This is a genomic window from Clostridium sp. OM02-18AC, assembly GCF_003481825.1.
GTDB lineage: Bacteria > Bacillota > Clostridia > Lachnospirales > Lachnospiraceae > Brotaphodocola.
Genome location: NZ_QULW01000010.1, coordinates 32,610 through 138,672, shown reverse-complemented (window position 1 = coordinate 138,672; position 106,063 = coordinate 32,610). Strand labels below are relative to the sequence as shown.

85 protein-coding genes, 4 tRNA genes, 3 other RNA genes and 1 pseudogene are annotated in these 106,063 nt (G+C 47.3%); 75 read left to right on the top strand and 18 right to left on the bottom strand.

What is annotated here, in order from left to right:
- Positions 1-70: 70 nt before the first annotated feature.
- Positions 71-1,831 (bottom strand): diguanylate cyclase, encoded by a 1,761-nt coding sequence (locus tag DXB18_RS08925; protein WP_118707299.1) that lies wholly within the window; start codon positions 1,829-1,831, stop codon positions 71-73.
- A gap of 229 nt (positions 1,832-2,060) precedes the next feature.
- Between DXB18_RS08925 and DXB18_RS16720 the strand changes: the two genes are divergently transcribed.
- Positions 2,061-3,137, top strand: coding sequence for a response regulator (locus tag DXB18_RS16720; RefSeq protein ID WP_118707297.1), 1,077 nt, complete (start codon positions 2,061-2,063; stop codon positions 3,135-3,137).
- A 12-nt stretch (positions 3,138-3,149) separates the two neighbouring features.
- On the opposite strand, the gene DXB18_RS08915 is transcribed toward DXB18_RS16720, so the two are convergent.
- Together DXB18_RS08915 and DXB18_RS08910 are read right to left on the bottom strand one after the other, a co-directional pair.
- Positions 3,150-4,016 carry a YitT family protein gene (locus DXB18_RS08915; protein WP_118543357.1) on the bottom strand — a complete coding sequence of 289 codons (867 nt, stop codon included), beginning with the start codon at positions 4,014-4,016 and terminating at the stop codon, positions 3,150-3,152.
- 149 nt (positions 4,017-4,165) lie between these two features.
- Positions 4,166-4,606, bottom strand: coding sequence for a peptidylprolyl isomerase (locus DXB18_RS08910; RefSeq protein ID WP_118707295.1), 441 nt, complete (start codon positions 4,604-4,606; stop codon positions 4,166-4,168).
- Positions 4,607-4,735: 129 nt separating this feature from the next.
- Between DXB18_RS08910 and DXB18_RS08905 the strand changes: the two genes are divergently transcribed.
- Entirely contained in the window at positions 4,736-5,053 is a 318-nt protein-coding gene (locus DXB18_RS08905; protein WP_118543359.1) for a DUF3837 family protein, read from the top strand.
- 1 nt (position 5,054) lies between these two features.
- Here DXB18_RS08905 and DXB18_RS08900 read toward each other — a convergent pair whose 3' ends face one another.
- The gene (locus DXB18_RS08900; RefSeq protein ID WP_118707293.1) at positions 5,055-5,834 is read right to left on the bottom strand and encodes a hypothetical protein; all 780 of its coding nucleotides are present in this window, start codon (positions 5,832-5,834) and stop codon (positions 5,055-5,057) included.
- Positions 5,835-5,952: 118 nt separating this feature from the next.
- Between DXB18_RS08900 and DXB18_RS08895 the strand changes: the two genes are divergently transcribed.
- The 3 genes from DXB18_RS08895 (at position 5,953) to DXB18_RS08885 (ending at position 7,392) form a co-directional block, all read left to right on the top strand.
- Positions 5,953-6,279 (top strand): hypothetical protein, encoded by a 327-nt coding sequence (locus tag DXB18_RS08895; RefSeq protein WP_347560874.1) that lies wholly within the window; start codon positions 5,953-5,955, stop codon positions 6,277-6,279.
- Positions 6,280-6,372: 93 nt separating this feature from the next.
- Positions 6,373-6,819, top strand: a complete 447-nt coding sequence (locus DXB18_RS08890) for a M20/M25/M40 family metallo-hydrolase (protein ID WP_118707291.1) — start codon at positions 6,373-6,375, stop codon at positions 6,817-6,819.
- Between the two features lie 198 nt (positions 6,820-7,017).
- Positions 7,018-7,392: a hypothetical protein gene (locus DXB18_RS08885; protein WP_118707289.1), complete on the top strand. Its 375-nt coding sequence runs from the start codon at positions 7,018-7,020 to the stop codon at positions 7,390-7,392.
- Between the two features lie 53 nt (positions 7,393-7,445).
- On the opposite strand, the gene brnQ is transcribed toward DXB18_RS08885, so the two are convergent.
- Entirely contained in the window at positions 7,446-8,810 is a 1,365-nt protein-coding gene (gene brnQ / locus DXB18_RS08880; RefSeq protein ID WP_118707287.1) for a branched-chain amino acid transport system II carrier protein, read from the bottom strand.
- A 200-nt stretch (positions 8,811-9,010) separates the two neighbouring features.
- Between brnQ and DXB18_RS08875 the strand changes: the two genes are divergently transcribed.
- From DXB18_RS08875 to rplT, 16 genes and pseudogenes are all read left to right on the top strand, one after another.
- On the top strand, positions 9,011-9,907 hold the full coding sequence (locus DXB18_RS08875) for a LysR family transcriptional regulator (protein WP_118707285.1): 897 nt from the start codon (positions 9,011-9,013) through the stop codon (positions 9,905-9,907).
- Between the two features lie 616 nt (positions 9,908-10,523).
- Positions 10,524-11,567, top strand: a complete 1,044-nt coding sequence (gene pheS / locus DXB18_RS08865; RefSeq protein WP_118543363.1) for a phenylalanine--tRNA ligase subunit alpha — start codon at positions 10,524-10,526, stop codon at positions 11,565-11,567.
- A 20-nt stretch (positions 11,568-11,587) separates the two neighbouring features.
- Positions 11,588-14,008: a phenylalanine--tRNA ligase subunit beta gene (gene pheT, locus DXB18_RS08860; RefSeq protein WP_118707281.1), complete on the top strand. Its 2,421-nt coding sequence runs from the start codon at positions 11,588-11,590 to the stop codon at positions 14,006-14,008.
- A 153-nt stretch (positions 14,009-14,161) separates the two neighbouring features.
- On the top strand, positions 14,162-14,389 hold the full coding sequence (secG, locus tag DXB18_RS08855; RefSeq protein ID WP_118543365.1) for a preprotein translocase subunit SecG: 228 nt from the start codon (positions 14,162-14,164) through the stop codon (positions 14,387-14,389).
- 57 nt (positions 14,390-14,446) lie between these two features.
- Positions 14,447-16,594, top strand: coding sequence for a ribonuclease R (rnr, locus tag DXB18_RS08850; protein ID WP_118707279.1), 2,148 nt, complete (start codon positions 14,447-14,449; stop codon positions 16,592-16,594).
- A gap of 105 nt (positions 16,595-16,699) precedes the next feature.
- Entirely contained in the window at positions 16,700-17,161 is a 462-nt protein-coding gene (gene smpB / locus DXB18_RS08845; RefSeq protein WP_118543367.1) for an SsrA-binding protein SmpB, read from the top strand.
- Between the two features lie 239 nt (positions 17,162-17,400).
- Positions 17,401-18,441, top strand: a complete 1,041-nt coding sequence (locus tag DXB18_RS08840) for a branched-chain amino acid aminotransferase (RefSeq protein ID WP_118543368.1) — start codon at positions 17,401-17,403, stop codon at positions 18,439-18,441.
- 187 nt (positions 18,442-18,628) lie between these two features.
- Positions 18,629-18,968: a transfer-messenger RNA gene (ssrA, locus tag DXB18_RS08835) on the top strand.
- A gap of 347 nt (positions 18,969-19,315) precedes the next feature.
- Positions 19,316-20,068, top strand: a complete 753-nt coding sequence (locus tag DXB18_RS08830; RefSeq protein WP_118707277.1) for a DUF5688 family protein — start codon at positions 19,316-19,318, stop codon at positions 20,066-20,068.
- 318 nt (positions 20,069-20,386) lie between these two features.
- A pseudogene (locus DXB18_RS08825) lies at positions 20,387-20,956 on the top strand (DNA/RNA non-specific endonuclease); the annotation flags it as partial.
- 243 nt (positions 20,957-21,199) lie between these two features.
- On the top strand, positions 21,200-22,819 hold the full coding sequence (locus DXB18_RS08820) for a hypothetical protein (RefSeq protein WP_118707275.1): 1,620 nt from the start codon (positions 21,200-21,202) through the stop codon (positions 22,817-22,819).
- A gap of 491 nt (positions 22,820-23,310) precedes the next feature.
- On the top strand, positions 23,311-25,248 hold the full coding sequence (gene thrS, locus DXB18_RS08815) for a threonine--tRNA ligase (RefSeq protein ID WP_118707307.1): 1,938 nt from the start codon (positions 23,311-23,313) through the stop codon (positions 25,246-25,248).
- Between the two features lie 157 nt (positions 25,249-25,405).
- On the top strand, positions 25,406-25,720 hold the full coding sequence (locus DXB18_RS08810; protein ID WP_118543373.1) for a DUF1540 domain-containing protein: 315 nt from the start codon (positions 25,406-25,408) through the stop codon (positions 25,718-25,720).
- A gap of 386 nt (positions 25,721-26,106) precedes the next feature.
- Positions 26,107-26,601: a translation initiation factor IF-3 gene (infC, locus tag DXB18_RS08805; protein WP_118543374.1), complete on the top strand. Its 495-nt coding sequence runs from the start codon at positions 26,107-26,109 to the stop codon at positions 26,599-26,601.
- A gap of 33 nt (positions 26,602-26,634) precedes the next feature.
- Entirely contained in the window at positions 26,635-26,832 is a 198-nt protein-coding gene (gene rpmI, locus DXB18_RS08800) for a 50S ribosomal protein L35 (protein WP_118543375.1), read from the top strand.
- A gap of 33 nt (positions 26,833-26,865) precedes the next feature.
- Positions 26,866-27,222: a 50S ribosomal protein L20 gene (gene rplT / locus DXB18_RS08795; RefSeq protein ID WP_118529968.1), complete on the top strand. Its 357-nt coding sequence runs from the start codon at positions 26,866-26,868 to the stop codon at positions 27,220-27,222.
- A gap of 62 nt (positions 27,223-27,284) precedes the next feature.
- Here the strand turns inward: rplT and DXB18_RS08790 are convergent, their stop codons facing one another.
- Positions 27,285-28,757: a sensor domain-containing diguanylate cyclase gene (locus DXB18_RS08790; RefSeq protein WP_182430522.1), complete on the bottom strand. Its 1,473-nt coding sequence runs from the start codon at positions 28,755-28,757 to the stop codon at positions 27,285-27,287.
- Positions 28,758-28,977: 220 nt separating this feature from the next.
- Here DXB18_RS08790 and DXB18_RS08785 point away from each other — a divergent pair.
- The 12 genes from DXB18_RS08785 to DXB18_RS08730 all read left to right on the top strand — a co-directional run bounded on the left by DXB18_RS08785 (position 28,978) and on the right by DXB18_RS08730 (position 38,379).
- Positions 28,978-29,061: transfer RNA gene (locus DXB18_RS08785), tRNA-Leu, on the top strand.
- Between the two features lie 30 nt (positions 29,062-29,091).
- A tRNA-Asn gene (locus tag DXB18_RS08780) sits at positions 29,092-29,164 on the top strand.
- Positions 29,165-29,168: 4 nt separating this feature from the next.
- Positions 29,169-29,252 (top strand) — tRNA-Leu (locus DXB18_RS08775).
- Between the two features lie 238 nt (positions 29,253-29,490).
- Positions 29,491-29,574 (top strand) — tRNA-Leu (locus tag DXB18_RS08770).
- A gap of 127 nt (positions 29,575-29,701) precedes the next feature.
- Complete coding sequence (locus tag DXB18_RS08765; protein ID WP_118543377.1) at positions 29,702-30,712, top strand: deoxyguanosinetriphosphate triphosphohydrolase; 1,011 nt, start codon at positions 29,702-29,704, stop codon at positions 30,710-30,712.
- A gap of 15 nt (positions 30,713-30,727) precedes the next feature.
- Positions 30,728-32,503 (top strand): DNA primase, encoded by a 1,776-nt coding sequence (gene dnaG / locus DXB18_RS08760; protein WP_118707271.1) that lies wholly within the window; start codon positions 30,728-30,730, stop codon positions 32,501-32,503.
- A gap of 62 nt (positions 32,504-32,565) precedes the next feature.
- The gene (rpoD, locus tag DXB18_RS08755) at positions 32,566-33,684 is read left to right on the top strand and encodes an RNA polymerase sigma factor RpoD (protein WP_118543379.1); all 1,119 of its coding nucleotides are present in this window, start codon (positions 32,566-32,568) and stop codon (positions 33,682-33,684) included.
- 62 nt (positions 33,685-33,746) lie between these two features.
- Positions 33,747-34,454 (top strand): class I SAM-dependent methyltransferase, encoded by a 708-nt coding sequence (locus tag DXB18_RS08750; protein WP_118707269.1) that lies wholly within the window; start codon positions 33,747-33,749, stop codon positions 34,452-34,454.
- The gene (locus DXB18_RS08745) at positions 34,432-35,229 is read left to right on the top strand and encodes a Nif3-like dinuclear metal center hexameric protein (protein ID WP_118707267.1); all 798 of its coding nucleotides are present in this window, start codon (positions 34,432-34,434) and stop codon (positions 35,227-35,229) included. Before DXB18_RS08750 ends, DXB18_RS08745 begins: the two co-directional genes overlap by 23 nt.
- A 69-nt stretch (positions 35,230-35,298) precedes the next feature.
- The gene (locus DXB18_RS08740; RefSeq protein ID WP_118707265.1) at positions 35,299-36,954 is read left to right on the top strand and encodes a nucleoside kinase; all 1,656 of its coding nucleotides are present in this window, start codon (positions 35,299-35,301) and stop codon (positions 36,952-36,954) included.
- A 98-nt stretch (positions 36,955-37,052) separates the two neighbouring features.
- An RNA gene (rnpB, locus tag DXB18_RS08735) (RNase P RNA component class A) lies at positions 37,053-37,399 on the top strand.
- 86 nt (positions 37,400-37,485) lie between these two features.
- Complete coding sequence (locus tag DXB18_RS08730) at positions 37,486-38,379, top strand: hypothetical protein (RefSeq protein ID WP_118543383.1); 894 nt, start codon at positions 37,486-37,488, stop codon at positions 38,377-38,379.
- Here the strand turns inward: DXB18_RS08730 and DXB18_RS08725 are convergent.
- A complete protein-coding gene (locus DXB18_RS08725; RefSeq protein WP_118707263.1) occupies positions 38,349-40,325 on the bottom strand; it encodes an ABC-F family ATP-binding cassette domain-containing protein in 1,977 nt (658 codons plus the stop codon). The genes DXB18_RS08730 and DXB18_RS08725 overlap by 31 nt on opposite strands.
- Positions 40,326-40,501: 176 nt before the next feature.
- Here DXB18_RS08725 and DXB18_RS08720 point away from each other — a divergent pair, with 176 nt between their 5' ends.
- From DXB18_RS08720 to DXB18_RS08695, 6 genes are all read left to right on the top strand, one after another.
- Positions 40,502-41,176: a redox-sensing transcriptional repressor Rex gene (locus DXB18_RS08720; protein ID WP_118543385.1), complete on the top strand. Its 675-nt coding sequence runs from the start codon at positions 40,502-40,504 to the stop codon at positions 41,174-41,176.
- A gap of 186 nt (positions 41,177-41,362) precedes the next feature.
- Positions 41,363-42,877, top strand: a complete 1,515-nt coding sequence (locus DXB18_RS08715) for an NAD(P)H-hydrate dehydratase (protein WP_118707261.1) — start codon at positions 41,363-41,365, stop codon at positions 42,875-42,877.
- A gap of 26 nt (positions 42,878-42,903) precedes the next feature.
- Complete coding sequence (alr, locus tag DXB18_RS08710) at positions 42,904-44,073, top strand: alanine racemase (RefSeq protein WP_118543387.1); 1,170 nt, start codon at positions 42,904-42,906, stop codon at positions 44,071-44,073.
- 151 nt (positions 44,074-44,224) lie between these two features.
- The gene (locus tag DXB18_RS08705) at positions 44,225-44,572 is read left to right on the top strand and encodes a type II toxin-antitoxin system PemK/MazF family toxin (RefSeq protein ID WP_118543388.1); all 348 of its coding nucleotides are present in this window, start codon (positions 44,225-44,227) and stop codon (positions 44,570-44,572) included.
- Between the two features lie 90 nt (positions 44,573-44,662).
- Positions 44,663-45,577, top strand: a complete 915-nt coding sequence (locus tag DXB18_RS08700; protein WP_118707305.1) for a hemolysin family protein — start codon at positions 44,663-44,665, stop codon at positions 45,575-45,577.
- Positions 45,578-45,682: 105 nt separating this feature from the next.
- Positions 45,683-46,420, top strand: a complete 738-nt coding sequence (locus tag DXB18_RS08695) for a YebC/PmpR family DNA-binding transcriptional regulator (RefSeq protein ID WP_118707259.1) — start codon at positions 45,683-45,685, stop codon at positions 46,418-46,420.
- 117 nt (positions 46,421-46,537) lie between these two features.
- On the opposite strand, the gene DXB18_RS08690 is transcribed toward DXB18_RS08695, so the two are convergent.
- From DXB18_RS08690 to DXB18_RS08680, 3 genes are all read right to left on the bottom strand, one after another.
- The gene (locus DXB18_RS08690) at positions 46,538-48,196 is read right to left on the bottom strand and encodes a GDSL-type esterase/lipase family protein (protein WP_118543407.1); all 1,659 of its coding nucleotides are present in this window, start codon (positions 48,194-48,196) and stop codon (positions 46,538-46,540) included.
- Positions 48,197-48,446: 250 nt separating this feature from the next.
- Positions 48,447-49,721, bottom strand: a complete 1,275-nt coding sequence (gene aroA / locus DXB18_RS08685; RefSeq protein ID WP_118543408.1) for a 3-phosphoshikimate 1-carboxyvinyltransferase — start codon at positions 49,719-49,721, stop codon at positions 48,447-48,449.
- 29 nt (positions 49,722-49,750) lie between these two features.
- Positions 49,751-50,851 (bottom strand): prephenate dehydrogenase, encoded by a 1,101-nt coding sequence (locus tag DXB18_RS08680; protein WP_118543409.1) that lies wholly within the window; start codon positions 50,849-50,851, stop codon positions 49,751-49,753.
- A gap of 285 nt (positions 50,852-51,136) precedes the next feature.
- Between DXB18_RS08680 and DXB18_RS08675 the strand changes: the two genes are divergently transcribed.
- From DXB18_RS08675 to DXB18_RS08660, 4 genes are all read left to right on the top strand, one after another.
- Positions 51,137-53,239 carry an elongation factor G gene (locus DXB18_RS08675; RefSeq protein ID WP_118543410.1) on the top strand — a complete coding sequence of 701 codons (2,103 nt, stop codon included), beginning with the start codon at positions 51,137-51,139 and terminating at the stop codon, positions 53,237-53,239.
- Positions 53,240-53,243: 4 nt separating this feature from the next.
- Positions 53,244-54,161 (top strand): type II CAAX endopeptidase family protein, encoded by a 918-nt coding sequence (locus DXB18_RS08670; RefSeq protein ID WP_182430521.1) that lies wholly within the window; start codon positions 53,244-53,246, stop codon positions 54,159-54,161.
- A 224-nt stretch (positions 54,162-54,385) separates the two neighbouring features.
- Positions 54,386-54,823: an Lrp/AsnC family transcriptional regulator gene (locus DXB18_RS08665; RefSeq protein ID WP_118543412.1), complete on the top strand. Its 438-nt coding sequence runs from the start codon at positions 54,386-54,388 to the stop codon at positions 54,821-54,823.
- Between the two features lie 67 nt (positions 54,824-54,890).
- Positions 54,891-55,670: an N-acetylmuramoyl-L-alanine amidase gene (locus DXB18_RS08660; RefSeq protein ID WP_118543413.1), complete on the top strand. Its 780-nt coding sequence runs from the start codon at positions 54,891-54,893 to the stop codon at positions 55,668-55,670.
- An 83-nt stretch (positions 55,671-55,753) separates the two neighbouring features.
- Here the strand turns inward: DXB18_RS08660 and DXB18_RS08655 are convergent, their stop codons facing one another.
- Complete coding sequence (locus DXB18_RS08655) at positions 55,754-56,689, bottom strand: radical SAM protein (protein WP_118707257.1); 936 nt, start codon at positions 56,687-56,689, stop codon at positions 55,754-55,756.
- A gap of 237 nt (positions 56,690-56,926) precedes the next feature.
- Here DXB18_RS08655 and ssrS point away from each other — a divergent pair.
- The 8 genes from ssrS to DXB18_RS08615 all read left to right on the top strand — a co-directional run bounded on the left by ssrS (position 56,927) and on the right by DXB18_RS08615 (position 65,317).
- Positions 56,927-57,104: non-coding RNA, 6S RNA (ssrS, locus tag DXB18_RS08650), on the top strand.
- Between the two features lie 111 nt (positions 57,105-57,215).
- Positions 57,216-58,451 carry an AI-2E family transporter gene (locus DXB18_RS08645; RefSeq protein WP_118707255.1) on the top strand — a complete coding sequence of 412 codons (1,236 nt, stop codon included), beginning with the start codon at positions 57,216-57,218 and terminating at the stop codon, positions 58,449-58,451.
- Between the two features lie 9 nt (positions 58,452-58,460).
- Complete coding sequence (locus DXB18_RS08640; protein ID WP_118707253.1) at positions 58,461-60,737, top strand: SpoIID/LytB domain-containing protein; 2,277 nt, start codon at positions 58,461-58,463, stop codon at positions 60,735-60,737.
- Between the two features lie 286 nt (positions 60,738-61,023).
- Positions 61,024-62,241, top strand: coding sequence for a 6-phosphofructokinase (locus tag DXB18_RS08635; protein ID WP_118707251.1), 1,218 nt, complete (start codon positions 61,024-61,026; stop codon positions 62,239-62,241).
- 189 nt (positions 62,242-62,430) lie between these two features.
- The gene (locus DXB18_RS08630; RefSeq protein WP_118707249.1) at positions 62,431-62,943 is read left to right on the top strand and encodes an SEC-C metal-binding domain-containing protein; all 513 of its coding nucleotides are present in this window, start codon (positions 62,431-62,433) and stop codon (positions 62,941-62,943) included.
- A gap of 83 nt (positions 62,944-63,026) precedes the next feature.
- A complete protein-coding gene (locus tag DXB18_RS08625) occupies positions 63,027-63,779 on the top strand; it encodes a class I SAM-dependent methyltransferase (protein ID WP_118707247.1) in 753 nt (250 codons plus the stop codon).
- 56 nt (positions 63,780-63,835) lie between these two features.
- On the top strand, positions 63,836-64,717 hold the full coding sequence (gene hslO, locus DXB18_RS08620; RefSeq protein ID WP_118543421.1) for an Hsp33 family molecular chaperone HslO: 882 nt from the start codon (positions 63,836-63,838) through the stop codon (positions 64,715-64,717).
- Between the two features lie 54 nt (positions 64,718-64,771).
- Complete coding sequence (locus DXB18_RS08615) at positions 64,772-65,317, top strand: DUF5662 family protein (protein WP_118543422.1); 546 nt, start codon at positions 64,772-64,774, stop codon at positions 65,315-65,317.
- Here the strand turns inward: DXB18_RS08615 and DXB18_RS08610 are convergent.
- The 3 genes from DXB18_RS08610 to DXB18_RS08600 form a co-directional block, all read right to left on the bottom strand.
- Complete coding sequence (locus DXB18_RS08610) at positions 65,314-65,553, bottom strand: hypothetical protein (RefSeq protein WP_118707245.1); 240 nt, start codon at positions 65,551-65,553, stop codon at positions 65,314-65,316. The two genes, DXB18_RS08615 and DXB18_RS08610, sit on opposite strands and share 4 nt — an antisense overlap.
- A 265-nt stretch (positions 65,554-65,818) precedes the next feature.
- Complete coding sequence (locus tag DXB18_RS08605; protein WP_118543424.1) at positions 65,819-66,616, bottom strand: hypothetical protein; 798 nt, start codon at positions 66,614-66,616, stop codon at positions 65,819-65,821.
- Positions 66,617-66,809: 193 nt separating this feature from the next.
- Entirely contained in the window at positions 66,810-68,423 is a 1,614-nt protein-coding gene (locus DXB18_RS08600; protein WP_118543425.1) for a CTP synthase, read from the bottom strand.
- A gap of 228 nt (positions 68,424-68,651) precedes the next feature.
- On the opposite strand from DXB18_RS08600, the gene ftsH reads away from it, so the two are divergent.
- Positions 68,652-70,754, top strand: a complete 2,103-nt coding sequence (gene ftsH / locus DXB18_RS08595) for an ATP-dependent zinc metalloprotease FtsH (RefSeq protein WP_118707243.1) — start codon at positions 68,652-68,654, stop codon at positions 70,752-70,754.
- An 85-nt stretch (positions 70,755-70,839) separates the two neighbouring features.
- Here ftsH and DXB18_RS08590 read toward each other — a convergent pair whose 3' ends face one another.
- Entirely contained in the window at positions 70,840-71,277 is a 438-nt protein-coding gene (locus DXB18_RS08590) for a hypothetical protein (protein ID WP_118707241.1), read from the bottom strand.
- A 147-nt stretch (positions 71,278-71,424) separates the two neighbouring features.
- On the opposite strand from DXB18_RS08590, the gene addB reads away from it, so the two are divergent.
- The 6 genes from addB (at position 71,425) to DXB18_RS08560 (ending at position 82,146) form a co-directional block, all read left to right on the top strand.
- Entirely contained in the window at positions 71,425-74,970 is a 3,546-nt protein-coding gene (addB, locus tag DXB18_RS08585; protein WP_118707239.1) for a helicase-exonuclease AddAB subunit AddB, read from the top strand.
- Positions 74,952-78,650 carry a helicase-exonuclease AddAB subunit AddA gene (addA, locus tag DXB18_RS08580; RefSeq protein ID WP_118707303.1) on the top strand — a complete coding sequence of 1,233 codons (3,699 nt, stop codon included), beginning with the start codon at positions 74,952-74,954 and terminating at the stop codon, positions 78,648-78,650. The genes addB and addA overlap by 19 nt, the downstream gene beginning before the upstream one ends.
- Before the next feature lie 184 nt (positions 78,651-78,834).
- Complete coding sequence (locus tag DXB18_RS08575) at positions 78,835-80,202, top strand: MATE family efflux transporter (protein WP_118543429.1); 1,368 nt, start codon at positions 78,835-78,837, stop codon at positions 80,200-80,202.
- A 6-nt stretch (positions 80,203-80,208) separates the two neighbouring features.
- A complete protein-coding gene (locus DXB18_RS08570) occupies positions 80,209-80,400 on the top strand; it encodes a DUF6472 family protein (protein ID WP_118543430.1) in 192 nt (63 codons plus the stop codon).
- 39 nt (positions 80,401-80,439) lie between these two features.
- Positions 80,440-80,691, top strand: coding sequence for a DUF4321 domain-containing protein (locus tag DXB18_RS08565; RefSeq protein ID WP_118707237.1), 252 nt, complete (start codon positions 80,440-80,442; stop codon positions 80,689-80,691).
- A 78-nt stretch (positions 80,692-80,769) separates the two neighbouring features.
- The gene (locus tag DXB18_RS08560) at positions 80,770-82,146 is read left to right on the top strand and encodes an MATE family efflux transporter (RefSeq protein WP_118543432.1); all 1,377 of its coding nucleotides are present in this window, start codon (positions 80,770-80,772) and stop codon (positions 82,144-82,146) included.
- Positions 82,147-82,158: 12 nt separating this feature from the next.
- Here the strand turns inward: DXB18_RS08560 and DXB18_RS08555 are convergent, their stop codons facing one another.
- Positions 82,159-82,722 (bottom strand): hypothetical protein, encoded by a 564-nt coding sequence (locus DXB18_RS08555; RefSeq protein WP_347560873.1) that lies wholly within the window; start codon positions 82,720-82,722, stop codon positions 82,159-82,161.
- A 158-nt stretch (positions 82,723-82,880) separates the two neighbouring features.
- Here DXB18_RS08555 and yqeC point away from each other — a divergent pair, with 158 nt between their 5' ends.
- From yqeC to DXB18_RS08515, 8 genes are all read left to right on the top strand, one after another.
- A complete protein-coding gene (gene yqeC, locus DXB18_RS08550; protein WP_118707233.1) occupies positions 82,881-83,786 on the top strand; it encodes a selenium cofactor biosynthesis protein YqeC in 906 nt (301 codons plus the stop codon).
- A 72-nt stretch (positions 83,787-83,858) separates the two neighbouring features.
- Positions 83,859-85,307 carry a selenium-dependent molybdenum cofactor biosynthesis protein YqeB gene (yqeB, locus tag DXB18_RS08545; protein ID WP_118707231.1) on the top strand — a complete coding sequence of 483 codons (1,449 nt, stop codon included), beginning with the start codon at positions 83,859-83,861 and terminating at the stop codon, positions 85,305-85,307.
- 22 nt (positions 85,308-85,329) lie between these two features.
- Positions 85,330-85,959, top strand: a complete 630-nt coding sequence (locus DXB18_RS08540; RefSeq protein WP_118543435.1) for a hypothetical protein — start codon at positions 85,330-85,332, stop codon at positions 85,957-85,959.
- The gene (locus tag DXB18_RS08535; protein ID WP_118543436.1) at positions 85,960-86,448 is read left to right on the top strand and encodes a dihydrofolate reductase; all 489 of its coding nucleotides are present in this window, start codon (positions 85,960-85,962) and stop codon (positions 86,446-86,448) included.
- 145 nt (positions 86,449-86,593) lie between these two features.
- Entirely contained in the window at positions 86,594-87,478 is an 885-nt protein-coding gene (locus tag DXB18_RS08530; RefSeq protein WP_118543437.1) for a sulfide/dihydroorotate dehydrogenase-like FAD/NAD-binding protein, read from the top strand.
- 150 nt (positions 87,479-87,628) lie between these two features.
- The gene (gltA, locus tag DXB18_RS08525; protein WP_118543439.1) at positions 87,629-89,017 is read left to right on the top strand and encodes an NADPH-dependent glutamate synthase; all 1,389 of its coding nucleotides are present in this window, start codon (positions 87,629-87,631) and stop codon (positions 89,015-89,017) included.
- A gap of 329 nt (positions 89,018-89,346) precedes the next feature.
- Positions 89,347-90,039, top strand: a complete 693-nt coding sequence (locus DXB18_RS08520) for a hypothetical protein (protein ID WP_118530060.1) — start codon at positions 89,347-89,349, stop codon at positions 90,037-90,039.
- Between the two features lie 18 nt (positions 90,040-90,057).
- The gene (locus DXB18_RS08515; RefSeq protein ID WP_118707229.1) at positions 90,058-91,068 is read left to right on the top strand and encodes a GGGtGRT protein; all 1,011 of its coding nucleotides are present in this window, start codon (positions 90,058-90,060) and stop codon (positions 91,066-91,068) included.
- 144 nt (positions 91,069-91,212) lie between these two features.
- Here the strand turns inward: DXB18_RS08515 and DXB18_RS08510 are convergent, their stop codons facing one another.
- Both DXB18_RS08510 and DXB18_RS08505 read right to left on the bottom strand, forming a co-directional pair.
- Positions 91,213-91,554, bottom strand: coding sequence for a Uma2 family endonuclease (locus DXB18_RS08510; protein ID WP_347560875.1), 342 nt, complete (start codon positions 91,552-91,554; stop codon positions 91,213-91,215).
- A 49-nt stretch (positions 91,555-91,603) separates the two neighbouring features.
- Positions 91,604-92,224 (bottom strand): metal-dependent hydrolase, encoded by a 621-nt coding sequence (locus DXB18_RS08505; RefSeq protein WP_182430520.1) that lies wholly within the window; start codon positions 92,222-92,224, stop codon positions 91,604-91,606.
- 343 nt (positions 92,225-92,567) lie between these two features.
- Between DXB18_RS08505 and DXB18_RS08500 the strand changes: the two genes are divergently transcribed.
- From DXB18_RS08500 to DXB18_RS08460, 9 genes are all read left to right on the top strand, one after another.
- Complete coding sequence (locus DXB18_RS08500) at positions 92,568-94,151, top strand: glucose-6-phosphate isomerase (RefSeq protein ID WP_347560872.1); 1,584 nt, start codon at positions 92,568-92,570, stop codon at positions 94,149-94,151.
- 279 nt (positions 94,152-94,430) lie between these two features.
- Positions 94,431-95,819: a Wadjet anti-phage system protein JetA family protein gene (locus DXB18_RS08495; RefSeq protein ID WP_118542507.1), complete on the top strand. Its 1,389-nt coding sequence runs from the start codon at positions 94,431-94,433 to the stop codon at positions 95,817-95,819.
- Positions 95,812-96,429, top strand: a complete 618-nt coding sequence (locus DXB18_RS08490) for a DUF4194 domain-containing protein (RefSeq protein ID WP_118542505.1) — start codon at positions 95,812-95,814, stop codon at positions 96,427-96,429. Before DXB18_RS08495 ends, DXB18_RS08490 begins: the two co-directional genes overlap by 8 nt.
- Positions 96,410-99,793, top strand: coding sequence for an SbcC/MukB-like Walker B domain-containing protein (locus DXB18_RS08485; RefSeq protein ID WP_118707221.1), 3,384 nt, complete (start codon positions 96,410-96,412; stop codon positions 99,791-99,793). Before DXB18_RS08490 ends, DXB18_RS08485 begins: the two co-directional genes overlap by 20 nt.
- Entirely contained in the window at positions 99,783-100,976 is a 1,194-nt protein-coding gene (locus DXB18_RS08480; protein ID WP_118707219.1) for a Wadjet anti-phage system protein JetD domain-containing protein, read from the top strand. The genes DXB18_RS08485 and DXB18_RS08480 overlap by 11 nt, the downstream gene beginning before the upstream one ends.
- A 339-nt stretch (positions 100,977-101,315) precedes the next feature.
- Complete coding sequence (locus DXB18_RS08475; protein ID WP_118707301.1) at positions 101,316-102,119, top strand: MBL fold metallo-hydrolase; 804 nt, start codon at positions 101,316-101,318, stop codon at positions 102,117-102,119.
- Between the two features lie 74 nt (positions 102,120-102,193).
- Positions 102,194-103,360 carry a sugar diacid recognition domain-containing protein gene (locus DXB18_RS08470; RefSeq protein WP_118542772.1) on the top strand — a complete coding sequence of 389 codons (1,167 nt, stop codon included), beginning with the start codon at positions 102,194-102,196 and terminating at the stop codon, positions 103,358-103,360.
- Positions 103,361-103,447: 87 nt separating this feature from the next.
- Complete coding sequence (locus tag DXB18_RS08465) at positions 103,448-104,791, top strand: GntP family permease (protein WP_118542499.1); 1,344 nt, start codon at positions 103,448-103,450, stop codon at positions 104,789-104,791.
- A 248-nt stretch (positions 104,792-105,039) separates the two neighbouring features.
- On the top strand, positions 105,040-105,891 hold the full coding sequence (locus DXB18_RS08460; RefSeq protein ID WP_118707217.1) for a DUF11 domain-containing protein: 852 nt from the start codon (positions 105,040-105,042) through the stop codon (positions 105,889-105,891).
- The last annotated feature ends 172 nt before the right edge of the window (positions 105,892-106,063 follow it).

The following is a 106,063-nucleotide window of genomic DNA, read 5'->3' as shown; positions in this document are numbered from 1 at the left end:
TAACTAATGACATATCTTATATCAGTTTTTTGAATTTACACAAAACTTGAAACGGTCTCGTTTTTTTTATTTATTCGGAAAATTTATCACTGTAACGAAGCTGCATATCTTCCCAATCCATGAACAATACATAAAATACTTTTCCGTATTGCTGGCTTTCTACGATTCTTCCATGATCAAGCACGGAAAGATAAGTTCCGTCAGCTTTTCGAAGATGAAAGTGAATATAGTCATTGTCATTGCCTGCGTCAATCTGTTCCCAGATACTTGTTTCAATCTGTTGTTGTTCATCTGGTCGGATCAGATTGCGGAACCTTTTTTGAGTAAGCCTGAATAGTTCATCCATGCTCTTATAACCAGTCATATGAAGAAATTCGTGGTTTGCATAAAAGAGCTCATCATCTTCTTTGTCTGCTCTGTATATGATAAATGCACCTGGAAGGTGTTCAGAGATATCCTTCAGCGCAAATCCAAGCTGTTTGCGCACTCCTGACTGGAGACCTTTTCTGTAAGCCATACATCCGTTTTTTCCATGCAGTTTTATTTCATAAAGAGCTGCATCTGCACATCGCATAAGCTGTGAATGGCTGGCTGCAAATGTTGGATATTCTGCATATCCGAGAGATATGTAAAATGCAACTTTTTTACCGTGATGTGAAAACGTTTTTGGAAGCTTAGTGAATTGCTGCAGCTGTTTATCTGCTTCATTAAAGGTACAATTTGGTAAAAGAATGCAGAATTCGTCACCACCATTTCTTCCAAGCAATGCATCGGATGGGAAAAAAGCTTTCATACTGTCTGCCAGACTTTTTAATGCTTTGTCTCCGTAACTATGGCCATAGATATCATTGACAAGCTTAAAGTCATCAATATCAAGGAGCGCAGCCACAAAATGTGTTTGTGGATTTTTAGAAATTATTTTTTCTGCTAATTCATCAAATCCATAGCGATTATAAATATTTGTAAGAGAATCTGTACGCGCCAGTATTTTATATTTGTTCTTGTGTTCTTTTGCTACCAGCCATACCCTAGTAAGCACTGACAGAAGAAGGCTTATAGTAAGAAATATTCCACTGATCATTATCAGTAGTGTGTTATTTCTCCATCCGGTTTTAGGAGTTATCTCAAACTTCCAGGTTTCATCTCCTATTATAAAAGCGTAAGAAACCGGATGAACTATTTGACCATTTGACTGATAAACCACTTTATAAGTATCACTCCAGGGAGTGTCTGTTTTTGAAATTTTGTATTCATATCCAAAATTTGAAAGTGCATTGACTGCATCTGAAAAAATATCCGGAACACGCAGGATAACAATGGTAAATCCCCAGAAATACTCTTGTCCGCCTTTATCTTTCAGGTAGACTGGATTGCGGACTGCAATTCCATAACCGCCCTGGTTTAATTTGAAGGGTCCCTGCGTAACAATTGTATGGTTATCTCTTGCATAACAGGAAATCTCTTTACGGTCTTTATCATGGAGCAGATCAATCTTACCTGCCTCATTTCCTTCAGCAGGATAAATATCTGTTACAACACCATTAGGAGCGAGCTGCATGCTTTCAATAGAATCAGACATAAGATTCCCGGCAATCGTGTCAAACTGATGGATTTCGCCATTTTCACTGATTAAGATCTGTTCCAAAGCATTTGTAATTTCAATTCCATCTGCAATTTCATTCTTTATGTGTTCACCATAGGTGGTTGCGTTTAATTGTGCCAATATGTGTCTCTGATTTTTTTCATGGGCGTCTGTTCTGTATACAATTAAACCAACAAGGCATATGCCCAGTAAAAAAATAATAAGAGGCACAAGTGTTTTTTTCTTCACTTGGTTCACCTCATTTTATTCATTGGAGTTTTTATAATAAAGCATTATATCATAGAAGTTGAAAAACGGAATAAGTTTTAAAAAAAATGACAGTATAATGACAATATGTTTTTGGGCGTTAAAACGGTAATGTTTTTCTTGTGTACAGAAACCAGTTTTTTGCATAAAATGAGGTGCACTGTCTGTCTGACAGTGCTTTTTATGATATTATTTCATAGACGTAATAATAATGATTTTATCAGGAAAGAATGAGGAAAATAAAAGTATAAAAAATGTAAAACGTTGTTTGATAGCAGTGGTGTCAGGTGTACTTGTTGTTGACAATGTGCTGATGGATTACCAGAAAACGGTGCTGTGTACAACAATTACTCGTGCGGAAAGTTCTCTTACAAACAAAATACAGGGAACCGGACTTAGAATGGCTATTACTAAGAATCTGGTTGAGGCAATGGGAGGTACCATTGATGTGGACAGTGGATTGGGACAGGGAAGGTGTTTTGAGGTTTTCATGGATCTGAAAATTGCAGAGGATAGAACGGTTACTCTGGCGGCACAAGAAGAAACAGATGAGCAGGATGGGAATATCCTTCAAGGAATGAGGTTCCTATGTGCAGAGGATAATGAACTGAATGCGGAGATCCTGATGGACATACAGATGCCTGTTATGAATGGTTATGAGGCAACGAAAGCAATCCGCAGAAGTTCCCATAAACTGGCAAAGACGACTCCGATCATTGCCATGACTGCCAATGCATTCTCAGAAGACATTCAGCATTCCCTTGCGGCTGGCATGAATGCACATGTTTCAAAACCGGTTGAAATGGATACGGTACTGTTTTCTGATACGATACAGAAGAATCTGCAATATGCCAGAGAGAATGCAACGATGGAACAATTGGAACAGGCAGTACAGATGAGCTGCAGCAAAGAAATGATCCACGCTCTGCCGCAAGGCTATCATAGCGTGCTGGAGGTGGGAGGAAGAAACATCAGTCAGGGACAGAGGCAGTTATTGGCCATTGCAAGGACTTTTGTGGCAGATCCAGGCATTTTAATCCTGGATGAAGCTACATCCAACGTGGATACCCGCACGGAGAAAGCAATCCAGAGTGCCATGCACAAGATTATGGAAAACCGCACGAGTATCGTCATCGCCCACCGGCTGAGCACGATCCGTGATTCGGATTTTATCGTTGTTATGGACCAGGGAAAGATTGTGAAACAGGGTACCCACGAGGAACTTTTGGAGCACCATGGGAAGTATTACAGCCTGTACATGACTCAGTTTGACGGTTTTGCTACATGAGTAGCCAGGCGATCATTCTTTTTTCCAGTGTTTTGGCTGGTACCGCATATCAGATACATTATAGATGGTAATGAAAGCGAGCGGATCTTCCCGGCTGATGTACTTCATGAGCTTCTGGTATTCACTCTTATCTACAATGGTGATGATCTCGTTGTGCTTTTCCATGTTGTATGCGCCGATCGCTTCGTAGATGGTGGCACCGCTGTGCAGCTCATTGATAATAAACTGCCGAAGCTTTTCTTCCTTTTTTGTAATGATGCACACGCGCCGCTTTACGTTATGATTGAAAATAAAGTGATCCAGGATGATGCCGTTGAAATAGGTGCCGAGAATGCTGAGAACAACCGTTTTCTTGTCGTAGACCAACGCTGCAGACAGCGCTACGCACATGCCGGATAAGGACATGGCCCGGCCGAGGTCCATATGAAGGTATTTGTTCATGATCTTGGCTACAATATCCAGGCCGCCAGAGGATGCGTTCCGGTTAAAAAGAATGCTTAATCCGATACTTACGACAAGAATATAGCAGAGGACATCGAGCTCCTGGCTGTCTGTCAGGGAGCCAATTCCTGGGAATAATGTCTCAAAACAGGCAAGAAAGACGGGGAGCATAATGCTGGTGTAAACAGTTTTGGCTCCGAATTCTTTTCCGCAGGTAAAGAAACCGATGATGAGGAGCAACACGTTTAAGATCATCGTGATCGCGGAAAGTGAGAGCGGGACGAAGTTGGAAAGTACAATGCCAAGGCCGGAAATACTGCTGACAGATGCATGGCTTGGGAGCAGAAAAAAGTAAACAGCCGCTGCGATGATGGCCACGGCCATGGTCAGAACAGCGGTCTCTTTCGCCAGGGATAAAGGATTATGATGTTGATTCATGACAGACCTCCAAAAACAAAAATGATCCAGTTTATTTTATCACGGAGAAACCGGTGCGGCAACCTCCAATTCGGTATTACTTTAGGATAACAAACCATGAGCCTCCACTTCAGGTATAAACTTAAGTGGAGGCTCATGGCTTTTCGTTATTATTTTACTTCAACCAGTTCAATCTTGAAATTCAGCTCTTTTCCAGCCATTTCGTGGTTGGCGTCGAAGGTGATAACAGTTTCTGTTTTTGCGGTTACACAAACTGGGAACTGCTGACCGTTCTGGTTTGCCAGATAGATACGCTGTCCTACCTGCAGTTTCTCAGAACCAGGAAGATCTGCAATCTCAACTTCAAAAATAGCATCCGGGTTTGGCTGTCCATATGCTTCTTCCGGCATCAGATGGATCTCCTTAACTTCTCCAACTTCCATGTCTGCAACAGCAGCGTCAAAGCCTTTGATCATCTGTCCGGCGCCGCAGACAAATTCCAGCGGTTCGCCGCGGTCGTAAGAAGAATCAAACTGGGTTCCATCGTTAAAAGTTCCCTTGTAATGTGTGCGGCAGGTTTTGCCGACATTGCGTCCTGTGATTGTATCCATAGATATTTTCCTCCGTTTAATTCATGCATCTTTCAGTATACTAAAAAAACAGTGAAATGGAAAGAGAAATAATAATTACAATTGGAACAAAACGTGTTATCCTATGTTTAGAGAGGAAGGAGAAAAAACATGGTTCATGCACTTACAGTACAGTCGGTAATTTTAAAAACTACAATTTTTACACCACCCTCCCGCCTGATCAACACCAACGAGTTGACTGCAGCGGTTGGTATGGCGTATCAAAAGGCGGGAGCTGCATTGCCTGATGTATCGGTCGGATATAAGATTTCAGAGTTGATCCATAATATTCCGCAATCCGTGTTTGACGCAGCGGGAGAGAAACTGACGGGGGCGATTCAGAACTATGTTTACCGCGATGAAGATGAAGTCACGGAGGATGCACGGATCACATTGCGGATGGGATACGAAGGAAATACGAAAGGCTAGGTCACGCCTTGTAGTGCTTGAGCCGGTATAATTTCATGGCAATTTCAATCAGGATCCGGTCGAACCACTGGAGGGAATAACCGAGGTTGATCGCGACTCTGGCTTCGGAGTAGCTTTTGGAAATATCGCGGATGTTCTCATAATACTGTCCGATCCCCAGCGTGATCGTGAATGGGCTGACGTGGGAAAGCTGTTTTTGCAGGCGTTTAAAGGTCTGTTCCAACTGATCGGCAAGTGTTTCCCGTTCTCCGGCGGGTACAGAGATAATAAATGCGATCAGATCACTCTGACGGAAATATTTGGCCTGTGGGAAGGTCTGGCGCATCTGACGGATGGAATGACGGAAGATGATCTCAGTTGCTTCTTCCAGCATCCGGTTTGTGTTGGAATCCAGCTGGTCGATAAAGTATTTTTTGATGTTGTTGATATCGACAACAGCGGCAAGTCCGCCATTTGTGAAATCCCATCCATAAAGTCTTGCACGGTTATGAATCTCAAGGTCTGCTTTGACGTTGTTTAACAAAAGGTCTTCCAAAAAGGAGGCCTTATATTTTTCTGCCATCTGCTGGTTGGCGATGCGGACCTGGCTGTGAAGAATCAGTACAATGCTGGCATACTCCAGGGCTGTCTGTACATGATTTTGTCTGTTAATCTGTAAATGGTCTTTTTCAAAGAGAAGAACCCCAAACGATTCATTTTTATTGGCAACATGATAAGAGTCATATTGCGTGAAAAATTCGCTTCCGATCATTTCCAGGTCGGCATCCTGAAGTTGTTTCATGAGCGGAGATGACTCATCAGAAAAGTAGATTTCTTTAAAATGCGTATCAAGAAAGGCACATACAATGCCGGTGAGCTTACTTAATGTTTTCAGAATTTCCGGCACGCTGCCGTTGTTGATGGCAAGTCCAAGAAATATTGGAAATATGCGTGTCCCCTGCGCAGCGCTGGCACTGGATGTGACGAAGAGTAAGAGCGGAACCATTCAGGCGGAAATTGTTTCTACCATGGCGATTTGCGGTTCCATCATTACAAATCTGGTGGCAACGACAAGTTTTGGACTTCTGATCCCAACCGTATTGAAGCTGTTTGTGCCGGTCCCGGCATGGATGGTGATCGTGTGTGCGGTGTTTGGCACACTGGGCATAGCACGCCTGATCTACAACAGTGACCAGAAAAAAGAAAGCACCGTAAAAGAAATGGAAGAAAACGCAGCAGAGGCGTAAGACTGCAGAAAGCAGACAGAAAATAAACGTCTGGACAGAAGTGGAAAAGCCTGGACAAAATGCAAAAATATGCAGAAAAGGAGATTATGGATCATGTGGGAAGAGTGTAGAGCGTTACAGGAATATATCGTGGGATTGCGCCGGGATCTTCACCAGATTCCGGAGGTTGGAAAAGATCTGCCGGAGACATCGGCATATGTGGCAGCAGAGTTGGATAAGATCGGAATTCCTTATGTACGTTCGGAAAAAGACAGCGGAATCTTAGCGGTGATTCAGGGAGGAAAGCCTGGGAAAACCATTTGCCTGCGTGTAGATATGGATGCGCTCGCAATTACAGAGGCGACCGGACTTCCGTTTGCTTCCAGACATGTTGGGTGCATGCATGCCTGCGGGCACGATACTCATACGGCAATGCTTTTAGGAGCCGGTAAGGTGCTGTGGGCGCATAAAGACGAACTGGACGGTACCGTACGGCTGATGTTCCAGACGGCAGAAGAGCAGTCCAGAGGTGCCGAAATCATGATAGAAAATTTGAATTAGTAAATTCCATGCGCTAAAAAGATGTGACGGAAATCTGCGGAATCTTGCCAAATGCCTTGTAATTCTGGAGGTTATTCTTTAGAATATCGTGGCTATGAATAAGATTAATCTGTTAGGCGGTGTTTCCTAAACAGAGGAACGTGCCGGGACTGTGTTGTTTTCCGAGATGCCAATGGGAGCAGAAAAGCAGACTGTTTTGTGGTAAAGGCCGGTCAGACCTCCAAAAAACTGGAAGATAATCAGGTGCGCAGTGTTTTCCTGACAAAATCGAGTGATTCCTCGTTCGCAGTAAGGCGGGATGATACCTTGTTATTGTCAATTTTAAATAAAACATTGACCACGTTGCCGCTCTCAAAACTTTCCGGTGCATTTTCCGTATATGAAAATGCTGCCAGAAGGGTGACCCTGGTAGAATTTGTAAAGGATAATCTTTTACTGGTTACAACGGTGTTCGCAGTGCTGAGTCTTTTGATCATACTGGTTATTCTTCGGCTGCTGATGAAAGGCAAAGAAGGCACTGGAACAGGCGGAGACTGCCAATGCGGCAAAGACAGAATTTGCAATGGACAATGATAATAATAGAACTGTAATATTTTAAGATTTTAACAGCAGAAAACCCTGCAGCTTTATGCAAAAGCCTGCAGGGTTTTCTGTCTTTTCCGGGACAGAAGTCCGAGAAAAAGTCCGATCACGGCAGGAAGAATCCAGCCGAGATTTAAATTATAAAAGGGAAGAAACTGTGCGGCAAACCCGATTGCTGCCTGCAAATGGAAGTGTGTCTGCATCGGTTCCGGGAGTGCTTTGAAAAAGTCGAACAGAGAGGCACACCAGGTGCATACGGTAACCCAGAAGTAGATCTTTGGGTTATGGTCAAAGTGTTTTCCGAACAGCGCCAGCAGGATCAGGGCAATGGCAGGCGGGTAAATAAGCATCAGGACCGGCACAGAATACCGGATGATGGTGGAAAGTCCTGCGTTTGAGATCAGGAAAGAAAATGCGGTAAAGAGTACAGCCCAGGCTTTGTAGGAAAGCCGTCCTGGAAACATTTTTTCGAAGGTTTCTGCGCAGCTGGTCACCAGTCCGATGGAGGTTTTTAAGCAGGCAAAGGTGATGGTGACAGCCAGGATCATAAGCCCGGCCCGGCCAAGGTAGTGGTTGGAAATCTGGGACAGGGCGATGCCGCCGTTTTCGGAGACAGCGAATAAGCCGAGAGACTGGGCACCCATGAGGATGGTCAGCATGTAGATGAAAGCCATCAGGAGTCCTGTCAAAATCCCGGAATGGAGCACTTCACTGGCAATCGCCGTATCATCCTGCACACCCATCTGCCGGATCACCTGAATGACTACGATGCCGAAAGCGAGACCGGCAATGGCATCCATGGTGCCGTAACCTTCGGAAAGTGCATGGAACAGGGCTCCATTCTCATAGGAAGCATCGGGTGCCGTGGAAAAGACCGGTGCGCCCGGGTGCAGCAGGGCAGATACAATGAGAATCGCCAGGAAAAACAAAAACAGCGGGTTGATGATCTTGCCGATCCAGAGCGTGATGTTGCCGGGGCGGAGGGAAAAAAACAGTACCAGTGCAAAGAACACTGCAGAAAAGAGAAACAGTGCCATGCGTGGGGATACTGCAGTGCCGAGCATGGGAGCAATGCCGGTCGTAAACGATGTGGTGGCACAGCGTGGAATGGCAAAGCATGGACCAATGGTTAAGTAGAGCAGGCAGGTAAAAAAGCAGCCGTACCGTTTTCCAACCCTGGAAGCCAGTGCCTGCAGGCCGTCTGAATGGGTGTTGCCGATGGCAGCAACACCAAGGATCGGAATGCCAACGGCGGTCAGGATAAAACCGATCATCGCCGGAAGCAGGTTTCGTCCGGCTAACTGACCTAAATGAACCGGAAAGATCAGATTCCCGGCACCGAAAAACATGCCAAACAGGGTGGTGGCTACCAACAGCCTCTGTTTGAAAGAAAGATGCATTTGTTTCATAATGGTTGAACACCTCAAATCTTTAAATTATTTATAATCGTTTTGTAATGTGAAGCATCAGCAAAATCGGTTGCTGACTTCGCAATGTGTGAGCAGTAGATTGATATTTATTGTACTGTCCATCTTGCGGTTTGGGAAATCCATGTTTATAATAGAAATATGACAAATTGTAATACCCTGTAAAGGAAAGGAACTGTGTAATGGATGCGAAGAAACTGGAAATCTTAATGACAGCAGTAGACTTAGGCAGCTTTTCCAGGGCATCGGAGGTGGTCGGATACACCCAGTCGGGGCTTACCCATCTGGTGAACAGCCTGGAGCGTGAAATCGGTTTTCCGCTCATCATCCGGAGCCACAATGGAATCGCCCTGACAGAGGAAGGGCGGGAACTGATGCCTGCGATTCGCCAGTTTTTGCAGGCAAATGCAAATCTGGAAAACCAGATCCAGAGCATCACAGAGAAGCAGACAGAAACGATCCGCATCGCGGCTTACGCCAGCATTGCCATGTTCTGGATGCCGGAAATCCTGTACCGCTTCCGCCGGATCTGCCCGAATGTCGATGTTGATCTGCGCATGGTGGATCATGCGCTGGAGCCATTTGAACTTTTACAGGATCACAAAACAGATGTGATCTTTGCCAGCAGGCAAAACTATGGGAACTGTGAGTGGACGCCCCTTTATCATGAATTACTTTACGCGATTCTGCCGAAGAATTATCCGCTTCATGGACGTACAGAATTCCCACTGAAGGAGTTTGAGGGAAAAGAATTCCTGATGCCGTATGGGCGGTTCGATATTGACGTGCATGCGGCTTTTCGCGCAGCCGGGGTGAAGGCAAAGGAACAGGCCGTGTATGTAGACGATGAGACACTGATCCGTATGGTGGGAAAGGGTCTTGGCATTTCCATGATGTCAGAACTGATGATCCGCGGCAATACTGATGATGTCTGTTGTGTCCCGGTCACGCCAAAGAGTATCCGCGAGCTTGGTATGGGAACGGAGAAGGGTGTGGGACTGCCGGAGAGCATGCGGAAGCTGAAAGCATGTGTGGTAGAATATACATCGCAGTTAAAAGGCAGAGATTTCCGCAACTGAAAATCCGGCAGTATGCAGTGCTGCTGGTTGGTTTTGCCGTTACGATCCACGCAGACATGCACGGGATCGGAAAAAGACCTTGACTTTTCTGCACAGAATAGCTAAAATGTTCCATAGATTATGGATGTCCGTTTCGGGCAGACATACCTGCAATCACAAATAAAACTAAGAAAAGCGAAGATCGTGTATTTAAGATCCTGTTTCCGGTCAGAGAGAAGAGGTCATCGGCTGTGAGCCTTTTTCCGTTCAGACAGGTATCCGAATTTCCCACGGGAGCTGCATTGCTGAATGGCGAGGCGCCGTAAACGCTGGCTGAGTAGGCATTGCCGTCTGGTGTACGTTACATACCGGAAAGTGTCTGCGGCAGTTTGTGTCTGTCTGCAGGAAGCTGGGTGGTACCGCGGTAAGAATTATCGTCCCTTTGCGCATTTGCGTAAGGGGATTTTTTTGTGCCTGAAATCCACTGGAACCTGCAAATTGCAGATTCGCTCTGATGTGGAAAAACGGCATGAAATTTCCCTGGGCGGGTGCGCAGGATTGCAAACATAAGTAGTAACTGCGCAGACCTATTGAACAGTTACCCTAAGTATCACAATATGAATAAAGGAGAAGAATCATGCAGGATTTAAAAGAGCTGAATGAAGTGATCGCTGCGATCAAAGAAGAGATCCGTCAGGGCGCAGATGCTCTGACCACTTCCAGAAGTGTCTATGAGTTCAAGAAGACCTTCCTGGACAATAAGCAGGGCCGGATTGGTCTTTTGATGAAAGAAATGCGCAATGTGGCAAACGAGCAGAAAGCGGAGTTTGGTAAGACTATCAACGGCGCAAAAGAGTGGGCAAACCAGTTCTTCGATGAGCTGGATCAGAATTTAAAAGAGAAAGAGCAGCAGCAGCGCTACGAATCCGAGAAGATCGATATTTCCATGCCGCCGGTTAAGATCCGTTACGGCAATCTTCACCCGGTAACCACCGTGCGCAACCAGTTGACCGACATTTTCGCATCCATGGGCTTTGAGGTGTATGAAGGAACCGAGATCGAGACCGATTACTACAACTTCACCGCGCTGAACACCCCGCAGGATCATCCGGCACGCGATATGCAGGATACCTTCTATCTGTCTCCGGAGTTCTTGCTTCGTACCCAGACTTCTGCCGGACAGGTTCATGTCATGGAAGCAAAGAAGCCGCCGATCAAGGTTGTTTCCCCGGGTAAGGTATTCCGTTCCGATGACGATGCAACCCACTCCCCGATGTTCAGCCAGATGGAGGGCCTGGTTGTCGATGAGGGCATTACCCTTTGCGACTTAAAGGGCATGCTGGACATGTTCGTACAGAGAATCTTCGGTGAGAGCACCAGAACCAGACTTCGCCCGTCCTACTTCCCGTTCACGGAGCCGTCTGTTGAAGTTGATGTCAGCTGCTTCCAGTGCGGCGGCAAGGGCTGCAGACTGTGCAAGGGCACCGGCTGGATCGAGGTCCTGGGTGCAGGCGTCGTAAACAAGAAGGTGCTGGAGAACTGCGGCATCGATTCCGAGAAATACAGCGGCTTTGCGTTCGGCCTTGGCCTGGAGCGTATTGCTATGTTGAAATACGGCATCAACAACATCAAGATGCTTTTTGAGTCTGATCTGCGTGTGCTGGATCAGATCGATGACTGATCAGGACAGGAGGATTAGAAATGCTTGTACCATTAAGCTGGTTAAATGACTATGTAGATATCAATGTTTCCGCAGATGAACTGGAGACCAAACTCTTTGACTGTGGATTTGAAGTAGAAGAAAAATGGCAGGTGGGTAAAGACATCAGCGGAATCGTGGTTGGTTACGTGGAGTCCTGCGAGCCGATCCCGGAGACCCATCTTCACGTGTGCCAGGTCAACGTAGGCGGCCCGGAGCTCTTACAGATCTGCTGCGGCGCGGACAATGTCAAGGCAGGTGGCAAGTACCCGGTTGCTATGGTTGGAGCACAGGTTTATGCAACTGCAAAAGACCACGTTACCATTGAAGGTGTGGCTACCATTAAAAAAGGAAAATTAAGAGGCTATGAGTCCCACGGTATGCTCTGCTCCGGAACCGAGCTTGGCTTAAATGAAGACCTGTATCCGGGTGCCGGCTACAACGGACTTCTGGTTCTTCCGGAGGATGCCGAGATTGGTGCCGATGTAAAGGAACTGACCGGATTAAACGACTGGATCTTCGATGTTTCCATCACGGCAAACCGTCCGGACTGCCAGAGCATTTTCGGTCTGGCAAGAGAGGTGGCAGCAGCACTGGGACAGCCGCTGAAAACCCCGGCTCTGGATTACACTGAGACGGAGGTGGAAAAAGAGGGCTTTGAGGTTACCGTAGACGCACAGGATCTCTGCCCGCGCTACATTGCCCACTATGTATATGATGTCAAGCTGGGACAGTCCCCGGCATGGATGAGAAGACGTCTGGCCCTGGTCGGCAACAACTCCATTTCCAACATCGTTGATATTACCAACTACATCATGCGTGAGCTGGGGCAGCCGCTTCACGCATTCGACTGTGACTTCCTGGAGGGCAACGCAATCCAGGTAAGACGTGCAGCCGAGGGTGAGAAGATCGTTACTCTGGATGAGAAGGAGTTCACCTTAAATCCGAATAATCTGGTCATCTGTGACGGCAAGAAGCCGGTTGCACTGGCTGGTATCATGGGCGGCTTAAATTCTGAGATCCGCGATACGACCACCGAGGTTATGTTTGAGTCTGCAAAATTTGCCCGCGACAACATCCGCAGAAGCTCCCGTGCCCTGGGCCAGTCTTCCGACGCAAGCCAGAGATATGCAAAGGGTGTCGATGAGTACGCAACCGAGATGGCCATGAAGCGTGCCCTGCATCTGATAGAAGAGCTTGGTGCCGGAAAGGTGTCCAGGACCCACAAGAACGTCAACACCGGAAATTCCTTAGAGCCGGTTACCTTTAAGACCAGCATTAAGAAAGTAAACGGAGTTCTGGGCATTACCGTTCCGGATGAGGATATCGTCCGCATCCTGACCGGTTTAAACTTCCAGCCGGAAATCAACGGCGACGAGCTGACCCTGCACTTCCCGGCATACCGCGAGGACATGGAGGATTACCCGGATGTCGCAGAGGAAGTCATCCGTATGTACGGCTATGACCACATCAAATCCACCTTCCTCCCGACTGCAAAGGTAACCATCGGTGGAAGCAACCTGCGTCAGAAGACCATCCTGAAGGTGAAGAGAGCACTGTGCAGCGTTGGTGCATTCGAGGGAATCCATTATTCCTTCTTCTCCCCGTCTGATTTAGACCAGATGGGCTTTGCAGAGGACGCACCGGAGCGTAAGGCGATCCGCATCATGAACCCGATCAACGAGGATCTGTCCCTGATGAGAACCACCCTGGCTCCGCAGATGATTCACGCAATGGGACGCAACCAGAAGAGAGGCATCTTCGAGGGCCGTATTTTCGAGATCGGAAACGCATTCATTCCGAAGTCCCTGCCGCTGACCGAGTATCCGGAAGAGCGTGAGACTCTTTGCATCGGTGTATTCGGCAAGAACGAGTCCTTCTTTACCTTAAAGGGTATGGCAGAGACCGTTGCAGACGTTCTGCATGTTTCCTTTACCTACGAGAAGGCAGAAAAGCCGTTTTTACATCCGTACCAGACCGCAGCAATTTTCTGTGAGGGCGAGGAAATCGGTTATCTCGGCAAGGTAAAATACGAGATCATGAAAGACGAGGCAATGCGTGAGGATGCCTATGTTCTGGAGATCAGCATGAAAGCTCTGGAAAAATGGTATGGCAAGGCTCCGGTATTTGAGCCGCTTCCAAAATTCGCAGAGGAGAAACGTGACCTGGCTCTGGTTATGGACAAAGACATTACTTGCGGACAGGTTGAGACCTGCATCCGTGAAGCATGCGGTTTCGTCAAGGATGTCACCCTGTTTGACGTTTACGAAGGAAAACAGATTTTAGGAAGCAAGAAATCCATGGCATTTACTGTTTTGTTCACTCCGAAGGACGAGGCCTTTGGCGCAGACAGCGTAGACGGATATGTGAAGAAGATTCTCAAACAGCTGAACAAGACCTATGGTATTGAGTTAAGAAGCTAAGTGCAGAAAACAAAAAATGTACTGGAATCTGACACAAATGATGTTAGAACTGTCTTTTCTGTGCATTCTGGGGCTGGCAGCGAGAAAAACGCTTGTATTTTCAGTCTGGCTATGTTAGAATGTCAGTGTTTGACTATTAGGAGGTGCATTTAGATGCTGAAAACGATTTTATCCGTGATCTTCGTTCTTATATGTCTGGCTTTGACCGTGATCGTATTACTTCAGGAAGGAAAGTCTGAGGGCCTTGGCGCGATCGGCGGTATGGCAGAGACTTACTGGGGAAAGAATAAGGGACGTTCCATGGAAGGAACCCTGGAAAAGTTCACGACATTTGCTGCAGTAGCATTCATGGTACTGGCAATCGTATTAAACTTAGTCTAAGCATAAGAAAAAGCACTCTTGGAAACAAGGGTGCTTTTCGTTTAAAAGAGAGGAATTATGACAGAAGAGTTATTAAAAGAAAGAAAAGAAGCAATGCTGGTCTTGATCAACGATCCGACCTACGTTCCCATGAAGATCAAAGAACTGGCTATGCTGTTAGATGTCCCGCGGGAAAAACGGGATGAGTTAAAAGAAGTTCTGGATGCCCTGGTGGCAGACGGTAAGGTTGGCCTTTCCAAGCGCGGCAAATACGGAAAGCCGGAGGCATTTACCATGGTCGGAACTTTTTGCGGCCATGCAAAAGGCTTTGGTTTTGTGACCGTGGAGGGCATGGACCAGGACGTGTTTATTCCGGCAGAAAAAACGAAGGATGCCATGCATGGCGATACGGTGCAGATTACGGCAAGCCCGGCAGCAAAGGGCAAACGCCCGGAGGGAGCGGTGATCAAGGTGCTGGAGCGTGCAAACCAGACCCTGGTGGGCTTTTACCAGAAAAATAAAAATTTTGGCTTTGTGGTGCCGGACAACCAGAAGATCAATGCCGATGTATTTATTCCGCAGGGCAAGGATATGGGTGCGGTGACGGGCCATAAGGTTGTTGTGCGTCTGACTGATTTTGGCGGGGAACGCAAGAATCCGGAGGGCATTATCACGGAGATCATCGGCCATGTAAACGATCCAGGAACCGATATTTTATCGATCGTAAAAGCTTACGGCATTCCGGAGGAATACCCGCCGGAGGTCATGAAGCAGGTGAGCCGCATCCCGGATGAGGTGGATAAGGCTGACATGGCTGGAAGAAAGGATATCCGCGACTGGCAGACGGTTACCATCGACGGGGAAGACGCGAAAGACCTCGACGATGCCATTACCATCAGCCGGGAAAGCTACGGCTACAAGCTGGGTGTCCACATTGCGGATGTCAGCCACTATGTGACCGAGGGCAGCCCGCTCGATGAGGAGGCGTTAAACCGCGGCACCAGTGTCTATCTGGTAGACCGTGTTATCCCGATGCTTCCGCATAAGCTTTCCAATGGCATCTGCTCTTTGAATGCAGGAACAGACCGTCTGGCATTAAGCTGCATTATGGAGATCGACCCGCAGGGCCGCGTGCTGGGGCATGAGATCGCGGAAACCGTGATCCGGGTTGACCGGCGCATGACCTACACGGCAGTCAATGCCATTGTGACAGACCGCGACCCGGACACCATGGCAGAATATGCGGATTTCGTGGATATGTTTGATTTGATGAAAGAGCTGGCCGATATCCTGCGTGAAAAACGGCGTCAGCGCGGCTCCATCGATTTTGATTTCCCGGAGTCCAAGATCATTCTGGATGAAAAGGGAAAGCCGGTGGACATCAAGCCATATGAGCGGAACGCGGCAACCAAGATCATCGAAGACTTTATGCTGATGGCGAACGAGACCATCGCAGAGGATTATTTCTGGCAGGAAATCCCGTTTGTATACCGGACCCACGATAACCCGGACCCGGAGAAGATGAAACGCCTGGGCGTCTTTATCAACAACTTTGGCTACACCATCCGCACACACGACGGGGAAGTGCATCCGAAAGAACTGCAGAAACTTTTAAAGAAGATTGAAGGAACCGAGGAAGAGGCACTGATCAGCCGTCTGACCCTGCGCTCCATGAAGCAGGCAAAGTACATGCCGGTCTGCAGCGGACATTTTGGCCTGGCAGCAAAGTATTATACCCATTTCACGTCCCCGATCCGCCGTTATCCGGATCTGCAGATCCACCGTATCATTAAGGAAAACCTGCGGGGCGGCTTAAGCGAGAAGCGCATCGCCCATTACGACAAGATTCTGACCGGAGTGACCATTCAGTGCTCCGCAACGGAGCGCCGCGCGGAAGAAGCAGAGCGCGAAACCATCAAGCTCAAGAAGTGCGAGTATATGTCCAAACGCATCGGTGAGATCTTTGAGGGTGTGATTTCCGGTGTGACGAACTGGGGCTTCTATGTGGAGCTCCCGAATACCGTAGAAGGTCTTGTGCATGTCAACGAGCTGCACGGAGATTACTATGTGTTCAATGAAGAGCGCATGGAACTGCACGGAGAAATGAGCGGAAAAACCTATAAGCTTGGACAGAAGATCCAGGTGGTGGTAACCGGAACCGACCGGTTAACCAAGACAATCGATTTTATTCCGGCGAAGAATATGGAGCTTCCGGAGGAAGCGTAGAGGAAACAGGGCTGCTGCTGTGCCGGCAGAGAAGACTGGAACACGGACAGCAGCGTTGTTCCTGGAAATTCCACGAAAACCGGAGAAAAGACAGGAGGTTTTGTTGTGAAAGAAGCAATCAAACTGGTAGCCAACAATAAGAAGGCCTATCATGATTATTTTATTGACGAGAAATTTGAGTGCGGCATTGAACTGTTTGGAACCGAAGTCAAGTCCATCCGTATGGGAAAGTGCAGCGTGAAGGAAGCGTTTGTCCGCATCGACAAAAATGAAGTATACATTTATGGTATGCACATCAACCCGTATGAGAAAGGCAACATCTTCAACAAAGATCCGCTCCGTGCACGTAAATTGCTCATGCATCGCAGCGAGATCAACAAACTGGAAGGCAAGATCCGCGAAAAAGGCCTGACCCTGGTGCCGCTCCAGGTTTATTTTAAAGGCAGCCTGGTAAAGGTCGAGATCGGTCTGGCACGCGGTAAGAAGCTGTATGATAAACGCGACGATATTGCGAAAAAAGATGCGAGACGTGAAGTGGAGCGGGATTATAAGCAGAAACTGCGGTAAACTTTTTTGTGGGAAGAAAATCTGCAAGATAGATCTTGTGGTTATGAAAAACTGCATGGATATAAGAAATAGTCATATCTAATATGAAGCACATGTATAGTCAAATTGAAAATCAACCATTGATTTTCAGAACAGTCAGGGCTATAATGTTCATTAATCAATCGATTACAAATCTTCCCGCGGATGACAAAACGGCAAAAGCAACAGGATACCGCATCAGGGTCCATGGGAAACCAGAGATGGAGGATAAGACAATGGAAAAGAAAAATCTTGACTGGGGCAATATCGGATTCAGTTATGTAACCACTGATTACCGTTATGTGTCAAACTATAAAGACGGAAAGTGGGATGAAGGAACCCTGACTGAGGATCCAAACGTCGTAATCAACGAGTGCGCAGGCATCCTGCAGTACTGCCAGGAGTGCTTCGAGGGCTTAAAAGCATACACCACCGAGGATGGCAGCATCGTAACCTTCCGCCCGGACTTAAACGCAGAGCGTATGATGGACTCCTGCGCAAGACTGGAGATGCCGCAGTTCCCGAAGGAGCGTTTCATGGATGCACTCGATAAAGTCGTAAAGGCAAACGAGGCATGGGTACCGCCGTATGGCAGTGGAGCAACCCTTTACATCCGCCCGTACATGTTTGCATCAGGCCCGGTTATCGGTGTGAAACCGTCTAACGAGTATCAGTTCCGTATCCTGGTAACTCCGGTAGGTCCGTACTTCAAGGGCGGCGCAAAGCCGATCACCATCTGTGTCAGTGACTTCGACCGTGCGGCACCTCACGGAACCGGTCATGTAAAAGCTGGTTTAAACTATGCAATGAGCTTACACGCACATGAGGTTGCACACGACAACGGATTCGATGAGAACATGTTCCTGGATCCGGCAACCAGAACTTATGTAGAGGAGACTGGCGGTGCAAACTTCTTATTTGTAACCAAAGACGGTGAGCTTGTAACTCCGAAGTCTGATTCCATTCTGCCGTCTATTACCAGACGTTCCCTGGTTTATGTAGCAGAGCACTATCTTGGCATGAAGGTAACCCAGCGCCCGGTAAAACTGTCCGAACTTGGCGATTTCGCAGAGTGCGGTCTGTGCGGTACCGCAGCTGTTATCTCCCCGGTAGGCAAGGTGGTAGACCACGGCAAAGAGATCTGCTTCCCGAGCGGCATGGAGAAGATGGGACCGGTTACCCAGAAGCTGTATGATACCTTAACCGGCATCCAGATGGGCAAGATCGAAGCTCCAGAAGGATGGATCCACAAGATCAAATAAGAAAATCAGGCAAGAAACATTTGATTTTTAAACCAGAAGTTGAAAATTTAGACACCCGGATCTCGTTGACAAAAACGGATCCGGGTGTTACAATATCACATACTTGCAGCGGCGGTTTCACTTCTTTGCGATGCGCCTGCAGCAGGTATTTGTTATGTATCACCGCTGAGTCACGGTGAGCCAGTAAGGGGTTGTACTGGTTTCGACGGGGGTCATGCAGCTGGTGAAGCTATCCGCATGCGGTGCGTTAAACGGCAAAATTAAAATTAAACGCTGAAGATAATTTAGCATACGCAGCCTAATGGCTGCTGTCAGCCTTAGTGCACTCACACATTAAGAGTCTGGCATCGACTATGTGAGAAACGACATGCATTAAGCTTTGCGTGCATGGGCGTATTATGAAGCTACTGAAACTGCGAGGGTGTCTGTTTTCGCGCGGCAGAGGGAATGTCAAATAACAGACTATGATAGTAGAAGAACAGGGAATTGATTTTCGGACAGGGGTTCGATTCCCCTCAGCTCCACGCTAAAAGCCGCGTATTTACGCGGCTTTTTTTATCAAAAGAAACAGTGGAAAAAAGAACGTGAGTTCTGCATAATGAAATATAGAAAACGAAAAGGAGAAGACGGTATGAACTATGAGGAATTTAAAACAGAGTTTATGAAGCGGCTTACGGAAAAGATGGCAGGCATGGAAAACATCTAGAAGTTTAAGCTGTTTGAAGATGGGGCGGTTTCTGAAAATCCAGAGGAAGGTGCTTTTATCCGGGCAACGAATGATAAATACAGCCAGACAGAGAGCGATACGCTGATTGGAGATTTTCTGCGGATCGCGCCGGTAGATAAAACGGAGGGCGGCGAAGCCAGATTTGAGATGAAGTACCTTTACGAGAGCTTTCAGGAAGCAGGATGGGACTTCATCTGGAAAATTGTGGAGGCGAATATGCGCTGCGCGAAAAACATCGACATCAAAGACATCAGCAGTGTGATCGATCAGTATGACCAGATCAAAGGCGGGCTGATTTTGCGCCCGCTGAATTATACAGACAACAAGTATGCATTGAAACACTGCATATACAGACAGGTTGGAGATATGGCACTGGTTTTATATCTGCTGCTCTCAGACAGCAGTGAGTTTGGCCTCACAACGACGAAGATCCAAAAAGAAATTGCAGAAAAATGGGAAAAGAGTACCGAAGAACTCATGGAGACGGCACTGATCAATACCAACATTCGTTCCGTGCCAAGAATGTACAACAGTCCGGCAGAGTCTGCAAATCCGAAGTATCAGACCGGTGCGTACATGTCGGTAGGAGCAAAAAGCAGACTTGCAGCCGGGATGAACAGCAGCATATTTACGACATATCCGAGTGTGAATGGCGCGATCAGTTTCTGGTATCCGGGCGTACAGAAGAAACTGGCTGAGATGGCTGGCGGGGATTATTATGTTGCATTTACGGGAATCCATGAGTTTCATATTCATCCGGTGGGCAGTACGACCCCGCGGGAAATCCTGGAACGGATCAAGCAGATGAACCGCTACATGAACAAGAAAAAAGAAATTCTGAGCAGAAAGGTCTATCGTTATCAGGCCGAAACGGGAGAATTAAAAGAACTGGAATTGTAAGGAAGTAATATGGGCAGAAAAAAGAATGTTTATAATCAGGCAAAACGCGGAGTGAAGCGTTATCAAAAGGCAAAACAGGGGAAAAAGGGCAGAGCAGCAGAGCTTGCAGCTGTGGCGATCATTCTCGCGGCGATCGGTGTCAGCCGGAAAGACATTGGGCGGCTGGAACAGGCAGCAGAACGGGTTCTTGATGCATATGAGACGACTGCGGAAACATCTGTGCAGGGACAGGGAAATTCTGCACCGGGACAGCAGACGTATGATGTGGAAAATCCTTCCGGTGTTCAGATTGGTGCTGGCGTAGAAGTTTATGTGGACCTGGCGGCTATCCCGCCTTATTCCGGTGATCCTTATGCGGTTGTGAATGGAAACGTTCCATACTTTACCGAATCGGATCTGACGAGCGAATCATTTGAGTATTACAGCGACTTAGATGAGCTGGGACGCTGCGGTACTGCCTATTCCAGCGTAGGAACCGATCTGATGCCGACGGAAAAACGCGGTTCCATCAGTAAGGTGAAGCCCACAGGCTGGCAGATTTCGGAATATGAGTTTGTCGATGGAAAACATCTCTACAACCGCTGCCACCTGATCGGATACCAGCTGACGGCGGAGAATGCGAATGAGAAAAATCTGATCACCGGTACGCGTTACCTGAATGTAGATGGTATGCTGCCATTTGAAAACCTGGTGGCAGACTATGTAAAGGAAACAGAAAACCATGTGCTGTACCGTGTGACTCCGGTGTTTGAGGAAAATAATCTGGTAGCATCCGGTGTACTGATGGAAGCGGAATCGGTAGAAGATAAAGGGACAGGAGTCGCGTACTGCGTTTACGTTTATAATGTGCAGCCGGGTGTTGTGATTGATTATGCAACGGGCGAAAATCATGCGGCAGAATAATGTTTTTGTTAACCAGAAAATTACTGCCTGGGAGCAGGAATAATTTCTGCCTGTATACAGTGACCTTGCATATTCAATACTGCTTCGTTGACGGATGCGCTGCAGCTATGTTACAATGTAACCTGGTTTTTGCGCAGGAACGACGAAAAACGTTACGCAAAATAAAAATGTGACTGTGGAGCTACGCAGCAGTTGCGAAGAAATACAAATGGCGGGGTTACATTACATATGAGAAAGAATAGTCTGGTCCGTATGCTTGGAATGAACATGACCGCGCTTGCGGCAGCGGCGGCAATGACGGTATCTGGGATAGAGAGTGAGGCGTCATCCTCTTATTTAAAAGCGGCAACGTATGTGTCAGATGCCTGGGTGAGCAATTTCTGGAATTCGGAAAGTGATCACATGGAGGAGGAACTGGCGCAGATCGCGGCAGATGGGTTTAACAGCATTGTGCTGGTGGTTCCGTGGCGCGAATTCCAGCCTGGCGTGCTTCCAATCTCTTATAACCGTTATGCGTTCCAGAAACTGGACAGGGTAATGTCGGCTGCGCAGGCAAAAGGACTTATGGTGGAACTGAGAATTGGTTATGTCTGGGACTACTATTCAGACGATGTGGCGACGACACGCTATAAAGAACTGTTGAAGGATTCTTCCACCCGTGCTGCCTGGCTCGCATACGCAAAGCAGATTTACCGGACGGCATCGGCGCATTCCAACTTCCATGGAGGTTTTATCACCTGGGAGGATTTCTGGAATTATGTGGAAGATGCAGCAAATCTGGGAAAGGGCGCAAACAGCAGAACAGCAGCAAAGGACTGTGGATATCAGGTATGGCTGAAAAAACATTACTCTTTAAAGCAGGTGAATGAGTATTATCAGCCGGCAGAAAGCTTTACCAAATTTGATGATGTCTACATTCCGTCCAGAACCAGTTATGCTTATAAACTGTTTTACGAATTTTACGATGATTTTTTAAATGATCTTCTGGAAGATACGCAGAAAGTATTTCCAAATCTTTCCATGGAGGTCCGACTTGATGTTGACCCGGTCGATGCAGCCGATGAAAATGGACAGGTCGGAGCAGCCCACTATGGGACATTTGCCTGCAAAAATGCAGATCATACGGCTTTGATGTACAGTGTTTCCATGGGACAAAGTTTCGGAGCTGTGATTTCTGCACAGGAAGCAATCCGGACCATGAATGAGCAGCTTTCCATCGTACGTTCCAATAATGGAGGCAAGCCGGTATTCATTGACCAGCTTCTCTATATGGATGCGACGGAAGGGTTCGAGCAGAATGCCAGACTGGCAGAAAGTCATCGCGGGGCATATCTTACCGGGCTTCCAGATACGCTGCGTACCTACACGAACGGATATGCGATCTGGACTTACCGGAATTATACCAATAATCCGGTTTACAATCATCAGTTTGCGCTTGGTACCCGTGGCTGGGAAGTGACCGGAGGTTCCGTGAAAGAACGAAATGACAGTAATCAGCTCTTTTTGCAGAAAGGTGGCAGGCTGTCACAGAAGGTTGGGCACCGGATCGGTGGGCGTTCTACCCACGATGGTCATGTGCGTTTTACGGCGGACAGCGACGAGCCGGTGACACTGACGGTAAAGCTTGGTTCCATGAGTCAGACGGTAGAAGTAAATGGACCAAACCAGTATGATCTGAACCTTGGACGCAAAGGCTTCTATGACGTAACCTTTGAAACGGACGGAGATGTATATCTGGACAATATTCATGTATATAATTTTGTGCAGGATGGTCAGTTATATGATGTGGATGGAAATCCGCTCAGCTGTCTTGGTGCTATGCGGATGCTGAATGCGAGCATGAACTAAGTCAGACTCTGCCAGTTTTGAAAGAAATTTTCAGGCACCTTTCCAAATAGTTTGGAATGATTTTAGCAAAATTTTTATGCTTGACATATTTTCCGACCGTGCTATAATCAGTGACAGATATGAGAAAAGTTTCATATTTACGAACACGTTGATGAGAAGAGTACTTCGGCAGGATCATGCAGAGAGAGGTGCATCTGGTGCGAGCATCTTATGAGAAAACCGGTAGGAAAACCAGCTCGGAGTGGTCCTTAATCGGATCCGGTGATTCCGTTACCATCAGAATGAAGCGGCTGTGTGAATTTACATTCAGGCAGCAAACAGGGTGGAACCGCGATAAATGAATTGTCGTCCCTTGTCTGGTGTGGAAACACATCAGGCAGGGGACTTTTTTATTTCCGTATGCAAAATTTGTTTGTGGAGGTTTTGCATCGCTTACCAAAACTTATCGTCCCTTGTATCATAAGAAAGAAAAATACCAGGAGGAAAAAAGCATGATCATCACATTAAAAGATGGAAGCAAAAAAGAGTATGCACAGGCTATGTCCATTATCGATATTGCCCGTGACATCAGCGAAGGACTGGCACGTGTTGCATGTGCCGGCGAGGTAAACGGCGAGACCGAAGATCTGCGTACCGTTATCGACAAGGACTGCGAGCTGAATATCCTGACTGCAAAGGATGAAGCAGGACTTGCAGCACTTCGTCACACCGCAAGCCATGTTATGGCCCAGGCGATCAAGAGACTGTATCCGAGCGCAAAACTGGCAATCGGTCCGTCTATCGCAGATGGTTTTTACTACGATATTGATTTCGAGACCACGATCACTGCAGAAGATCTCGAAAAGATTGAAGCTGAGATGAAGAAAATCATCAAAGAGGCACTTCCGTTGGAGCGTTTTACTCTTCCGAGAGAAGAGGCACTGGCACTCATGAAAGAGAAAGAGGAGCCGTACAAAGTTGAACTGATCGAGGATCTTCCGGAAGGCGAAGAGATCAGCTTCTACAAGCAGGGTGAGTTTACCGATCTTTGCGCAGGCCCGCACTTAATGAATACCAAAGAGGTTGGAAAGGCTTACAAACTGACCAGCATTGCCGGTGCATACTGGAGAGGCAATGAGCACAACAAGATGCTGACCCGTATCTATGCAACTGCATTCGCAAAGAAAGAAGAGCTGGAAGCATACTTAACCATGATCGAGGAAGCAAAGAAGCGTGATCACAGAAAACTGGGCAAAGAGCTTGGTCTGTTCATGATGCACGAGGCTGGTCCTGGCTTCCCGTTCTTCTTACCGAAGGGCATGGTATTAAAGAACACCCTGTTAGAGTACTGGAGAGAGATCCATAAGAAGGCTGGTTATGTAGAAATTTCCACCCCGGTTATCTTAAACAGAAGCCTGTGGGAGACCTCGGGTCACTGGGATCATTATAAGGATAACATGTATACCACAGTCATCGATGACCAGGATTATGCGATCAAGCCGATGAACTGCCCGGGCGGCGTTCTGGTTTATGCATCTGAGCCGCGTTCTTACCGTGATCTTCCGCTCCGTATGGGCGAGCTTGGACTGGTTCACCGTCATGAGAAATCTGGTCAGCTTCACGGCCTGATGCGTGTACGCTGCTTTACGCAGGACGATGCACACATCTTCATGACTCCGGAGCAGATCAAGGACGAGATCAAGGGCGTTGCACAGCTGATCGACAGCGTATATAAACTGTTCGGTTTCAAATATCATGTAGAGCTTTCTACCCGTCCGGAAGACAGCATGGGAAGTGACGAAGACTGGGAGATGGCTACAGACGGTCTGAGAAATGCCCTGGATGAGATGGGCCTGGATTATGTGGTAAATGAAGGTGACGGCGCATTCTACGGCCCGAAGATCGACTTCCACCTGGTAGATGCGATCGGAAGAACCTGGCAGTGCGGTACCATCCAGCTTGACTTCCAGCTTCCGCAGCGCTTTGAGCTGGAGTACATTGGTGCAGACGGCGAGAAACATCGTCCGATCATGATCCACCGTGTAGCATTCGGTTCTATCGAGCGTTTCATCGGTATCCTGATCGAGCATTTCGCAGGTGCATTCCCGACCTGGCTGGCTCCGGTACAGGTAAAGGTACTGCCGATCTCTGATAAGTACATGGATTATGCAGAGAAGGTAAAGGCTGCCCTGGATGCTGCTGATATCCGCACCGAGGTAGATACCCGTTCCGAGAAGATTGGCTACAAGATCCGCGAAGCACAGAAAAACAAGATTCCGTACATGCTGGTCGTAGGGCAGAAGGAAGAGGAAGAGGGCGTTGTATCTGTCCGCAGCCGTTTCAAAGGCGATGAGGGACAGAAGTCCTTAGAGAGCTTCATTGAAGACATCAAAAAGGAAATTGCTTCCAGAGAAGTACGTGCTGTGGAAGTAAAACCAGAGCAGAAATAATACCGGAACAAAAATAATGACGGTACAATGCTAGTGCAGAAATAAAAAATACGTTGTTGTTTGCGTGATGTGTGAGCAGCAACGTATTTTTTTAATGAAAAAGTCCATACTAGTCCTGTGGAATTATTTAAAATAAGAAACAGGAGGTATGGGTTCCATGACGAAATTAGAGTGCAACGTAACAAACTGTCTTCACAATGCAGATAACTGCTGCTGTAAGCAGGCTATCATGGTAGATGGCCATGATGCAAAAGAAAAAGAGCAGACCTGCTGCGGAAGCTTCGACGAAAACAAAGGTGGTCTCTTTAAAAATGTCTTTAAGACACCAGAAAGCCGCCTGGAGGTTTCCTGCGAGGCAGTGCAGTGCATTTACAATGAAAATCACCGCTGCGCAGCCGAGCATATCGGCATTGCGGGAGACGGCGCAAGCAGGGCGGAGCAGACACTCTGCACGACGTTTGAAAAAAATTAAATGTGTCCTGTAGAGGTAAAATGAATCGCAAAAAATCAAAAAAGCAGAAATAAAAGCAGAGACAAAACCTCGAAAATGATTTCTGGAAAATTTCTGGAAAAAGTTTTCTGGAAAAAATGAAAAATCCCCGGAAAAATCGCTTGACTTTTCCGGGGATTCATAGTATAGTAATGAAAGTTGTGAGAACAACACAGGAAAGTAGGTATCCACCTCACCTCGGCACGAGCAAGTGACCCTGGTTTATAGCAAAGAATGCGTATATGCGGCGGCAACGACGTCCTATGCGATGCTTTTGAGGGTGGGTAGAATATTCTATCTACTTTTTTTATGCAGAAAAACAAACATGCAGAATTCTATGATGGGGGTGCACGACTATTAGCGAGTTAATGATTAACGAACAGATCAGAGACAAAGAAGTTCGATTGATTGGTGCGGACGGCGAGCAGCTGGGAATCATGTCTGCGAAAGAAGCCTTCAAACTGGCTCAGGACGCAGAACTGGATCTTGTAAAAATTGCTCCGACGGCGAAGCCACCGGTTTGTAAGATTATCGATTACGGTAAATATCGTTACGAACTGGCAAGAAAAGAGAAAGAAGCTAGAAAAAAACAGAAGGTAATCGAGGTTAAGGAAGTGCGGTTGTCTCCGAACATTGACACCAACGACTTAAACACAAAAACGGGCGCAGCACGGAAATTCCTGGAAAAGGGAGACAAAGTCAAAGTTACCTTACGTTTCCGTGGTCGTGAGATGGCACATATGTCCAAGTCTAAGTATATCCTGGACGATTTTGCTGAGAGCTTAAAAGATATTGCAACCATCGACAAACCTTCCAAAGTGGAAGGAAGAAGCATGGTTATGTTTTTGACTGCCAAGAAGTAAAAGCAAAGAGAAAGAATTAAGGAGGAAGTTATAATGCCTAAATTAAAAACAAGCAGAGCAGCTGCAAAACGTTTCAAAAAGACCGGTACCGGTAAGCTGGTAAGAAATAAAGCATACAAATCTCACATCTTAACTAAGAAGTCTACCAAGAGAAAGAGAAACCTTAGAAAAGATATCGTTACCGATTCCACCAACGCAAAGGTAATGAAGAAGATTTTACCATATCTGTAATAGACTGATTAGATTAAGAAGGAGGAAAAACCGATGGCAAGAATTAAAGGCGGTATGAACGCAAAGAAGAAACACAATAGAGTGCTGAAAATGGCTAAAGGCTACAGAGGAGCACGTTCTAAACAGTATAGAGTAGCAAAGCAGTCTGTAATGAGAGCTCTGACCAGCTCCTACGCAGGCCGTAAGCAGAGAAAGAGACAGTTCCGTCAGCTGTGGATCGCTCGTATCAACGCAGCAGCACGTATCAATGGTCTGTCCTACAGCAAGTTCATGTATGGCTTAAAGCTGGCTGGTGTTGAGATGAACCGTAAAGTTCTGTCTGACATGGCTATCAACGATGCTGAGGGCTTCGCAAAACTGGCTGAGCTTGCAAAAGCTAAATTAGCTTAATAGGCTTTATAAAAGAACATAAAAAGAGGATCGGCATTTGCCGGTCCTCTTTTTGCTGTTTGTTATGCTTTTTCATATACGGTGTAGTTATTGCGTCCGCCGCGCTTGGTCTGGTAAAGCGCTTTGTCTGCGTTGCGGTACAGATTGTCAAAACGGATTCCCTGTTCCGGGCTGAAAGCAACACCAACGCTGAATGTGATGGACTGGTTGTCCATTTCCGGTTGTTTGATGGAACGAATCTGATTCAGCATGGTTTCTACCCGGTTTAACGCAATGTCTTTGTTGCCGATATTTTTCATGAGAATGACAAATTCATCTCCGCCGATCCGTCCGATGATATCGTCATCCCGAAACTGGTTTTTCAAAAATGCACCTACGCGCTGGAGAATCAGATCTCCGACGGCGTGTCCCCAGGTATCGTTTACATCTTTGAATTTATCGATATCCAGGATCAGGAAAGCGTGCAGGGTGTCTGGGCGGCATGTTCGCAGAAAAGCATCTATGACAGGCTGCGTATGTTCTTTATTATATACAGCGGTTAAACCATCAATCTGTGCGGAATGAACCAGTTCTTTCCGGTCCCTGGTGTGGATCACGGCGATACGCCAGATCAGCAAAAGAACCAGAACCATAAAATAACCATTTAATGCCAGTTCGTAATCGTGGACAAACATATAACTCTCATTCGCAACCGATACGGGAATGATGTAACACATCATCCAGTTGTTTAAGTGGAGTGGTGTGTAGGCAATGTAGCGGCTGGAATCTGGATCTTCCGGCTGGATCAGTTTCAGCACACCATCGGACTGGGTTTGGAAAGCATCACGGATTTTCTGAAGAGAATTGTTGCTGCGGAAATTCCATTTGTCAAAAAATTCAAAAAAGTTATCGGTGTAACTGATTTTCTGCGTGTCGGAATTGCCGTCCAGCGTGATGATATTTCCATCCTCGTCGATAATGATACAAAATCCTTTGCTCCCAAACAGGTCATCAAACATCAGGTGGTTGAGTGCGGTAACATTGTAGGAAGCCCCAAGAAGTCCGATGACGGAATCATTGTGCAGGACCGGAACTCCGAGAATGACTCTGGTCTCGTGGTCGACACTGCTTTGTACTGGATCGCTCAGAATGCGCTGACCGGTAATGCCTTCCTTGAAATAATCGCGGTGGGAAACGTCTTTTACGTCTCCATTTTCATAATGAGAAGTGCCGTCTGGTTCGATCAGAGCGACGTGGTTGATGGAAGTGGTGGACTTGATGGCGGAAAGCATATCCTGGTTTTTCTGGGAGAGAAGAACACCATCTTTTCCAATCTGTGCGGCAACTCCATCCAGAAACTGGTAGTTGACGTCCAGAATATCTTCAAAATGTACGCTCTGCCTGGAAACGTTCATCATCAGTTTTGACTGGGCGAGTGATTCTACTGCACGTTGGGAAACAGCAGAAAATACAACAATACCAAATGCGGTTGCGATAATGAAGGCGACAATGCTGGAGAGGTATCCCTGAAGGGGTGTTTCGATTTTCTTTTTCATGTAAGTCACCTCGGTATGTGTCATTTGTTTTTCTTCATTATACTAATATTTTCTCGGAAAATCCACAAATAAATGGGCTGAAAATGACAAAAAGCGGTGCATAAATGCTAATAAAAATGAATCCGTGGAATTTGGGGGGAGATTGGCAAAAGAAATTGGAAAAGAAAATGTAAAAAGTACTTGTCAGATCCAGGAAACTGTGGTATAGTATTAAACGTTCGCGGGAGTGCTGGAATTGGCAGACAGGCTAGACTAAGGATCTAGTGGCAGTTATGTCGTGTGGGTTCAAGTCCCATCTCCCGCAGTATCTTCTGAAAAGAAGATGCGGGAACATTCCTCGATAGCTCAGTCGGTAGAGCACGCGGCTGTTAACCGCGCTGTCGTAGGTTCAAGTCCTACTCGGGGAGTTTTGCAGAAGTGGCGGAATTGGCAGACGCGCACGGTTCAGGTCCGTGTGGTAGCAATACCTTGTGGGTTCGACTCCCATCTTCTGCATCAGAGGCGAAGAACTGTTGGTTCTTCGCTTTTTTGATTTCATGGAACATTACGTTCTGCAGCATAGGTGTCTTCCTACATTCTGTTTGGAAAGCAGAAGCGTAAATTCACATAGTTCCACATGTTTTCATGGAAACATAAATTTTTATAAAAATTAAAAAATCAGTTGACAAATCATCATGGGTTGGATATAATATACGTGTTGATTCGGTAAAACACTTTACTGGGTCGATGGTTCGCAGAAGTGGCGGAATTGGCAGACGCGCACGGTTCAGGTCCGTGTGGTAGCAATACCTTGTGGGTTCGACTCCCATCTTCTGCATGAGCAGAGCGAAGAACAATCAGTTCTTCGCTCTTTTTGCATACCCTGGAACGGAAAATAGTATGAAAATTTCGGAAATTATGATATACTTATTATAATTATGAGTCCGGAAAGGGGGAATTGGTTTATGAATATACGAGAGATGAGAGAAGCCTGGGAAGCGGATTATTTAAGTCCTTATGCGTCATTAAGCCAAAACACGCAGGGACGTGACCGCGAAGAACAACCATGTGACATTCGCACGGCATATCAGCGGGATCGCGACCGTATTCTTCATTGTAAGTCTTTTCGCAGATTAAAACATAAAACCCAGGTATTTCTGGCTCCAGAAGGAGACCATTACCGGACACGCCTGACGCACACACTGGAAGTTGCGCAGATTGCAAGGACTATTTCCCGTGCGCTCCGGCTGAATGAAGATCTGACAGAGGCTATTGCACTGGGGCACGATCTTGGTCATACACCATTTGGTCATTCCGGGGAACGCATCCTGAATGAACTTTGTCCTTATGGATTTTCCCATTATCTTCAGAGTGTGCGTGTGGTCGAAGTACTGGAAAAAGACGGTAAGGGTCTCAATCTTACGAAAGAGGTCCGGGATGGAATCAAAAATCACAGGACCAGTGGCCATCCTTCCACACTGGAGGGATGCGTTGTGCGGCTTTCCGATAAAATCGCGTATATCAACCACGATATTGATGATGCGATCCGGGCAAAAATCTTCACGGAAGATCAGCTTCCGGCGCAATATACCGACGTTCTTGGACATAGCGTAAGGGAACGTCTGGATTTACTGATTCACGATATTATCGGGCAGAGTATGGACCGGTCGGAAATCCGGATGTCGCCTCATATCGAGGAAGCCATGCAGGGACTGCGCGGTTGGATGTTTGAAAATGTTTATGAGAATAAAGTTCCGAAAGCAGAAGAGGGAAGAGCACAGCAGCTTTTGGTATTTTTATACCAGTATTATCTGGAGCATACGGCAGAACTCCCGGAAGAATATCTGTTCATGATCTGGGAACGGAAGGAACCCAAAGAACGCGTGGTATGTGATTATATTGCTGGTATGAGCGACAGCTATTCCATCGATAAATTTGAAGAACTGTTCATTCCAAAATCCTGGAAGGTGCATTAAAGAAAGGAGAGGCTTATGTATTATCCGGAAGATGTCGTAGAAGAAGTGCGGACGAGGAATGACATTGTAGATGTGATTTCTGGATATGTAAAACTACAGAAGAAAGGTTCCAACTATTTCGGCCTTTGCCCGTTTCATAATGAAAAATCCCCTTCCTTTTCGGTGTCGCCGCAGAAGCAGATGTATTATTGCTTTGGCTGTGGTGCCGGCGGAAACGTGATCACCTTTGTTATGGAATATGAAAATTATTCGTTTCCGGAAGCCTTAAAGCTACTGGCAGAGCGGGCTGGCATTCATCTGCCGGAGGTGGAGTATTCGAAAGAAGAACGCGCAAAAGCAGATAAACGTTCCACGCTTTTGGAAATCAATAAGCTTGCAGCCAATTATTTTTACTATCAGCTGCATCAGCCCCAGGGAAAGATCGGGTACGATTATTTCCGGAAGCGGGAATTGTCTGACGACACGATCCGGCATTTTGGGCTTGGATTTGCCAATAAGACGAGCAATGATCTGTATCAGTACCTGCGCTCAAAAGGCTATACCGATGAAATTCTGCGTGACAGTGGTCTGGTCACGATGGAGGAGCGCAGCACATATGATAAATTCTGGAATCGTGTTATGTTCCCGATCATGGATGTCAATAACCGCGTGATCGGATTTGGCGGACGTGTGATGGGAGACGGGACTCCGAAATATTTAAACTCACCGGAGACCATGATCTTTGATAAAAGCCGGAATCTGTACGGGTTAAATTATGCCCGTACCAGCCGGGAAAAGTATATACTGGCCTGCGAGGGCTATATGGATGTCATTGCCATGCATCAGGCGGGCTTTACCAATGCGGTAGCGTCGCTTGGCACGGCCTTTACGACCCAGCATGCGGTGCTGCTCAAACGTTATACGGACACGGTGATCCTGACGTACGACAGCGATGGGGCGGGGGTAAAAGCTGCACTCCGCGCAATCCCGATCTTAAAAGAGGTCGGTATCTCCACAAAAGTGCTGAATTTAAAACCTTATAAGGATCCGGATGAATTTATCAAAAATCTTGGGGCGGATGCATTCCGGGAGCGGATTGCCAATGCGCAGAACAGTTTCCTGTATGAAATCGATGTTATGAAGCGGGAATATGATCTGGAAGATCCGGAACAAAAGACCCGTTTTTACAATGCGGTTGCGAGAAAGCTTCTGGAATTTGGGGAGGCACTGGAACGGGATAATTACACCAGGGCTGTTGCGCAGGCGCAGTTTATTCCTTATGAAGATCTGCGCAGGCTGGTGAACCGGCTTGGAAACCAGCTTGGTCCGGTTCCCCTGCAAAAACGGGAAGAAGACAGAACAGACCCGCGTGAGCGGAAAAAGAAAAAAGAAAAGGACGACGGCATTCGTAGGTCGCAGCGCCTTCTTTTGACCTGGCTGATCGAACGGCCGCAGCTTTTTGAGAAGATTGCCGGCATCATTGATGCGGATGATTTTCGGGAGCCATTATATCATGAAGTTGCACAGATGGTTTTTGATGGTCATAAAGAAGGTAACTTAAACCCGGCCGGGATCCTGAATCGATTTATCAACGATGAAGAACAATACAAACAGGTGGCGGCGTTGTTCAACGCAAGCCTGAATGATTCCTTAAATAATGAAGAACAGCGAAAAGCATTTTCTGAAACAGTGCTGAAAGTGAAGAAAAACAGCCTGGATGAGGCAAGCCGGAGCGCAACCGACATTGCGGCGCTCCAACAGATCATCCGGCAGCAGGCGGCACTGAAAACGCTTCAGATATCCATTGACTAGTGAAAGGACCGGATGGGCAATTCCTTTTCCGGTGATCTGCATTTGAGAAAGGGCGGATAGATATGGAAGAACGTACACAGACATTTGATGAGAAACTGGGACTGTTGTTAGAAGAGGCAAAAAAGAAGAAAAATGTGCTGGAAAACCGGGAAATCCTGGATTTTTTCAAAGGCGAGATCCTGGATCCGGAAAAACTGGACCGCATTTATGATTTTCTGGACAAACATAACGTAGATGTCCTTCGTACAGAGGAAGAAGATGATATGGAACCGGATCTGTTTCTGGACGAGGACTCTGAAGAGGAAGAAGAAGCGGAACTGGATAAAATCGATCTTTCTGTACCGGAAGGAGTCGGGGTGGAAGATCCGGTCCGGATGTATTTAAAGGAAATTGGAAAAATTCCGCTTTTGACCACGGATCAGGAAATTGAGCTGGCAAAACGCATGGAACTTGGCGATCAGCAGGCCAAAAAACGTCTTGCTGAGGCAAACTTAAGGCTGGTGGTCAGCATTGCCAAAAAGTATGTAGGAAGAGGCATGCAGTTTCTTGATCTGATCCAGGAAGGCAATCTCGGTCTCATCAAAGCTGTGGAAAAATTTGATTACCGCAAAGGATATAAATTTTCGACTTATGCTACCTGGTGGATCCGGCAGGCAATTACGCGTGCGATCGCGGATCAGTCCCGCACAATCCGGATCCCGGTACACATGGTAGAGACGATCAACCGTCTGATCCGTACGTCCAGACAACTGGTGCAGGAACTTGGCAGGGAGCCAACGGCTGAGGAAATTGCAGCCAAAATGGAAATTCCGGTAGAACGGGTACGGGAAATCCGGAAAATATCCCAGGATCCGGTGTCGTTAGAAACGCCGATCGGCGAAGAAGAAGACAGCCATCTTGGCGATTTTATTCAGGATGACCATGTGGCAGTTCCGGCGGAAGAAGCGACATTCACCCTTCTTCATGAACAGTTAATGGAAGCTTTGGGTACGCTGACAGACCGGGAACAGCAGGTGCTGCGTCTTCGGTTCGGGTTAGAGGATGGAAAACCGAGAACGCTGGAAGAGGTTGGGAAGCAGTTTCATGTGACAAGAGAGCGAATCCGCCAGATTGAAGCAAAAGCGCTTCGGAAACTGCGTCATCCAAGCCGCAGCAAGAAATTGAAAGATTATCTTGACTAAACAATATAGAAAAGGAAGGTAACTGGGCGAACAAAAACAGTTACAAAAGGAACAGAGATAAGATGAAATTATCAGACCGGTTAGAACGGATCGCTGCACAGGCAGCGGAGGTTACAGAAGGATATGTGGCAGATGTTGGGACGGATCATGGATTCGTCCCGATTCGCCTGATCGAAAGCGGAAAAGTAAAGCATGTGATCGCCATGGATGTACGAAAGGGACCTCTTGCCAGAGCCCGTGAGCATGTCCGGGAGTTTGGCATGGAAGACCAGATCGAAACGAGGCTCAGTGACGGCTTAAAGGAATTAAAGCCGGGAGAGGCAGACACGGTGATCATTGCGGGAATGGGAGGCGAGCTGATGCTGCGCATCCTCCGCGATGGTGCGCATATGCATGCAAGTGTAAAGCATTATGTGCTTTCCCCGCAGTCAGAACTTTCTGCATTCCGTCATGGGCTGGAGCAGTTGGGATTTGCAATCCAGAAGGAACAGATGCTGGTGGAAGACGGTAAGTATTATGTGATCATGCATGTCAGTCCTGGAACGATGCATTATGAACATGCATATGAGTATCGTTATGGTGCGGATCTGATCCGGAAAAAAGATCCGATTCTGCAGGAATTTCTGGAACGGGAACTGACGCAGGGAGAAGAACTTCTTGTGCATTTGTCCCAGGCAAAAACAGAAGGAGCAAAAAAACGCGCGGAAAGTTTGAAAAACGAATTGATGGAGACAAAGGAGGCATATCATGCTCTGCAGGGAATTGATTGAAAAACTGGAAGAACTGGCTCCGAAAAGTCTGGCCTGTGAGTGGGATAATTCGGGTTTTCTGGTTGGACGGAGAGAGAAAGAGGTAACAAAGGTTCTGATTGCACTGGATGCAACGGACCGGGTTGTAGAGCAGGCAGTGCGGGAAAAGGCAGATTTTCTGCTCACGCATCATCCGCTGCTTTTCCGTGCAATAAAACAGGTAACGGATGCGGATTTTATCAGCAGCCGGATTGTAACATTACTGCAGGCAGATATTTCTTATTTTGCCATGCACACAAATTTTGATGCGGCGCCGGGCTGCATGGCCGATCTGGCAGCGAAGCGTCTGCAGATTCAAAACGGGGAACCATTAGAGGTGACCGGAGAAGTGAACGGCATTTCTGTGGGAATCGGAAAGGCAGGGATTTTACCAGAATCCTGTTCCCTGGAACAATTGGCAGAGACGGTGAAAGAGGTGTTTGGTCTGCCCTTTGCATTGGTTTATGGAAGTGATACGGCAAATAAACAGGTAAGCCGTGTGGCGGTCTCCCCAGGTGCAGGCGGCAGTATGATCCGTTACGCACTGGAAAAGCATGCGGAAGTGTTGATTACGGGCGATATCGGGCACCATGACGCAATCGATGCAGCGGCGCAGGGACTGGCCATTATCGATGCCGGACATTATGGTCTGGAACACATTTTCATTCCATTTATGGCAGAGTATATCAGACAGGTTTCTGACGGTACGATCGAAGTAATCCAGGCAAAACCGGACTTTCCGGCAAAGGTAATCTGATATGAAACGGACTTTTCCAGGAGTTACGGATTTGAAAAGGAATCCGATCGGAAAGAAAGGAGAACGTTTATGCTTCATGTGTGGGTGTTAGGGCAGGAAAAGCAGTATCGCGAAGATACACTTTTAAAAGATGTAGCAAAAGAAGTGCAGAATCATTTTCAGCATGAAATTTTACTGGCAACGGTAGATGGAAAACTGCAGGAACTTCACAAAAAGGTAAAAGAAGGAAGCCGGATTGAGTTTTTGACTGCTGCGGATAAACCGGGCATCCAGACTTACCGGCGCAGTGTTCTGCTGATTTTGTTAAAGGCATTCTACGAAGTCGTTGGGGCAGAGCATATCAAAAAAGTTTCCGTGGAATACGCGATTGCCAATGGTTTATTTATTGAATCAGAAGGAACGTTTGAAAAAAATCAGGAGCTGGTTGATCGCATCAAAGAAAAAATGCAGGAGTATGTTGCAGCGGAAATTCCGATCATGAAGCGGAATGTGACGACGGATGAGGCCATTGAAGTTTTTCACCGTCACCGGATGTATGAGAAAGAACGTCTCTTCCATTACCGCAGGGTTTCCAGGGTAAACTTATACAGCATTGGCGGGTTCGAGGATTATTATTACGGATACATGGTACAAAATACCGGATATCTGAAATATTTTGATCTGATCCTTTACCGGGATGGCATGATGCTGCTTTTGCCGGAACAACATAATCCAGAACAGGTAGCAAAATTCCATGACCGGGAAAAGCTGTTTGAGGTACTGAATGAAACGGAAAGCTGGGGCAGGCAACTGGAGGTGCCGACCGTTGGAGCGCTGGATGATGTGATCTGTCATGGCAGAATCAGCGAACTGATCCTGATGCAGGAGGCGCTGATGGAAAAGAAAATCGGTGATATTGCAGAACAGATCGCCAGCAGGCCGGACAAGAAAATTGTGATGATCGCAGGACCATCTTCTTCCGGAAAGACGACCTTTTCCCACCGGCTTTCCATTCAGTTAAAGGCGAAGGGCTTAAAACCACATCCGATCGCGGTAGACAATTATTTTGTAAACCGGGTCGACAGTCCGCGGGATGAAAATGGCAATTATAATTATGAGGCACTGGAATGTCTGGACGTGGCGCTGTTCAATCAGAACATGACCGATCTTCTGGCGGGTAAGACCGTGGAAATGCCGGAATATAACTTCATCAAAGGTGTGCGGGAATACCATGGCGATTATCTGACACTGGGCGCGGATGATGTGCTGGTCATTGAGGGAATCCACTGTCTGAATGAGAAACTTTCTTATGCATTGCCGCGAAAGAATAAGTTTAAGATTTATATCAGTGCACTGACGCAGTTAAATATCGATGAGCATAATCGTATTCCGACTACGGATGGACGCCTGATCCGCCGGATCGTGCGCGATGCGCGTACCAGAGGTTCCTCCGCCCAGGATACGATACGGATGTGGCCGTCTGTCCGCCGCGGAGAGGAAGAGAATATTTTTCCGTATCAGGAAGAGGCAGACGTAATGTTCAATTCGGCCCTTGTTTATGAACTGGCTGTCTTAAAACAGTATGCGGAGCCGGTTCTGTTTTCCGTACCGCGTGACAGCGCAGAGTATGTGGAAGCAAAACGGTTGTTAAAATTCCTGGATTACTTCCTTGGTGTCAGCAGTGAGGAAATTCCGCATAATTCCCTGATCCGGGAGTTTATCGGCGGATCCTGTTTTAAAGTCTGAACACGGACAGTTTGTGTGTGATGTGTCCGACGTGGTGGTGGAGTTGCTTGAAAGTCTAAGTTGACAGCACCCCGGAATCGTGGTAGAATTGGGAGCATTGAGTAAGACAAATGGTCGCTGCCGCAGAAACGAAAGGCTGCGGGAGAGGAAAGTCCGGGCTTCACAGGGCAGGGTGCCAGATAACGTCTGGCGGAGGTGACTCCAGGGACAGTGCAACAGAAATATACCGCCGGCTTTGCCGGTAAGGGTGGAAGGGCAGTGTAAGAGACTACCGCCCGTCTGGTAACAGACGGGGCACATGTAAACCCCACTCGAAGCAAGACCGAACAGAAAGCATAAGGCGGCCCGTCTGCTTTCGGGTAGGTTGCTTGAACCAGGTGGTGACATCTGGTCTAGATAGATGACCATTCAACGACATAACCCGGCTTATCGTCTTGCTCATAACCTGATCTTACGAGGGTGGCGCTTCTTAGTGCCCCCTCTTTTTGTATATGTGGAGAGATCGCTTTGCTTTGGAAACGAGGTGGATTTATGAAACAGCATCGAATGCGCATAAAAAGTACCGGTTTGTTTTTCCTGCTTTGCTTTTGGCTGTTGTTTGTTTTTCCGTCCTATGCGATGGATGCTCCCGGAAGCGGAGGGAAAAACTGGAGTTACGGAAAGGATCATCACTGGACTTACCGGGATCAGGACGGGCAGCTGCATACAGGCTGGCTGTACTATGAAGGGGAATGGTACTGGTTCGATGAGCATGGATGGATGCAGACCGGAGGAACCAGAACCATTGACGGGATCCGTTACTTTTTCTTCAGCAATGGACATATGGCTCATAATCAGTATGTGGATTTAAAGTTTTTGGGAGAAGACGGCCAGGAGGATAAGAAAGGGGAAATCCGGGTGATCGGAACCAGAAAACCGGATTCCGAAGACAAGGATCTGATCACGGATTATCTTTATGAGGTGCCAAGAGGGTGGATCCGGCAATTTGTGAAGGACGGCTGGCAGTTCCTTTTTTACACGAAGAAAACTTACTTTGAGGCTCCATCTACTTCTTCCGGGATCTATTATGTCCGCTACAGTACGGACCGTCGCTATAAAAAAGTGAAGTTTTGTGATGCCGATTCCATCTTACAGGCGTTTGGGGAATACGTCGCCTATAAAGCAGGATGTTACCGGGGAGACAGCGCCGTAATGCAGGAATACTGGAAAGTCAGTCCGGTGCTGGAACGCATTTTGGAGATCCCGGATTACTATGCGGAAGATGCAGGCTTTTGTTTTGGAACATTGTTTTCTGCCTATGTAAGCGGAGAAAAAACGGAAGAACTGCGCCGGAAATTTCCAGAACTTTGCGAAAAACTGGAAATGATCCTGCATCAAAAAGAAGAGCCGGCAGATCATTCTGCCAGCTCTTCCCATGTCTCATAGAGTTCTTCCAGTTTTTTCTGGAGGGACTCTTTTTCATTATTCAGTTCTACCAGGTGTGCTACATCGGTGTAAATTTCTTCCTGTGAGAGCAGAGCGTCAATTTCACCATCACGGGTTTCCAGACGATGGATTTCGTCTTCGACCTTCTTTAAGTCATTCTGGCGTTTACGGATGCGCGCCTGTTCTTCTTTCTGGGCTTTCCAGTCCAGCTTTACCTCTGTTTCCGCTGTGGATTTTGCCATACCGGGAACGCCTGTGGCTTTTAAATTTCCGTTTGCTGCAGCTGTTCCAATCGCACGGTCGCGTTCTGTGTGTTCCGAATCCACGTAGAGCTCTTTCATGAGATCCTTCTTTTCCAGATAGTAATCGTAGTTACCGATATAATTTAAGAACGTCTGACCAGTCAGTTCCAGAATCCGGGTTGCAGTCTGGTTGATGAAATAACGGTCGTGGGAAACGTAAAGCACGGTTCCGGTATAATGTTTCAATGCATTTTCCAGAATTTCCTTGGAGGTAATATCCAGGTGGTTGGTTGGCTCGTCCAGGATCAGGAAGTTGGCCTCCGAGAGCATAAGCTTGGCGAGGGAAACACGTCCGCGCTCCCCACCGCTTAAATCGGAGATCCGCTTAAATACATCGTCCCCGGTAAAAAGGAACGCGGCAAGAATGTTGCGGATCTGCGTGTTGGTCAGGTTCGGATAGGCATCCTGCACTTCCTCGAAGACTGTTTTTTCCATATGGAGAACGTGATGCTCCTGATCGTAGTAACCGATATGGACTTTGGATCCCAGCGTGATGGTTCCGGTGTCGGCCGGGAGCATACCGTTGATGATCTTTAATATGGTAGTTTTTCCGGTGCCATTGTTTCCGATGATGGCAACCCGTTCTCCGCGTTTGACTTCCATATCTACATGGGAGAACAGGTGGGTGGAACCAAAGGATTTGCTCAGATCTTTGATGGTGAGGACATCGTTTCCGCTGACAATGTTTGGCTCCAGGGTGATCCGCATCTCATCCTGGATCTCGGCAGGCTTTTCTAAAACCTGGATCTTGGAGAGCATTTTCTCTCGGCTTTCTGCACGTTTGATAGACTTTTCCCGGTTGAAGGATTTTAATTTGGTGATGACCTCCTCCTGGTGTTTGATTTCCTGCTGCTGGTTTAACCAGGCCTTCATCTGGGCAGAGCGGATCATGGCTTTCTTTTCGCTGTAGGCAGTGTAATTTCCAAGGTAGACAGAAGCATGTCCCTGCTCCAACTCCACAACTTTTGTGACAACGCGGTTTAAGAAGTACCGGTCATGTGCTACGATGATCACGGCACCGTTATAGTTTAAGAGATAGGTTTCCAGCCAGGCGATGGATTCCATGTCCAGATGGTTGGTTGGCTCATCGAGGAGGATGATATCCGGGCGGGAGAGCAGAAGCTTGCCGAGGGATACACGGGTCTTCTGACCGCCGGAGAGGGTTGAGACTGTTTTGTCAAATTCGTCTTCCGTGAATCCGAGACCTTTTAATACTCCGGTCAGTTCGCTTTTCCAGGCATATCCGTTTTCCAGCTCGAATGTATGGCTTAAACGGCTGTATGTAGAAAGCATCTGCTCCAGTTCTTCGCCTGAGGCATGCTGCATGCGGATCTCCAGTTCCCGGATCTCAAGCTCCATGTCGATGATGGGCTGCTTGACTTCTTTTAATTCTTCATAAATGGTACGGCTGCTGTCCAGATCCTGATGCTGTGCCAGGTATCCGAGTGTTTTGCCTTTTGCAAGGACAACTTCGCCGGAATCTGCAGCGAGTTCGCCGACGATGATCTTTAACAGAGTGGACTTTCCGGCTCCGTTGATTCCGACAATCGCGGCTTTTTCCTGGTCTTCTATATGGAAAGAAACTTCGGACAGGATTTCATCTGTACCAAATGCTTTGCTGATGTGATTGCATGATAAAATCATAGATAACTCCATTTCGTTACGTTTTCTACTATAAGACTTATCAAGTATAATATAGGTTTTTGGCACTTGTAAAGGCTTTCTGTGTATTTTTTGCTCAGGAATTGTTTGAACATTGACATAGATTTCGCAAACGGTTATAATAGACTACAATAGTTTACGTATAGGAGATGTGCAGCATGGAAAACAGAGAGATATCCAAAGCAGTCATTACAAGGCTTCCGCGGTATTACCGTTACCTCGGAGAGTTATTGGAATCAGGTGTAGAGCGTATCTCATCCAATGAACTCAGTACCCGGATGAAAGTGACTGCTTCCCAGATTCGTCAGGATTTAAATAATTTCGGAGGATTTGGCCAGCAGGGCTACGGGTATAATGTAAAATACTTATATACAGAAATCGGTAAAATTCTTGGAATCGACCGCCAGCATAACCTGATCATCATCGGTGCCGGAAATTTAGGACAGGCGATTGCGAATTATGCAAACTTTGAAAAGCGTGGTTTCATTATCAAAGGAATGTTTGATATCAATCCAAGACTGATCGGTCTTGTGGTACGCGGTATAGAGATCCGTGGTGTCGACGATCTGGAACAGTTCATCAAAGACAATAACGTCCAGATGGCGGCACTGACCATCCCGAAGACGAAAGCACCGGAAATCGCGGACAGGCTTGTGAATGCGGGAATCAAGGCAATCTGGAATTTTGCGCATGTGGACCTGAATGTACCGGATGATGTCGTTGTTGAAAATGTACATCTTTCGGAAAGCCTGATGCGCTTGTCCTACCGGGTATGCAGCATGCAGGACCGAAAGAAAGAAGAAGAGCAAAAGAAGGCGCAGGGCGAATCATAACAGAACCATGTGAAGGGGAAGCGCGTTATTGTTCGCAGGCTGGTTTTTGAACAGTAATGCAAGGGCCGGCAGGCAGGGGTAAGCGAATTCTCCTGCCTGTCGTTTTTTGCTACATGGGAAAATGAGAGTTGCCGGGCACGTATGCGCAAACAGCAGCAAACGATGTCCTATTCAAGGAGGCGGAACATGAATTATGCAGTAACTGCACAGCAAATGAAAGCAGTCGACCAGAATACAATCAGGGAAATCGGGATTCCGTCAATGGTTTTGATGGAGCGCGCAGCGCTTGCAGTTGCTAAGACAGCAGAACGTATGGCAGTCGAGCGGGGATGGGGAAAAAATGCCCATATTCTTGCGGTATGCGGGACAGGAAACAATGGGGCAGACGGTGTGGCAGCCGGGCGGATTTTGCAGGAACGCGGCTATGAAGTCAGCCTTTTCTTTGCCGGAAATGCACAGTACGATTCGGAAGAGATGAAACATCAGAAGCGGATTGCAAAAAATTTAAATGTGCCGGAACTATCGGCAGAAGAATATGAAAACGCAGATTGCGACATCATTCTGGATGCCTTGTTTGGAATTGGTCTTGGCCGCGATATTACCGGGGAATACCGAAAAGTACTGGAAATACTGGAACGCATACGTGAGCGGTGTGATGCTGGTGTGATCGCGGTCGATACACCATCTGGAATTCATGGAAGTACGGGAGAAATCATGGGAGCAGCACTGGCTGCCGACGTGACGGTAACGTTTGGATATCCAAAAACAGGACTGTTATTGTATCCTGGAAAAAAATATGTTGGAAAACTTGAGGTGGCTGATATCGGCTTCTCAAAGATCAGCCTGTTAAAGAGCGGATGGGATGCAAAGGTCCTGACGCCGGAGGATTTAAGCAAGCTTCCCAAACGGCAGGAAGACGGCAACAAAGGGACTTTTGGAAAAGTCCTTGTGATCGCGGGAAGCCGTGGAATGAGCGGGGCTGCTTATTTTACAGCGCTTGGCGCATACCGTACGGGAGCGGGGCTGGTGAAAATCCTTACTGTGCCGGAAAACCGGACAGTCTTGCAGACGCAGCTTCCGGAGGCAATCGTATCCTGCTATGATCCGGATGAAGAAGAGACCATGCAAACAATACTGGAAAAGGAGTGTGCCTGGGCTGATGTGATCGCAGCGGGACCCGGACTGGGGCAGGATGCTTACACAGAGTATCTGTTGGAAACGGTTCTGTCCGACGCTTATGTGCCGATTGTTCTGGATGCAGATGGGTTAAACTGTGTGGCATCCCATCCGTATCTGACACGTTATTTTACAGAGAATATTATTATTACACCGCATATGGGCGAAATGAGCCGGCTGACCTCGGTTCCGGCAGCTGATCTGAAAAAGGCACCGCTGGAAGAGGCTAGGGCCTATAGTGCCCGTTATGGCACCGTTTGTGTGTTAAAAGATGCAGTTACTGTGATCACGGATAAGGATGGCGGTACCTGGATCAACCAGAGCGGCTGCAGTGCCATGGCAAAAGGCGGTTCCGGCGATGTCCTGACCGGCGTGATCGCAGGTCTTTTGGCCCGCGGCATGGAATGTGCTGAGGCAGCAGCGTTTGGCGTGTATGTTCATGGACGTGCGGGAGAGTATGCGGCAGACAAATTTGGAGAAAACGGAGTGCTTGCCACGAATCTGGCAGACAGTATTTTAAAATAGATAGAAACGAGGAACAAAATTAAATTATGAATCACAGGCAGTATACACGGGTTTATGCACCGGTAGATTTGGACGCAATCAGGTTTAACATGGAGTCCATGCGCAGGAATATTGACAAAAGCACTGGTATGATCGGAGTCATTAAGACAGACGCGTATGGTCATGGATCTGTCCCGGTGGCGGAGGCGATTGAGGACTATGTGGATGGGTATGCGGTAGCAACGATCGAGGAAGCCATGCTTCTTCGCCGCAATGGCATTAAAAAAATGATTCTGATCCTGGGTGTGACACATCCATCCGCCTACCAGGAACTGATAGAAAATGAAATCCGGCCGACTATTTTTACCATGGAACAGGCAAAGCCTTTGTCGGATCTGGCCGTCAGCATGGAGAAAACAGCCCGGATTCATCTTGCACTCGACACCGGAATGCGCCGGATTGGTATGGAAGCAGATGAGTCCGGCGCGGATCTGACAGCAGAAATCGGCAATCTTCCAGGTATTGAGATCGAAGGACTGTTTACCCATTTTTCCAGGGCAGACGAAGAAGAAAAAACATCTGCCATGACGCAGTTAAACCGTTATCTGCATTTTACAGATTTATTAAAGGAACGCGGAATTGAAATTCCCATGAAACACTGTTCCAATAGTGCAGGAATCATTGATTTGCCACAGGCAAACTTAAACTATGTTCGCGCCGGTATCACCATCTATGGAATGTATCCGTCTGACGAAGTGCAGAAAGACCGAGTGCCGCTAAGACCGGCACTCGGCCTGAAATCGTTTGTCACCTATGTAAAGGAGATTGGACCGGGAGAAGAAATCAGCTATGGCGGCACCTATGTAACGGAACGCACCATGCATGTGGCTACTGTTCCGGTGGGGTATGGAGACGGTTACCCGAGAAGCTTATCCAACCGTGGCTATGTTCTGGTAAACGGAAGACGCGCGTCAATTCTGGGCCGTGTCTGCATGGATCAGCTTATGATTGATGTCACGGATATACCAGGTGTCTGTGTCGATACGCCGGTAACCCTGATCGGAAAAGATGGCAAAGAAGAGATTACCATGGAAAAGCTGGCTGAGCTTTGCGGCGGCTTCCATTACGAGATGGTCTGCGATATTGGAAAGCGGGTACCGCGTGTTTATTACCGCGGGGGGCAGGTTGTCGGAACCATGGACTGCTTTAAGGAATAAGATAATCACAGGAAGAGATATCTTGTGCTGCTGTTTGTGTCATTGAGGACAGAAACAAAACGTCACTGCGATACGGAAAAAAACAGGCAGGTATAGACTGCCTGACATCAGGCAATAATACCCTTGAAAACCAGTGACGGAGAGTGATACTGTGATTATCAGACGAGGGGATATTTATTATGCGGATCTGCGACCGGTGGTAGGCTCAGAGCAGGGAGGCGTGCGCCCGGTTCTCATCATACAGAACAATGTAGGAAACCGGCACAGCCCTACCGTGATCTGTGCAGCCATTACATCCCGTATGAACAAGGCAAAGCTGCCGACGCATGTGGAATTGTCTGCACGAAAAAGTGATATGGTCAAAGATTCTGTCATTTTATTAGAACAGCTTCGGACGATCGACAAACAGCGTCTGAAGGAGCGGATCTGCCATATTGATGATGAATTATTGGAACAGGTAAATCAGGCGCTTATGGTAAGTCTGGATCTGCCTACATAGTTCGCCATTGACGAAAGACGGGAAGTTTAGTAAACTGGAAACGATATAGTGTATACAAACAAAAGAGAAAAGAAGGAGATAAAAATCAGTATGGACGATGTCTGTTTGCGCCTGCTCTCACTGGCAGGTGTAATGATCCTTTTTCTGGCTGCAGGTTACGTGATCTGGAAATATGTCCGGTCAAGGCAGGAAAATGTAACGGAAGAAGATATTATGACCATGGTGAATGAGGGGCATGAGCAAGGCGTGCTGGAATCCAGCGAAGCGGAGATGATCACGAATATCTTCGAATTCGATGAGAAAGAAGCCGGCGATATCATGACCCACCGCAAGAACATTGTAGCGCTGGATGGTTCTATGACTTTAAAAGAAGCGGCGCGTTTTGTCTTGAAAGAAGCAAGCAATTCCAGATATCCGGTATACGGAAAAGATCTGGACGATATCATCGGCACCGTACATATGCGGGACGTACTGGTTCATGCAGAAAATCTGCAGGAATCGCGCATGGAAATTGCCAATGTTCCGGGTGTTTTGCGTCCGGCGCATTTTATTCCGGAAACACGCAACATCAATTCCCTGTTCCAGGAAATGCAGTCCCAGAAGATCCATATGGAGATCGTGATCGACGAATATGGACAGACTGCCGGAATTGTCACTATGGAAGATATTCTGGAAGAAATTGTAGGAAATATCCTGGATGAATACGACGTGGACGAGCAGTATATTGTCCGTGGAGAAGGCGATGCGCTGATCATGAGCGGTATGACGCCTCTGGAAGATGCCCAGGACGAGCTTGGCATTACGTTTCCGGAGGAAGATCTGGAAAATTATGATACCATCAATGGGCTTCTCATTTCCCGCCTTGACCGGATTCCGGGAGAGGAAGAACAGCCGGAAATCCAGTACCTCGGATACCGTTTCTGCGTATTGAAGGTAGAAAATAAGACGATTCATTCCGTAAGAGTAACAAAAATTCCACAGGCTCTTGCAAGCGGGACGGTTTAGTGTTAAAATAGAAAAGATGTTTTTTACGCGACGCGGAGAGCGTGCCTGCTTATCGCGTCGGCGAATGAGGACGAAAAGAGAAAAAGGATAAGGAGCTGTGATTTTATGTCAGGACATTCTAAATTTGCCAATATCAAGCACAAAAAAGAGAAAAATGATGCCGCAAAGGGAAAAATCTTTACCGTGATCGGTCGTGAGCTTGCCGTAGCAGTAAAAGAGGGTGGCCCGGATCCGGCAAACAACAGCAAGCTTCGCGATGTCATCGCAAAAGCAAAAGCAAACAACATGCCGAACGATACCATCGACCGTGGTATCAAGAAAGCAGCAGGTGATGCAAACTCTGTAAACTATGAAGTACTGACCTACGAGGGTTATGGTCCGAGCGGTGTTGCAGTGATCGTTGACACACTGACGGATAATAAGAACCGTACCGCTGCAAATGTCAGAAGTGCGTTCACCAAGGGCAACGGTAACATTGGTACCCAGGGAAGCGTATCTTTCATGTTCGACAAGAAAGGTCAGATCATCATCGATAAGGAAGAGTGCGATCTCGACGCAGACGAACTGATGATGATGGCATTAGACGCAGGTGCAGAGGATTTCTCCGAGGAGGAGGACAGCTTTGAGGTGATCACCGATCCGGATGATTTCAGTGCCGTACGTGAGGCTCTTGAGAAAGAGGGCATTCCGATGCTGGAAGCAGACGTAACCATGATCCCGCAGACCTGGGTTGAGCTGACGGACGAGAACGACATTAAGTACATGAACCGTCTGTTAGACCTTCTCGATGACGATGATGATGTACAGGCCGTATATCACAACTGGGATACCGACGAGAGATAAAAACAGAATCGGGAACATCGTAATGATAAATGATGTTAAAAAGGCCCGGAGCATTTCGCTCCGGGCCTTTTCGCTGCATATCAGGGAGGCGCAGACGCGCCTTATGCGGATTTTATTTTACTGGTAAACTAAGTTTACATTTTTGAAGGTGACATCTGCGCTGCGTGCCACGAACATACCAACATACACATGGTCGGAATCGATTGCAGTCAGCGGGAAGTCAAAGCCTGCAGATACCGGGGCATTGTCGCCGAAGACGCAGGTGTATCCATCTGGTCCTTTCCGGATCTCAACGTGAACGGTTTCACCTGCTTTGTACACACGGGAAGCGGTGCCGCCGGAAGTGAGCTGCCCGTTCTTTCTTGCAAAACAGTTCCATGGGGATGCAGAGGAGAGCTGAAGCTGTCCGGCTGCAACATAGTCGCCCAGGGTATCGTTGACAACGGTGTCGAGGTAGATATCATCGCGAACCATCAGTCCGAACGAATTTAAAACAGAGGCATTGTAAGCGTTGATGGTAACATCGGCAGAGAGAATAAAGTTTGCGGAAGCCGGAACTTCACGGTAATACATCGCAATTCCATCGCTTCCCTGGTCAAGACCGCCAACCTGCTGCGTTCTGGTAGCGCCGGAGTTGGTTCCAACTGCCATATGAATGGAGTTGTCAGAGTTCCCCTGCAGACAGAAATACATGTTATTTAAGTACTCATAACCGTCGATATTACCGAATACGGTTGGCTTCCAGTCTCCAACCGTCGAAAAGATGCTGCTTACACCGGCAGGCACGGTAAAACTCTGTGCATGATAGTTCGCATTGATGGAATTGCTGTCATACTGCGGAACCTGCGGATTGGAAACAACATAATTTTTGAGTCCGGAGTTTGACTTTAACAGTTCATCGGCAATGAACCAGGCATTGCACTGGGCACCGTAGAGATTGGTGTGTGTGTTGTCGATGCTGACATCGCGGTTGGAAGTCTGTGCATGGCGGTTTTTGACCCCGTCTGCGCCGAGACGTTCATATACATCTTTGGTGCGGGCAGTCAGATCCAGAACCGGAACGCTTTTGCCTACACCCAACTGGCGGATTGCTTTTGCATAATCGCCGCCCTGGAAAGTACCTTCCTCATTCTTTTTACTGCTGGTGATGTGTCCGTCCTCGCCGGTGTAGTTGTTTGCGACATTGCGGCGTACGATCGGAGTTACCAGAATCGGATTAGCCTGTTTGTTTTTTACGGGTTTGATGTACTTTTCGTAGAGATTATACTGAAAAGAACCGCTGGTAGAGACCGATCCGGTCGGATTGGAGTAACGTCCCTGCTCGGTACGTTCATCGTTATGGCCGAAACCGATCAGTACATAGTCACCGGCCTGTACACCCTGAAGCAGCCGCTGATACTGTTCGGTATCGGAGTAGGATTTGGAACTGGTTCCGGATACGGCAAGGTTCTGAATGCTGACGCCCTGCAGATAAAGGCCAAGCTGGGTTCCCCAGCCATAGCGCGGAGAGTAGTAGGTGGTATCGTTAAATGCAGCTGCTGTAGAGTCGCCCACGATCCACACGGTTGGCGGTGCAGACGGCTTGTCTACTGAAACTCCGCCGGTCTGCTGCTCGGTATAGGTTCCGGGAGCGGCAGTGAGTGCTGGATCATTTGTGGCTGAAGAAGCGCCTGCAACAACCGTGGCGGCAGAGACCGGAACGGCAGACAGTGCTGTCGTTACTGCACAGATGCAGCCAAGAAGCAGGGCTTTTATACGTGATGCGTTTTTTTTCATGGGTCAGATTCTCCTAAGTTAAAAATTTGAGGGCCTTTCTGCAAGGCAGAAATGACCCGATGGTGTCCATTATAGACCATGAAAAAAAACTTGCCAATACTTTTGGGGGAAGATTTGGGAGATTGGAAGAATGTTGTAAGAGAATCTTAAAAAACGGGATGCCCGAAACCGGACACCCCGTGAAAAGACAGATATACGGTAATCAGTTGTTATGCCTGATTGCTGCAAATAAAAGAGAATGCCTGGCATATTACCGGGTCAATCTGGCAAGATCCTGATAAAATCCCGGGTAGGAGATATTCACACATTCTGCACCGAGAATTTCTGTTTCGCCCTCTGCCATACCGGCGGTCACGGCAAAGGTCATGGCAATGCGGTGATCCAGATGGCTGTCGATCACAGCGCCGTGGAGTGGTTTCCCACCGTGAATGATCATGCCGTCTTCGGTCTCCTCTACGTCAGCTCCCATTGCACGTAAGCTTTCTACCATAACGGCAATGCGGTTGGATTCTTTTACTTTCAGCTCTGCTGCGTCACGGATGATGGTATCGCCGCTGGCAAAGCATGCCATAGCTGCAATCATGGGAAGTTCATCGATCAGGGTTGGAATGATTTCCCCGTGAATATCCATGCCGTGTAAGGAAGAGGAGCGTACGAGAATATCAGCAACCGGTTCACCGGTCTCTTTTCGGTTTAAGAGGGTAAGGTCACCGTCCATGGCCTGGCATACACGGATCATGCCGTCGCGGGTCGGATTGATTCCGACATTTTTGATGAGAAGCTCCGATCCCGGAACGATCAATCCTGCAGCAAGGAAAAATGCTGCAGAAGAAATATCTCCAGGAACCTGGATCTCTTTTGCGAAAAGTTCTCTGGCGGGCTGAATGATGGCAGTTGTGCCTTCTGTCCGGACATCGGCTCCGAATTCGCTTAACATCAGTTCGGTATGGTTGCGGGAGAGCAAAGGCTCGGTCACCCTGGTTTCTCCGTCTGCGTAAAGGCCTGCAAGGAGAATGGAAGATTTGACCTGTGCGGAAGCAACCGGAGACTGATAGTGGATTCCGTGCAGCGGCTTTCCCTGGATGGCGAGCGGTGCACAGCCGTTTCCATGGATGCTTTTGATATCAGCACCCATCTGGCTTAAGGGATCCATGATCCGTTTCATAGGACGTTTCTGGATGGAGGCATCGCCGGTAAGTGTTACGGAAAAGTCCTGTGCGCAGAGAATGCCGGAGATCAGCCGGGTTGTGGTACCGCTGTTGCCGCAGTCGAGAACCTCATCTGGCTTTTTTAAACCGTGCAGTCCATTGCCGTGAACCAGAACGGTATCGCCGGTATTTTCGATGGAAACGCCCATCTTCTGGAAGCATGATATAGTGGACAGGCAGTCTGCACCCTGCAGAAAGCCGGTGATCTTTGTGGTACCTTTTGCAAGGGAGCCGAACATGACACTGCGGTGGGAGATGGATTTATCTCCCGGAATGGTCACTTCGCCCTTCAGACTATTACATCTTGAAAATTTCATAAGAGTTTCCCCATTTCCCTGATTGCGGCTTAGTGTTTCGGAATCAGTTCGTAATTATATTTTTTCAGCTGTTCCCACGCCCGATGCATGGATTCTTCATCGTAAAAGACAATCTTTAAGGCACCATCGCCCTGTTCCCGGTTGTGGTTGATGCCGATGTTGCCGATGCTGATGCCGCGTGCACTTAAAATGCAGGATAAGGTGGAAATCGCACCTGGTTCATCCACAATATCCACGGTAAAGGAGTATTCCGGAGTGACAGAGCCGCGGCGTGTTTCCGAGATGGAATTGCGGTAAGTACGTGATGTGTCAAAGAGCTGGTAAATATCGTTTCCATTCCGGTTCTTTAAGGAAGCAAGAATCTGGTTTAAGGAAGCGATGTAATCTTCCAGCATGGTTATGATATTGCCGGTGTTCGTCATGCAGATCTGTTCCCACATTTCCGGGGAAGAGGATGCAATACGGGTAATGTCTTTAAATCCGCCTGCGGCAAGGCGTTTCATCAGTTCTTCTTTGTTGTCACAGTCGCGGACCAGGTTTACCAGGCTGGAAGCAACCAGATGCGGAAGATGGCTGATGGCAGCCACGATCCGGTCATGTTCATGATAGTCCAGTACGATCGGAATGGCATCGATCAGATTGGCCACTGCAACAATGCGGTCGGTATCCTCTTTGGAAGAATGTGCAGTTGGTGTTACGATATAGTAGGCATTTTCCAGAAGATGATCTGTAGAATTCTCATAGCCTGTTTTTTCGGAGCCTGCCATAGGATGCCCGCCGACAAAAACGTCCTCCATACCCAGTTTCGTGACAACCTGATGGATATCCTGTTTTGTGGAACCAACGTCGGAAATCAGAGCACCAGGCTTTAAGAATGGACGGATCAAAGACAGATACTGTGCATTGTATTCTACTGGTGTACACAGGAAAATGATGTCGCATTCCCTTAACGGTTCCCCTATGCCGTCGAGGATGACGTCCACGATGCCGTCGGCTTTCGCCTGCTCCAGTTTTGCGCGGGTACGCATGTATGCCATGATCCGGGCTGTCGGGCAGGCGCGTTTGATGCCTCTGGCGATCGAACCGCCAATCAGTCCCAGACCGATAAAGCCAAATGTTGTGTCTTTCATGTCGAAATCTCCTAATGGTATATTTGTGTATATCAGTTTCTAATAAGAACACTAATATAAATACTAAATGCTATTCTATGATAATCTGAAAATGTTGTCAATGCTTTATTGCTTTAAACTGTAATAGTAAAAAGCGAAAAGAACTTTGAACGATAGAGATGTATCAGACGATAAGAAAAAATTTTGAAAAATAATTTGTGCAAATCGTATATTCTACTTGAAATTTTCAAACTTTTTTAGTAGAATATCCTCATAGACTAAATTTGGTGTACAGGAGGGAATTATATGAACGTTTATGGTACAAAACAGATCCGAAACGTCGTTTTACTTGGTCACGGCGGGGCCGGCAAGACGACGGTTGCAGAAGCACTTGCCCTGGTAACCGGAGTCACCAAGCGCATGGGCAAGGTTGTTGACGGTAACACCATCAGCGACTACGACAAGGAAGAAATCAAACGTCAGTTTTCCATCTCCACGTCTCTGATCCCGATCGAGTATCAGGGCGATGAAGGCATGATGAAGATCAATATTCTGGATACCCCGGGTTATTTTGACTTTGTCGGCGAAGTAGAAGAAGCAGTCAGTGTGGCAGATGCGGCGATCATCGTTGTGAACTGCAAGGCTGGCATCGAGGTTGGTACGGAAAAAGCATGGGAGCTGTGCGATAAGCTCAAACTGCCTCGTATTATTTTTGTCACCAACATGGACGACGATCATGCAAGCTTCCGTGAACTTGTCCTGAAATTAGAGAGAAGGTTCGGCAGAAGCATTGCTCCGTTCCAGCTCCCGATCCGTGAAAATGAAAAGTTTGTCGGATATGTAAACGTTGTAAAAATGGCCGGCAGACGCTTTACCAATTTAAGTGATTACGAAGAATGCGAGATTCCTGATTACTCCCAGAAGAACCTCGGTATTGCCAGAGATGCGCTCTTAGAGGCAGTGGCAGAGACCAGTGAGGAGTATATGGAGCGCTACTTCTCCGGTGAAGAATTTACACTGGAAGAAATTCAGGGCGCCCTTCGGGAACATGTGATAGATGGCTCTATCGTTCCGGTGCTTATGGGTTCCGGCGTAAACTGCCAGGGATTTAAGACCCTCTTACAGGTCATTGACCGTTACCTTCCGACCCCGGACAAATTCGAGTGTATCGGTGTTGATGTTTCCACTGGTGAGCGTTTTACCGCAAAGTACAACGATCAGGTTTCTTTATCTGCAAGAGTATTTAAGACCATTGTAGACCCGTTCATCGGCAAATATTCCCTGATGAAAGTCTGTACCGGTATCTTAAAACCGGACAGCACGATTTACAATGTAAATAAGGATACCGAGGAAAAAGTCGGCAAGCTGTACCTGCTCCGTGGTAAAGACACTATTGAAGTTCCGGAGCTGCGCGCAGGTGATATCGGTGCCGTGGCAAAACTTGGTGTGACCCAGACCGGCGATACCATTGCTCTTCGCTCTGCACCGATCGTATATCACAAACCGCAGACTTCCACACCGTATACATATATGCGTTATAAGACCGTGACCAAGGGTGACGAGGACAAAGTTTCCAGCGCACTGGCAAAACTGATGGAAGAGGATCTGACCTTAAAGTCTGTGAACGATAAAGAAAACCGCCAGCTTCTTTTATACGGCATTGGTGATCAGCAGCTGGAAGTGGTTGTCAGCAAACTGTTAGGCCGTTACAAGGTTGAGATCGAACTGAGCAAGCCGAAATTTGCATTCCGCGAGACCTTAAGAAAGAAAGTCGAAGTTCAGGGCAAATATAAGAAACAGTCCGGCGGACATGGTCAGTATGGTGATGTTAAGATGATCTTCGAGCCGTCCGGCGATCTGGAAAAGCCTTATGTATTTGAAGAGAAGGTCTTCGGCGGTGCAGTTCCGAAGAACTACTTCCCGGCAGTTGAAAAGGGTGTTGCAGAAAGCTGCGTAAAGGGACCTCTGGCTGCATACCCGGTAGTTGGTGTAAAGGCAACTCTGGTAGATGGTTCCTACCATCCGGTAGATTCTTCGGAGATGGCATTTAAGACCGCTGCCATGATGGCATTCAAGAAAGGCTTCATGGAGGCAAATCCGGTTCTCTTAGAGCCAATTGCATCCCTGAAAGTAACGGTTCCGGATAAATTCACCGGTGACGTTATGGGCGACTTAAACCGCAGAAGAGGACGTGTCCTTGGTATGAATTCCGATCATCACGGCAAACAGGTGATCGAGGCAGACATCCCGATGTCCGAACTGTTTGGCTATAACACAGACCTGCGCTCCATGACTGGAGGTATCGGCTTATATGAGTATGAATTCAGCCGTTATGAGCAGGCACCTGGCGACATCCAGAAGAAGGAAGTAGAAGCCAGAGCCGCAAAGGTCGACAAACTGGATGTATAATTCTATGAATACCAGAAGACAGATATCCAGAATATGCTGGATTTATACAGCATTTCTCGCGGTTTCTACAGCAGTGCAGCTCTTCCTTGGTGCGCTGCTGGAACCGTTTGTTCTGATCTTTGGACAGAGCCGTGCGTTTACGCGTGCGGCTCTTCTGGTGTCAGAATTTGCCATGTACGGAATTGGATTTCCGTTGTTTGCCTGGCTCATGGGAAGAATCCCGTCCTGTGAAATGCAAGAAAAAAAGAAAATTAGTCTGAGTCAGTTTTTGGGTTTGCTGGTGTTGTGTTATGGTTTTACGTATCTGGGAAACCTGCTTGGAGGCATTCTGATGGAAGCGGCAGGTACCCTGAGAGGCATGGATTACAGCAATCCTGTCGCTGATCTTGTAGATCAGATGGATCTGGAGATGCTTGTTCTCACGACGGTGATCATTGCTCCGGTTATGGAAGAACTGATGTTTCGAAAGTACCTGGTAGAGCGGCTGGTGCCTTATGGACAGAAAACAGCAGTATTGTTTTCAGGACTCCTGTTTGGTCTGTTCCATGGAAACTTTTATCAGTTTTTTTATGCCGCAATCCTTGGTGCTGTTTTTGCGTGGATCTACAGCAGTACAGGAAGACTCCGTTATAATATCGCGCTTCATATGTGTATTAATTTCCTTGGAGGAGTGCTGCCCGTGGTTTTATCACGTGCAGCAGACAGCGGAAATCTGTTTGCATATCTGGGATATGGAGCTTTGAATCTATTTGCATATGTCGCCATGGTGATTGCAGTGATTCTGTTTGTCTCCCATTACAAACGGATTTCCTGGTTTTCCGGCTGGGTATATCAGGAAGAACCAATGGGCATCACCTGCCTGAAGTCGCCTGGATTCTGGGTATTTCTTGCAGGATGTATCTTGTTATTTTTGTTTGGATGACGGATGTAACCATACAGATGAAATTTTTAAAAGCTTAATTTCTTAAATTTTTTTGTTGACAAGTGAAACATAAGAGGGTATGATACAAAATAAGATTAAGTGATGAGAGCGAAGGCGTTCGGACAGAGGTTCGGGCGCCTTTTCTTTTTTTCAAGCTCACTTGTGGCTGTCTGGCAGCTTATCAGCTACGTTCATTTTATCAATGAGGAGGAGAAGAAACCATTATGGATGATATCGACAGAAAAATATTAAAAATTTTACAGGACAATGCCAGGGCTTCCCTGAAAACCATAGCAGAGAATACATTCCTTTCTTCACCGGCGGTATCTGCACGGATAGAAAAACTGGAAAAAGACGGTGTGATTGCCGGATATCATGCGATGGTAGATCCAATCCGGCTTGGATATCACATCATTGCGTTTATTAACCTGGATGTAACTCCGGAGGATAAACCCAAATTTTATTCCTATGCCGAGAGTATTCCAAATGTGCTGGAATGCAACTGTGTGACAGGGGAATATTCCATGCTGTTAAAAGTGGCATTTCAGAGTACGATGGAACTGGATATTTTTATTGGTCAACTCCAGAAATTTGGAAAAACCAGTACTCAGATCGTATTTTCCACGCATGTCGGACCACGGGGTGTGGACGTAGAAGAATAATGTTGAACCAGGAATCCTTTCTTTTCATATTGTAGTAAGAGGGCAATATGGAAAGGAAGGATTTATTTTGCAGGAAACAAAAAAAGTGATTTTGGATGCCGGTCATGGTGGGGCGGATCCAGGAGCTGTTTATCAGGGACGGCGGGAGAAAAACGATAATTTACGCATAGCGCTTGCGGTTGGCCAGATCTTAAGCGAAAATGGTGTGGATGTGGGGTATACGAGAGTGCAGGATGTCTATCAGAGTCCGCTTCAGAAAGCACAGATGGCGAATAACTGGGATGCAGATTATTTTGTGTCATTTCACCGGAATGCCATGCCGGTTCCCGGGACCGCGTCTGGAACGGAAGGCCTGGTTTTTGCAAAAGAAAGCGAGGCCGGGCGGCTGGCGGCAAACATCAACACCGAACTTCGGCAGTCTGGCTGGAATGACCTTGGAATCATAGAACGTCCGGGGCTGATCGTGCTCAGAAAAACGGAAATGCCGGCTGTTTTAGTGGAAGTTGGATTTTTAGACAATGAGGCGGATAACCAGCGCTTTGATGATCAGTTTGAGCGTACTGCTTCCGCCATTGCAAATGGAATCCTCATGACATTAAAGAGTCCGGAGGGGCAGCAGGAATATTATCAGATCCAGGTTGGTGCATATTCCGACAAGGATCTTGCGGACAGACTGCTGGGACAGCTGCAGGCAGCCGGATATCCGGCATTTCTGGTGGCTCAGAATGGTTTGTATAAGGTGCGGGTAGGAGCCTATCTCAATCTGGACAATGCTGCCTGGATGGAAAAAACACTAAGAACAGCCGGGTATCCTACGCTTTTGGTGCAGGAGCCGGCTGTTTACTAAAAGAGTGAAGAAAGCGGGAAAATGCAGAAAACGGGAGGAGTGCAAAAAACAGGAAATCTGGTAGCTGAGGATGCTTTTGGGGGTTATAAGCCTTCTAAGTCAAATGCGGGCGTATATTCTTCTTTGGCACTGCTTTTTTCCTGCATAAATCCCATGGTAAGACCAAGATCTAAAGCAGCGTCAACGACCTTCTGGTATTCGTAGCTGGTAATGCGCCGGTTTAGTTCCGGATACATGGAATTTTTTTCATAAGGTGTATACTGGCTCATGAGGCTGATGTAAAAACTGTCTTTGGGCAGATTTTGGGCGATCCAGTGGAGAATCCGGATGGAGTCATCTTTTTGCCCGGGGAGAACCAGGTGCCGGATGATGACACCACGGTCCATGACGGGACCGGATTCTCCTGGAATGCTGCAAACATGTGGTGCTCCGGTCTGCCGGATCATCTGCTGTATGGCTTTTGCAGCAGTCTGGAAATAGAACGGTGCCTGGGAATAGCGGGCAGACAATTCCGAATTTTCGTATTTGAAATCCGGAAGCCAGATATCCACATAATCTTTTAAAGCCAGAATGGTTTCGATGCGTTCATATCCGCCGCAGTTGTAAACAATGGGAATATGAAGCTGCTTTTTCGCCAGATCAAGTGCAGGAATGATCCAGGGAAGAAAATGGGTTGCTGTTACCAGACTGATATTGTTTGCGCCCTGTTCTTGGAGGCGCAGAAAAACATCAGCCAGTTCCGCTGTTGTCAGAGTTTTCCCGTACATCTCGCGGCTGATTTTATAGTTTTGGCAGAAACAGCAGCGCAGGGTGCAGCCACTGAAAAATACGGTACCGCTTCCGCGTGTTCCGCTGATGCATGGCTCTTCCCAGAAATGCAGGGCAGCACGGGCAGCAACAGCACCGGCAGGTGCCTGGCAAAATCCTGTTTGTGCAGTACGGTCGATGCTACACATCCGCGGACAGAGCTGGCAGTGATGAATCTGTTCCTGAAAATAAGATAAAGTCTGTTCAGACATGATGATACTCCAATCGGTCAGGCTGCAGGCAGCATGTTTGGTGACGCTTCATAAATGTCTGCAACGCTGTTTTTTTTCTTCGTTTTTCAGTATACAAAAACAAAGAAAGAAAAGCAAGACAGACAGCAGCGTAACGACAGATATGGAAATGGATCTGGAAAGTCGTGGATGTTTTGAAAAGGAACTTGAAAAAGAAGAGTACTTGTTGTATAATCAGTTCAGAGCAAACGAAGAAAGTAATTCCTGAAGTGTTCGACAACCTTACCCATTTTGAACCTACATTACTGACTAAGGGATTCCTATATCTGCAGGCGGATGTCAGGCCTCCACTGAGTGGAAGGCAGAAGCCGGCGTGCGGTTGCCCACCTAGCGTTGCTAGGCGTCAATAAGTAAGAACGGCACATTCGGGATTACAAAAGAGAAAAGAGCAGCGAGAGATCGCTGCTTTTATTTTATTTTATCTTAACTTTATCTTTACATCGTTGTGTGATACACTATAAACATTGGATAAGAAAGGAAAAATCGCATGAAGAATGAAAAGTATCGCACATATATATATTGGGGTGTCACAGCCCTGGTCGTGCTTTTGCTTCTGGTAGCTGCAATTTTTGTAGTGATCCGGTGGTCACTGGTGGCTGGTCTGGCAAAAAAAATCGCCAAGATCCTGGCACCGGTTATTTACGGGGCAGTTTTTGCGTATCTTCTTACACCGGTTTACAACTGGGTTCAGAACGCAGTCATGAAATGGACAAAGAAGGTTATCTCATCAGAAAAAAGCAGAAAAAGTCTTGGCGCGTTTTTGGGGACTGCAGCCAGTCTGGTGCTTTTGGTAGCAGTCGTGGTCGGACTTATTTCCATGCTGATCCCGGAACTGATCAACAGCATCCGCGGGGTTTTGGAAACCATGCCATCCAGCATTGCCAATCTGGAAATCTGGCTGGAAAAAGTACTGGCAGACAACCCGGATCTGGAACAACAGGTCATGGAGCATTACGGAGCGGCTGCAGATTATCTTCAAAACTGGCTGACCAATGTGGTAGCACCGAATATCTACCGGATCATTGGCGGTGTGTCCAGCGGTGTGGTATTGATCGTAAATGCAGTCTTTGATGTTTTGATCGGGCTGATCGTTATGATCTATCTCCTGAATATGAAAGAAAAACTCCGCGCCCAGATCAAAATGATCATTTACGGGGTATTTCCATTAAAGATTGCGAATAAAGTGATAGAGGAAGCAAGGTATGTGAATCAGGTATTTGGCGGATTCATCATTGGAAAACTGCTGGATTCGCTGATCATTGGTCTGATCTGTTTTGTCCTTTTGGGATTTGCGAATATGCCATACGTCCTGTTAGTCAGTGTCATTGTCGGCGTAACCAATGTAGTTCCGTTTTTTGGTCCGTTTATCGGTGCGATCCCAAGTGCAGTCCTGATTCTTCTGGCAGATCCGATCAAGTGCATTTATTTCCTGATCTTTATCCTGCTTCTGCAGCAGTTTGACGGCAATATCCTGGGACCCAAGATCCTTGGCGATTCTACGGGGCTTTCCAGTTTCTGGGTGCTGTTTTCCATTCTGCTATTTGGTGGCCTGATGGGATTTGTGGGAATGATCATTGCAGTGCCGACCTTTGCGGTCATTTACCGTCTGGTGACAGAATTCACGACATGGATGCTTCATAAAAAGACATTGTCCGGTGATATTACTGCATATGACGGGCTTGACCATATCGACGAAACCGAGCAGACTTATATTAAAAAATAAGAGGCATTTATGAAAAAACCTAACATGATCCGGTGGATTCTTGGAATTCCGGTGATCGTCCTGATCTTAATCCTGGTAATCTTAATTTGTGAACCGGAAAAATCAGGAATTACCAGGGCGGCGGCTGCAAAGTCAGTCGCCCTTGCTCTTTTATCACCGGAAGAGTTGGACGCATGGAAAAAAGAATACGGGGCATCGCATTTCCCGGCAGATGAAATAGGAGAATGGTATGTTCCTTATCTGGATTATCTGTATGAGAAAGGCTTCCTGAATGAAGAAGAAACTCCGGCAGACCAAAGTCATGCGGAAGGCATGCTGACTTATGGCGAGGCAGCACAGATCCTGGGCGGACTATCGGAAAACCGAAACAGACTGGTACCGGTAAATGGGCGTAACCGAAACAAAACATATCCGGAGGAAAACTGGTGGCTTCTTTATGATTCTATTTTGCAAGAAGCCGATGCAAAAGGGGCAGTAAAGACAGAAAACCTAAAAGTTTATGGGACACCGGAAAATATTCAGGGCTGTCCGGCCTGGACGGCATATACCAGTCTGGGCACGATCACGTTTTATGGGGTGTCACTGGACTCTTATGTAGATCATGAACTGACCGTATATATACGGGACGGCGAACTGATTCATATCCAAAAAGACGAGGGACAGAATACAATTTATCGGAATGTCTGGATTCTGGATGGGGACAAAAATGGGTTGATGGTCTACATTGGAGACATTCAGCGAAAAATCCCATTCCGGAAAACTTATAAAAAATTTGAAGAACTGGCAGGCAATCTGGCAGATCTGAGCATGGAACATGGGAAAATAACAAAAGTATCTGTAAAAAAAGAGCGGATCAAAGGGAAAATTCTTTCGGTACAGGATGACACTGTCGAATTAGAAGGTTATGGAACGGTGCCGTTGGATGAAGAATACAAAGTGTTGAAAACCTATGGTGATGTGAAACGGCAGAAACTTTCGGATATCCTGGTGGGCAGTGAAAACCAGGAATTTGTGGTTGCAAAAGGAAAAATCTGTGCGATTGTCAAAGAACGGGAAGATGCGGCAGACAAGATCCGTGTCCTGATCATGAGCGATGGATTCCGGAGCCGATATCATGATCAGATTGAAATTCATTGTCCGGGAACCGTAAAAGAGACTCAGGGAGATTCTGAGAAAACGCTGGAACAAGACACGGTAATATCCGTAACAAGCGGAGACGGAAGCTGCAGTGGACAGCGCCTGATCCTGGAGCCGGAGGAAGGAACCGAGCTGACTGTGACCAGTTTAAACCGGGCACAGGGACAGCCGTCGTATGCAGGAAGGCTGGAACTGATCGATACCGCAGAAGGTCTCGTTCTTGTCAATGAACTGTATCTGGAAGATTATTTAAAAAAAGTTGTTCCGAGCGAGATGCCGTCCAGTTATGAAAAAGAAGCATTGAAAGCACAGGCTGTCTGTGCCCGGACCTACGCATTTATGCAGATGAAGAGCAACAGCTATAGCAGCTATGGAGCGCAGATTGATGACAGCACACAGTTTCAAGTCTATAATAATACAGAACCAGACGAAAAAACGGCTCAGGCAGTACAGGAAACGTATGGGAAAATGCTGTATTATGACGGAAAACCGATCACAGCCTATTATTTTTCGACATCCTGCGGTACTACGACCAACACAGTCATCTGGGACAGTGATCCGGAAAAAACACCATATCTGCGCTGCTTAAGCCTTCAGACAGCCAGAAGCCGTCTGAATTTTGAAAATGAGGCAGAATTTGCTGCGTTCATAAAAAAGAACGAATTTCCATCTTATGATTCATCATATCCGCTTTACCGGTGGAATGTAAAAACGAACGGGAATATCATTGCTTCCCATGTAAGCGGAGTTGGAACGGTAACCGGCGTGACTGTAACAAGCCGCGGACCTGGCGGAGTCGCGATGCAGCTTCTGGTAAAAGGAACAGACGGAGAAACGACGATATCCGGGCAGAATGCGATTCGCAGTGCCCTCGGCGATTCCTCACTGAGCATCAACCGCAGCGATGGGAAAACTTCAGAGGGCTGGGAACTGCTGCCCAGTGGATTTCTGATTGTGGAAGATGCCGGAACGGATGAAAACGGCGTCGCGCAGTTTCGTATTTATGGCGGTGGGTACGGGCATGGAGTCGGCATGAGCCAGAATGGCGCGCAGGCTATGGCGAAGACCGGAATGGAGTATGAAGAAATCCTGAACTATTTTTATGATGGGGTAACGATCGAGGAAAAAGAATCGACGGATGCGTTGTAGGCGACTTCCGCGGTAGGTTGCGATAGGTAACACAATAAAAATTTTTATGGAATGTATAAAGAAGGAAGAGGAGGACATAATAGGAGTAGTACCAAAGAAAAGAGAAATACTTATCCTCCCCTTTTTATTAAGCTCCGGCATATTGGATGTGCCGGGGCTTAATTTTTGGCTTAAAGCTTGATATTGTTATCTTTTCTCTTGAAATGACTGTGAAATGACCGTATAATAAGAAAATATGTAAAATACCAGAAACTAGTTACAGATTAAGACGAAAACGAGGACAGAAATGAAAAATCTATTAGTTGGACAGTCTGGCGGTCCCACCGCTGTGATCAATGCAAGTCTTTACGGAGTTGTGAAGGAAGCGTTAAAAGCACCGGAGATTGCTCATGTTTATGGCATGATCAATGGAATCGAAGGATTGCTTAAGGATCATTATATGGATCTTGGTGCAGAACTTTCTGAGGAAGAACTGGAACTTTTGAAACTGACACCGGCAGCTTTTTTAGGTTCATGCCGCTATAAACTGCCAGAAAACCTGACCGATGCATTTTATGAAACGATTTTTGAAAAATTCCGCCAGATGGAGATCGGATATTTCCTTTATATTGGAGGGAATGATTCCATGGATACGGTCAGCAAGCTTTCCCGCTATGCAAAACATCATGGAAGTGATATCCGTTTTATTGGCATTCCCAAAACAATCGACAATGACCTGATCCAGACAGATCATACGCCGGGATACGGCAGCGCAGCCAAGTATGTAGCTGCATCCGTGCGGGAGATCGTGCTGGATGCTTCTGTCTACCAGCAGAAGGCAGTTACCATTATCGAGCTGATGGGACGTCATGCCGGATGGCTGACTGCGGCGAGTGCCCTCGCACGGAAATTTGAGGGCGATAACCCGGTCCTGATTTATCTGCCGGAAGCAGATTTTGAGTTAGAACAGTTTGCAAAGGATCTGAAAGCAGCACTGGAGAAACAAAACAGTGTCGTTGTGTGTGTATCAGAGGGAATTTCCGATGCGTCCGGAACGTTTGTCTGCGAGTATGGGGACGAAGCTATGGTGGACAATTTTGGACATAAAATGTTGACTGGCTGCGGTAAGGTTTTGGAAAATTTTGTGCGGCATCGGTTTGGAGTAAAGGTTCGCTCTGTGGAATTGAATGTCAGCCAGCGCTGCAGCGGTATGATTGCATCTGAAACCGATATTGCAGAGGCGGCACAGGCTGGAAAAGAGGGCGTACGTGCTGCAGTTTCTGGAAAAACAGGAAGCATGGTTGCTTTTGAGCGGGTGCAGCAGAGTCCATATAAAATGGAATGCAGACTGGTGGATGTGAATGAGGTTTGCAACCAGGAAAAGAAGGTTCCGCTTTCCTGGATTACCCGAAATGGAAGTGATATGGGACAGGAATTTATGGATTATGCTTTGCCGCTGATCCAGGGAGAGCCAGATCGCCCTATGGAGCATGGAATTCCAAAATATCTTTACCGAAATGTGTGAAAGTGTTTATTGTGCACAGGAATCGATTCTTTAAACGGAAAAGAGATAAAAAATTCTGAAAATTCTGAACTGAAAATTCTGCATAAATGATTTGCAAAATACAGAGAAATGTTATATACTTATCGAGAATATGCACGTTGTCCTTAACGTGCGAACAGGATTATCATAGAAAAAGGAAGGATATACAATATGGCAACCTTATTAGAAAACTGGAGAAACCTTGCCTATGGCAATGGTCTGGACGATAAACAGAGAGAGCAGCTGTGGACCGGTTATTTCACCATTGAGAAAGGCATTTACGAGCAGATCTTAAGCAAGCCGGCAGAGGTTGTAGAGGGAACCGTAAAAGAACTGGCTGATAAGTATCAGACCGAGGTTTTGATCATGACTGGTTTCTTAGACGGTATCAATGAGAGCTTAAAGGGTTACGAGAACCCGATCGAGACCATGGATGAGAACACCCAGGTTAAGATTGAGATCGATCCGGAGAAGCTTTATTACAACATGGTAGAGGCAAAAGCAGAATGGCTGTATACTCTGCCGCAGTGGAACTCCATCTTAAGCGAAGAGAAGAGAAAAGAGCTCTATAAGCAGCAGAAGGCTTCCGGAACCATCCGCAAGGAGAAGAAAATTTTCCCGAACGATCCGTGTCCATGTGGAAGCGGCAAGAAGTACAAAAAGTGCTGCGGTAAGAACGCATAAGGAAACGATGAACGGTAAGCAGGAGTGTCTTTGGGACGTTCCTGCTTTTCTTTGCATTGGATATCAGGAAAGGAGGCACAGGAATGGAAGCATATACAGGTTTTGCGTCCGTGTATGATCTTTTCATGGACAATATTCCTTACGAAGACTGGTGTACTTACGTGACCGGGCTTCTGAAAGAGTATGGAGTAGAAGATGGTCTGCTTCTGGATCTTGGCTGTGGTACCGGAAAGCTGACGCGGCTTCTTGCTGAGGAAGGCTATGATATGATTGGTGTGGATCTTTCGGAGGAAATGCTGGAAGTGGCGCTCGAACATGAGATGGAAGATCCAAAGCAGATCTTATATCTGCAGCAGGATATGCGGGAATTTGAACTTTATGGTACGGTGCGTGCCATCGTCAGCATTTGTGATTCCATGAATTATCTTATGGAATATGAGGATCTGGTGCAGGTCTTGAAGCTTGCCAATAATTATCTGGATCCAAAGGGTGTATTTATTTTCGATATGAATACGGTTTACAAGTACCGGACACAGCTTGGCGAGCAGACCATTGCAGAAAACCGGGAAAAGAGCAGCTTTATCTGGGAAAACTATTTCGATGAAGAAGAAATGGTGAATGAATACGATCTGACCCTCTTTATCCGCGATGAGGACGGGCGTTACTCCAGGTATGAAGAGACGCATTATCAGAAAGCATTTGAAATCGAAGAAGTGCTGCAGGCCGTAAAAGAAGCCGGTATGGAACTGGTGGCTGTTTACGATGCTTTTACCAGAAAGCCGCCAAGAAAAGACAGTGACCGTGTGTATTTTGTTGTGCGGGAATGCGGGAAATAGAAACCGGGATGATATCAAACAGCTACACAGCAGAAGATAGAAGGAGAATTTGAATCATGTCAGATTATATGATCAGAGCAACTGCAGCAGAAGGACAAATCCGTGCCTTTGCTGCAACAACAAGAGAGTTGACAGAATTTGCGCGTCAGGCGCACAATACCAGTCCGGTAGCAACTGCAGCATTGGGACGTCTTCTGACTGCAGGCGCTATGATGGGCGTTATGATGAAAGGTGCAGACGATATTCTTACCATTAAGATCGAAGGAGATGGTCCGATCGGCGGACTGACCGTAACAGCGGATTCCAAAGGCGATGTAAAAGGATATGCGTACAACCCGGAGGTTATGCTGCCGCCAAACGAAAAAGGTAAGCTGGATGTGGGCGGTGCATTGGGGATCGGCGTTTTGAGCGTGATCAAAGATATCGGTTTAAAGGAGCCATATGTCGGACAGACCATTCTGGTGACAAGCGAGATTGCAGAGGACCTGACTTATTATTTTGCAACCTCCGAGCAGACGCCTTCCAGTGTGGCACTTGGTGTGCTGATGAATAAAGACAATACGGTGCGTCAGGCGGGCGGATTTATTCTGCAGCTGCTCCCGGGTGCTTCCGAGGAAGTGATTTCGACTCTGGAAAACCGTTTAAAAGAGATTACCTCTATCACATCCCTGCTGGATGCCGGCAATACGCCGGAGATGATCTTAGAGCATATTTTGGGAGATTTTGGACTGGAAATTCTCGATAAGATCCCAACCCAGTTTGCCTGCAACTGTTCCAGGGAACGCATCGAAAAGGCACTGATCAGCATCGGAAAAAAAGAACTTCAGGAAATGATCGATGAGGGAAAAACCATTGAGATGAACTGTCATTTCTGCAATAAGCATTATCCGGTAACGGTAGACGAACTGAAGGGATTGCTGGAAAAGGCAGTACGGTAAGCACAACGATTGTGTGGAGATAAAAAGGGTTACAGAGTTAGGAGGCAACGCGAAATGAAGCATAAAGCCTGGCATCATTTTCTTACGATCACCCGGCATAAGCTGCTGGTCATGGAGAATTGTTTTAAAGTAGGTCTTTTTAAGCAGGGGCTGCTTCACGACCTTTCGAAGTACAGTCCGGCGGAATTTCTCACAGGTGTTCATTATTACCAGGGAGACCGCAGTCCCAATGCCGCAGAGCGCGATGAAAAGGGATATTCTTCTGCCTGGCTTCATCATAAAGGCCGCAACAAACATCATTTTGAATACTGGATTGATTTTTCCAAAACCAGCCAGGGAATTGCCGGGGCTAAAATGCCGGTAAATTATCTGGTGGAGATGGTTATGGACCGCATTGCGGCATGCAAGGTATACCGTGGAAAAGATTACACCGATGCGTCTGCATGGGAATATTATCAGAGAGAACGCCCTTATCTGGACAGTGCGATGCACTCCCAGACAAAGGCAGAACTGGAAAAAATCCTTATGATCCTGAAACTGCGCGGAGAAAAAGCTGCGTTTTCCTATTTGAGAAAGTTATTGAAAAAAGGCTCCTATTAACCGTGAAATGCATCTGCCGGATAATGGTACACTTCCGCATAGGATTCGAGAACATCCTGGGAATCGGTTCCTGCCGGAATCAGGCCGGTGCAGTCTGTGACGGATGCAGCGCGGACATCGAAAACATCCGGGTCATCGGTCCCGTAAGGATCCTGTACCGGATGTTTGTCAGGGCGGTCAGTGTCCTGTTCCCGGATTCGCACGATTTCAAGATTTTGTAATACGTCATCTTTCATGAACATCATCTCCTTTGCGGACAGTATGCGTTGTTTGGGGGAAATTATGCGGTTTTATGTGAAAAGAAATGTGGCTGGGAACAATTGGATTTGGACAGCCAGCGGTATGACAGATCAGAAAACAAATCAAAAAAAGCACTGAATTTTGGATGAAAATCGGAAATTCAGTGCTTTTTTCTGTTCGCATTGCATATCGCGGAGATGCCAGTGGCGACTCTGATGATTTTGTTATAATATAGAAAAAACGACAGATAAATTTTAAAACTTAGTTTCTGGAAGAACCAGCTACAATTACGTTCTGTTTGCCATTTTCTGCATCTGCATTGCTTTCCTGGGAAGCCTGCTGGTTCTGCTGGGAATTGCTGCTGCTCTCAGTTCCAGTGGTATGGGACGGAATACCGGACAGAGTAGTGGTGCAGGTTCCGTCTGCGTTAAAGGTATAGCTTACACCGCTGATGGTCTTTGTGGTACCTGCTACCATAACGCCGTTAGCCGGATCAAAGTAGTAGGTTGCACCATTTACATTGTGGAAGCCGGTCTGCATTTTACCGTCTTCACCAAACAGGAACCAGTTGCCATCGATCGGCATAGCGATATTCAGTGCGCATTTTCCGGAAGTCGGATCAAAGTAATATTTGGATCCGCTGATGGTTTTCCAACCGGTGCCAAGGGAACCATCGTCTTCCATATGATAATAGCTTCCGTCTAAGTTAAGCCAGCCGATGACAAGCGTACCATCGGACTGACCATAATAGTATTTGTCAGATGCCGCATCATGGATCAGACCAGTCTGCATGATGCCGTTGGAGCCGAAATAGTATAATTTATCGTTGATCTTTTTTAAACCGGTAGTCATTACACCAGTGGAAAGATCCATATAGTAGTAACCGTCGTTGGTCTGAACCCAGCCTTTGTGTAAGGTGCCGTTCTCATCATAATATACATAGGAATTTCCGTTCTGCACCCAGCCAGTGGCAGCCAGAGCAGTGATGCCGGTAGCAAGACTTACGGTACTTAATACACCTGCAGCCATAGCTGCAGCTACATAGCGCTTTATTTTCATAATCAACAAGTCCTTTCTTTGGTTATTGTGTAATTTTATTCTTTTTCATAAGCCAGTATAACCTTGGGAAAACATGGATTCAAGTGTTTTCCCGTATTTTTCAGAAAAATGTAAGATACCGTGGAGCTGTGTATCGATTCCTGTAATCAAAACAATGCCGCAGGGATCCGATCTGACCTCTGCGGCATAAGATTTAGTTCTGTGTTTCCTGATACTTTAAGGAAGCTTCGATGAAGCCCTTGAACAGCGGATGCGGGCGGTTCGGTCTGGATTTTAACTCCGGGTGTGCCTGGGTAGCTACAAACCATGGGTGATCCGGAAGTTCGATCATCTCGACAATACGGCCGTCCGGGGAAATACCGGAGAGCATCATGCCATGTTCCTGGAGCACGTTGCGGTAATCGTTGTTGACTTCATAACGATGCCGGTGACGTTCGTGAATGGTTTCCGTGCCATAGAGTGCATAGGCTTTGGAGTCTTTGTTCAGAACACACGGATAGGAACCGAGACGTAAGGTACCGCCGATGTCTTCGATGCCATCCTGATCCGGCATCAGGTGGATGACCGGATGAACGGTAGAAGGATCCAGTTCTGCACTGTGCGCATCGGTGTAGCCGATCACGTCACGGGCAAATTCCACGATGGAAAGCTGCATGCCAAGGCAGAGACCAAGGAATGGGACCTGATGCTCGCGTGCGTATTTGATGGCAAGGATTTTTCCTTCGATACCGCGGGAGCCAAAGCCGCCCGGTACCAGGATGCCGCTGACATCACCAAGAAGTTCGTCTACATTTTCCGGTGTGACGGTCTCTGAGTCGATCCATTTGATGTTGACACTGGTACGATTTGCCACGCCGCCGTGTTTTAAGGATTCCACAACGGAAATGTAGGCATCGTGAAGCTGGATATATTTGCCGACCAGGGCAACCGTAACTTCCTTTTCCGGGTGCTTCCAGGCATCGATCATGGCACGCCACTCAGCCAGATCCGGTTCTGGACATGGCAGATTTAAGCACTGGCAGGCAACTTCAGCCAGATGTTCTTCTTCCATGGCAAGAGGTGCTTCGTAGAGCACTTCCACGTCGAGGTTCTGGAGCACATGAGTTTTCGGTACATTGCAGAAGAGGGCAATTTTGCTGCGCAGACTGTCGTCAAGCGGATGCTCGCTGCGGCATACCAGAATGTCCGGCCAGATTCCCATGGCCTGCAGATCTTTGACACTGGCCTGGGTCGGCTTGGTCTTTAATTCACCGGAAGCTTTTAAATAAGGAATGAGGGTAACGTGGATCAGAATGGCATTTTCATGACCAACCTCATGCTGGAACTGACGGATTGCTTCCAAAAACGGTTGGCTTTCAATATCTCCGACGGTACCGCCGACCTCGATGATGGCAATTTCTGTTTCTGTGGTTGAGAAGTTGCGGTGGAAGCGGCTTTTGATCTCGTTGGTAATGTGGGGAATTACCTGAACCGTGCCTCCTCCGAAATCACCGCGGCGCTCTTTCTGAAGAACACTCCAGTATACTTTACCGGTGGTGACGTTCGAGTTTTTGGTGAGGCTTTCATCGATGAAACGCTCATAATGACCTAAGTCCAGGTCTGTTTCAGCACCGTCATCGGTGACAAATACTTCACCGTGCTGGACCGGGTTCATGGTACCCGGATCAATGTTGATGTAAGGATCGAATTTCTGCATGGTTACTTTGTAACCACGTGCTTTCAGCAGGCGTCCTAAGGATGCTGCGGTGATACCTTTACCGAGGCCGGAAACAACGCCGCCGGTAACGAAGACATACTTTACTGGCATGGTAAAACCTCCTTATATATGTGGGATTATGAGGAATGTGTAACGCTTTCTCGAAAAAATAACTTCATCATTATACAACGTCAATATCTTAAAATCTAGGTGTTTTTGTAAAACTTTATTTTTTTAAGTGGAGTTTTCTTGATTTATGTGAAAACTACCTTTATAATGGTTCGTAAATGCAAAATGGCATTTTATTGCTTAAATAAAGAAACAGGAGAATGACCGTTTATGGATAATCAGCAGAATAAACAGCCGCAAAACGGCGACAACGGAAATAATGGCGGTAATGGCAAATTTCCAAAAAACCAGCTTCTCATTGTCCTGATCGCGGCTTTTATTACGTTTGCGATCGCAGGTTTTATGAGAGGGTATATGGCAGACAAGAGCCAGAAAGAAATCACGTACGACGAATTCATATCAGAAGTGGAGCATGGAGACGTCAAAGCCGTCACGATCAAAAACACCCAGATTGACATTCAGTATAAGGAAGATTCCAAGCAGTTCAATCCGATTTTAAAAACTTATACCGTGCCAGTTGAGCGGGATTACAGACTGGCAGACCGGTTGCTTGAAAGTGGGGTAGAAATCCGCAGGGAACGTCAGGACAGCATGGCGATGATGGAATCTCTGCTTAGTTTTGTGCTTCCATTTGTGCTGATCGTCATCATGATGAATTTCATGATGAAGCGTATGGGCGGTGTCGGAAAGAGTACCGCGAAAATGTATATGCAGAAAGAAACAGGTGTCACTTTTGCGGATGTAGCCGGAGAAGATGAGGCGAAAGAGTCCCTGGTGGAACTGGTCGACTTTCTTCACAATCCGGGCAAGTATACGCATATCGGTGCGAAACTGCCAAAAGGTGCGTTGCTTGTGGGACCTCCCGGAACCGGTAAAACCTTATTGGCGAAAGCTGTGGCGGGCGAGGCAGAAGTTCCGTTCTTCTTCCTTTCTGGTTCTGACTTTATGGAGATGTATGTTGGTGTCGGAGCGTCCCGTGTCCGCAGCCTGTTCAAACAGGCTCAGCAGAACTCCCCGTGCATTATCTTTATCGATGAGATTGATTCTATCGGCCGGAGCCGAAGCGGCGGAAGCGGCGGCGGAGAGTCGGAGCAGCAGCAGACTTTAAACCAGCTTCTTTCCGAGATGGATGGTATGGATACCTCGAAGGGACTTCTGATTCTGGCGGCAACCAACCGTCCGGAGGTTCTGGATCCGGCGCTTTTAAGACCGGGACGTTTTGACCGCCGTGTCATTGTGGACCGCCCGGATTTGAAAGGCCGTGTGGAGATTTTAAAGGTGCATGCCAAGAATGTGGCGCTGGATGAAACAGTAGATCTGCATGCGATTGCACTGGCAACTGCGGGTGCGGTAGGTTCTGATCTGGCGAACATGATCAATGAGGCAGCAATTCTGGCAGTCAAGAATGGCAGGTCAGCGGTATGCCAGAAAGATTTGTTTGAGGCAGTGGAAGTTGTCCTTGTGGGAAAAGAAAAGAAAGACCGGGTACTCAGCAAAGAGGAACGGAGTATTGTTTCCTATCATGAAGTTGGTCATGCTCTGGTCAGTGCTTTGCAGAAAGACGCAGAGCCGGTACAGAAGATCACTATTGTGCCGAGGACCATGGGAGCACTTGGCTATGTGCTGAATGTTCCGGAGGAAGAGAAGTATTTAAACAGCAAGAAAGAACTGCAGGCGCAGATCGTAGTATTTCTGGCAGGCCGTGCTGCAGAGGAAATCGTATTCCAGTCCGTGACAACCGGTGCCGCGAATGATATTGAGAAAGCAACCAGTATCGCGCGTGCCATGGTGACCCAGTACGGAATGTCCGAGAAATTTGGATTAATGGGAATCGCAAAACAGCAGGACCGTTATCTTTCCGGCCGTGCGGTTATGGACTGCGGCGAGGCAACCGCTGCAGCAGTCGATGATGAGGTAATGCGGATCTTAAAAGATTCTTATGAAGAAGCCAAGCGGCTGCTTCTGGAAAACCGTGAAGTACTGGATCAGATCGCAGCATTCCTGATCGAGAAAGAAACCATTACTGGAAAAGAGTTTATGCAGATTTTCCGTAAGTGCAAGGGAATTCCGGAGCCGGAAGAAAGCGTGGCAGAAGGAAGTATGGCAGAAACTTCGGAAGCGCATGCAGAAAGCAAAACGGAAGAAAGCGCGGCAGAAGCTTGCGAAGTGAATGCAGAAAGCAAAGCGGAAGAAAGTACGGCAGAAGCTTGCGAAGTGAATGCGGAAAGCAAGACAGAAGAAAGTACAGCAGAAGTTTCGGAAGCGAATGCGGAAAACGAAGCAGAAGAAAATACGGACGCGAAAAACGAATAAAAGTCCGGTAAAGAAAACAGCGGACGTGTCATTGGCGTTTTCTGAAAGGGTATAAAAGCTGAGTACAGAGAGACCAGGTTCCTGGTCAGTCTCTGCACTCAGCTTTTTTCAGCGCCTTTTTTATGGTATTTAAAAGAACCTGGGAGGTGTAGCGGTTTTCTTCCGGGTAAGACAGGTTTTCCAAAGACTGGGATTCCAGAATCTGGCTGGTCAGATTGCTTAAGGACGGTTGCATCAGCGGATACATGGTTGTGACAGCCTCACTTAACGGTATCATGGTGATGGATGTGATCTGGTCTTTGTCGACAGCTACTTCGACATTGATTTCCTGTGATCCGAGTATAAGGGCAGAAGTGTAAACACCAGGTATGTACGGTGCACTTGCAGATGCCGGTGCAGTTTCTTTTTTCGGGCGGAACATGACGAGGAGCAGCAGGATCAGAAGGATCCCGAGGCCAATGAAAATCGCAGTGTAGATGATTTCCTTCATTCGCAGGACAACGATTTTGGTTTTGGAACTCATGGGAGACCTCCGGGAGTGTTTGGTATAATCTATTCTCATAGATTCGCTTTTATGATAGAATGGAGGAAACGTTATGGTATATGGCAGGAAATTTCTGAACGGAACTTCTGCACAATACAGTTGTTATAACAGGAAAGGATACACAACATGGCATTGCAGTTGATTTTGGGCGGTTCCGGATCCGGAAAAACCACCTATTTATATGATGAAATAATCCGTATGTCTATGGAGCATCCCGGGCAGCAGTTCTTTCTGATCGTGCCGGAGCAGTTTACCATGCAGACACAGAAGGATATTGTGACCAGACATCCAAACCATGGCACCATGAATATAGATATTGTCAGTTTTGCAAGACTGGCTTACCGGATTTTTGAAGAACTGGCAGTCGAAAATCTTTCTGTGCTGGATGACATGGGAAAATCCATGGTGCTTCGGAAAGTTGCGGCGGCGCAGAAACGGCAGCTGATCCTGTTTGGCGGGCAGTTAAACAAATCTGGTTTTGTGGGACAGTTAAAGTCCATGCTGTCGGAGTTTTACCAGTATGGAATTGCGCCGGATGCTTTGCGTGAGATGGCACCATCTGCAAAATCTCCGCTTTTAAGACAGAAGCTGGAAGACCTCGCACTGGTAGAGCAGAGCTTTCAGGAATATATTGAGGGGCATTACATTACCACGGAACAGGTTCTGGATGTGTTTTGCCGACTGTTACCGGAATCAAAACTGATCCGAAACAGTGTGATCGCGCTGGATGGTTATACCGGTTTTACCCCGGTCCAGTACCGTATCATGGAATTATTCCTGGTGTGTGCAAAGCAGGTATTTGTAACGGTGACTGCAGATGAGCACGCAGCGGTTTATGGAAATGTTGGAATTCAGAATCTGTTTTATATGAGCCGCCAGATGGCGGTACGCTTATCGGAACTTGCGGAAAAAAATCAGATTTCCAAGCTGCCGGATATCGTGTTAAAAGAGCAAAAAAAAAGGCGTTTTGCAAAAAGTCCGGAGCTTGGTTGGATGGAAGAGCATCTGTTCCGGTATGGGAAAGAAAAACGGTATGAACCTTCTGTATGCAGACCGGAGAAAGAAGACAAAACCCCTTCTGGACAGACTGCCGGGAGCCTTTCGTTTTTTCAGGCATCCAATCCATCGGGAGAAGTCAGCCGGATCGTGCATCAGATCCAGAAACTGGTGCAGGAAGGCAGGGCACGTTACCGTGAGATAGCCGTGATCACGGGCGACCTTGCCGGATATGGAAAAGAGATTGCCCACCAGTTTATGCAAAACCAGATTCCACATTTCCTGGATGATAAAAAGAACGTTCTCGATAACAGTCTGGTTGAGCTGATCCGCGCGTCACTGGAAGCAGTACGGCAGGATTTTTCTTATGAGAGTGTCATGCGCTTTCTTCGTACGGGTCTGGTAAGTCAGGACCGCACGCGGATGGACCGGCTGGAAAACTATATTCTTGCGATGGGGATCCGGGGAGGAAAACGGTACCGGGAAACCTGGGAACAGACGTACCGTGGTTCCGGGGAATTGAATATTGTGGATTTAAATGCATATAAAGAGCAGGTACTCCTGCCGCTTTTTTCGATGCAGGATACATTCCGTCAGGAAAAGCTCAGTATTGCCGGCATGACGGAAGCGGTGCTTCAGCTTCTTGAAGACTGTCATGCAGAAGAAAAGTTAAAACGTTATCAGGAGTATTTTACGAAGATTGGAGAAGACCGGCTGGCGAAAGAATACAGTCAGGTTTATGGACTGGTAACCGATATGCTCAGGCGACTTTCGGATCTGCTTGGAGAAGAAATCGTGAGCCGGAAGGACTATCTGGAGATTCTGGATGCAGGATTTGCAGAACTGAAGGTGGGCGTGATCCCGGCAGTCGCAGACCGGGTTGTGGTAGGTGACATTACCAGAACACGTCTGGCCCATATTAAGGTATTGTTTTTTGCCGGTGTGAATGACGGAATTGTTCCATCCAGAAAAGAAAGCGGAAGCCTGCTTTCGGACCGGGACCGCGAATTTTTGGGGGCGCACCATATGGAACTGGCGCCGACTGCAAGAGAAGAGAGTTTTCAGCAGAGATTTTATCTGTATCTGATGATGACAAAGCCGTCGGACCAGCTGGTTGTGTCCTGGTCGCGGACGGGTGCGGATGGAAAGAGCCGGCGCCCTTCATTTCTGGTAGGAGAACTGAGAAACATGTTCCCGGATGCGCTATGGGAAGATCAGGAGACGGCCAAAGACCAGGAAATTTATTCGGTTGCGGAGGCAAAACGAAAACTGGCAGATGGTCTGGCAGCGTACCGCGACAGGAGGTTTTGCGGGACGGGGCAGAACGAAGAAGTACAGAATTCGGAAGAGCAGCGACTGGAAAAGCAGAATGTGGAAGCACAGGATCAGGATGGAACAGCATCGTTTTCTGAATTTCTGGAGTTGTACCGCTGGTTTGCGGGTTCCGAAATTTATAAAGAAACTTTGCAGCATCTCATGGATGCGGCATTTTTCGTATATGAGAAACAGGGAATATCCCATGCGGTTGCAAAGGCTCTGTATGGGGAGATTTTAAATGGCAGTGTGACCCGTCTGGAACAATATGCGGCCTGTGCCTACGGTCATTTCCTCAAATATGGTCTGGAACTTTTGGAACGCAAGCGTTATGAACTGGCTTCCTCTGACATCGGAACGTTGTTCCACGAATCCATTGATCTGTGTTTTTGCCAGGCAAAAGAAAGAGGCTATGACTGGCACACCATGAGTGATGAAACGCGGGATGCGCTGGTAGAAGAATGTGTGTCTGTGGTTGCAGGTAATTATGGAAACACGGTTCTGAAAAGTTCTGCCCGGAATGAATATCTGATCCGGCGTGTCGGACAGATCACCCGGCGTACGGTGTGGGCGCTGCAGCAGCAGATCCAGAAGGGCGATTTTGTCCCGGCAGGATTTGAAGTGAGCTTTTCCGCTGCTGATAATTTGAAGGCGATGAAGATCGCCCTTTCCAGCCAGGAGGCACTTCACCTCCGTGGCCGGATCGACCGCATGGATGTCTGTGAAGACGGGGAAAAGGTATATGTCAAGATTATTGACTATAAGTCCGGCAGTACGTCCTTTGACCTTCTGGCGCTGTACTATGGTTTGCAGTTACAGCTGGTTGTTTATATGGATGCGGTGACAGAGCTGGCAGAAAAACGGTATCCGGGAAAAGAAATTGTTCCGGCGGGAATTCTCTATTATAATATTGCGGATCCGCTGGTCGATAAAAAAGGAGAACCGGATCCGGAACAGATTGATGCGGAAATCTTAAAGAAGCTTCGTATGAATGGTCTGGTGAACAGCGAACTGGAGGCCGTGCAGCATCTGGATCATACGATTCAGAAAGAGTCGGATGTGATTCCGGTCGTGTTAAAGGATGGGGAAATTCAAACATCCAAGTCATCCGTGGCAGATCGGAAACGTTTTGCACGACTGAGTCAGTTTGTACATCGGAAACTAAAAGAAGCCGGGAGGGAAATCCTGGATGGAGAAATCGGTGTGGAACCTTATAAGAACGGGCAGAGAACGGCCTGTGATTATTGTCCATACCATGCGGTATGCGGCTTTGACCGGAAAACATCCGGCTATGAATTTCATAAATGGAAAAATCGGAAAACAGAAGAAATCTGGGAGGAAATATGCAGGGAGCAGGAGTAAACTGGACCAGGGAGCAGAGTCAGGTTATAGAGTGTCGCGGCAGAAACCTGTTAGTCAGCGCGGCGGCCGGGAGCGGAAAAACGGCTGTGCTGGTAGAGCGTATCATACGCATGGTGACGGAAGGGGAAAACCCGCCGGATATTGATGAACTTCTGGTTATGACTTTCACCAATGCGGCTGCAGCAGAGATGCGGGAGAGAATTGCAGCGGCAATCGATGAAAAACTAAAAGAACATCCGGAAAATGAGCATCTCCAGATGCAGGCGACACTGGTTCATCACGCTCAGATCACCACGATCGACAGCTTTTGTCTGAATGTGATCCGGGAACATTTTAATCTGCTGGATCTAGATCCGGCATTCCGGATTGGGGATGAGGGAGAACTGCTTCTGATGCGCGCCGATGTGATGGAAACGCTTCTGGAGGATGCCTATGCTTCTGGTGACAGCCGGTTTGAACGGTTTGTAGAAACCTTTGCGCAGGGAAAGACCGATGCGGGGATTGAAGATTATATCATGCAGGTTTATAACTTTTCCCAGAGTAATCCATATCCCGAACAGTGGATCGCAGACTGCAGAAAAGAACTGGCCGATGAAGAATCCGGCAGGTGGATGGAATTTTTGATTGCCGATCTGAAACGTCAGGCTCTGGAACTGAAGGTTCAGATGGAAGATGCCCGTGACATTTGTCTGGAAGATGAATTTTTATGCGCCTATGAACCGGCATTTTCGGAAGACATTGCACTTTTGAAGCGGCTTTCTGAGACGGAAACATTTGCAGAAATGCATGAAAGCCTTTCCGGCGCTTCGTTTGGACGTCTGGCTACGGTGCGCAGCAAGGAGGTGGATCCGGAGAAAAAAGCTTATGTTACCGGATGCCGGGACCGCGTGAAAACCGCCGTGAAAAAGATGAAAGAGTTATACTGCTTTGCGCCGCTAAAGCTCATGTTTGCGGACCTGGATGGGACCAGGGAAGCAACTGGTGTGCTGCTGGATTTGGCAGAACTGTTTGCGAAGCGGTTTCAGGAGAAAAAACGGGATAAAAACCTGGTAGATTTCAATGATCTGGAGCATGAAGCACTAAAAGTCCTGATCCAAATCGAAGATGGAAAGAAGGTTTATACCGATGCAGCCAATGAACTGAGCATGCAGTACCGGGAAGTTCTGGTGGACGAATATCAGGACAGTAACCTGGTTCAGGAAGAACTGTTAAAGGCAGTCTCCAGGGAGCGTTTTGGCGAACATAATGTCTTTATGGTTGGCGATGTCAAGCAGAGTATTTACCGTTTCCGCCTGGCAAGACCGGAACTGTTTCTGGAAAAGTACAGTGCCTATCCACTGGAACCGGAAGAAGACGGACCAGACCAGAAAATTGAACTGCATCAGAATTTCCGGAGCCGGGAAACCGTCCTTACCGGAATCAATGACATCTTTTTTAAGATCATGACGCAAAACCTGGGAAACATCCGCTATACGGAGGAAACGGCCTTAAACCCCGGTGTTGTTTTTGCAGAAGCAGACGAACCACAACGGATCGGAACCATTCCGGAACTGCTTATGATCAATACAGGCTCAGAAGCTCTGTTGGAGCTGGATGAGGAGGCAGCGGATTATACGGCAAAGGAACTGGAGGCAAAACTGATTGCCTCAAAAATCCGGGAAATGACAGACCCGGAGCATGGTCTTCTTGTATGGGATAAAAAATTGTCCGGAAATGGCGGTTACCGCACGGCGCAGTACCGCGATATCGTAATTTTGCTGCGCAGTACGACCGGATGGACGGAAACGTTTTTGCAGGTTCTGATGAATGAAGGCATCCCGGCGTACGCGGAATCCCGCATGGGCTATTTTAATACGCTGGAAGTGGAGACCGTACTCAGTTTGCTGGCCGTGATCGACAACCCCATGCAGGACATTCCACTGGCAGCTGTATTAAAATCCCCGGTTGTGGGAATGGGAGATGAAGAACTTGCCCAAATGATGGCAGCATATCAAAACAGTGCCGATAAGGGGGAAGACCGCGGCATTTATGCTGCAGCCATCCGGTGGGAAAATCTGACCACATTTTTTGAAAAACTGGAGCGCTTCCGTTTCCTGGCATCCTATCTTCCAATCCATGAACTGATCTATCAGATTTATGAGGAAACCGGATATTACGATTATGTATCGGCGATGCCTGCAGGAACGACCAGATGCGCCAATCTGGACATGCTGGTAGAAAAGGCAGCGGAATATGAGAAAACGAGCTATAAAGGTCTGTTCCATTTTATCCGTTATATTGAAAACTTAAAGAAATATAATTCAGATTTCGGGGAAGCTTCCACGATGGGAGAAGAAGACAATACCGTCCGGATCATGAGCATTCACAAAAGCAAGGGACTGGAATTTCCAGTTGTATTTCTTGCGGGAATGGGAAAGAAATTTAACCGGCAGGATGTATACGGAAAAGTACTGATTGACCCGGAACTTGGAATCGCGGCAGATTATCTGGATGTCGAGAACCGGGTAAAAACACATACCATCAAGAAAAATGTCCTGCGCAGAAAAATGGAATTAGACAGCCTCGGGGAAGAACTGCGCGTTCTTTATGTAGCGATGACCCGCGCAAAAGAACAGCTGATCATGACAGGTACGGACCGGTACCTGGAAAAAACACTGGAAAAATATGGTCAGGTACCACTGGCTGATGGACAAATTCCCTATACCATTCTTTCCGGGGCCGGGTCATATCTGGACTGGATCCTGATGTGTACTGGGCGCTATGGAAATGGCCTCAGAATCAATGTGAAAGAAGTTCCTCTTTCCGAATTCATTGGAGAAGAACTGAAACAGCAGATTCTGAAAAAAGACGCAAAGCAGCAGCTTTTGGAACTGGATCTGGAACAAACCTACGACGCAGGTTTTGGCAGACGTCTCGGATCGCATTTGGAATTTTCATACCCGTATGCCGCAGATGTGAAGCTTCATGTGAAGATGTCTGTGTCAGAACTCAAAAAAATGGGGCAGATGACGGATGAAGAGGAGACAGAGCAGCTTTTTACCCCTGCTTGCCTGTGGGATGAGGGCGATTTTTGTGAATCTGGAAAACCAGACAGAGAAAATGACGGGGAACAGTGGACTACAGGGACTCCTACAGAACAGAAAATACGAAAAGAACAGGAAACAGCTGCAGACGGGGCATCGCGCGGAACCGCATACCACCGGGCCCTGGAACTGCTTCCGTTCGATAAGATCAGCAGTCTGACGGATGTAGAAACCTGGCTTGACCGGTTTGTGTCGGAAAAACAGTATACACAGGAAAACAGAAATCGGATTGATGGTTCGGTGATCTGGAGATTTTTGCAGTCGGAAACAGGAAAGCGCATGGCGAAAGCGCAGGCAGAAGGTACCCTTCACAAGGAGCAGCAGTTTGTTATGGGAGTTCCTGCACGGGAGATCGGACCGGTAGACAGCGATGAACTTGTGGTGATCCAGGGAATCATAGATGCTTATTTTGAGGAAGACGGCAGGCTGGTCCTGGTTGATTACAAGACAGATCACACAAGAAGCCAAAAAATCCTTCTGGACCATTATAAGCGTCAGCTGGATTATTACGAACGTGCGCTAACCCAGATGACCGGGAAAACCGTGGGGGAAAAGTGGATCTATTCCCTGACCCTGCAGCAGGCAATTCTCTGTTAGACATGGGAACAAATGTTTAGCATGCATGCGCGTACCGTTATGGATTTGAAACGAGGATGATAAATGGGAAAAATCCGGATTGCATAATTTAGAAAAAAGTGGTAGCATTTTTAGGATGCGGAAATCTGTCTGTACAGCGAAGATATGCCGCAAAAGATTCTAAAGAATGTGAGGAACTTGAATTATGATGAAAGATCTGACAGAAGGGAATCCACAAAGTCTGCTATGGCGTTTTACGATTCCCATGTTTATCAGTGTGATTTTTCAGCAGCTCTACAATATCGCGGACAGTGTGATCGCAGGCCGTTTTGCCGGTGAGGATGCGCTGGCGGCAGTTGGGGCTTCTTATCCGATCACCATGATCTTTATGGCGATCGCAGTAGGCAGCAACATTGGATGTTCCGTAGTTATATCCCAGTTTTTCGGAGCAAAGCGGTATGAGCAGATGAAAACATCGGTATATACAACCCTGATTTCTGCTACCGTGCTTTCTGTCGTTCTGACGGTATTGGGACTTCTTGGTAGCCGTGCACTGATGCGCATGATCCAGACGCCGGAAAACATTTTCAGCCTTGGTGATCTGTATCTGCGGATTTATATTGGCGGTTTTGCATTTTTGTTTTTGTACAACGTGGCAACTGGCATCTTTACTTCCCTGGGAGATTCCAAAACTCCGCTTTATTTTCTGATTGGATCCTCTCTTGGAAACATTGTTCTGGATTACTGGTTTGTAGCCGGCCTGCACTGGGGCGTAGCCGGTGTGGCGTGGGCAACTTTTATTGCGCAGGGGATTGCCTGTGTTCTTGCGCTGTTTACGATGGCAGCCAGACTGAAACAGATTCAGACCGAAAAGAAGGCAGCTTACTTTTCTGCTGATATGTTAAAGCGGATTGCCCGGATTGCGGTTCCGAGTATCCTGCAGCAGAGCTTTGTGTCCGTTGGAAATATCTTTGTGCAGGGACTGATCAATTCCTTTGGTTCTTCTGTCATTGCCGGTTATTCCGCGGCAATTAAGTTAAACACCTTTACCATCACCAGTTTTACGACGCTTGGAAATGGCATTTCCAGTTTTACTGCCCAGAATATTGGAGCGGGCAAGGTTGACCGTGTGAAACAGGGCATGCGCGGCGGTGTCAGAATGGGACTTCTTCTGGCGGTTCCGTTTATTGTTGCGTTCTTTGGTTTTGGGCGTCTGATGATGTCTCTGTTTATGCAGGAAGACAGCGCAGTGGCCATGGAAACCGGTATTCAGTTTTTGCGGATCGTATCACCGTTTTATCTGGTGATTGCTTTAAAACTGGCATCAGATGGTATGCTCCGCGGGGCAGGCGCTATGAAAGAGTTTATGCTGGCTACGTTTTCAGATCTGATCCTCCGGGTAGTCCTTTCGTTCGTATTTGCCTCCTTCCTTGGCGTAACAGGGGTATGGCTTTCCTGGCCGTTTGGATGGAGCGTAGGAAGCATTTTGTCATTGTGGTGCAACCGCAGTGTAACAAAACGCATGGAAAAAAGTTTTGCAGGTTATTCTGGAAAGCCAGTGGGAAAGGAATAAACAAATATGAAAAAAAAGAAACAGCAGGGAAGCTGCGAAAGCTGTATGTATTATGAGTATGATGAAGATTACGAGTGTTACGTGTGCGAGGTGAATCTGGACGAAGATGAGATGGCACGTTTTATGGAGGATAAGTTTTATGACTGCCCGTATTACCGCCTTGGAGATGAGTATATGATCGTGCGCAAACAGATGTGATCGTGATTGCCTGGAACATAGGATAAAGGGGGACATACAATGAAAAACAAAAATTTCTGGATTTTACTTTTGCTGCTTTTGGCTGGCATTGTACTTGGTGGCTTTTTAGGGGAAGCAACCAAGTCCATCAGCCTGCTTTCCTGGATGAATTTCGGACAATCCTTTGGGTTGGATACACCGTTGGTTTTAAATCTCGGGGTGCTGGTGATTACCTTTGGACTGACGATCCGCATTACGATGGCCAGTATCATTGGTGTAGTGATCGCACTTTTGATTTACCGTTACCTGTAAAACGGATTTGCAATATTGTATATTGAGGCGGCATCTGTGGCGTATATGCCGTTTGTATGAGAAAATTGGAGAAGAATGATGGAAGAGGAAGCAAAAAAGACGGGGAAAACCTATGAAATGGATATGTGCAGCGGATCGCTTTTCCCAAAGATCATCACATTTGCGGTGCCGCTGATCCTTTCCGGTATCCTGCAGCTGTTGTTCAATGCGGCAGATATTATTGTGGTGGGACATTTTGCAGGAAGGGAGTCTCTGGCAGCAGTTGGTTCGACAACAGCGCTGATCAATCTGCTGATCAATGTGTTTGTAGGGCTTTCCATAGGTGCCAATGTGTTGGTGGCCCAGTATTCCGGAGCACAAAAGTTCAAAGATCTGGAGGAAACCGTACATACGGCTATGATGATTGCCCTGGCAGGCGGAATCCTGCTGATTTTTGTTGGGGTGTGCTTTTCTGGTCCGATGCTGACACTGATGGGAACACCGGACGATGTGCTTATGCTTGCAGCCCTGTATTTAAAGATTTATTTTATCGGTATGCCGGCAAATCTGGTCTATAACTTTGGCAGTGCGATTTTAAGGGCAGTGGGGGATACAAAAAGACCGCTTTATTTTCTGTTGTTTGCAGGCGCGGTCAATGTGGTTTTAAATCTCTTTTTTGTGATTGCCTTATCGATGGGCGTGGCAGGAGTTGCGACAGCAACCGTTGTTTCAGAATGTATTTCTGCAGTGCTGATCGTGCGGTGCCTGGCGCATTCGGATGCTGCATACCGTCTTTCGCGCAGCAAAATGAAACTGACCGAATCGAAAGTAAAACTGATCATGAAGATCGGGCTGCCCGCTGGCTTCCAGGGTGCAATTTTTTCCGTATCGAATGTACTTATTCAGTCTTCGATCAATTCGTTTGGTTCCATTGCGATGGCAGGAAGCACTGCATCGGCAAATGTAGAAGGCTTTGTATACAATGCCATGAATGCGGTTTACCAGACTGCGCTTAGTTTCACCAGTCAGAACTATGGTGCCGGAAAGATGAAACGCGTGACAAAAATCCTGTTGTATTGCCTTGGGGTAGTGATCGTGGTAGGAGTGGTAATGGGCGGAGGAGCCGTAATGATCGGACCGAAACTTCTGCAGATTTATTCCTCAGATCCGGAAGTGATTTCTTATGGAATGATGCGCATGCGGATCATCAACGGAACTTATTTCCTGTGTGGAATCATGGATACGATGGTAGGCGGTTTAAGAGGGCTCGGTTATTCCGTGATTCCTATGTTTGTGTCGCTGACCGGTGCCTGCCTGTTTCGGGTGTTCTGGATCTTTACGATATTTGCCATGCACCGGACACTGACAACACTCTATATCTCGTATCCGGTCAGCTGGATCATCACATTTACCGCACATATTATCTGTTATATCGTAATTCGCAGAAGGATGGCGGCAAAGCGAAAAAATCAGTAAGCATAGGACCAGTTACTCGCCGGCTGCTCTTGACAGAAACCAATGAGATAATCTGCGAAATATCAGGTGCAGTAAGGCAGCGCCGATGCAGATCGTGACCAGGTAAAGAAAATTGGCAGGCAGAATGCCGATATGCAAAGCAATCTCATGAAAAATCGGCTGAGTGCTGGGATAATACGGAGAAATGTAGAACATATCGGCCTGTCCATGACCCGGAGCCAGAATATTGATCAAAAAAGCAAGCACACAGCTTGCAAAGAAGATCGGAAGTGTCCGGGCATATCCTTTCCAGCTTAAATCAGAGCGGCCAATGATAAAAACAAAAATACCGATGCATACTAAAAGAAGATGCCATACGTAGCCGTGCAGCGTCAGGGTCCAGTGGATGCCGCGAAAACCTTCTGACACGATTAAAGCAGCCAGTCCGCCAAGCAGGTTAAAATCCTGCAGAAAGGTGCAGATGGCTGTTTTTTTCGGCCCTTTTTTCAAAAAAGGCAAAACCAGGCACAGATACATAGGCAGACTGCAGAGCTGGAAGGGAAAATACCACCAGTCGTAATGTCTGTGATCAATCATAAAATACAAAAAGAGTTGTTTGTACGCTTCTGTCAGAAGAAGAAAAAGACCGCAGAAACATAAAATCCGGTCATATGTCCTGTCTGAAAGAGCGTGAAAATGATATAATCGTTTCATAACAGGATTTAGTATAGCACGTTGGGGGAGAAAGAACAAGAATGGAGCAAAAACAGATGGCAGACCAGATGGCAGATACTGTCATGGCAGAGCGCTGGGAGCCAGAAACAGGAAAATTCAGAAAAACGGAAAACCTGCTTTCGGCATTTGGGTTTTCAGAATGGGAAACAATGCCGCGGGTCATTTCTTTTGTTGGGGCAGGCGGAAAGACCAGCACCATGTATGATCTGGCAAGGGAACTTGCAGCAAATGGTGCGCGGGTTCTGGTCACGACCAGTACCCATATTTTCAAGCCGGAACGGTATAAAGTGGAAGTAGTTTCAAAACTTGCAGATCTTCCTGGGGAAAAATCTGGGTATTTGGGAGCAGACGCAGAGTCGGAATTGAAAAAAACAGAAATGACACGGCATGAATCAGAAAATCATGCAGCAGTTGGTAAAATCCTGGTTGCGGGAAAACAGGCGCAGGGACCGGGAATGGAGGAAAAGCTTACCATGCCAGAGGACCTGGGAGATGAGTCTGTGATGAAACGTCTGTTGAGTCATTTTGCTGTGATCCTGATCGAGGCAGATGGTTCCAAGCGGCTGCCATTTAAAATTCCATCGGAAACGGAGCCGGTTTTGATCCCGCAGACAGGTATGGTTGTGGCATGTGCCGGATTGAAAGCAGGAGGCAAAACGTTTGCGGATGTCTGCTTCCGTTTTGCTTCCCATGGAGCATGGCTGAAGCGAAAGGAAACCGATATTGTGACAGCAGAAGATATCGCCCTGGTTTTCATGGATGAGCGTGGAAGCCGAAAAGGTCTGGATGGCAGGTATTACCGAATCCTGTTGAACCAGTCCGATGGTGAAGCGGAGAAAAAGCTTTCCGAATCCATTGTTGCTGTTTTGCCGGAAAATCTGCAGAGAGTCTGCATTCGGACAACACGGATGGCGCAAGAAGAATAAAAACAGGTGTTATGAGGGGCTGTGCATGACCTGCACAAATTTGAAAGAATCATACAAGGAGAAGGAAATAAGATGAATACAATGAAAAAAACAGAAACGGCTGCAGAAACGACGAGAACTGCAGGCATGAGGAGGGTTCTGATCAAAGGTTCCGGCGATCTGGCCAGCGGCATTGCGCTGCGCCTTTACCGTGCCGGATTCCAGATCCTTATGACCGAGATTGCCGTGCCGACAACGGTGCGCCGCACAGTCGCTTTTTCTCCGGCTGTGTATCTGGGACGGATGCAGGTGGAAGATGTCACCGGAGTGCTGTGTGATTCGGTGGACATGGCAGAAAAAGAAATCGGGAATGGAAATATCGCAGTCATGGTAGATGAGCATGCAGACTGTATCCGGGAGTTTCAGCCGGATGTGCTGGTCGATGCCATTCTGGCAAAGCGAAATCTTGGAACGCACATGACAGATGCACCATTTGTGATCGGAGTAGGTCCTGGATTTACGGCCGGAGAGGACTGTCACTGCGTCGTAGAGACGAAGCGCGGGCACTACCTGGGGCGGTGCATCTGGTCTGGCAGTGCCATTCCCAATACCGGGATTCCGGGCCTGATCGGCGGATACGGGCTGGAGCGTCTGATCAAAGCACCTGCAGACGGAACATTCCGTGGATGCGTCGAAATTGGCGCAGAAGTGAAAGCTGGAGACATTGTCGGATATGTGGATGAAACACCGGTAAAGGTTCAGATCGACGGTGTGGTACGAGGATTATTGCATGAGGGAGTGAACGTGACGACCGGTATGAAATCTGGCGATGTCGATCCGCGGTGTGAAGTGAAGCATTGCTTTACCGTGTCCGACAAAGCCTCCGCAATCGGAGGCGGTGTGCTGGAGGCAATTTTGAACCATCAGTATCAGCCTTATGCGCATATGCCGGTTGCCATGGTGCTGCTTGCCGCAGGAGACAGCCGGAGATTTGGGGATGGAGACAACAAGCTTCTTACCATGGTGGGAGATAAGCCGATGTACCGTCATGTGGCAGACGAGGTAAATATGGTCACGCCAGACTGTTTTGCAAAGAAAATCGTAGTCAGCCAGTATGATGAAATTTTACAAGATCTGAAACAGGACGGGTTTGAGGCAGTGAAAAATACCGAAAGCATTCTTGGAATTTCGCATTCCATCCATCTTGCGCTGGAGCAGATTCCGGAACATTATGCAGTCTGTTTCTCGGTCTGCGACCAGCCGTGGCTGACAGGGGAAACGATAAAGGGGCTGGTATCCGCGTTTCGCAAAAACAGAAAAGGCATTGCCTGTGTGACGTGGCAAGAACAAGACGGAAATCCGGTCTTGTTTGCACCGGAGTACCGGAATGAATTGTTAAAGCTGACGGGAGATGTGGGTGGTAAGAGGATCCTTCTGGTTCATCTGGAAGACGTGATCCGCTGCCCGGCAAATAACAGCCGGGAACTGGCAGATGTTGACGAGAAATCCCAGCTTTGTTATAATCAAGAACGATTGAGTTGAAACCATAAGGAAGGAATAGAGAATGATTAAATTAGAACGTACCAGCGTCATGAATCTGGAAAATGCCATGCGTGGGGCACGCAATCCCATGAACAGCTGGGATCGGATGGACAGCTTCTATGACGAAGACGGAAATTATGTGCTGGGACCAAATGATCTGGGCTTGGCAAAGCGTCTGCGCCGTGCCGGAAGCGACCATCGCAAATATATTCGTCAGGTGTTCGTTTCGGTAGATATTACGGCACCGATGTACTGGTGGAAAGAGTACGATACTTATAAAGTGGCCACAGTAGCAAACTCGACCAGCACCATGCATAAGATCCACAGCAAGCCATTCGAACTGGATGATTTCAGCCACGATCATCTGACACCGGAGAGTGAAGCCTATATGCAGACCATCGTGGATCATCTGGAAACCATCCGTTTAAAGTATGTGGAAACAAAGGACAAGGCGTACTGGTATGATATGATCCAGCTTCTGCCGTCCAGCTATAACCAGATGCGGACCTGCACTTTAAACTATGAGACACTGATCAACATTTATTTTGCCAGAAAGAACCATAAACTGGATGAATGGCACACCTTCTGTGACTGGATCAGGACACTGCCTTACGCAAAAGAACTGATCCTGGCAGAGGAAGAGGAGGCTTAAGTGAAACTGATTGCAGCGGTAGATAAAAACTGGGCGATCGGAAATAAGGGGCAGCTCCTTGTATCCATTCCCCAGGATCAGAAAATGTTCCGGGATCAGACACTCGGAAAGGTCATCGTGATGGGGCGCAAAACCCTGGAAAGCCTGCCTGGCGGACAGCCGCTTTATGGCCGGACCAACATTGTGCTGAGCACAGATCCGGCATATCAGGTAAAAGGGGCAACGGTCTGTCATAGCCTTGAGGAAGTGCAGGACCTGCTTACAGCGTATCATTCTGACGATGTTTATATCATCGGTGGAGAAAGCATTTACCGTCAGTTCCTGCCTTTTTGCGAGGAAGCGCAGATCACCTGGATTGACTTTGCTTATGCGGCAGACACGCACTTCCCGAACTTAGATCAGGATAATTCGTGGGAACTGGCGGAGGAGAGCGACGAACAGACATATTTTGACCTTTGTTACGAATATCGACTGTACAAAAGGAAATAAATCTGTATAATATATGTTATGTTATTAACAATAATGTATTGCTATTCAAAACCAGACGTGCTAAAATACTTTTAGCACGTCTGAAAATAAGTTATATTCATGGATGGCATACAGAATTTGCAGATTGCAAAACAGGAGGAAGGAAATGTATAAGATTTTAAAAGCAGAAAAGCTTGCGGAGAAGATTTTCCTGATGGATGTGGAAGCTCCGAGAGTGGCAAGATCCTGTCAGCCGGGAGAATTTGTCATTGTAAAAATGGATGAGAAGGGAGAGCGTATCCCGCTTACCATTTGCGATTTCGACCGCGAGAAGGGCACCGTTACCATCGTGTTCCAGATCGTAGGTGCATCTACCTTAAAAATGTCTGAGTTAAAAGCAGGCGATGCATTCCAGGACTTTGTCGGACCGCTTGGTCAGCCGTCTGAGTTTGTCAAGGAAGATTTGGAAGAGGTAAAGAAACGCAAATACTTATTCGTTGCAGGCGGCGTTGGTACCGCACCGGTTTATCCGCAGGTAAAGTGGATGAAGCAGCACGGCATCGATGTCGATGTAATCGTAGGTGCAAAGAACAAAGATCTTCTGATCCTGGAAGACATGATGAAGGAGCAGGCTGGAAATCTTTACATTACCACCGATGACGGTTCCTATGTGCGCAAGGGCATGGTAACCGAAGTGATCAAAGACCTGGTAGAGAACCAGGGCAAGCAGTACGATGTATGCGTAGCCATCGGACCGATGATCATGATGAAATTCGTATGCAAACTGACCAAAGAACTGAATATCCCGACCATCGTCAGCATGAACCCGATCATGGTAGACGGAACCGGTATGTGCGGAGCATGCCGCTTAACCGTAGGTGATGAGGTGAAGTTCGCATGTGTAGACGGACCGGAGTTTGACGGTCATCTCGTGAACTTTGACGAGGCGATGAAGCGTCAGCAGATGTACAAGACCGAAGAGGGCAGAGCGATGTTAAAGGCTGTCGAGGGTGACACCCATCATGGCGGCTGCGGACAGTGCAACGGCTAATAGAAAAACGCTGAAAGCCGGAATAAGATACTGTTCACGCGTTGCGCAAACAGTGACGAAAAAGTCTGCAAACAGCTGCGGACAGGCCAAAGCAGATTCGGATTCATTAGGCAAGGCAGCAAAAAGCTGTCTGCGATCGGAGGATAAGAAATGGACGTATTAAAGAAAACTCCTGTCAGAGAGCAGGACGCAAAAGTGCGCGCTACCAACTTTGAGGAAGTGTGCTATGGATATAACAAAGAAGAGGCGATGGAAGAAGCTTCCAGATGCTTAAAGTGTAAGAACAACGCAAAGTGCATGGGCGGCTGCCCGGTTTCCATCAACATTCCTGGATTCATCAAAGAAGTAGAGGCTGGAAACTTCGAGGCTGCAGCGAATGTCATCGCTGAGTCTTCTGCACTTCCGGCAGTCTGCGGCCGTGTATGCCCGCAGGAAAGCCAGTGTGAGGGACAGTGCATCCGCGGCATCAAGGGCGAGCCGATCTCCATCGGTAAGCTGGAGCGTTTCGTGGCAGACTGGTCCAGAGAGAACGGCTTCGTTCCGAAAGCATCTGACGTAAAGAACGGCAAGAAGGTTGCAGTTGTTGGCTCCGGTCCTGCAGGTCTGACCTGTGCAGGGGATCTGGCAAAGCTTGGCTATGATGTTACGATCTTCGAGGCACTTCATGAGCCGGGCGGAGTATTGACCTATGGTATTCCGGAGTTCCGTCTCCCGAAAGAGACGGTTGTCCGCTCTGAGATTGAAAACGTAAAGAAGCTGGGCGTTAAGATCGAGACTGATGTCATCATCGGTAAGTCCGTTACCATCGACGAGCTGATGGATGAAGAGGGCTTTGAGGCAGTCTTCATTGGTTCTGGTGCAGGTCTTCCGAAATTCATGGGTATCCCAGGCGAGAACGCAAACGGCGTATTCTCCGCAAATGAGTACTTAACCAGAAACAACCTGATGAAAGCATTCCGTGAGGATTATGATACCCCGATCGTTGCAGGCAAGAAAGTAGCCGTTGTCGGCGGCGGAAACGTAGCCATGGATGCTGCAAGAACCGCACTGCGTCTCGGCGCTGAGGTACATATCGTATACCGCCGCAGCGAGGCAGAGCTTCCGGCGCGTGTAGAGGAAGTACACCATGCAAAAGAAGAGGGCGTTATTTTCGACCTGCTGACCAACCCGGTAGAGATTCTGACCGATGAGAACGACTGGGTAAAGGGCATCAAGGTTGTGAAAATGGAGCTTGGCGAGCCAGATGCATCCGGAAGACGCCGCCCGGTAGAAATCCCGGGTTCCGAGTATGTGATGGACGTTGATACCGTCATCATGTCTCTTGGTACCTCCCCGAACCCGCTCATTTCCTCCACCACCGAAGGACTTGAGATCAACAAGCGTAAATGTATCGTGGCGGAAGCTGCAAACGGACAGACCTCCCGTGAGGGTGTATTCGCAGGCGGCGATGCTGTAACCGGCGCAGCAACCGTAATCCTGGCTATGGAAGCAGGAAAGCACGGTGCAAAGGGCATTCACGAGTATTTAAGCAACAAATAAAAATAGAAATTCTGTGGCGTATAGGATAGCAAAGACAGGGGCATGTGAAAAAATTGTTTTTTCCATGCCCTTTTTGTGCGGAGATGGGAACGCTTTGCATGTATTCTGCAAAAAAATGGCAGACTGGATAAAAGTTGGGTGATTCTCTCATCAAATTTCTACAAAAAAATACTGGACTATTTGTCACTTTTATGAGAAAATATCATCAAGTATGGTGTGATGTTTTTGACAATCTCACAGAGCTGCCGGGTACAGGGCAGCAGCAGATTTTTGGAAACATCGTCTAGCACGTACTTTCAGGACATTACATAGTTGAAAGGAGTTTTAACATGATTTATTCACATGAAGTAGAAGAGATGTGCACAGTTGCACAGGGCGTTCATCATGGCGCTGCTCCGATCCCGGAAGAAGCAAAATGGGTACAGTCCAAACAGGTTTCCGATATTTCCGGTTTGACCCATGGTGTGGGCTGGTGTGCTCCGCAGCAGGGTGCCTGCAAGCTGACCCTGAACGTAAAAGAGGGTATTATCCAGGAGGCTTTGGTAGAGACCATCGGATGCTCCGGTATGACCCACTCCGCTGCAATGGCAGCTGAGATTCTTCCTGGCTTAACTGTTCTGGAAGCTCTGAACACCGACCTGGTATGTGACGCAATCAACACCGCTATGAGAGAGCTGTTCTTACAGATCGCATACGGCAGAACCCAGAGTGCATTCTCTGAGGATGGTCTGCCGATCGGCGCTGGCCTGGAGGACTTAGGTAAAGGTCTTCGTTCCCAGGTTGGTACCATGTACGGAACCTTAAAGAAAGGTCCTCGTTACCTGGAGATGGCTGAGGGCTATGTAACCGGTATCGCTCTGGATGCAGACGATCAGATCATTGGTTATCAGTTCGTAAGCCTTGGCAAGATGACTGACTTCATCAAGAAAGGTGACGATCCGAACACCGCTTGGGAAAAGGCAAAAGGTCAGTATGGTCGTGTTGCTGATGCAGTTAAGATCATCGACCCGAGACAGGCGTAAAGAAGGAGGACTATAATCATGGCATTATTTGAATCATATGAGAGACGTATCAAACAGATCAATGAAGCATTAAACAGCTATGGCATCGCTTCCATTGAAGAGGCAGAGAAGATCACCAAAGACGCAGGTCTTGACGTATACAAAATGATCGAGGGCATTCAGCCAATCTGCTTCGAGAACGCAAAATGGGCTTACACCGTAGGCGCAGCAATCGCAATCAAGAAAGGATGCAGAAAAGCATCTGAGGCAGCAGCAGCAATCGGCGAGGGCCTTCAGGCATTCTGTATCCCGGGTTCCGTTGCAGATACCCGTAAAGTAGGTCTTGGCCATGGTAACCTGGGCAAGATGCTTCTGGAAGAGGAGACCGAGTGCTTCGCATTCCTGGCAGGCCACGAGTCCTTCGCAGCAGCAGAGGGTGCAATCGGTATTGCTGAGAAAGCAAATAAAGTTCGTCAGAAACCGCTTCGCGTTATCTTAAACGGTCTTGGAAAAGATGCAGCTCAGATCATCGCACGTATCAACGGCTTCACCTACATCGAGACTGAGTACAACCCATACACCAACGAGGTTAAGGAAGTATTCCGTAAATCCTACTCCGAAGGTCTTCGTGCAAAAGTAAACTGCTACGGCGCAAACAGCGTTCCGGAAGGTGTTGCAATCATGTGGAAAGAGAACGTAGACGTTTCCATCACCGGTAACTCTACCAACCCGACCCGTTTCCAGCATCCGGTAGCAGGTACCTACAAGAAGGAGAGACTGGAAGCAGGCAAGAAGTACTTCTCCGTAGCTTCTGGTGGTGGTACCGGACGTACCCTGCATCCGGACAACATGGCAGCAGGCCCGGCTTCCTACGGTATGACTGATACCCTTGGCCGTATGCATTCCGATGCACAGTTCGCAGGTTCTTCTTCCGTGCCTGCTCACGTTGAGATGATGGGTCTGATCGGCGCTGGTAACAACCCGATGGTCGGCATGACCGTTGCTGTTGCAGTTGCCATCGAGGAAGCAGCTACCGCTGGTAAATTCTAATTGAAAATGGCTTAAAATAAAGTGAAAAGGGACTTTCAGAGATTGCTCTGAAAGTCCCTTTTCTTAACGCGCCTAGTGAAAAACAAGAAAAAGCGAGTATAAATTTGATCATGTCTACGTGGTGTCTACAGAAATTTCACGCAGTTACAGTAAATCATTGATTTTGATTGTCAGTCCCGGATAGATTTCGACCGGAATATCCTGTGTAAAGGAGTAGATCACTGGAGCTCCGGAACATCCGCGATCAGTCAGCTTGTTCGGATCGCAGATCACAGAAATATCCGGTTCCACCCAATCTTTGTCATCAGCGTCGAGATTGACAGCAAATGGAGCAGGATAGACTTCACAAGAGCCGTGGTGATCTGAAATGTATTGATCAATGATAGAAGTCAATTTAGAGACCAGTTTCTGATGAATCCGGCTTGGTGGTGCCATATCGTAGAATCTACCATAAAAATGAAAAGAAAATAACGAGACATTGAGCAATAAGAAGGGCTGGTCAATGGCGACTGCTAATGAAGCTGGCTTTACAGCACTACCTGTGCGCCGCAATCACCATACCAGTCAAAAGCTTTAATATCACCCCTGCCGACACGACTGAGCCGCAAAGAAGAAATACCTTATTGATCAGTCCGGACGCAGTGCAGATTCCGAGACTAAACCGTTTCCGGTGAGGGTAAAAAAGCTGTTCTCCTTTGTGGTTTAGCAGATCCAGGGCCAGATGGGATAGAAATGCGGCTCCAAAGTAAGGTACCAGCATTGGAAGAAATACGGCTACGGAACTGGAAAGGAGTCCGCCTGCCAGAAATGAATGCATAAAAGAACGGTGCGGTGTTTTCTTTCCATAGGCGCATATGGAAAGAAATGCAGCACATGCTAAGATGATGCGGCTGACAGAACTGTTGCTCATAAGCTTCTGATAGAGACCGATATGCCAGTGCGCTTCGACAGCAGCAATTCCGATCACGATCGTTTCTGCTGCAAATATAATTTTGTCTGCTCTGCGGCTGCTTTCCGAGGAACCGCAGTCGATATCACTGATTACGGAACCGATTGCCGCTGCCCCGGCTCCAAAAATTAGTTCTGGTAATGTATTTGGTTGAAAAAGCAGCATGGATGCGGCAACTCCAACTGCCATATGTGTTTTTCCTAACATGGTTTTCTCTTCCTTTGTGTGATTGTGTCTCATCTTGTTTTGTCTTACCTGGCTGTCATATTTTGCTGCTGGAAAGGAAAACTTTCGGAGTTTTATTAAAAATTCAGGAACTTACAGTATATCACAGAAAAGAAAATTTTCAAGCGAATCATTGGCAAAATCTGCAGTCAGAACTGTATCATCAGTTCAGAAAATTTCTGCCAGTGGACAGTAAATTATTGTATTGTAATTGTACTGCGTCTCCTTGAAATCTCTTGAAATTCCCCGTATTCAATAGTATAATTATGATGATTGACAGAAAATTATCGCCTGAAGATCAGTATAATGTATTGAAGGAGGAATCATGATGATTACCTGGAACAACCTGGACACTCTTACTTCCTATCAGGAACTGGAAAAAGCATCCCGCGTAAACCTTGCGGAGGCTATGACCGGAGATAACGGCGCAGAGCGTGTGAAAAAATACAGTGTGCCAATGGCAGAGGGACTTGCTTATCACTATGCAGCAAAGCAGGTCGATGACAATGTGCTGGAGGCATTAAAAAAGCTGGCTGCTGAGGCTCAGCTGGCGGAGAAGTTTAAGGCACTTTACAATGGTGAGGTGATCAATACCGGTGAGAAACGTCTGGTACTTCATCACTTAACCCGTGGACAGCTTGGCGACGCAGTCACTGCAGATGGTGTGGACAAGCGTACCTTCTATAAAGAGCAGCAGGAGCGCATTGCTGAGTTTGCAAACAAGGTTCACAGCGGTGAGATCACCAATGCGGCAGGAGAAAAGTTTACCACGGTTGTTCAGATCGGTATCGGTGGAAGTGACCTTGGACCGAGAGCGATGTATCTGGCTCTGGAAAACTGGGCAAAGAAGAATGGCACCTTCAAGATGGAAGCGAAATTCATCAGCAATGTAGACCCAGATGATGCAGCAGCAGTTTTACATGGAGTGGATGTTGCACATTCCATTTTCGTGCTGGTTTCCAAGTCCGGTACAACCCTTGAAACTTTAACGAACGAATCCTTCGTAAAGGACGCGTTAAAGAATGCAGGTCTGGATGCGTCAAAGCATATGATCGCAGTGACCAGTGAGACTTCCCCGCTTGCGAAGAGCAGCGATTATCTGGCTGCATTCTTTATGGACGATTATATTGGTGGCCGTTATTCCTCTACTTCCGCAGTCGGCGGTGCAGTTCTTTCCCTGGCTTTCGGCCCAGAGGTATTCGCTCAGTTCTTAGAGGGCGCGGCAGAGGCGGACAAGCTGGCGGCAGAGACGGATGTAACCAAGAATGCAGCGATGTTAGATGCGCTGATCGGCGTATACGAGCGCAACGTGCTTGGTTATCCTTGTACGGCAGTGCTTCCGTACTCTCAGGCACTGAGCCGCTTCCCGGCACATCTGCAGCAGCTTGACATGGAGTCCAATGGTAAGTCCGTAAACCGTTTTGGTGAGCCGGTAAACTATGTGACCGGACCGGTGATCTTTGGTGAGCCTGGAACCAACGGTCAGCATTCTTTCTACCAGCTGCTGCATCAGGGAACCGACATTGTTCCGCTGCAGTTTGTTGGATTTAAGAAAAACCAGATGGATACCGATGTTGTCATTCAGGGCAGCACCAGCCAGCAGAAGCTTTGCGCAAACGTGGCAGCACAGATCATGGCGTTTGCATGCGGCAAGGCCGATGAAAACCGCAATAAAAACTTTGAGGGCGGACGTCCATCCAGCATCATCATCGGTGAGCAGGTAAATCCGGGCGCTCTCGGTGCCCTGCTTGCACACTTCGAGAATAAGGTAATGTTCCAGGGCTTTTTATGGAATGTAAACAGTTTTGACCAGGAGGGCGTACAGCTTGGTAAGGTCCTTGCAAAACGTGTTCTGGCTCATGAAACCGATGGAGCATTGAAGGCATTCAGTGATCTGTTAGAAATTTAAGGATTGTTTTGAAAAAAGTTGCTGTTGGCACCGTGCGTGAACAGGAACAAAATCTCAGATACAACGATAGGATAAATAAAAGTTTGTTTATCATGGAGAAGTAATAGATGCTGCTGCAGCAGGCATGACCTGGGCAGCAGCATTTTTCGACAAACGGTAGCAAGGATTCTCCTATTCTCTATAAATAGTGAGATGAATTACAAACAGAAACAAACCACAGTCAGTCTTCGTGAAATTACTGACTGTGAATTGCGACAAATAAATAAGGAATCAATTACTATGGCAAATCAGTTTTTAGAAATACCGGATTCGTTCTGGGGCCTGTTCCGTTCCAGAAACCGGCAGGTTTATATTGATGCACTTTTGCAGATCAATGACGAATACCAGTACAGCAACTACTTTTTAAGCCGGGAAATCTGTATTCAGACCCTGAGCGATTATTTCGCGAAGACCCGCGTGGTAATGGTGCAGGATGAACTGGAAGACGAACTGGATATGCTGGAGCCGCTTTCCACCCGTATTTTAAACTGGCTGTTAAAGGCGGGGTGGCTCAGGAAGGTGGATGATTACCACAATATGACAGTGAACATTGTTATTCCGGATTATGCCGCTGTGTTTGTGGATGCGTTTACGCATCTGGCGGGGGAAGATGAGGATGACAGCCAGGTCTACATCCAGAATGTCTACGCGATTCTGTTCGCATTCAAGAATGACCCCAGGTGCAACATTTCTCTTTTGAAGACTGCTCTGGTTAATACAAGAAAACTCAATAAGACTCTGCAGGATATGCTCCACAACATGGATCGTTTCTTCTCCAGCCTTCTGGAACAGAAAAATTACGGGGACCTTTTAAAGGAGCATCTGGACGGATATGTGCAGGAAATCGTGCAAAAAAAGTATCATATTTTAAAAACCTCCGATAACTTTTATCTGTATAAGACTGACATTAAAAAATGGCTGGTCCAGATGCGGCAGGATGCTTCCTGGCTGGAGACAGTCTGTGTGCGCAATAAGCAGCTGCGCGGGCTGGATATCACGCCAGAAGACATTATCAGCCAGCTGGATCTGATCGACCGTGGATTTGACGATATCGAGCACCGCATTTTAAATATGGATACGGAACATACCAAATACATCCGTGCTACCGTGACCAGGCTCAATTACCTCCTGAACCAGGAGGACAACATGAAGGGGCTGGTGATCCAGATCTTAAATGAATTGTCTGGTTTGCCGGATGAAACCTTCGATGAAAAACTTGCCCTTACGGCCTCTAAGATGAATTTTTCCCAGTTTACTATCATCTCAGACCGGTCATTATATAAGCGCAGAAAATCCCGTCAGGATTTTACGGCAGAGTTACAGCCGGAGGAGGAGATCGTGGAGCTGTCTAAGGATGAAATTCTGCAGTTAAATCGCATGAAGAACCGTTACAGCCGGAAACAGATCCGTTCCTTTGTTCTGGATCAGATGGTGAATGGAACATTTACAGTAACCAGTGACACCGTATCTTCCCTAGAGGACTTTGAGAAGCTGGTGCTTGCCTACGATGATTCGGTACGCAAGGACAGTCCGTACCGCGTCCTGGATCAGGAGGTACCGATGGTGGAGCATGCAGGCTACCGTTACCCAGGGCTGGTATTTGTAAGAAAGGATAGAAAGAATGATTGATTATTTTGAGGCACTTTCCAGCTCGGAGCAGGAGCAGGTTTCGGAGAGCATCCGTCTGTTATACCGGCAGACCTTTTTGCTGGAGCGGACCTATGACCGGAAAACAAAGCGTTATCAGACGAACCCGGAATTTTATCAGTGCAACCAGCATCTGGAATTCATCCAGAAGTATTTCTCCATTATGGGGATCGAGGTAGTGGAAAACAGCCAGATGGGACTGATCTACATTCGCGGTGAGCAGGTGGTGGGTGAAAAACTGCCGAAGCTGGCTACGCTTTATGTGCTGATCTTAAAGCTGATCTACGACGAGCAGATGTCATCGGTCTCTACCTCGGTGAATGTCATAACGACCTTAAGCGAAATCCACGAAAAGCTTGGAACTTACCGGTTATTAAAAAAGCAGCCGTCGGTGTCGGAAATCCGGAGAAGTCTGGCCATGCTGAAAAAGTACCAGGTGGTAGAGCCGCTTGATGTTCTGGAAGAGCTGGACGGCTTCAGCCGTCTGGTGGTATATCCGACCATCAATGTCATTTTGATGGGAGATGATGTCCGTGCGCTGCTTGAAACATTCCGCGAAGGAGAAGAGGAAGATGGAGAACCAGAGATTTGAAGCCCTGTCCAGGATCTGCCTGAACAACTGGCATTACATAAAACACAGAACCCTGTCCTTTGATGACGGGATTAATTTTTTTACCGGTCATTCCGGAAGCGGAAAATCTACCGTGATCGATGCCATGCAGATCGTGCTGTATGCGAATACCGATGGGCGCGGATTTTTCAATAAGGCCGCAGCGGATGATTCAGACCGAAGCCTGATCGAGTATCTGCGCGGCATGATCAACATTGGCGATGACAATAGTTTTTCTTACTTACGGAATCAGAATTTTTCCAGTACCATTGTGTTGGAACTGCGTCAGACAGATACCGGGGTCTGCCAGTGTGTGGGTGTGGTCTTTGATGTAGAAACCGCTACGAATGAGATCAGCCGTATGTTTTTCTGGCATAAGGGACCGATGCCGGACCATGAGTACCGCAAGTCCGACCGCACCATGTCCATCGATGAGGTGAAAAACTGGCTGTTATCGAATTTTTCGAAAGAAGACTGCTATTTCGGCTCGCACAATGAACGCTTCCGCAAACAGCTTTACGATATTTATTTAGGCGGTCTGGATGCGGAAAAGTTCCCGCTCTTGTTTAAGCGTGCCATTCCGTTCCGCATGAACATTAAGCTGGAAGACTTCGTGAAGGAATATATCTGCGTGGAGCAGAATATCCACATCGAAGACATGCAGCAGAGCGTGACAGAGTATGGACGCCTGCGTCACCGGATCGAAGATACCTGCCGGGAAATTGAGAGTCTGAAGAAAATCTGTACACAGCATGAAGCAATGGCTGCAGTGCGGACGAAGAAAGAAATGTGCGGATATTTTGCACAGAGGCTGGATATCTTAAACGACCGCAGGCGGATCCGGGAAAGCCAGGAAAAGATCCAGAACATGAAAGCAGACTATGAAAAGGCCAACCAGGAAATTGCCGGACTGGAGACGGAAATTCAGGATATGACCGCGCAGAGTGAGGAATTGCTTCGCAAGATTTCAAGCAGTGGTTATGAAGAATTAAAAAGCCAGCTAAAAGCTGTAAATGAGCTGGTAGAGCACCTTGGAAGCAGCCAGGCCCGTTGGAAGCAGACTGCTGAAAAGCTTCATGCCTGGGATGATGAGGAGATTACTTCAAACCGGACTCTCTGGGATATTGAGGCATTCGATAAAGGAGATATCAGCGAAGAAGCGCTAAAACGTCTGCGGGATGACCTTGCCCAGATGCGAAAGGAAACAGAACGCCAGATGCAGGAGGCTCGCAGCCAGATCCGGGAGCTGAATCGGGAACTGCAAAAGGCACAGGAAGAAGTGGCGCAGTTAAAAGCCGGAAATAAAGCCTACCCGAAGGAATTAGAGGCAGTGCGCGAGATCCTGAAAACACAGCTGTTTTTGAAAACTGGAAAAAGTGTAGACGTGGAGGTTCTTGCGGACCTGTTAGAGGTGCGGGATGATGCATGGCGCAATGCAATCGAGGGCTATCTTGGTAACAACAAACTGCTATTGACCGTAGAATCGAAGTATGCCAAAACGGCAATGGAAATCTATAAAGAGCTGGACCCAAAGAAATATTACCGGGTTGCAGTTCTTGATACCGAGCGTGTGATGGCAGATGAGCAGACGGTCCAGGATGGGGCACTGGCAGAAGAGGTGGAAGCGAGTCGTGATTATGCCCAGGCCTATATCAATTTCCAGCTCGGCAAGGTGATCAAGTGTGAAAGTATGGACGAACTGCGCAGTCACCGCATCGGCATTACCAAAGAATGCGTTCTGTACCACAGTTACCGGATCCAGCACATTAACCCGGATCTTTACACCAAATCGGCATACATCGGAAAGAAGAGTGTTCGCCAGAGAATCAGGATTCTGGAAGAATCCATGGGAACCATGAAGCAGGAGCTCGAACCGCTGCAGACACTTTTAACAGATGGGGAACGCGTGCTTGGACATGAGGCACTTGGTCAGGAACTGGATGTTTATCTTGGCTGGCAGAAGGATAAGGCATCTTATCTGAAAAAGCAGGAAGAACAGAAAGATCTGCGGGAACGGCTGGAACAGTTAAAGAGCCAGAATGTTGCTGCCTGGGTAGAAGAACGCACAGCACTTGACAATTTGCGCGATAGTCGGAAAGCACTGCTGCGCGAAAAAGAACGTCAGTCCGTCCGGCTTCAGGAAAACTGTGAGTCAGAGAATAAAATTTTGCTCCAGCTCAATGAAATTGTTATCGAGAAAGAGAGAACCTTAAAAGAATGTCCAGAGTATGAAACAAAGCTTCAGGCAGTGCTGACAGAGAAGGAAGAAAGCGGTGCAAGAATCCGTTATGACCAGATGCGTAACGATTATCAGGCACAGGCTGAAATGGAAACGGAAAAGCAGACAGAAGAAATGCAAAAGCTTCAGGATATCCGGAGCATTTATCTGCGCACTTATCCGCAGCGGAATTTCTCCCTGGGTTCTGAGAGCAATGAGGAATACCAGAAGCTGCTTGATAACCTTGCCTGTGACCGCCTGGAGGAATACCGGAAGCGTGCCGCGGAACAGGCCAAAGCAGCTGTTGAGCATTTTAAAGATGATTTCATGTACAAGATCCGCAGTGCCATCAAAGAGGCATTGCAGCGTAAAGACGAGTTAAACCGCATCATCAGCCGTCTTGACTTCGGTAAAGACCGTTACCAGTTCTATATTGGAAAGAATAAAGGCGATGACGGCAAATATTATGACATGTTCATGGATGATGCACTGGAAGTCAATCCGTCGGATCTGGATATTGGTCTGGATAACCAGCTGAATCTGTTTACCATGGAGCACGAAAGCCATTACGGTGCCATGATCAATGACTTGATCAACATCTTTATCCCGCCGGAGCACGCAACCCCGGATGAGATGGAAGAGGCAAAGCGCAACATGGAGAAATACGCAGATTACCGGACGTATCTCTCGTTTGATATGCAGCAGCTGATCCAGAATGAGGATGAAACCATCAAGATCCGTTTAAGCAAGATGATCCGCAAAAACTCCGGAGGTGAGGGTCAGAACCCGCTCTATGTAGCGCTTCTGGCAAGCTTTGCCCAGGCTTATAAGATTGATCTGAAGCCGGGACTTAGACGAAATCCGACGATCCGCCTGGTAGTGCTGGATGAGGCTTTTTCCAAGATGGATGCAGAAAAAGTGGCGAGCTGTATCAAGCTGATCCGCGGACTGGGTTTCCAGGCTCTGATCAGTGCGACCAACGACAAGATCCAGAACTATCTGGAGACGGTCGATAAGATTTTTGTATTCGCAAACCCGAATAAGAAGGCAATTTCCATCCAGGAATTTGAGAAACCGGAATTTGAACAGTTAAAACCGGAAATTTCAGAGGAAGACGATGAAGACTAGGCAAGAACCGGGCTATCTGGTCCGCAGGATCGTGGATAAGATCGAAGGCAGCAGCAAAGACTGGCAGGAAGGCGCATCGGGAAACCGGAGCCTGAAAATCCAGCAGGAGGATTTTGACCGGGCTGGAAAGTCTGATCTTTTGCAGGAAGCAAAGGAATTGGAGCAAGACGGTCTTATTAAAATCAAATGGATCGAATATGGAAATGATATTGAAAAGATTACCTACCGGAGGGAAAAGACCGGGCAGTTTTATGAGCTGCTTGGCCTTGTTCCCAAGTGGAAGCGGCTGCAGGAAGAGAAGCAGACACTGTGTTCCCTGATGCAGCAGGCTGAGACGGACTGGCTGAGACAGTATTATCAGGAGCTGGAAGCATCCCTGGATCAGGGAAAGACGCCGGCAGATCAGGATAAATACGGTGTAATGCTTTTCGATTGTCTGAATGCGTTGGAGAAACAGAAGGAGCCACTTTACCAGCGCGTGTTCAGCATTGCTGTGCTTGGCGGAAGCAAGATTTTCGAAGAAAAACTCAAAAGCCGGGTGGTTTCTGTATTATCCCGATATCACCCTGAGGCAGATGATGCCATGAGTGAGCGGGAAATTTTATCTTTGGTATATCTGGAGGATTATGCGCAGCAATTGGCAATAAAAGGGAATCTAAAGATTGAATTAGAAGGAAAAGAAATCGATTATGGAGACCAGGTTTATGGAACAGTGTTAACAACCGACACACTCCGTTATGCCCGGATTTTACCGGACCAGAGTATCCGAAAGATTATTACCGTGGAGAATAAAGCAAATTTTGTTTCCATGCCATATGAAACGGACACATTGATCGTTTTTTCTCATGGCTTTTTTTCTCCGTTGGAATGCACTTTTTTAAGACAGCTGATTGGAAAAATTCCGGATGTGGAATTTTACCATACCGGAGACTTGGATTACGGCGGCATCCGCATTTTCCGGCACATCCGCGAACATATCTGTCCTTGGGTCCACCCGCTTCAGATGGATGAAGACTGGTATGACCGTTACTTGCAATATGGGTATAAAATAAAACCGGAAACATTGAAAAAGTTGGAAAACATGAGGGGGACAGAACCTCTTATGGAAGAGCTGATAGACCGCATCATCAAAGGAAAAATGGGAATTGAACAGGAATGTTTTCTGGTTAGAAAACACAAATAAAAAATCCCCATAAAAAGGGAGGAGCCGGTGAGTTTTAAACCCACCGGCGATTATGAAAAAATTTTATCAAATTGTAGTTGGCAGCTTCATTTGATGATGTAAGTATATCGAGAAAATGTGAAAGAAGTTTTTCCTGGATATGGAATGTTTGTAACGATTTTATGAACAAACCATGAACAGGAGAAACTTCTTTTTGCATTGCTGCCATAGAACAAAAGCAAAAAATAAGTCAGATAATTGTGATACATCACAATGCCATAGTTGGAGAAACGTGATATACTATTTTATACAATGAAACTGAGAATATAAGGGGGTGAGATGGTGAAAGTGACGACAATTATGGACAATAAACGGGGAGAACACAAAGCTCTGACTGCGGAACATGGACTTTCTTTTTTAGTCGAAACGGAAAAAACTAAGATTTTGTTTGATTTTGGCGCTGGAAAATCTGCTTGTGACAATGCTGCTAAACTGAATATTGGTCTGAAGGACATATCTTATGCGGTGGGGAGTCACGGACATTATGACCATGCAGGCGGATATCCGGAATTTGTCAGACATGGACTTTCCTGTCCATTGTATACAGCGAAAGGGTATTTGGCAGAAAAGTACGCTTTGGATGGTCTGAAAGCAACGTATCTTGGCTGCGGTTTTGATGAAGCCTGGCTGAACGAACGAAATCTGGAACACCGGTACTGCGATGGTTATCTGGAATTGGAACCGGGATGCTATCTGGTTGGCAACTTCGAAAGACGTTATGAGTTTGAACAAATTTCTGACCGGTTTGTACTGCGCAAGAATGACAAATGGGAAAAGGATGATTTCTCCGATGAAATCTGTCTGGTGCTGGATGGAACGGAGGGGCAGACTGTTATCGTCGGATGCAGTCACCCTGGAATTTTGAACATTCTGACAACGGTACAGGAACGTTTTGGAAAACCAATCCGTGCAGTTTTCGGAGGAACGCATCTGGTAGAAGCAGACGAGAAACGGATCCGCATTACGCTGGACAAAATGAAGCAGATGGGGGTTGGTCTCATCGGATTTAATCATTGCTCGGGAGAAGAGCTTCAGACAATCATGAGTCAGGAAGCAGAACTGAAACATTGTTATCTTGGTGCCGGAGACTGCATTTACCTGTAGGAAAAAGGGTTCGGCTGATTTTCGGAAAGGTTGTGCTGATTCTGGAAATATGCGGGGGAAGTGGGGGAAGAAGCATGAATGAATTTGCAAAGCTGGCGCAGGATTTTGTAGAAGCTACCTCGTTGCTGGTGGGTCAGCGCACGATCAATATCATGGACCAGAAGGGCGTTATCATTGCTTCTACGGAAAAACACCGGATCGGAGATTTTCATCAGGGTGCGGCAGAAGTTCTGGAGACAGGAAAACCGGTCCTGATCAAAAAAGAAGATCTGTATCGTTATCCGGGTACCAAAGAAGGTTACAACATGCCGATATTTCTGAACGACAGGATCATTGGTGTGGTGGGAATCTTTGGATGTGAGGAAGAGGTGCAAAGCATTGCAAATCTGCTTCGTGTCTATGTGACCCAAAGCTTTTCCCAGCTGCAGATGACGCAAAAGCAGAATCTGGAGGCGGAACTTCGCAATCAGCTTTTGCGGCTTTTATTATTTGGAGGCAGCAGCCAGAAAGAGATGATTGAAAATCTCTGTGGAATGCTGAATTTGCAGCTGGATTTTCCAATCCGTGTCATTCTTCTTCATGAATCCGCAATCGGACGTCACATGAAGCATTTGCAGGATTATTCCCAGCTGATCCAGAATCTGATCTGGAAGAATATTCTGGACCGGAAACGGGACGTATTTGGCATTCAAAATGAAGATTACGTGATCCTGCTTGGTGGAAATTACGACAGGCAGGAGATGCACAAACGCCTGGAGCGCCTGCTCGATGAGATCAAAGCGGAGGATGCCTGGAATGTGACAGTCAGCAGTCCGTGCAGAACGATAAAAGAAGTTTCAGACGGTATGAGAGAAGTATCTATGTTAAAAAAGAGGAAAGGAGGGAAAATCCGGAATCTGGAAGAACATTCCTGCAAAATGCAGTATCTGTTTGGAAATCTGCTCATGCAGGAAGGTGGAAGAACCGCAGAAGAAATGTTTGAAAAACTGGAAATCCAGTATGGAACCAATCAGGCGGAGCAGTTGCTTCACACTGCACAGACATATTATGAGTGCGCGGGAAGCGTTGCAAAGGCGGCAGAAGAGCTGCATGTACATAAGAATACACTGTTGTATCGTATGAAGCAGCTTTATCAGACACTGGAGATGGAAACGGACACTGCTTTTGTGCGGGAATTCTTTATTCGGATGCTTCTCGAATACCGGATGTTCCTGGAATCAGAAAAAGATCCGGGAATATAAGATATGATGTAACTGGGGGAGATACTGGTCAGTTACGATATGAAAGTTTGAGAATGGATCGCGGAACGCGAGAAGGAGGTATTGTTTATGTCAGGATTATTTATTTTTGGCGTAATATTTTTAGCGGTTGTATGCATGGTCATTGCGATATCCAAGTTTAACATGCATCCATTTTTGGTACTGACAGTGATTGCAGTTCTGGTAGGCTTGATTTGCGGAATTCCAACAGAAGATGTGATCAGTACGGTTAAGAGTGGTTTCGGAAATATCCTTGCCAGCATAGGTATCGTCATTCTGGCCGGAACCATTATTGGTACCATTCTGGAAAAGACTGGTGCAGCCCTTACCATGGCGAACACCATTTTGAAGATTGTCGGAAAAGAAAAGAGTGTTTTGACCATGGGTATTACCGGTTACATTACCGGTATCCCGGTATTCTGCGATTCTGGTTTTGTTATCTTAAGCCCGATTTCCAGAGCACTGGCAAGCCAGAGCAATGTTTCCCTGGCAGTTATGGCTACCGCACTTTCCGGCGGCTTATATGCAACGCATTGTCTGGTGCCGCCGACCCCGGGCCCAATCGCTATGGCAGGTACCCTGGAAGCCGATCTTGGACTGACGATCCTGGTTGGTCTGATCATCTCCATTCCGGCTGTGGCTTCTGCTCTGATTTACGCAAATAAGGTATCCAGCAAGATCGATATTCCGGCAAATCCGGAGTACACGGTAGAAGAACTTGTGGAAAAATATGGAAAACTTCCAGGTGCCCTGCACAGCTTTTCCCCAATTCTGCTGCCGATCATTCTGATCGCATTAAAATCCGTCGGTGATTTCCCGAGTGCACCGTTTGGGGATGGCGCAGTGAAAGCCTTCTTCTCCTTTATTGGTAACCCGGTTATCGCACTGATCTTTGGAGTATTCCTGGCTATGACTCTGATTCCGAAGGAAGAAAAACAGAATTCCCTGAAGTGGATCACCGAAGGTGTTACCAACTCTGCAGGCATTCTGGCTATCACCGGTGCAGGTGGTTCCTTTGGTGCCATTCTTCAGAAACTGCCGATCGCAGACGCTTTAAGCGCATCATTATTGGGACTTGGTGTGGGTGTATTCCTGCCATTCATCATTGCAGCACTCTTAAAGACAGCAATGGGCGCTTCTACGGTAGCCATGATCACGACCTCTGCCATGATCGCACCGATGATGCCGGCACTCGGTTTCACATCTCCGTTAGCCAAGGTTCTGGTTATCATGGCCATCGGAGCAGGTTCTATGACCGTATCCCACGCAAACGATTCCTACTTCTGGGTAGTATCCCAGTTCTCGGATATGGATACGCAGGATGCTTATAAGTGCCAGACCGGTATGACTGCCGTCATGGGTATTACCACGATCATTGTGGTATTTATCCTGTCCCTGATTTTTGTACACTGATCTTATTCATAAAATGAAAGCAATTTGAGACAAATAGGGATGCCCCGCGGATGACAAAGTCCGCGGGGCATCTGTGTGTGCGTCCGGCGGCGCATGTTTTCAGGTATCCGTAGCGGTGTATCTGCAGAAAGCTTCTGTTGACAGACCAGGTGTCAAGCAGTAGTCCTGTGTATGATACAAGCCCTGCACCAGTGTTCCGGTTCTGTCATATGTTATAGTGTAACCACACAAAAAGGAGACAACAGCATATGGCATTTTTTACGAATCAGGCGCAGCTGCGTTATGGCAATGAAATAACCAATTCAAATATTACCGTGGGAGAGATTCAGGAAGTACTGACGGTTACCAAAACCGCAGTAAAAGAAACGTACCGGCAGGGAGGAACCGTGACGTATATCATCAGCATTGTCAATGCCGGCACTGCAGAATATACAGGTCTTACCCTGTCAGATGATCTTGGAAGTTATGCCTTTGGGGCAACGACGCGTACTCCGTTGGATTATAGTGCGGGAACGATCCGTTATTATCAAAATGGCGTGCTCCAGACAGCACCGACCGTAGAAGCGGGGCCGCCGCTTACGATTACCGGAGTGAATGTACCGGCAGGCGGCAATGCCACGATTGTGTATGAGACACGGCTGAATGCGTACGCGCCGCTGCAGCTTGAAGCAGAAATCACGAATGTTGTGACAGTATCGGGAACCTGTGTCAGCGGAATTACCGCATCGGAAACTGTTTCTGCTGTGGCAGAGCCGGTCCTTTCCATCACAAAATCCGTCAGCCCGGTTCCGGTCACAGAATGCGGCAGACTGACTTATACTTTCGTCATCCAGAACACCGGAAATGTCCCGGCAGATTCCACAACCGAAGTTTCTGTAACCGATACCTTTGACCCGGTTTTGAGAAATCTGACTGTCACCTTTAACGGAACTGCATGGACTGCTCCTACAAATTACACCTATGATGAAACAACAGGTATGTTTACTACCGTACTGGGTGAAGTGACCGTACCGGCAGCCACCTACACCCAAAATTCGGAAACAGGAGAGTGGAGCACCAACCCTGGCGTCAGCACTTTAATCGTGACAGGAACAATCTAGCTAGGATAAAAGTCTCAAATCCCCATCGATGGTTTTGGAGACCGCTGCTCTGCCATTGAAATAGGGCGTGTATGAGTCTGGCTTCCGGAATTTTCAGCATATCAAACAATATCGCACAGTAAGTCGATTAGAAGGTCCGGGCGTGTACGAGTCTGACTTCCTCCATTTTCAC

Coding starts and splice junctions, on each gene's coding strand:
- addA (WP_118707303.1), top strand. CDS start 74,952: ATGCAGGGAGCAGGAGTAAACTGGACCAGGGAGCAGAGTCAGGTTATA.
- DXB18_RS08555 (WP_347560873.1), bottom strand. CDS start 82,722: ATGATTGATCACAGACATTACGACTGGTGGTATTTTCCCTTCCAGCTC.
- DXB18_RS08750 (WP_118707269.1), top strand. CDS start 33,747: ATGAAATTATCAGACCGGTTAGAACGGATCGCTGCACAGGCAGCGGAG.
- DXB18_RS08765 (WP_118543377.1), top strand. CDS start 29,702: ATGAATATACGAGAGATGAGAGAAGCCTGGGAAGCGGATTATTTAAGT.
- DXB18_RS08600 (WP_118543425.1), bottom strand. CDS start 68,423: ATGCCAGTAAAGTATGTCTTCGTTACCGGCGGCGTTGTTTCCGGCCTC.
- DXB18_RS08470 (WP_118542772.1), top strand. CDS start 102,194: ATGAATGAATTTGCAAAGCTGGCGCAGGATTTTGTAGAAGCTACCTCG.
- DXB18_RS08890 (WP_118707291.1), top strand. CDS start 6,373: ATGTGGGAAGAGTGTAGAGCGTTACAGGAATATATCGTGGGATTGCGC.
- DXB18_RS08840 (WP_118543368.1), top strand. CDS start 17,401: ATGGAGGATAAGACAATGGAAAAGAAAAATCTTGACTGGGGCAATATC.
- rnr (WP_118707279.1), top strand. CDS start 14,447: ATGACAGAAGAGTTATTAAAAGAAAGAAAAGAAGCAATGCTGGTCTTG.
- DXB18_RS08590 (WP_118707241.1), bottom strand. CDS start 71,277: ATGAGTTCCAAAACCAAAATCGTTGTCCTGCGAATGAAGGAAATCATC.
- addB (WP_118707239.1), top strand. CDS start 71,425: ATGGCATTGCAGTTGATTTTGGGCGGTTCCGGATCCGGAAAAACCACC.
- DXB18_RS08540 (WP_118543435.1), top strand. CDS start 85,330: ATGATTAAATTAGAACGTACCAGCGTCATGAATCTGGAAAATGCCATG.
- DXB18_RS08625 (WP_118707247.1), top strand. CDS start 63,027: ATGGAAGCATATACAGGTTTTGCGTCCGTGTATGATCTTTTCATGGAC.
- DXB18_RS08530 (WP_118543437.1), top strand. CDS start 86,594: ATGTATAAGATTTTAAAAGCAGAAAAGCTTGCGGAGAAGATTTTCCTG.
- pheT (WP_118707281.1), top strand. CDS start 11,588: ATGCTTGTACCATTAAGCTGGTTAAATGACTATGTAGATATCAATGTT.
- DXB18_RS08655 (WP_118707257.1), bottom strand. CDS start 56,689: ATGTCTGAACAGACTTTATCTTATTTTCAGGAACAGATTCATCACTGC.
- brnQ (WP_118707287.1), bottom strand. CDS start 8,810: ATGAAACAAATGCATCTTTCTTTCAAACAGAGGCTGTTGGTAGCCACC.
- aroA (WP_118543408.1), bottom strand. CDS start 49,721: ATGAAATTTTCAAGATGTAATAGTCTGAAGGGCGAAGTGACCATTCCG.
- DXB18_RS08460 (WP_118707217.1), top strand. CDS start 105,040: ATGGCATTTTTTACGAATCAGGCGCAGCTGCGTTATGGCAATGAAATA.
- DXB18_RS08635 (WP_118707251.1), top strand. CDS start 61,024: ATGAAAAATCTATTAGTTGGACAGTCTGGCGGTCCCACCGCTGTGATC.
- DXB18_RS08675 (WP_118543410.1), top strand. CDS start 51,137: ATGAACGTTTATGGTACAAAACAGATCCGAAACGTCGTTTTACTTGGT.
- infC (WP_118543374.1), top strand. CDS start 26,107: ATGATTAACGAACAGATCAGAGACAAAGAAGTTCGATTGATTGGTGCG.
- DXB18_RS16720 (WP_118707297.1), top strand. CDS start 2,061: ATGATTTTATCAGGAAAGAATGAGGAAAATAAAAGTATAAAAAATGTA.
- rpoD (WP_118543379.1), top strand. CDS start 32,566: ATGGAAGAACGTACACAGACATTTGATGAGAAACTGGGACTGTTGTTA.
- DXB18_RS08645 (WP_118707255.1), top strand. CDS start 57,216: ATGAAGAATGAAAAGTATCGCACATATATATATTGGGGTGTCACAGCC.
- DXB18_RS08690 (WP_118543407.1), bottom strand. CDS start 48,196: ATGAAAAAAAACGCATCACGTATAAAAGCCCTGCTTCTTGGCTGCATC.
- secG (WP_118543365.1), top strand. CDS start 14,162: ATGCTGAAAACGATTTTATCCGTGATCTTCGTTCTTATATGTCTGGCT.
- DXB18_RS08695 (WP_118707259.1), top strand. CDS start 45,683: ATGTCAGGACATTCTAAATTTGCCAATATCAAGCACAAAAAAGAGAAA.
- DXB18_RS08515 (WP_118707229.1), top strand. CDS start 90,058: ATGGCATTATTTGAATCATATGAGAGACGTATCAAACAGATCAATGAA.
- DXB18_RS08570 (WP_118543430.1), top strand. CDS start 80,209: ATGAAAAAAAAGAAACAGCAGGGAAGCTGCGAAAGCTGTATGTATTAT.
- dnaG (WP_118707271.1), top strand. CDS start 30,728: ATGTATTATCCGGAAGATGTCGTAGAAGAAGTGCGGACGAGGAATGAC.
- DXB18_RS08500 (WP_347560872.1), top strand. CDS start 92,568: ATGATGATTACCTGGAACAACCTGGACACTCTTACTTCCTATCAGGAA.
- DXB18_RS08740 (WP_118707265.1), top strand. CDS start 35,299: ATGCTTCATGTGTGGGTGTTAGGGCAGGAAAAGCAGTATCGCGAAGAT.
- DXB18_RS08520 (WP_118530060.1), top strand. CDS start 89,347: ATGATTTATTCACATGAAGTAGAAGAGATGTGCACAGTTGCACAGGGC.
- DXB18_RS08495 (WP_118542507.1), top strand. CDS start 94,431: ATGGCAAATCAGTTTTTAGAAATACCGGATTCGTTCTGGGGCCTGTTC.
- DXB18_RS08900 (WP_118707293.1), bottom strand. CDS start 5,834: ATGAAACAACTTCAGGATGCCGACCTGGAAATGATCGGAAGCGAATTT.
- DXB18_RS08830 (WP_118707277.1), top strand. CDS start 19,316: ATGAAGTACCTTTACGAGAGCTTTCAGGAAGCAGGATGGGACTTCATC.
- DXB18_RS08790 (WP_182430522.1), bottom strand. CDS start 28,757: ATGAAAAAGAAAATCGAAACACCCCTTCAGGGATACCTCTCCAGCATT.
- DXB18_RS08490 (WP_118542505.1), top strand. CDS start 95,812: ATGATTGATTATTTTGAGGCACTTTCCAGCTCGGAGCAGGAGCAGGTT.
- DXB18_RS08895 (WP_347560874.1), top strand. CDS start 5,953: ATGGCAAGTCCAAGAAATATTGGAAATATGCGTGTCCCCTGCGCAGCG.
- yqeB (WP_118707231.1), top strand. CDS start 83,859: ATGAATACAATGAAAAAAACAGAAACGGCTGCAGAAACGACGAGAACT.
- DXB18_RS08485 (WP_118707221.1), top strand. CDS start 96,410: ATGGAGAACCAGAGATTTGAAGCCCTGTCCAGGATCTGCCTGAACAAC.
- DXB18_RS08810 (WP_118543373.1), top strand. CDS start 25,406: ATGACGAAATTAGAGTGCAACGTAACAAACTGTCTTCACAATGCAGAT.
- DXB18_RS08680 (WP_118543409.1), bottom strand. CDS start 50,851: ATGAAAGACACAACATTTGGCTTTATCGGTCTGGGACTGATTGGCGGT.
- DXB18_RS08575 (WP_118543429.1), top strand. CDS start 78,835: ATGATGAAAGATCTGACAGAAGGGAATCCACAAAGTCTGCTATGGCGT.
- DXB18_RS08665 (WP_118543412.1), top strand. CDS start 54,386: ATGGATGATATCGACAGAAAAATATTAAAAATTTTACAGGACAATGCC.
- DXB18_RS08560 (WP_118543432.1), top strand. CDS start 80,770: ATGGAAGAGGAAGCAAAAAAGACGGGGAAAACCTATGAAATGGATATG.
- hslO (WP_118543421.1), top strand. CDS start 63,836: ATGTCAGATTATATGATCAGAGCAACTGCAGCAGAAGGACAAATCCGT.
- rplT (WP_118529968.1), top strand. CDS start 26,866: ATGGCAAGAATTAAAGGCGGTATGAACGCAAAGAAGAAACACAATAGA.
- DXB18_RS08565 (WP_118707237.1), top strand. CDS start 80,440: ATGAAAAACAAAAATTTCTGGATTTTACTTTTGCTGCTTTTGGCTGGC.
- DXB18_RS08475 (WP_118707301.1), top strand. CDS start 101,316: ATGGACAATAAACGGGGAGAACACAAAGCTCTGACTGCGGAACATGGA.
- DXB18_RS08875 (WP_118707285.1), top strand. CDS start 9,011: ATGGATGCGAAGAAACTGGAAATCTTAATGACAGCAGTAGACTTAGGC.
- DXB18_RS08630 (WP_118707249.1), top strand. CDS start 62,431: ATGGCAACCTTATTAGAAAACTGGAGAAACCTTGCCTATGGCAATGGT.
- DXB18_RS08905 (WP_118543359.1), top strand. CDS start 4,736: ATGGTTCATGCACTTACAGTACAGTCGGTAATTTTAAAAACTACAATT.
- DXB18_RS08670 (WP_182430521.1), top strand. CDS start 53,244: ATGAATACCAGAAGACAGATATCCAGAATATGCTGGATTTATACAGCA.
- yqeC (WP_118707233.1), top strand. CDS start 82,881: ATGGAGCAAAAACAGATGGCAGACCAGATGGCAGATACTGTCATGGCA.
- DXB18_RS08820 (WP_118707275.1), top strand. CDS start 21,200: ATGAGAAAGAATAGTCTGGTCCGTATGCTTGGAATGAACATGACCGCG.
- DXB18_RS08725 (WP_118707263.1), bottom strand. CDS start 40,325: ATGATTTTATCATGCAATCACATCAGCAAAGCATTTGGTACAGATGAA.
- rpmI (WP_118543375.1), top strand. CDS start 26,635: ATGCCTAAATTAAAAACAAGCAGAGCAGCTGCAAAACGTTTCAAAAAG.
- ftsH (WP_118707243.1), top strand. CDS start 68,652: ATGGATAATCAGCAGAATAAACAGCCGCAAAACGGCGACAACGGAAAT.
- DXB18_RS08720 (WP_118543385.1), top strand. CDS start 40,502: ATGGAAAACAGAGAGATATCCAAAGCAGTCATTACAAGGCTTCCGCGG.
- DXB18_RS08480 (WP_118707219.1), top strand. CDS start 99,783: ATGAAGACTAGGCAAGAACCGGGCTATCTGGTCCGCAGGATCGTGGAT.
- gltA (WP_118543439.1), top strand. CDS start 87,629: ATGGACGTATTAAAGAAAACTCCTGTCAGAGAGCAGGACGCAAAAGTG.
- DXB18_RS08745 (WP_118707267.1), top strand. CDS start 34,432: ATGCTCTGCAGGGAATTGATTGAAAAACTGGAAGAACTGGCTCCGAAA.
- DXB18_RS08615 (WP_118543422.1), top strand. CDS start 64,772: ATGAAGCATAAAGCCTGGCATCATTTTCTTACGATCACCCGGCATAAG.
- DXB18_RS08715 (WP_118707261.1), top strand. CDS start 41,363: ATGAATTATGCAGTAACTGCACAGCAAATGAAAGCAGTCGACCAGAAT.
- DXB18_RS08640 (WP_118707253.1), top strand. CDS start 58,461: ATGAAAAAACCTAACATGATCCGGTGGATTCTTGGAATTCCGGTGATC.
- DXB18_RS08505 (WP_182430520.1), bottom strand. CDS start 92,224: ATGTTAGGAAAAACACATATGGCAGTTGGAGTTGCCGCATCCATGCTG.
- DXB18_RS08910 (WP_118707295.1), bottom strand. CDS start 4,606: ATGGATACAATCACAGGACGCAATGTCGGCAAAACCTGCCGCACACAT.
- DXB18_RS08700 (WP_118707305.1), top strand. CDS start 44,663: ATGGACGATGTCTGTTTGCGCCTGCTCTCACTGGCAGGTGTAATGATC.
- DXB18_RS08610 (WP_118707245.1), bottom strand. CDS start 65,553: ATGAAAGATGACGTATTACAAAATCTTGAAATCGTGCGAATCCGGGAA.
- DXB18_RS08605 (WP_118543424.1), bottom strand. CDS start 66,616: ATGAAAATAAAGCGCTATGTAGCTGCAGCTATGGCTGCAGGTGTATTA.
- alr (WP_118543387.1), top strand. CDS start 42,904: ATGAATCACAGGCAGTATACACGGGTTTATGCACCGGTAGATTTGGAC.
- thrS (WP_118707307.1), top strand. CDS start 23,311: ATGATCATCACATTAAAAGATGGAAGCAAAAAAGAGTATGCACAGGCT.
- DXB18_RS08730 (WP_118543383.1), top strand. CDS start 37,486: ATGAAACAGCATCGAATGCGCATAAAAAGTACCGGTTTGTTTTTCCTG.
- DXB18_RS08465 (WP_118542499.1), top strand. CDS start 103,448: ATGTCAGGATTATTTATTTTTGGCGTAATATTTTTAGCGGTTGTATGC.
- pheS (WP_118543363.1), top strand. CDS start 10,524: ATGCAGGATTTAAAAGAGCTGAATGAAGTGATCGCTGCGATCAAAGAA.
- DXB18_RS08915 (WP_118543357.1), bottom strand. CDS start 4,016: ATGAATCAACATCATAATCCTTTATCCCTGGCGAAAGAGACCGCTGTT.